This is a genomic window from Stenotrophomonas sp. TWI377 (assembly GCF_039674525.1).
GTDB lineage: Bacteria > Pseudomonadota > Gammaproteobacteria > Xanthomonadales > Xanthomonadaceae > Stenotrophomonas.
On the sequence record NZ_JBDJNT010000012.1, the window covers coordinates 1 to 114539 of the forward strand.

The 114539-nt window shown below is 66.4% G+C and carries 104 protein-coding genes, 5 tRNA genes and 1 pseudogene (1 of these 110 running past the window's edge); 39 read left to right on the forward strand and 71 right to left on the reverse strand.

Translation table 11 applies throughout. The features are described 5' to 3' along the window. Nucleotides 1-118: 118 nt before the first annotated feature. The 3 genes from ABE546_RS11560 to ABE546_RS11570 all read right to left on the reverse strand — a co-directional run bounded on the left by ABE546_RS11560 (nucleotide 119) and on the right by ABE546_RS11570 (nucleotide 3337). Nucleotides 119-1312: an argininosuccinate synthase gene (locus ABE546_RS11560; RefSeq protein WP_313212353.1), complete on the reverse strand. Its 1194-nt coding sequence runs from the start codon at nucleotides 1310-1312 to the stop codon at nucleotides 119-121. An 80-nt stretch (nucleotides 1313-1392) separates the two neighbouring features. After that, complete coding sequence (locus ABE546_RS11565; protein ID WP_123730719.1) at nucleotides 1393-2403, reverse strand: N-acetylornithine carbamoyltransferase; 1011 nt, start codon at nucleotides 2401-2403, stop codon at nucleotides 1393-1395. A gap of 361 nt (nucleotides 2404-2764) precedes the next feature. Then, a complete protein-coding gene (locus ABE546_RS11570) occupies nucleotides 2765-3337 on the reverse strand; it encodes a hypothetical protein (RefSeq protein ID WP_313212372.1) in 573 nt (190 codons plus the stop codon). A 256-nt stretch (nucleotides 3338-3593) separates the two neighbouring features. Between ABE546_RS11570 and cysS the strand changes: the two genes are divergently transcribed. The 3 genes from cysS to ABE546_RS11585 all read left to right on the forward strand — a co-directional run bounded on the left by cysS (nucleotide 3594) and on the right by ABE546_RS11585 (nucleotide 6802). After that, nucleotides 3594-4961 carry a cysteine--tRNA ligase gene (cysS, locus tag ABE546_RS11575; protein ID WP_313212354.1) on the forward strand — a complete coding sequence of 456 codons (1368 nt, stop codon included), beginning with the start codon at nucleotides 3594-3596 and terminating at the stop codon, nucleotides 4959-4961. Between the two features lie 150 nt (nucleotides 4962-5111). Continuing rightward, nucleotides 5112-5552 carry a SufE family protein gene (locus ABE546_RS11580; protein WP_313212355.1) on the forward strand — a complete coding sequence of 147 codons (441 nt, stop codon included), beginning with the start codon at nucleotides 5112-5114 and terminating at the stop codon, nucleotides 5550-5552. Beyond that, a complete protein-coding gene (locus tag ABE546_RS11585) occupies nucleotides 5549-6802 on the forward strand; it encodes an MFS transporter (RefSeq protein ID WP_123730715.1) in 1254 nt (417 codons plus the stop codon). Before ABE546_RS11580 ends, ABE546_RS11585 begins: the two co-directional genes overlap by 4 nt. Before the next feature lie 297 nt (nucleotides 6803-7099). On the opposite strand, the gene dksA is transcribed toward ABE546_RS11585, so the two are convergent. After that, nucleotides 7100-8371 carry an RNA polymerase-binding protein DksA gene (gene dksA / locus ABE546_RS11590; protein WP_346463767.1) on the reverse strand — a complete coding sequence of 424 codons (1272 nt, stop codon included), beginning with the start codon at nucleotides 8369-8371 and terminating at the stop codon, nucleotides 7100-7102. Between the two features lie 272 nt (nucleotides 8372-8643). Between dksA and yidD the strand changes: the two genes are divergently transcribed. The 3 genes from yidD to ABE546_RS11605 are packed head-to-tail and all read left to right on the forward strand — an operon-like array spanning nucleotide 8644 to nucleotide 11093. Beyond that, nucleotides 8644-8901 carry a membrane protein insertion efficiency factor YidD gene (gene yidD, locus ABE546_RS11595; RefSeq protein ID WP_121038212.1) on the forward strand — a complete coding sequence of 86 codons (258 nt, stop codon included), beginning with the start codon at nucleotides 8644-8646 and terminating at the stop codon, nucleotides 8899-8901. Continuing rightward, nucleotides 8902-10248: a dihydroorotase gene (locus tag ABE546_RS11600; RefSeq protein WP_346463769.1), complete on the forward strand. Its 1347-nt coding sequence runs from the start codon at nucleotides 8902-8904 to the stop codon at nucleotides 10246-10248. After that, on the forward strand, nucleotides 10248-11093 hold the full coding sequence (locus tag ABE546_RS11605) for a M23 family metallopeptidase (RefSeq protein ID WP_313218910.1): 846 nt from the start codon (nucleotides 10248-10250) through the stop codon (nucleotides 11091-11093). Before ABE546_RS11600 ends, ABE546_RS11605 begins: the two co-directional genes overlap by 1 nt. 31 nt (nucleotides 11094-11124) lie before the next feature. Here ABE546_RS11605 and ABE546_RS11610 read toward each other — a convergent pair whose 3' ends face one another. The 5 genes from ABE546_RS11610 to efp all read right to left on the reverse strand — a co-directional run bounded on the left by ABE546_RS11610 (nucleotide 11125) and on the right by efp (nucleotide 15389). After that, on the reverse strand, nucleotides 11125-11832 hold the full coding sequence (locus tag ABE546_RS11610; RefSeq protein WP_346463770.1) for a squalene/phytoene synthase family protein: 708 nt from the start codon (nucleotides 11830-11832) through the stop codon (nucleotides 11125-11127). An 18-nt stretch (nucleotides 11833-11850) separates the two neighbouring features. Continuing rightward, nucleotides 11851-12534: a phosphoglycolate phosphatase gene (locus ABE546_RS11615; protein ID WP_346463772.1), complete on the reverse strand. Its 684-nt coding sequence runs from the start codon at nucleotides 12532-12534 to the stop codon at nucleotides 11851-11853. Then, a complete protein-coding gene (ubiG, locus tag ABE546_RS11620) occupies nucleotides 12527-13258 on the reverse strand; it encodes a bifunctional 2-polyprenyl-6-hydroxyphenol methylase/3-demethylubiquinol 3-O-methyltransferase UbiG (protein ID WP_282264036.1) in 732 nt (243 codons plus the stop codon). Before ubiG ends, ABE546_RS11615 begins: the two co-directional genes overlap by 8 nt. 16 nt (nucleotides 13259-13274) lie before the next feature. Beyond that, entirely contained in the window at nucleotides 13275-14618 is a 1344-nt protein-coding gene (locus ABE546_RS11625; protein ID WP_346463774.1) for a TRZ/ATZ family hydrolase, read from the reverse strand. A 201-nt stretch (nucleotides 14619-14819) separates the two neighbouring features. Beyond that, nucleotides 14820-15389 carry an elongation factor P gene (gene efp, locus ABE546_RS11630; RefSeq protein WP_019182820.1) on the reverse strand — a complete coding sequence of 190 codons (570 nt, stop codon included), beginning with the start codon at nucleotides 15387-15389 and terminating at the stop codon, nucleotides 14820-14822. Nucleotides 15390-15515: 126 nt separating this feature from the next. Here efp and epmB point away from each other — a divergent pair, with 126 nt between their 5' ends. After that, nucleotides 15516-16520, forward strand: a complete 1005-nt coding sequence (gene epmB / locus ABE546_RS11635) for an EF-P beta-lysylation protein EpmB (RefSeq protein ID WP_346463776.1) — start codon at nucleotides 15516-15518, stop codon at nucleotides 16518-16520. On the opposite strand, the gene ABE546_RS11640 is transcribed toward epmB, so the two are convergent. Genes ABE546_RS11640 through ABE546_RS11650 form a run of 3 tightly spaced genes read right to left on the reverse strand, consistent with a single transcriptional unit; the run spans nucleotide 16521 to nucleotide 20402 of the window. Continuing rightward, nucleotides 16521-18647: an EAL domain-containing protein gene (locus tag ABE546_RS11640; RefSeq protein WP_346463778.1), complete on the reverse strand. Its 2127-nt coding sequence runs from the start codon at nucleotides 18645-18647 to the stop codon at nucleotides 16521-16523. Further along, a complete protein-coding gene (locus ABE546_RS11645; RefSeq protein ID WP_313218917.1) occupies nucleotides 18644-19576 on the reverse strand; it encodes a phosphate/phosphite/phosphonate ABC transporter substrate-binding protein in 933 nt (310 codons plus the stop codon). Before ABE546_RS11645 ends, ABE546_RS11640 begins: the two co-directional genes overlap by 4 nt. Nucleotides 19577-19628: 52 nt before the next feature. Next, the gene (locus ABE546_RS11650) at nucleotides 19629-20402 is read right to left on the reverse strand and encodes an RNA methyltransferase (RefSeq protein ID WP_313212367.1); all 774 of its coding nucleotides are present in this window, start codon (nucleotides 20400-20402) and stop codon (nucleotides 19629-19631) included. Nucleotides 20403-20521: 119 nt separating this feature from the next. Between ABE546_RS11650 and ABE546_RS11655 the strand changes: the two genes are divergently transcribed. After that, nucleotides 20522-21349 (forward strand): inositol monophosphatase family protein, encoded by an 828-nt coding sequence (locus ABE546_RS11655; protein WP_019182815.1) that lies wholly within the window; start codon nucleotides 20522-20524, stop codon nucleotides 21347-21349. Between the two features lie 439 nt (nucleotides 21350-21788). Here ABE546_RS11655 and htpX read toward each other — a convergent pair whose 3' ends face one another. Further along, on the reverse strand, nucleotides 21789-22661 hold the full coding sequence (htpX, locus tag ABE546_RS11660) for a protease HtpX (RefSeq protein ID WP_313212368.1): 873 nt from the start codon (nucleotides 22659-22661) through the stop codon (nucleotides 21789-21791). A 93-nt stretch (nucleotides 22662-22754) separates the two neighbouring features. On the opposite strand from htpX, the pseudogene gluQRS reads away from it, so the two are divergent. From gluQRS to phaR, 3 genes and pseudogenes are all read left to right on the forward strand, one after another. Next, nucleotides 22755-23674, forward strand: a pseudogene (gluQRS, locus tag ABE546_RS11665) (tRNA glutamyl-Q(34) synthetase GluQRS); the annotation flags it as partial. Nucleotides 23675-23713: 39 nt separating this feature from the next. Then, the gene (gene phbB, locus ABE546_RS11670) at nucleotides 23714-24454 is read left to right on the forward strand and encodes an acetoacetyl-CoA reductase (protein WP_121038246.1); all 741 of its coding nucleotides are present in this window, start codon (nucleotides 23714-23716) and stop codon (nucleotides 24452-24454) included. A 121-nt stretch (nucleotides 24455-24575) separates the two neighbouring features. After that, the gene (gene phaR / locus ABE546_RS11675; RefSeq protein WP_313218920.1) at nucleotides 24576-25121 is read left to right on the forward strand and encodes a polyhydroxyalkanoate synthesis repressor PhaR; all 546 of its coding nucleotides are present in this window, start codon (nucleotides 24576-24578) and stop codon (nucleotides 25119-25121) included. 121 nt (nucleotides 25122-25242) lie between these two features. Here the strand turns inward: phaR and ABE546_RS11680 are convergent, their stop codons facing one another. The 6 genes from ABE546_RS11680 to ABE546_RS11705 all read right to left on the reverse strand — a co-directional run bounded on the left by ABE546_RS11680 (nucleotide 25243) and on the right by ABE546_RS11705 (nucleotide 32774). Beyond that, nucleotides 25243-26205, reverse strand: coding sequence for a TraB/GumN family protein (locus ABE546_RS11680; protein WP_346463838.1), 963 nt, complete (start codon nucleotides 26203-26205; stop codon nucleotides 25243-25245). Between the two features lie 2 nt (nucleotides 26206-26207). Next, nucleotides 26208-27146, reverse strand: coding sequence for a DUF1684 domain-containing protein (locus ABE546_RS11685; RefSeq protein WP_346463779.1), 939 nt, complete (start codon nucleotides 27144-27146; stop codon nucleotides 26208-26210). A gap of 10 nt (nucleotides 27147-27156) precedes the next feature. Continuing rightward, nucleotides 27157-29022: a DNA mismatch repair endonuclease MutL gene (gene mutL / locus ABE546_RS11690; protein ID WP_346463781.1), complete on the reverse strand. Its 1866-nt coding sequence runs from the start codon at nucleotides 29020-29022 to the stop codon at nucleotides 27157-27159. Between the two features lie 107 nt (nucleotides 29023-29129). Further along, a complete protein-coding gene (locus ABE546_RS11695) occupies nucleotides 29130-30722 on the reverse strand; it encodes an N-acetylmuramoyl-L-alanine amidase (RefSeq protein ID WP_346463839.1) in 1593 nt (530 codons plus the stop codon). A gap of 88 nt (nucleotides 30723-30810) precedes the next feature. Then, nucleotides 30811-31293 carry a tRNA (adenosine(37)-N6)-threonylcarbamoyltransferase complex ATPase subunit type 1 TsaE gene (gene tsaE / locus ABE546_RS11700; protein ID WP_259261485.1) on the reverse strand — a complete coding sequence of 161 codons (483 nt, stop codon included), beginning with the start codon at nucleotides 31291-31293 and terminating at the stop codon, nucleotides 30811-30813. A gap of 2 nt (nucleotides 31294-31295) precedes the next feature. Continuing rightward, nucleotides 31296-32774 (reverse strand): NAD(P)H-hydrate dehydratase, encoded by a 1479-nt coding sequence (locus ABE546_RS11705; RefSeq protein ID WP_346463782.1) that lies wholly within the window; start codon nucleotides 32772-32774, stop codon nucleotides 31296-31298. Nucleotides 32775-32847: 73 nt separating this feature from the next. On the opposite strand from ABE546_RS11705, the gene queG reads away from it, so the two are divergent. Together queG and xseA are read left to right on the forward strand one after the other, a co-directional pair. Next, complete coding sequence (gene queG / locus ABE546_RS11710) at nucleotides 32848-33936, forward strand: tRNA epoxyqueuosine(34) reductase QueG (protein ID WP_313209008.1); 1089 nt, start codon at nucleotides 32848-32850, stop codon at nucleotides 33934-33936. Nucleotides 33937-33996: 60 nt separating this feature from the next. Further along, entirely contained in the window at nucleotides 33997-35337 is a 1341-nt protein-coding gene (xseA, locus tag ABE546_RS11715; RefSeq protein WP_346463784.1) for an exodeoxyribonuclease VII large subunit, read from the forward strand. A 33-nt stretch (nucleotides 35338-35370) separates the two neighbouring features. On the opposite strand, the gene ABE546_RS11720 is transcribed toward xseA, so the two are convergent. Next, the gene (locus ABE546_RS11720) at nucleotides 35371-36273 is read right to left on the reverse strand and encodes a M48 family metallopeptidase (RefSeq protein WP_313218924.1); all 903 of its coding nucleotides are present in this window, start codon (nucleotides 36271-36273) and stop codon (nucleotides 35371-35373) included. Nucleotides 36274-36381: 108 nt separating this feature from the next. Then, entirely contained in the window at nucleotides 36382-38208 is a 1827-nt protein-coding gene (locus ABE546_RS11725; RefSeq protein WP_346463841.1) for a formylglycine-generating enzyme family protein, read from the reverse strand. A gap of 310 nt (nucleotides 38209-38518) precedes the next feature. Here ABE546_RS11725 and rnd point away from each other — a divergent pair, with 310 nt between their 5' ends. Both rnd and ABE546_RS11735 read left to right on the forward strand, forming a co-directional pair. After that, nucleotides 38519-39601, forward strand: a complete 1083-nt coding sequence (rnd, locus tag ABE546_RS11730) for a ribonuclease D (RefSeq protein WP_346463786.1) — start codon at nucleotides 38519-38521, stop codon at nucleotides 39599-39601. 284 nt (nucleotides 39602-39885) lie between these two features. Continuing rightward, on the forward strand, nucleotides 39886-41064 hold the full coding sequence (locus ABE546_RS11735; RefSeq protein ID WP_346463788.1) for a serine hydrolase domain-containing protein: 1179 nt from the start codon (nucleotides 39886-39888) through the stop codon (nucleotides 41062-41064). 88 nt (nucleotides 41065-41152) lie between these two features. On the opposite strand, the gene ABE546_RS11740 is transcribed toward ABE546_RS11735, so the two are convergent. Further along, the gene (locus ABE546_RS11740) at nucleotides 41153-43501 is read right to left on the reverse strand and encodes a TonB-dependent receptor (RefSeq protein WP_313209003.1); all 2349 of its coding nucleotides are present in this window, start codon (nucleotides 43499-43501) and stop codon (nucleotides 41153-41155) included. Nucleotides 43502-43833: 332 nt separating this feature from the next. Here ABE546_RS11740 and ABE546_RS11745 point away from each other — a divergent pair, with 332 nt between their 5' ends. Continuing rightward, complete coding sequence (locus ABE546_RS11745; RefSeq protein ID WP_346463789.1) at nucleotides 43834-45159, forward strand: acetamidase/formamidase family protein; 1326 nt, start codon at nucleotides 43834-43836, stop codon at nucleotides 45157-45159. Between the two features lie 104 nt (nucleotides 45160-45263). After that, nucleotides 45264-45339: transfer RNA gene (locus ABE546_RS11750), tRNA-Ala, on the forward strand. 70 nt (nucleotides 45340-45409) lie between these two features. Here the strand turns inward: ABE546_RS11750 and ABE546_RS11755 are convergent. Together ABE546_RS11755 and ABE546_RS11760 are read right to left on the reverse strand one after the other, a co-directional pair. Further along, nucleotides 45410-45580 (reverse strand): hypothetical protein, encoded by a 171-nt coding sequence (locus ABE546_RS11755; RefSeq protein WP_176989378.1) that lies wholly within the window; start codon nucleotides 45578-45580, stop codon nucleotides 45410-45412. A 124-nt stretch (nucleotides 45581-45704) separates the two neighbouring features. Continuing rightward, a complete protein-coding gene (locus tag ABE546_RS11760; protein WP_346463791.1) occupies nucleotides 45705-46727 on the reverse strand; it encodes an NADP-dependent oxidoreductase in 1023 nt (340 codons plus the stop codon). A 223-nt stretch (nucleotides 46728-46950) separates the two neighbouring features. Between ABE546_RS11760 and ABE546_RS11765 the strand changes: the two genes are divergently transcribed. Continuing rightward, on the forward strand, nucleotides 46951-47340 hold the full coding sequence (locus ABE546_RS11765; RefSeq protein WP_123730690.1) for a hypothetical protein: 390 nt from the start codon (nucleotides 46951-46953) through the stop codon (nucleotides 47338-47340). Here ABE546_RS11765 and ABE546_RS11770 read toward each other — a convergent pair. Then, nucleotides 47330-48136 (reverse strand): helix-turn-helix transcriptional regulator, encoded by an 807-nt coding sequence (locus tag ABE546_RS11770; protein ID WP_123730689.1) that lies wholly within the window; start codon nucleotides 48134-48136, stop codon nucleotides 47330-47332. The two genes, ABE546_RS11765 and ABE546_RS11770, sit on opposite strands and share 11 nt — an antisense overlap. A 92-nt stretch (nucleotides 48137-48228) precedes the next feature. On the opposite strand from ABE546_RS11770, the gene ABE546_RS11775 reads away from it, so the two are divergent. From ABE546_RS11775 to dxs, 9 genes are all read left to right on the forward strand, one after another. Next, nucleotides 48229-49410 carry a YbfB/YjiJ family MFS transporter gene (locus ABE546_RS11775; protein ID WP_313208999.1) on the forward strand — a complete coding sequence of 394 codons (1182 nt, stop codon included), beginning with the start codon at nucleotides 48229-48231 and terminating at the stop codon, nucleotides 49408-49410. 203 nt (nucleotides 49411-49613) lie between these two features. After that, a tRNA-Phe gene (locus ABE546_RS11780) sits at nucleotides 49614-49689 on the forward strand. Nucleotides 49690-49796: 107 nt separating this feature from the next. Beyond that, on the forward strand, nucleotides 49797-50321 hold the full coding sequence (locus tag ABE546_RS11785) for a hypothetical protein (protein WP_123730687.1): 525 nt from the start codon (nucleotides 49797-49799) through the stop codon (nucleotides 50319-50321). Between the two features lie 125 nt (nucleotides 50322-50446). After that, nucleotides 50447-51163, forward strand: coding sequence for a hypothetical protein (locus tag ABE546_RS11790; RefSeq protein WP_346463792.1), 717 nt, complete (start codon nucleotides 50447-50449; stop codon nucleotides 51161-51163). A gap of 123 nt (nucleotides 51164-51286) precedes the next feature. Continuing rightward, entirely contained in the window at nucleotides 51287-51826 is a 540-nt protein-coding gene (locus ABE546_RS11795) for a lipocalin family protein (RefSeq protein WP_313208997.1), read from the forward strand. 168 nt (nucleotides 51827-51994) lie between these two features. Then, nucleotides 51995-52480 carry an LEA type 2 family protein gene (locus ABE546_RS11800; protein ID WP_123730685.1) on the forward strand — a complete coding sequence of 162 codons (486 nt, stop codon included), beginning with the start codon at nucleotides 51995-51997 and terminating at the stop codon, nucleotides 52478-52480. 47 nt (nucleotides 52481-52527) lie between these two features. Then, on the forward strand, nucleotides 52528-54321 hold the full coding sequence (locus tag ABE546_RS11805; protein WP_123730684.1) for an acyl-CoA dehydrogenase C-terminal domain-containing protein: 1794 nt from the start codon (nucleotides 52528-52530) through the stop codon (nucleotides 54319-54321). A gap of 275 nt (nucleotides 54322-54596) precedes the next feature. Next, nucleotides 54597-55256 carry an HNH endonuclease gene (locus tag ABE546_RS11810; protein WP_088432555.1) on the forward strand — a complete coding sequence of 220 codons (660 nt, stop codon included), beginning with the start codon at nucleotides 54597-54599 and terminating at the stop codon, nucleotides 55254-55256. Between the two features lie 116 nt (nucleotides 55257-55372). Next, nucleotides 55373-57283 (forward strand): 1-deoxy-D-xylulose-5-phosphate synthase, encoded by a 1911-nt coding sequence (gene dxs / locus ABE546_RS11815; protein ID WP_346463794.1) that lies wholly within the window; start codon nucleotides 55373-55375, stop codon nucleotides 57281-57283. A 116-nt stretch (nucleotides 57284-57399) separates the two neighbouring features. Here the strand turns inward: dxs and ABE546_RS11820 are convergent, their stop codons facing one another. The 3 genes from ABE546_RS11820 to ABE546_RS11830 all read right to left on the reverse strand — a co-directional run bounded on the left by ABE546_RS11820 (nucleotide 57400) and on the right by ABE546_RS11830 (nucleotide 59490). Next, nucleotides 57400-58029, reverse strand: a complete 630-nt coding sequence (locus ABE546_RS11820) for a DUF3011 domain-containing protein (protein WP_313209017.1) — start codon at nucleotides 58027-58029, stop codon at nucleotides 57400-57402. Nucleotides 58030-58127: 98 nt separating this feature from the next. Beyond that, complete coding sequence (locus ABE546_RS11825) at nucleotides 58128-58331, reverse strand: hypothetical protein (protein ID WP_313208993.1); 204 nt, start codon at nucleotides 58329-58331, stop codon at nucleotides 58128-58130. Between the two features lie 118 nt (nucleotides 58332-58449). Then, the gene (locus ABE546_RS11830; RefSeq protein WP_346463843.1) at nucleotides 58450-59490 is read right to left on the reverse strand and encodes a linear amide C-N hydrolase; all 1041 of its coding nucleotides are present in this window, start codon (nucleotides 59488-59490) and stop codon (nucleotides 58450-58452) included. A 283-nt stretch (nucleotides 59491-59773) separates the two neighbouring features. On the opposite strand from ABE546_RS11830, the gene ABE546_RS11835 reads away from it, so the two are divergent. Beyond that, nucleotides 59774-60043, forward strand: coding sequence for a peptidase (locus ABE546_RS11835; protein ID WP_346463796.1), 270 nt, complete (start codon nucleotides 59774-59776; stop codon nucleotides 60041-60043). 12 nt (nucleotides 60044-60055) lie between these two features. Here the strand turns inward: ABE546_RS11835 and ABE546_RS11840 are convergent, their stop codons facing one another. The 3 genes from ABE546_RS11840 to ABE546_RS11850 form a co-directional block, all read right to left on the reverse strand. Next, nucleotides 60056-60304, reverse strand: a complete 249-nt coding sequence (locus ABE546_RS11840; protein WP_313208992.1) for a hypothetical protein — start codon at nucleotides 60302-60304, stop codon at nucleotides 60056-60058. 69 nt (nucleotides 60305-60373) lie between these two features. Continuing rightward, nucleotides 60374-61738, reverse strand: coding sequence for a HAMP domain-containing sensor histidine kinase (locus ABE546_RS11845; protein ID WP_346463798.1), 1365 nt, complete (start codon nucleotides 61736-61738; stop codon nucleotides 60374-60376). Then, on the reverse strand, nucleotides 61735-62409 hold the full coding sequence (locus ABE546_RS11850) for a response regulator transcription factor (RefSeq protein ID WP_313208990.1): 675 nt from the start codon (nucleotides 62407-62409) through the stop codon (nucleotides 61735-61737). The genes ABE546_RS11845 and ABE546_RS11850 overlap by 4 nt, the downstream gene beginning before the upstream one ends. 115 nt (nucleotides 62410-62524) lie before the next feature. Here ABE546_RS11850 and ABE546_RS11855 point away from each other — a divergent pair, with 115 nt between their 5' ends. The 4 genes from ABE546_RS11855 (at nucleotide 62525) to ABE546_RS11870 (ending at nucleotide 64870) form a co-directional block, all read left to right on the forward strand. Next, nucleotides 62525-63313 carry a MipA/OmpV family protein gene (locus tag ABE546_RS11855; protein ID WP_313218940.1) on the forward strand — a complete coding sequence of 263 codons (789 nt, stop codon included), beginning with the start codon at nucleotides 62525-62527 and terminating at the stop codon, nucleotides 63311-63313. Between the two features lie 2 nt (nucleotides 63314-63315). Further along, nucleotides 63316-63528: a hypothetical protein gene (locus ABE546_RS11860; protein ID WP_313208988.1), complete on the forward strand. Its 213-nt coding sequence runs from the start codon at nucleotides 63316-63318 to the stop codon at nucleotides 63526-63528. A gap of 38 nt (nucleotides 63529-63566) precedes the next feature. Further along, nucleotides 63567-63983, forward strand: coding sequence for a hypothetical protein (locus ABE546_RS11865; RefSeq protein ID WP_313208987.1), 417 nt, complete (start codon nucleotides 63567-63569; stop codon nucleotides 63981-63983). A 116-nt stretch (nucleotides 63984-64099) separates the two neighbouring features. Further along, a complete protein-coding gene (locus ABE546_RS11870; protein ID WP_313218942.1) occupies nucleotides 64100-64870 on the forward strand; it encodes a transporter in 771 nt (256 codons plus the stop codon). Between the two features lie 93 nt (nucleotides 64871-64963). Here the strand turns inward: ABE546_RS11870 and ABE546_RS11875 are convergent, their stop codons facing one another. From ABE546_RS11875 to ABE546_RS11910, 8 genes are all read right to left on the reverse strand, one after another. Beyond that, the gene (locus ABE546_RS11875) at nucleotides 64964-65137 is read right to left on the reverse strand and encodes a DUF1328 family protein (protein WP_019182774.1); all 174 of its coding nucleotides are present in this window, start codon (nucleotides 65135-65137) and stop codon (nucleotides 64964-64966) included. A 96-nt stretch (nucleotides 65138-65233) separates the two neighbouring features. Continuing rightward, the gene (locus tag ABE546_RS11880; RefSeq protein ID WP_313208985.1) at nucleotides 65234-65689 is read right to left on the reverse strand and encodes a GNAT family N-acetyltransferase; all 456 of its coding nucleotides are present in this window, start codon (nucleotides 65687-65689) and stop codon (nucleotides 65234-65236) included. A gap of 90 nt (nucleotides 65690-65779) precedes the next feature. Continuing rightward, the gene (locus tag ABE546_RS11885; RefSeq protein WP_346463800.1) at nucleotides 65780-67162 is read right to left on the reverse strand and encodes a hypothetical protein; all 1383 of its coding nucleotides are present in this window, start codon (nucleotides 67160-67162) and stop codon (nucleotides 65780-65782) included. Between the two features lie 73 nt (nucleotides 67163-67235). Then, nucleotides 67236-70283, reverse strand: a complete 3048-nt coding sequence (locus ABE546_RS11890) for a TonB-dependent receptor (RefSeq protein WP_346463802.1) — start codon at nucleotides 70281-70283, stop codon at nucleotides 67236-67238. Nucleotides 70284-70443: 160 nt separating this feature from the next. Next, on the reverse strand, nucleotides 70444-71499 hold the full coding sequence (locus ABE546_RS11895) for a FecR domain-containing protein (protein ID WP_346463804.1): 1056 nt from the start codon (nucleotides 71497-71499) through the stop codon (nucleotides 70444-70446). Continuing rightward, nucleotides 71496-72020 carry a sigma-70 family RNA polymerase sigma factor gene (locus ABE546_RS11900; RefSeq protein WP_346463806.1) on the reverse strand — a complete coding sequence of 175 codons (525 nt, stop codon included), beginning with the start codon at nucleotides 72018-72020 and terminating at the stop codon, nucleotides 71496-71498. Before ABE546_RS11900 ends, ABE546_RS11895 begins: the two co-directional genes overlap by 4 nt. Before the next feature lie 125 nt (nucleotides 72021-72145). After that, nucleotides 72146-72991 (reverse strand): 3-methyl-2-oxobutanoate hydroxymethyltransferase, encoded by an 846-nt coding sequence (gene panB / locus ABE546_RS11905; protein WP_313218952.1) that lies wholly within the window; start codon nucleotides 72989-72991, stop codon nucleotides 72146-72148. 31 nt (nucleotides 72992-73022) lie between these two features. Beyond that, complete coding sequence (locus ABE546_RS11910; RefSeq protein WP_346463807.1) at nucleotides 73023-73640, reverse strand: LysE family translocator; 618 nt, start codon at nucleotides 73638-73640, stop codon at nucleotides 73023-73025. Between the two features lie 119 nt (nucleotides 73641-73759). On the opposite strand from ABE546_RS11910, the gene ABE546_RS11915 reads away from it, so the two are divergent. Beyond that, a complete protein-coding gene (locus ABE546_RS11915; protein WP_313218955.1) occupies nucleotides 73760-74221 on the forward strand; it encodes an Lrp/AsnC family transcriptional regulator in 462 nt (153 codons plus the stop codon). A 227-nt stretch (nucleotides 74222-74448) separates the two neighbouring features. Here the strand turns inward: ABE546_RS11915 and ABE546_RS11920 are convergent. From ABE546_RS11920 to thrS, 9 genes are all read right to left on the reverse strand, one after another. Continuing rightward, nucleotides 74449-74525: transfer RNA gene (locus tag ABE546_RS11920), tRNA-Pro, on the reverse strand. Between the two features lie 67 nt (nucleotides 74526-74592). Then, nucleotides 74593-74949, reverse strand: a complete 357-nt coding sequence (locus ABE546_RS11925; RefSeq protein ID WP_019182707.1) for a MerR family transcriptional regulator — start codon at nucleotides 74947-74949, stop codon at nucleotides 74593-74595. Next, the gene (locus ABE546_RS11930; RefSeq protein ID WP_005410432.1) at nucleotides 74930-75229 is read right to left on the reverse strand and encodes an integration host factor subunit alpha; all 300 of its coding nucleotides are present in this window, start codon (nucleotides 75227-75229) and stop codon (nucleotides 74930-74932) included. Before ABE546_RS11930 ends, ABE546_RS11925 begins: the two co-directional genes overlap by 20 nt. A gap of 26 nt (nucleotides 75230-75255) precedes the next feature. Further along, entirely contained in the window at nucleotides 75256-77685 is a 2430-nt protein-coding gene (pheT, locus tag ABE546_RS11935) for a phenylalanine--tRNA ligase subunit beta (RefSeq protein ID WP_346463809.1), read from the reverse strand. A 93-nt stretch (nucleotides 77686-77778) separates the two neighbouring features. Continuing rightward, nucleotides 77779-78774 carry a phenylalanine--tRNA ligase subunit alpha gene (locus ABE546_RS11940; protein WP_313208977.1) on the reverse strand — a complete coding sequence of 332 codons (996 nt, stop codon included), beginning with the start codon at nucleotides 78772-78774 and terminating at the stop codon, nucleotides 77779-77781. Between the two features lie 195 nt (nucleotides 78775-78969). Beyond that, nucleotides 78970-79329, reverse strand: a complete 360-nt coding sequence (rplT, locus tag ABE546_RS11945) for a 50S ribosomal protein L20 (protein ID WP_017355264.1) — start codon at nucleotides 79327-79329, stop codon at nucleotides 78970-78972. Between the two features lie 10 nt (nucleotides 79330-79339). Then, nucleotides 79340-79537, reverse strand: a complete 198-nt coding sequence (gene rpmI, locus ABE546_RS11950) for a 50S ribosomal protein L35 (protein WP_017355265.1) — start codon at nucleotides 79535-79537, stop codon at nucleotides 79340-79342. Between the two features lie 467 nt (nucleotides 79538-80004). Next, nucleotides 80005-80544, reverse strand: a complete 540-nt coding sequence (gene infC / locus ABE546_RS11955; protein ID WP_172838068.1) for a translation initiation factor IF-3 — start codon at nucleotides 80542-80544, stop codon at nucleotides 80005-80007. A gap of 48 nt (nucleotides 80545-80592) precedes the next feature. After that, a complete protein-coding gene (thrS, locus tag ABE546_RS11960) occupies nucleotides 80593-82497 on the reverse strand; it encodes a threonine--tRNA ligase (RefSeq protein WP_313208976.1) in 1905 nt (634 codons plus the stop codon). A gap of 407 nt (nucleotides 82498-82904) precedes the next feature. Here thrS and ABE546_RS11965 point away from each other — a divergent pair, with 407 nt between their 5' ends. The 4 genes from ABE546_RS11965 to ABE546_RS11980 all read left to right on the forward strand — a co-directional run bounded on the left by ABE546_RS11965 (nucleotide 82905) and on the right by ABE546_RS11980 (nucleotide 86225). Next, entirely contained in the window at nucleotides 82905-83201 is a 297-nt protein-coding gene (locus ABE546_RS11965; RefSeq protein ID WP_346463810.1) for a hypothetical protein, read from the forward strand. Beyond that, nucleotides 83201-83464, forward strand: coding sequence for a hypothetical protein (locus ABE546_RS11970; RefSeq protein WP_313218962.1), 264 nt, complete (start codon nucleotides 83201-83203; stop codon nucleotides 83462-83464). The genes ABE546_RS11965 and ABE546_RS11970 overlap by 1 nt, the downstream gene beginning before the upstream one ends. 10 nt (nucleotides 83465-83474) lie before the next feature. Then, nucleotides 83475-85040, forward strand: a complete 1566-nt coding sequence (locus ABE546_RS11975; RefSeq protein WP_346463811.1) for a PepSY-associated TM helix domain-containing protein — start codon at nucleotides 83475-83477, stop codon at nucleotides 85038-85040. Nucleotides 85041-85148: 108 nt separating this feature from the next. Further along, the gene (locus ABE546_RS11980) at nucleotides 85149-86225 is read left to right on the forward strand and encodes a serine hydrolase (protein WP_346463813.1); all 1077 of its coding nucleotides are present in this window, start codon (nucleotides 85149-85151) and stop codon (nucleotides 86223-86225) included. Here ABE546_RS11980 and ABE546_RS11985 read toward each other — a convergent pair. Together ABE546_RS11985 and ABE546_RS11990 are read right to left on the reverse strand one after the other, a co-directional pair. Then, nucleotides 86194-87792 carry a winged helix-turn-helix domain-containing protein gene (locus tag ABE546_RS11985; protein WP_346463815.1) on the reverse strand — a complete coding sequence of 533 codons (1599 nt, stop codon included), beginning with the start codon at nucleotides 87790-87792 and terminating at the stop codon, nucleotides 86194-86196. The genes ABE546_RS11980 and ABE546_RS11985 overlap by 32 nt on opposite strands. A gap of 50 nt (nucleotides 87793-87842) precedes the next feature. Then, nucleotides 87843-89027 carry a glycoside hydrolase family 18 protein gene (locus ABE546_RS11990; protein WP_346463817.1) on the reverse strand — a complete coding sequence of 395 codons (1185 nt, stop codon included), beginning with the start codon at nucleotides 89025-89027 and terminating at the stop codon, nucleotides 87843-87845. Nucleotides 89028-89381: 354 nt separating this feature from the next. On the opposite strand from ABE546_RS11990, the gene ABE546_RS11995 reads away from it, so the two are divergent. Further along, on the forward strand, nucleotides 89382-89765 hold the full coding sequence (locus tag ABE546_RS11995; RefSeq protein WP_346463845.1) for a VOC family protein: 384 nt from the start codon (nucleotides 89382-89384) through the stop codon (nucleotides 89763-89765). Nucleotides 89766-89975: 210 nt separating this feature from the next. Here the strand turns inward: ABE546_RS11995 and pnp are convergent, their stop codons facing one another. From pnp to ABE546_RS12035, 8 genes are all read right to left on the reverse strand, one after another. Further along, complete coding sequence (gene pnp / locus ABE546_RS12000) at nucleotides 89976-92087, reverse strand: polyribonucleotide nucleotidyltransferase (protein WP_121038382.1); 2112 nt, start codon at nucleotides 92085-92087, stop codon at nucleotides 89976-89978. Nucleotides 92088-92234: 147 nt separating this feature from the next. Further along, nucleotides 92235-92495 carry a 30S ribosomal protein S15 gene (gene rpsO / locus ABE546_RS12005; protein WP_038687260.1) on the reverse strand — a complete coding sequence of 87 codons (261 nt, stop codon included), beginning with the start codon at nucleotides 92493-92495 and terminating at the stop codon, nucleotides 92235-92237. Nucleotides 92496-92667: 172 nt separating this feature from the next. After that, nucleotides 92668-93579, reverse strand: coding sequence for a tRNA pseudouridine(55) synthase TruB (gene truB, locus ABE546_RS12010; RefSeq protein ID WP_313218970.1), 912 nt, complete (start codon nucleotides 93577-93579; stop codon nucleotides 92668-92670). Nucleotides 93580-93697: 118 nt separating this feature from the next. After that, complete coding sequence (rbfA, locus tag ABE546_RS12015) at nucleotides 93698-94135, reverse strand: 30S ribosome-binding factor RbfA (protein ID WP_123730643.1); 438 nt, start codon at nucleotides 94133-94135, stop codon at nucleotides 93698-93700. A 157-nt stretch (nucleotides 94136-94292) separates the two neighbouring features. Then, nucleotides 94293-96935: a translation initiation factor IF-2 gene (gene infB / locus ABE546_RS12020; RefSeq protein ID WP_346463818.1), complete on the reverse strand. Its 2643-nt coding sequence runs from the start codon at nucleotides 96933-96935 to the stop codon at nucleotides 94293-94295. A 95-nt stretch (nucleotides 96936-97030) separates the two neighbouring features. Continuing rightward, entirely contained in the window at nucleotides 97031-98542 is a 1512-nt protein-coding gene (gene nusA / locus ABE546_RS12025) for a transcription termination factor NusA (protein WP_019182690.1), read from the reverse strand. Nucleotides 98543-98546: 4 nt separating this feature from the next. Beyond that, complete coding sequence (rimP, locus tag ABE546_RS12030) at nucleotides 98547-99137, reverse strand: ribosome maturation factor RimP (RefSeq protein WP_313208968.1); 591 nt, start codon at nucleotides 99135-99137, stop codon at nucleotides 98547-98549. A gap of 806 nt (nucleotides 99138-99943) precedes the next feature. After that, nucleotides 99944-100020, reverse strand: a tRNA-Met gene (locus ABE546_RS12035). 47 nt (nucleotides 100021-100067) lie between these two features. Here ABE546_RS12035 and ABE546_RS12040 point away from each other — a divergent pair. Beyond that, nucleotides 100068-100268 (forward strand): hypothetical protein, encoded by a 201-nt coding sequence (locus ABE546_RS12040; protein WP_346463820.1) that lies wholly within the window; start codon nucleotides 100068-100070, stop codon nucleotides 100266-100268. A 35-nt stretch (nucleotides 100269-100303) separates the two neighbouring features. On the opposite strand, the gene ABE546_RS12045 is transcribed toward ABE546_RS12040, so the two are convergent. The 13 genes from ABE546_RS12045 to ABE546_RS12105 all read right to left on the reverse strand — a co-directional run. After that, nucleotides 100304-100380: transfer RNA gene (locus tag ABE546_RS12045), tRNA-Met, on the reverse strand. 126 nt (nucleotides 100381-100506) lie between these two features. After that, nucleotides 100507-101967 (reverse strand): NADH-quinone oxidoreductase subunit NuoN, encoded by a 1461-nt coding sequence (gene nuoN / locus ABE546_RS12050; RefSeq protein ID WP_176989302.1) that lies wholly within the window; start codon nucleotides 101965-101967, stop codon nucleotides 100507-100509. A 36-nt stretch (nucleotides 101968-102003) separates the two neighbouring features. Continuing rightward, entirely contained in the window at nucleotides 102004-103512 is a 1509-nt protein-coding gene (locus ABE546_RS12055; protein ID WP_282260951.1) for an NADH-quinone oxidoreductase subunit M, read from the reverse strand. 23 nt (nucleotides 103513-103535) lie between these two features. After that, the gene (gene nuoL, locus ABE546_RS12060; RefSeq protein WP_313208966.1) at nucleotides 103536-105728 is read right to left on the reverse strand and encodes an NADH-quinone oxidoreductase subunit L; all 2193 of its coding nucleotides are present in this window, start codon (nucleotides 105726-105728) and stop codon (nucleotides 103536-103538) included. A gap of 7 nt (nucleotides 105729-105735) precedes the next feature. Next, nucleotides 105736-106041, reverse strand: a complete 306-nt coding sequence (gene nuoK / locus ABE546_RS12065) for an NADH-quinone oxidoreductase subunit NuoK (protein ID WP_019182685.1) — start codon at nucleotides 106039-106041, stop codon at nucleotides 105736-105738. Then, a complete protein-coding gene (locus ABE546_RS12070; RefSeq protein ID WP_121041162.1) occupies nucleotides 106038-106694 on the reverse strand; it encodes an NADH-quinone oxidoreductase subunit J in 657 nt (218 codons plus the stop codon). The genes nuoK and ABE546_RS12070 overlap by 4 nt, the downstream gene beginning before the upstream one ends. Before the next feature lie 9 nt (nucleotides 106695-106703). Next, entirely contained in the window at nucleotides 106704-107192 is a 489-nt protein-coding gene (nuoI, locus tag ABE546_RS12075; protein WP_121038409.1) for an NADH-quinone oxidoreductase subunit NuoI, read from the reverse strand. Between the two features lie 3 nt (nucleotides 107193-107195). Beyond that, complete coding sequence (gene nuoH / locus ABE546_RS12080; protein ID WP_346463822.1) at nucleotides 107196-108302, reverse strand: NADH-quinone oxidoreductase subunit NuoH; 1107 nt, start codon at nucleotides 108300-108302, stop codon at nucleotides 107196-107198. Next, nucleotides 108299-110533 (reverse strand): NADH-quinone oxidoreductase subunit NuoG, encoded by a 2235-nt coding sequence (gene nuoG / locus ABE546_RS12085; RefSeq protein ID WP_346463824.1) that lies wholly within the window; start codon nucleotides 110531-110533, stop codon nucleotides 108299-108301. Before nuoG ends, nuoH begins: the two co-directional genes overlap by 4 nt. After that, a complete protein-coding gene (nuoF, locus tag ABE546_RS12090; protein ID WP_346463826.1) occupies nucleotides 110530-111870 on the reverse strand; it encodes an NADH-quinone oxidoreductase subunit NuoF in 1341 nt (446 codons plus the stop codon). Before nuoF ends, nuoG begins: the two co-directional genes overlap by 4 nt. A gap of 3 nt (nucleotides 111871-111873) precedes the next feature. After that, nucleotides 111874-112401: an NADH-quinone oxidoreductase subunit NuoE gene (nuoE, locus tag ABE546_RS12095; protein WP_121038421.1), complete on the reverse strand. Its 528-nt coding sequence runs from the start codon at nucleotides 112399-112401 to the stop codon at nucleotides 111874-111876. Nucleotides 112402-112495: 94 nt separating this feature from the next. Continuing rightward, nucleotides 112496-113803 carry an NADH-quinone oxidoreductase subunit D gene (locus ABE546_RS12100; protein ID WP_313208961.1) on the reverse strand — a complete coding sequence of 436 codons (1308 nt, stop codon included), beginning with the start codon at nucleotides 113801-113803 and terminating at the stop codon, nucleotides 112496-112498. Then, nucleotides 113800-114539 carry the 3' portion of an NADH-quinone oxidoreductase subunit C gene (locus ABE546_RS12105; RefSeq protein WP_313208960.1) on the reverse strand. Its footprint extends 13 nt past the window's final position, so the window shows 740 of its 753 coding nt (coding positions 14-753); the start codon falls outside the window, past its right edge; the stop codon is at nucleotides 113800-113802. The genes ABE546_RS12100 and ABE546_RS12105 overlap by 4 nt, the downstream gene beginning before the upstream one ends.

The window sequence follows — 114539 nt, forward strand, 5'->3', positions numbered from 1 at the left end:
GGCGGGGGGGCGGTTTTTTATTTGCGCGGCGGTGCCCGGGCGGGCCCGCGCGCCGGCCACTACCCCTCCATCGGCTTTGCGAGGCGCCGGCCAGCGGCCGTCACCCCGGTGAATCGCCTTAGCGGTTGACCTGCGCGTACAAGGTCGAGCTCATACCAAACAGCTTGATGAAGCCTTCGGCCTCTTCCACGCCCCAGTCGGCCGACTGTGCATAGGTGGCGCCCTTGGCATTGAGCAGGTGCGGCGACTTCACGGCCACGGCATCGACACGGCCACCGCGGGTTTCCAGCACCACTTCACCGTTGACCTTGGCCTGCGAGGACTTCAGGAAGGCCTCGATGTCGGTCTTGAGCGGGTCGTGGTAGAAGCCTTCGTACACCAGCTCCACCCACTTGCGCGCCACGTCCGGCTTGAAGCGGTTCTGCTGCTTGGTCAGCACGGCGTCTTCCAGCGCGCGGTGCGCGGCCAGCAGCGAGACCAGGCCCGGCGCTTCGAACACGATGCGGCCCTTCAGGCCGATCACGGTGTCACCGGTGTAGACGCCACGGCCCACGCCGTACGGGGCGAACAGCTTGTTGAGCTTGGCCAGGATCTGCTCACCCGGCAGCGCCTTGCCGTCCAGCTCGACGGCTTCGCCCTCGACGAACTTCAAGGTGACCGTCAGTGCCTGTTCCGGCCATTCGCTGCGCGGTGCGCACCAGCCCCGGGCACCCTCGCCCGGGGCTTCCCAACGGTCGATCTCGCCGCCGGACATGGTCAGGCCCAGCAGGTTCTCGTTGATGGTGTAGGCCTGCTGCTTGGCGCGCACGCCGAAGCCGCGCTCTTCCAGGTACTTCTGCTCGTAGGCGCGGGTCTGGGTGTGTTCCTTCTGGATTTCGCGGATCGGCGCGACGATCTGGTAGTCGCCCAGCGCCTTCACGGCCAGGTCGAAGCGGACCTGGTCATTGCCCATGCCGGTGCAGCCGTGGGCGATGATGTTGGTACCCAGCTCGGCGGCGCGCTTGAGCGCGGCATCCACGATCAGGTAACGGTCGGACACCAGCAGCGGGTACTGGCCCTGGTAGCCCTCACCGGCCCACACGAACGGCTTGACGAAGCCGCTCCAGATCGCCGGGCCACCATCGACGGTGACGTGGCTGGTGACGCCCAGTTCGGCCGCACGCTTCTCGATGAAATCGCGCTCTTCGTCATCCACGCCGCCGGTGTCGGCGAACACGGTATGCACGTTGTAGCCGCGCTCCTGCAGGTACGGCACGCAGAAGCTGGTGTCGAGTCCACCGGAGAAGGCCAGGACGATGTCTTTGTTGCTCATGGGGGTCAGGTCCAATAGGGAAAAAAGTTGGGTAGAGCCGACCGTTGGTCGGCTGCAATGTTCAATACCCGTTGATGGCGTTACCGGCCGATCAACGCCGACATGATCGCCTTCTGCACATGCAGGCGGTTTTCAGCTTCGTCGATCGCGATGCACTGCGCCGAGTCCATGACGCCGTCGGTGGCCTTCACGTTGCGGCGCAGCGGCAGGCAGTGGCTGAAGACGCCGTTGTTGGTCAGCGCCATCTTGGCTTCGTCCACGATGAAGTGCTTGTACTGGTCGCGGATCGGCTTTTCCGGTTCCCAGTTGCCGAAGAACGGCAGCGCGCCCCAGCTCTTGGCGTACACCACGTCCGCGCCGGCGTAGGCGCTGGCGATGTCATGGCTGACCTGGAGCGAGCCGCCGCTCTCGGCCACGTTCTGCTCGGCCCAGCCCATGTAGCGCTCATCCAGGATGTAATCCGGGGTCGGGCACAGCAGGGTCACGTCCATGCCCATGCGGGTGGCGATGGTCAGCGCCGAGTTGGCCACCGCGGTGTTCAGCGGCTTGGGGTGATAGGTCCAGGTCAGCACGTACTTCTTGCCGCGCAGGTCCTGGGTACCGAAGTGTTCCTGCAGCGCCATCACGTGGGCCAGTTCCTGGCACGGGTGGGTGATGGTTTCCATGTTGATCACCGGCACCGGCGAGTACTTGGCGAAGCTCTTGAGCACTTCGTCTTCGCGGTCCTTGGTCCAGTCGATGAACTTCGGGAAGGCACGCACGCCAATCAGGTCGACATAGCGGCCGAGCACTTTGGCCACTTCGGCGATGTGCTCCTCGGTGTCCCCGTCCATCACCGAGCCCAGATTGAACTCGATCGGCCAGGCGTCCTTGCCCGGCTGCAGCACGATCGCGTGCCCGCCCAGCTGGAACGCACCCAGCTCGAAGCTGGTGCGGGTACGCATGGAGGGGTTGAAGAACACCAGGGCAATCGACTTGCCCTTGAGCTCGTCACCCAGTTTGTTGCGCTTGAACAACGCGGCCTGGGTCAACAGGGCATCCAGGTCGGTGCGGCTCCAATCCTGGGTGTTCAGGAAGTGCTTCAGGGACATCGATCGATCCTTTGCGGCTGGTTTTCCACCGTCACCGGTGGAGGTTGGGGGCGCCGGGGCGCGTTCAGGGCTCAACAAAACGTATACAGATGAAACTTTTCAGATCGTAGAAACGAAAAAACCCAGCGCGGGGGCTGGGTTTTCCAAACAGGCAGCACGAAGCTCCGGTTACCCAGCGAAAATGTGGGGTTCCGGTCGGCGGGCACGCGACGTCATGCCCGTAGCCATACGGGCGGCGCTGGTGTCGTGCTGGAAGTCGGTGAGTTTCATGGCCGCCCATCTTTGCATGCACCCGGAGTGCGTGCAAGGCCTGAATGACAATTCAGGTTGAAGGCATCCACGCCCGGGGCGATGCCGGGAGTCACGGGTTGGCGCCACCGGCCTGATCGTTGCCCACCCAGGGGGTGATCGAGACCCGGATCTTGAGGCGGTTGCCCGGGTCTTCCGGCAGGCGGGAACGGTACTTGGTGCCCTTGTAGACGTAGTCCACGTCGTAGGCGATCGGGCGGCGGAACTCACGGCCGACCGGGATGATCTTGCAGTCCCGGGTCAACAACGGCCCGGTGTTGGCCGGCGTGGCCTCGACCACCACCGTCTCGGCGTAGCCGCTTTCGTCGGTGCTGCCGTCTTCCCGGCGGAAGATCGAGCGTACCGAATCCATGAAGCGGCCGAAGCGGCCTTTGTCTTCCTGCGGCTCCTCGCCGGTGACATTGACCGGCGCGAGCGTGCGGGTGGAGACCGGCTCGCAGTGCTCTTCGGTGCGGGTGGCGCGCAGGGTCTGGAAGACCGGCTCGACGTTGAGCACCTGGGCGTAGTCGAACTTGACGTTCTCCACGATCACCACCCGGTTGCGCACCTCACCCTCCTGGGCGCACGCCCCGAAGGCGGCACTTCCGAGCAGGCAGACCAGCGTCAACAACGAAGCGGATTTCATTGGCAACAGGGAAAAGGACAAGAGGGATAGTTTAGGCAGTGGCAAGCACAAGGGGCTGAACATTACCCTTCCGTGACGTTTCTGCCCATAGGCCGACCCCACCCGCGGGGCCGGAAGCCCGCCACGACGGGCCGGAACGCCTGAAGCCTTCAGCCACACCGCCAGCGGCCGAGGCCGCCGGCCTGCCGTGCCCCACATCCCCCCAAAGCCCCCGACACGTTCTAAAATCGACCGCTTACCCCCGCTCCCGACCCCCATGACCCTGCGCCTGCACAACAACCTGACACGCCAGCTCGAACCGTTCACCCCGCTCGATCCGACCTGTCCGACCCTGTATGTGTGTGGCCCCACGGTCTACAACTACGTCCACATCGGCAATGCCCGTGGGCCGGTGGTGTTCGGCGTGCTGGCCGACCTGCTGCGTCGCCGCTTCGGCGGCCTGCGCTATGCGCGCAACATCACCGACGTGGATGACAAGATCAACACGGCCGCGCGCGAGCAGAACGTGCCGATCAGCACCATTACCGACCGTTTCGCCGCCGCCTACCGCGAGGACATGGCCGCACTGGGCGTGGTGCCGCCGGATATCGAGCCGGAAGCCACCGCGCATATCCCCCAGATCGTGACCATGATCGAGCAGCTGATCGCCAACGGGCATGCCTATGCGGCCGAAGGCCACGTGCTGTTCTCGGTGAGCTCCTACACCGACTACGGCAAGCTCTCGCGCCGCGACCCGGACGAGATGCTGGCCGGTGCCCGCGTGGATGTCGCCCCGTACAAGCGCGACCCGGGCGATTTCGTGCTGTGGAAGCCCTCCAGCGACGACCTGCCGGGCTGGGCATCGCCGTGGGGCCGTGGCCGCCCGGGCTGGCACATCGAGTGCTCGGCGATGGCCGCCGCGCACCTGGGGCCGACCATCGATATCCATGCCGGCGGCGTGGACCTGCAGTTCCCGCACCACGAGAACGAGATCGCCCAGAGCGAGTGCGCGCACGGCGGGCAGACCTTCGCCCGGTTCTGGCTGCACAACGGCATGCTCAACTTCGGCGGCGCCAAGATGAGCAAGTCGATCGGCAACATCGAGCGCGTGCACGATCTGGTCCGCCAGCATGCCCCCGAGGCGCTGCGCTATGCGCTGCTGTCGGCCCACTACCGGCAGCCGCTGGACTGGTCCGATGCGCTGATCGAGCAGTCGGTGCGCACCCTGGACCGCCTGTACGGCACGCTGCGCGATCTGGTCGAGGTGGACGCCGCTGCGGTGATTCCGACCGAGATCGAGGCCGCACTGGATGACGACCTCAATACGCCGCAGGCGCTGGCCGAGCTGGCCCGTATCGCCGGTGAGGCACGCAAGGCTGCCGACGCCGACAAGGCGCACTGGAAGTCCGCGCTGCTCGGTGCCGGCCTGGCGCTGGGCCTGCTGCAGCAGGATCCCGCGGCCTGGTTTGGCACCGCAGGCGGCAACGACGACGATGCGGCCATCCAGGCCCTGATCGATGAACGCGCCGCGGCCAAGCAGGCCCGCGACTTCGCCCGCGCCGATGCGATCCGCGACCAGTTGGCCGCCGAGGGCATCGTGCTGGAAGACACCGCCCAGGGCGTGCGCTGGTCGCGCAAGCGCTGAAAGACCGCCCGGCTGACCGTCGGGCGCTACCGGACACCGCCCGATCCACTGGGCACTGCCATGACATCGCCCCGGCCACGGACGGCCGGGCTGCCTCCCCCCGCAACTGCACGGTCACCCACGGACGGCGAACACCGACCCGGAGCCCCCATGACCCCCACCTCCCCGTTCCCGCTCGAACCCACCGCTGCTGAAGCCCAGGCCGCCATCGCCGAGGAATTCGCCTTCTTCGGCGACTGGTCCGAGCGTTACCAGTACCTGATCGACCTCGGCCGCAAACTGCCCACCTTCCCGGAAGCGTGGAAGACCGAGGAGCATCGTCTGCTTGGCTGCCAGTCCATGGTCTGGATCGTGCCGGAGGGCAATGCCGAGGCGCTGCGCTTCCACGCCATCAGTGATTCGGCGATCGTCTCCGGGCTGATCTACCTGGCCCTGCGCGTCTATTCGGGCCGTTCGGCGGCCGAGATTCTGGCCACCGAGCCGAGCTACATCCAGGACATCGGGCTGTCGCGCCACCTGTCCCCGACCCGTAGCAACGGCGTGGCGGCAATGCTGGCCTTCATCCGCGACACTGCCCAAGCGCAGTCGTGACGCTCTCCGCCGATCCGCAGGAGCCGGACAGCGCCCTGCAGCTGCTGGCCCGCCCGGGCTTTTCGCTGGTGCTGGCCTACCGCATCTTCGCGATGCTCTCCTACCAGATCGTCGCGGTGACGGTCGGCTGGCATATCTACGAAGTCACCCGCAATCCGTTCTCGCTGGGCCTGGTCGGCCTGGCCGAAGTGCTCCCGTTCTTCTGCGTGGCGCCGTTTGCCGGCTATCTGGTCGACCACCTTCCCCGCCGCCGACTGGGCATGGTCGCCTGCAGCGGGCTGGTGATGACCGCACTGGTGCTGACCGCGGTCGCCCAGGGCTGGCTGCCGTTCCACGGGGTGTGGCCGATCTATGCGGCGATCGCACTGACCGGCATGGTCCGCGCGTTCCTCTCGCCGATCTACAACGCACTGTTCGCCCGCGTGCTGGAGCGCACGCAGTACGCGCGTGGCGCGGGACTGGGCGCGGTGGTGTTCCAGACCGGCATGGTGGTCGGCCCGGCACTGGGCGGCGCCCTGGTGGCGTGGGGCGGCAAGGGCGTCGCCTATGGCGTGGCGGTCGGCGTGTCGCTGATCGCGCTGGGCTGCCTGGCGGCGCTGCGCGTCTCCGAGCCGGTGCATACGGGCCCGGCGGCGCCGATCTTCAAGAGCATCGCCGAGGGCGGCCGTTTCGTGCTCGGCAACAGGATCATGGTCGGGGCGATGGCGCTGGACATGTTCTCGGTGCTGCTCGGCGGCGTGGTGGCGATGCTGCCGGCGTTCCTGCACGAAATCCTGCACCACGGGCCGGAGGGGCTGGGCGTGCTGCGGGCGGCGCCGGCGCTGGGCTCGGTGTGCGTGGGGCTGTGGCTGGCGCGTCGGCCGTTGCAGCGCAATGCGGGGCGTGTGCTGTTGTTCGCGGTGGCCGGCTTTGGTCTGTGCGTGATCGGGTTCGGCCTGTCATCGAATTTCTGGCTGTCGGCGGCGATTCTGTTGTTCTACGGTGCGTTCGACGGTGTGTCGGTAGTGGTGCGTTCGACGATTCTGCAGTTGGCGACGCCGGAGGAGATGCGTGGGCGGGTGTCGTCGATCAATGGCATTTTCATCAGTTCGTCCAATGAGTTGGGCGCGTTCTATGCGGGCACGATGGCGAAGCTGTTGGGGCTGGTCCCGGCGGTGGTGCTGGGGGGCTTTGCGGTGTTGAGCGTGGCGGGCATTACGGCCTGGAAGAATCCGACGCTGCGGCGGTTGAATCTGCGCGATCTGCATTGAGGATTTGGCCGGCCGGCCGCTTGGGGCTCCCCAGCTGGACACCGGGCCGGTTGGCTCGCGCTGCGCGGCTGGGGCTGCCGGGGCCGCGGGTTCGGCGCCTGCTTGTTCCTGCGGTTGGGCGGCCGGGCAGCGCAGTGCAGGACCCGGACCGGGCTGCCCGACCCACTCGAGCACCAGACAGCAAGGCGCCAACGCCCTTCGCGACCAACGCGAACCCACCCGAACCAAAAACAGCCAGCCAAAAAAAACCCGGCCGAAGCCGGGTTTTTTCGTAGAACAGCATGACCAACAGCGCGATCAGTCGCCCTGCTGCTTCTGCAGATGCTCCCAACGCTCCTGCGCATCGATCGTGCGCTCAGCAGTCAGGCGGGCTTCCAGACGATCCAGGCCAATCTCTTCGCCCGTATCCACACAGAAACCGTAATCGCCATCTTCCAGACGCTTCAGCGTGCTGTTGATCTTGCCGATCAGCTTGCGATAACGGTCGCGGGTACGCAGTTCCAGCGAGTTCTCGGTCTCGCGGGTGGCGCGCTCGGCCTCATCGCCGATATCACGCACTTCTTCCTGCAGGTTCGCGATGGTCTGCTTGGATTCCTCCACCAGATCATTGCGCCAGTGCTGCAGGCGCTGGCGGAAGTACTCCAGCTGCAGCGGGCTCATGTATTCCTCTTCCGCGCTCGGCTTGTAACCGTCGGGCAGGATCGGACGACCGGTGGCTTCGTCAGTCTTGTATTCCACCACCTTCACCTTGGTGCGAGGGGCCGGGGCGGCCGAACGCGCTGCCACGGCAACGGCGACCTTGCCGACCGGACGGGACACGGGCTTGGGGGCGGACTCGGACTTGGCGGGGGTTTTTGCAGGCGATTTCGAAACGGGCACGGGATTCTTGTTTTGCGGGGCCTTGGAGGCGGCGACAGGGGCGACCGGCGCCGGCGTGGACGCCGGAGAAGGTGCCGCCTTGGCCGGGCTCTTGGCCGGGACAGACTTGGCCGGCGCCGGCGATGCCGGCTTCGGTGCGGACTTCACTACGGGTGCTGCAACCGGCTTGGTGGCCGGCTTGGATGCCACGGGCTTGCTGGCGGTCTTGCTGGCCTTCACCGGCGTGGCCGGTACCTGCTTGACTGCGGTCTTCTTCGCCGGTGCCGGCTTGGACGCCGGTTTGGCGACAGCAGGCGTCACGGTCTTCTTGGCTGCCGTCTTGCTGGCAGCGGCTTTCTTGACGGGCGCCTTGCTCACCGGCTTGCCTGCCGCGCGCTTGGCGGGCTTGGCAACCGGCTTGGCGACCGTCGACTTCTTGGCAACGACCTTCTTGGCGACGGTCTTCTTGGCCACCACCGTCTTGGCAGCAGGCTTCTTGGCGACAGCCTTCTTGACGGTCTTGGCCGGCGACGTGCTGGCCGCCTTTTTAACGGGTGCCGTCCTGGCCGCCGGTTGTTTGGATGCAGGCTTGCCAGCCGGCTTGGCGGCCGGCTTCTTGGCAACGGACTTGGCCGCCAACTTCTTTACAACAGGCTTGGCGGTTTTCTTGGCGGCCTTGACGGCCTTCTTTGCAGTTTTTTTAGCAGCCACGAAACGCTCTTCCTTGGATTCCCCGGGGCCCGGGAAAGCGGGCCTTTATAGCCTACCCGACCAGCAGCAGCAACCACACCGCCTACTCCGTTCAGCCCCGGAGTCGCAAGGCGTGCGACCGGCCCGCCTGGCAGGCGGGCCAACGTGCGCAGTTCGGTACCTGACCCGGCGACACCGCCGGGGCGGCCCGTCGCGCGCGTGGGTGCGGACGGGTCCAACGCCCCATCCTGCGACAAATGCGCCCTTCATGCCAACTGGAATAAGATTGGGGGGTGATCTCACGCCTGCTCATCGCCCTGCTGCGCTTCTACAAGCGCTTCATCAGCCCGTTGCTGGGGCCGCGTTGCCGCTTCATGCCCAGCTGTTCTGAATACGCCATGCAAGCCATCGCCACCCATGGCCCCGCGCGCGGTAGCTGGCTGGCCGCGCGCCGGCTGGGCCGCTGCCATCCCTTCCATCCCGGTGGCATCGACGAGGTGCCCCCGCGCGCCGCGCACGACGCCACCTGCCGCTGCACAGGAAAACACTGAATGTCCTCCACGCTCATCGTCAACGCCCGCCTGGTCAACGAAGGCTCCGTCACCCAGGGTGACCTGCGCATCGAAGATGGCCGCATCGCGCAGATCGGCCCCGGCCTGGACGCCCGTCCCGGCGAAACCGTGGTCGACGCCGCCGGCCGCTGGCTGCTGCCGGGCATGATCGACGACCAGGTCCATTTCCGTGAGCCCGGCCTGACTCACAAGGGCGACATCGCGACCGAATCGGCCGCGGCCGTCGCCGGGGGCCTGACCAGCTTCATGGACATGCCCAACACCAACCCGCCCACGCTCAACGCCGAAATCCTGCAGGCCAAGTACGATGCCGCCGCCGGCCGCGCGCGCGCCAACTACGGCTTCTACATGGGCGCCAGCAACGACAACCTGGCACACATCCAGTCGCTGGATCCCAAGACCGCGCCGGGCATCAAGGTGTTCATGGGCGCGTCCACCGGCAACATGCTGGTGGACAACCCGGAAACGCTCGATGCGATCTTCCGCGACGCGCCCACACCGATCATCACGCACTGCGAAGACACGCCGATGATCGATGCCAAGGCCAAGGAGTACGCCGAGAAATATGGCGATGCACTGAGTGCCGAGCAGCACCCGGACATCCGCTCGCGCGAGGCCTGTTTGAAGTCCTCCGAGCTGGCCGTGTCGCTGGCCAAAAAGCATGGCACCCGCCTGCACGTGCTGCATATCTCCACCGCCGATGAGCTGGCCCTGTTCGAACGCGGCCCGCTGATCCGCGCCGATGGCAGCCGCAAGCAGATCACCGCCGAAACCTGCATCCACTTCCTGCGTTTCGACCGCAGCGATTACGCGCGGCTGGGCAACCTGATCAAGTGCAACCCGGCGATCAAGGAAGCCAGCGACCGCGAAGCGCTGACCCGCGCCGTGGCCGATGACGTGATCGACGTGCTCGCCACCGATCATGCGCCGCACACCTGGGAAGAAAAGCAGAAGCCCTATGCACAGGCGCCGTCCGGCCTGCCGCTGGTGCAGTACGCACTGGTCGCCGCGCTGGAACTGGTGCACGAAGGCAAGCTGGAGATCACCCAGGTCGTGCAGAAGTTCGCGCACGCACCGGCGCAGCTGTTCGACGTGAGCCAGCGCGGCTACCTGCGCGAAGGCTACTTCGCCGATCTGGTGCTGGTCGAAGATGTGCCCTTCACCGTCAAGCGCGAAGACGTGCTGTCCAAGTGCGGCTGGTCGCCGTTTGAGGGCACCACCTTCCGTTCGCGCATCGCCTCGACCTGGGTCAACGGGCAGCTGGCGTGGGATGGCGAGAAACTGGTGGGTTCGCCGAACGGCCAGCGCATGAGCTTCGACCGCTGATGCGGGCACGGGTGTTGAGCGCGGCCCTGGCGGCCGCAGGCGTCGTAGCGATGGGCAGTCTGCTGCCCTCGCCCGCCGTGGCCCAGGCCGATGCGCGTGTGGTGTTTCCGGCCAGCGCCTCGCAGGGCGCGATGGTGATCGGCAAGGTGCCGGCCGGCAGCGTCGTGCAATACGGCGGCCGCACCCTGCGCGTGAGCGGGTACGGCAGCGTGGTGTTCGGCATCGGCCGCGATGAGAAAGGTCCGCTGCAGGTGCAGGTGACGCGCCCGGACGGCGGCAGCGAAACGGCCAGCATCGCGGTCACCCCGCGTGACTGGCCGACCGAGCGCGTCAACGGCGTGCCCCCCAAGACGGTCAATCCGCCGCCGGCGATTGCCGAGCGGATCAAGCGTGAGCAGGCGCAGGTCACCGCCGCGCGTGCCCGCGATGACAATCGCGCCGACTTCGCACAGGCCTTCATCTGGCCGGTGCAGGGCCGCATCAGCGGCCGCTTCGGCAATGCGCGCGTCTATAACGGCCAACCCGGTTCGGGCCACTCCGGCATGGACATCGCGGTGCCGACCGGCACCCCGGTGAAGGCACCGGCCGCAGGCGTGGTCACCTTTGCTGGCCCGGACCTGTACCTGACCGGCGGCACGCTGCTGCTGGATCACGGCTTCGGGATCAGTTCGAATTTCCTGCACCTGTCGCGCATCGACGTGAACGTCGGCGACCGCGTCGAGCAGGGTCAGGTGATCGCCGCCGTCGGTGCGACCGGTCGCGCGACCGGCCCGCATCTGCATTGGGGCATGAACTGGTTCGATACCCGCATCGACCCGCTGCTGGTGCTGGAACGCGGGAAATAACGAAGTGCCGGCTGCTGGCCGGCACGCACGCTCAGCCGCGCGCCGCCCACCAGGTCAGCCACAGCGTCCGCATCGGCGTGGCCTGGTACTGGCGGTCCTGCGCCCAGGTCTGCTGGCGGGCACGGGCCAACGCGGCATACAGCCGGCGGGGCCGCGGGCCGGCAACCCGCGCCGGCCACTTCGCGAGCAGCTGCTGCGCCCACTTGCGCGGTGCCGCGGTGTCATCCTCGGCCAGCAGCGAACGCGGAATCGCCGCGACGCCACTCTCATGCAGGCGCTGGGCCAGGGTCTGCACCAGCACCGGGGTGGCGACATCGCCACGTGCGGGAGTATCGAACATCACCGCTTCAACCGCGGCCACCGCGGCCGCATAGGCCTGCAGCGAGCGCAGCGCCTGCGCCGGATCGACCGGCACCGCACGCGCGTCGATCAGATCCGGCAGGGTCTCGGCCAGCTGCGCCCACGGCGCGCGCACCGGCTCGAGCACGCGGCCCAGCGGATGGCGCGAGCGCTGTGCGGACCAGCTGCGCAGCTCTTCGCCCCACCACGCCAGTTTGGCGTCGGACGGCATCGGGTCGCCGGCGGTATTGAGGATGTCGTCGAACTCCTGCAGCAGCGAGAACCACGCCACCACCAGGGTGCGCTGGTTCTCGGGCACGAAGCGTTCGGCCACCTGCCACTCGGGCCAGCGGGTCCGCCACTTGTCCAGGAAACTGTCCAGGGCGCTTGGAGTACTCACGGTGTATTCCTTGAAAGGCTAGAGCGTGCGCGGAAGCGGCCACGCCTTGGCATGTTGCAGGTGTTCGGGAAGTGCGATCAGCGTATCGGCGCCCCAGGCCACGGGATCGTCGGCGTCGAGCCGGTAACCCCACAGCGCGGCGACCGAGGCCATGCCGGCGGCGTTGGCGGCGACGATGTCGCGCTCGTCATCGCCCACGTAGATGCAGGTGCCCGGGGCGATGCCCATGCGCTCGGCGGCGGCCAACAGCGGCAGTGGATGCGGCTTGCGCTGGGCCAGGGTGTCGCCGCCGATCAGCACCTTGCAGCGCTGTTGCCAGCCCAGCTGCGGCACGATCAGCCGGGCCAGATACTCGGGCTTGTTGGTCACGATGCCCCACGCGCAGCCGGCCGCATCGAGCGCGTCGAGCATGCCGGCGATGCCATCGAACAGCACGGCATGCTGGCCGATCAGGCCTTCGTAGCGCGCCAGGAACTCCGGCACCAGCGCATCACGCTCGGCCTGCCCCAGCTCGGGAAAGGCCACCGATACCATCGCGCGCGAGCCCTTGGAGACCACCGGGCGCAACGCCCCCAGGGTGATCGGCGCGCGCCCGCGAGCGGCCAGCATCGCGTTGGCGGTGGCCAGCATGTCCGGTGCGCTGTCCAGCAGGGTGCCGTCCAGATCGAACAGCACCGCCGGCGGGAAACCGAACTCAGACACGTGCCGCGTCGTCCGGCTTGACCGCGTGGGCCAGGTAATTGATGTCGGTGCGCGTGCTCAGGCGGGCACGGTTGCGCCACGGCTCGTAGGCCATGCCACTGACATCGCGCAGGTTGAAATCAGCCTCACGCAGCCACTTGCCCAGCTCGGCCGGCTTGATGAAATCCTGGTAGTGGTGCGTGCCCTTGGGCAGCAGCCGTGCCACGTACTCGGCACCGACGATCGCCACGGCGAACGCGGCCGGGGTGCGGTTCACGGTGGACAGGAACAGCTGCCCGCCCGGCTTGAGCAGACGGTGGCAGGCGGCGATGATCGCGCCCGGGTCCGGCACGTGCTCGAGCATTTCCATGCAGGTGACCACATCGAAGCTGCCCGGCTGTTCGGCGGCCAGGTCTTCAGCGGCCTGCACGCGGTAGTCGACCGTGACGCCCGACTCCAGCCCGTGCAGGCGGGCGACCTTGACCAGTTCCGGGGCCAGATCGATCGCGGTGACGTCCGCGCCTTCCTTGGCCAGCGCTTCGCTGAGCAGGCCGCCGCCGCAGCCGATATCGAGCACGCGGGCGCCGCGCAGGGTGACGCGCTGGGTGACGTACTGCAGGCGCACCGGGTTCAACGCGTGCAGCGGCTTCTGCGGGCCATCGACGTCCCACCAGCGGTTGGCGAGCGCGGCGAACTTGTCCAGTTCGGCCTGATCGAAATTGGTGGAAGCATGGGGGGTGTTCATGGGGATCCTTGATGCATCAAGCACGGATGTGTCGGATACGCTCGCGCCACTGGCGGGCGTTGGCGACGATCGCGGCGGTGTCCATGCCGACCAGTTCGCGCTGGACCAGCTTGGGCTGGCCGGCGATCCAGACATCGCTGACCTGGTGGCGGCCGGCGGCGTAGACGAGCTGCGAAAGCACATGGTGCAGCGGTTGGGTTTCCAGCGCGGAGAGATCCACGCAGACCAGGTCGGCCTGCTTGCCGACCTCGATCGAGCCGATGCGGTCGCCGAAGCCCAGCGCCCGCGCGCCGCCGAGGGTGGCCGCGCGCAGCGTGGTGGCCGCGTCCAGCGCGGTGGCGTCATTGGCCACGGCCTTGGCCAGGATCGCCGCGGTGCGGTTCTCGCTGAACATATCCAGGTCATTGTTGCTGGCGCAGCCGTCGGTGCCGATCGCCAGGTTCACACCGGCGCGCTGCAGCGCGCAGGCCGGGCAGAACCCGGAGGCCAGCTTGAGGTTGGATTCCGGGCAGTGCACCACGCTGACGCCGCGCTCGGCGCACAGGTGGATTTCGGCCTCGGTCAGCTGGGTCATGTGCACCGCGATCAGGCGGTCGTTGACCAGGCCGAGCCGATCCAGACGCGCCAGCGGACGCTGGCCATGCAGCTTGATCGAGTCGCTGATTTCCTGCGCGGTTTCATGCGTGTGCAGATGCACCTGCATGTCCAGCTGGTCGGACAGCATGCGCACGCGTTCGAAGTTCGCGTCGTTGACGGTGTACGGCGCGTGCGGGGCGAACGAGGTGCCGATCAGCGGATCGTTGCGCCACTGGTCGTGCAGCTCGCCGGCCTTGGCGAAGTACTCGTCGTCGGTCTTGGCCCAGGCGGTCGGGAAATCGATGATCACCGCACCGACCAGCGCACGGAACCCGTGCTGCTTGTAGACGGCGGCCTGGACGTCGGAGAAGAAGTAGTTTTCGTTGGCGCAGGTGGTACCGCCGCGCAGCATCTCGGCGATCGCCAGGGTGGTGCCGTCAGCCACGAACTCCGGGCCGATCACCGCCGCTTCCACCGGCCAGATGTGCTGCTGCAGCCAGACCATCAGCGGCAGGTCGTCGGCGACGCCCCGCAGCAGGGTCATGGGATTGTGGGTATGCGCATTGACCAGACCCGGCATCAGCGCCGCGTCGGGGCGGGATACGGTCTGCTTGGGTGCAAAGCGCTCGCGCGCTTCGGCACGCGGCAGGATCGCGACGATCTCGCCGCCACGCACGGCCACGGCATGGTCTTCCAGCACCACCGCATGCGGCTCGATCGGGACCACGTAACCGGCTTCGATCAACAGGTCACAGGCTTCGGGAATGCGGGCGGTGTCGGTCATGCGGGCTCACTTGTCTGGGCGGACGACCCGAGGGTGTGGGCGACCGGGACGCTTGGAGGTAGAGCCGACCCTTGGTCGGCTCTACGGGGTGCGGTGTCGGCCGGTGCTGCAGCCGACCAACGGTCGGCTCTACCGGGTGCGGTGTCGGCCGGTACCGCAGCCGACCAACGGTCGGCTCTACCGTAATCCGGCTTTGCCGGATTACTTGCCTGCGCGTGCGGAGTATTCGCCCGAGCGGGTGTCGACCTTGATGATTTCATCCTGGTTGACGAACAGCGGCACGCGGACCACGGCGCCGGTTTCCAGGGTGGCCGGCTTGCCGCCGCCGCCCGAGGTGTCGCCACGGACGCCCGGATCGGTTTCGGTGATCTTCAGTTCCACGAAGTTCGGCGGCTGGACGAAGATCGGCTCGCCGTTCCACAGGGTGACGATGCAGGACTCTTCGCCCTTCAGCCACTTCTCGGCGCCGCCCATGCCGGCCTTGGTGGCCTGGACCTGCTCGAAGGATTCGGGGTCCATGAAGTGCCAGAACTCGCCGTCGCTGTACATGAAGTCCATGTTGGTATCCACAACGTCGGCCTTCTCCACGTCATCGGTGGCCTTCATGGTCATTTCGACCACGCGGCCCGACTTGATGAAGCGGTACTTCATGCGGGTGAAGGCCTGGCCCTTGCCCGGCTTGACGTATTCGGTCTCGGTGATGACCGCTGGTTCATTGTTGACCAGGATCTTCATCCCGTTCTTGACGTCGTTCATGCCAACAGTGGCCATGCTGAAACTCCTGAATGGGCAAACGCCGCGCAGGCGCGGCGAGCCGGATAGAATGGGAAATCCCACCGACCCCGGTGGGGTGACTCGATATTTCTGACCCACATGATAACCGCAGGCCCCCATTCCATGCAGCTTTCCGCCACGCCCCTGGCCGCCCCCGTCCGCTGGCAGCAACGGTGGCGCGAGGCGATCCGCGACCCGCGCGAGCTGCTGCGCCAGTTGGGGCTGGATCCGGCGGAACTGGGCGTTTCGGACGAGGCGGCCGACCAGTTCGCGGTGCGTGTGCCGCAAGGCTTTGCAGCCCGGATGCGTCATGGCGACCGGCATGACCCCCTGCTTCGCCAGGTCCTGCCGATCACCGACGAGCTGAAGGTCGTGCCCGGCTTCAGCCTGGATGCGGTGGGCGACGGGGCGGCCAAGAAGGCCACCGGGGTCATCCAGAAGTACCGCGGCCGCGCCCTGCTGGTCACCACCGGCAGCTGCGCGATCAACTGCCGGTACTGTTTCCGCCGCCATTTCGACTACGGCACCGAGAACGCGGCCCGCGAGGGCTGGCGCGATGCCGTGGATGCGATCGCGCAGGACCCGGACATCGACGAGGTGATCCTGTCCGGCGGCGACCCGCTCTCGCTGGCCACCCACAAGCTGGTGGAGCTGACCCAGGCCCTGACGCAGATTCCGCACCTGCGCCGCCTGCGCATCCACAGCCGCCTGCCGGTGGTGCTGCCCGAGCGCGTGGACGACGCGCTGGTGCAGTGGATCGGCTCGCTGCCGTGGCCGGTGGCGTTCGTGATCCATGCCAACCACGCCAATGAGTTCGACGCATCGGTGGACGCCGCGATGGCGCGCCTGCGTGAGGCCGGTGCCACCTTGCTCAACCAGGCGGTGCTGCTGCGCGGGGTCAACGATTCGATCGAGGCGCTGCAGGCGCTGAGCGAGCGCAGTTTCGCGGCGGGCGTGCTGCCCTATTACCTGTATCAGGTGGACCGGGTCGAAGGCGTGGCCCATTTCGAAGTGGCCGACGACACCGCCAAGGACCTGCATGCGCAGCTGACCGCGCGCCTGTCCGGCTACCTGGTCCCCAAGCTGGTCCGCGAGATCTCCGGCGACAGCAGCAAGCGCCCGGTCTGATCAGCTGCCGGCCTCGAGCAGCTGCACCACGTCCGTGGCACTGACCGGGTGGCTCAACCAGTAGCCCTGGGCCAGGTCGCAGCCGCGCTGGGCCAGCAGATCGAACTGCACTTCCTGCTCGATGCCTTCGGCCACCACGGTGATCCCCAGTGCATGGGCCATGGCGATGATCGCCGTGGTCAACGCCAGATCGTCCGGGTCACGCTGCATGTCGGCCACGAAGCTCTTGTCGATCTTGACCCCGTCCACCGGCACCTGGCGCAGGTGGCTCAGGCCGGAGAAGCCGGTGCCGAAGTCGTCCAGCCAGACTTTGACGCCCGTCCGGTGCAGCTTGTCCAGCAGCGCGGCAGCCAGCATTTCATCGCCGATCACGGCGGTTTCGGTCAGCTCCAGGTGCAGGCGCGAGGCCGGCAGGCCGGTGTCGCGCAGGCAGTCGGCGACCAGCGTCGGCAGCTCGCCACCGCGCAGCTGGCGCGGTGACACGTTGACCGAGACGAACAGGCCTTCGCCATCGGCACCCGGCGGCCACTGCACCGCCTCGGTACAGGCCGCGCGCAGCACCTTGGGGCCGATCACTTCGATCAGGCCACTCTGCTCGGCCACTTCGATGAACACCGAGGGCGGAATCGTGCCCAGGGTGGGGTGTTGCCAGCGCAGCAGCACCTCCACGCCGACCATGTGGCGGTCGCGGGTCCGGTAGATCGGCTGATAGGCCAGCCGCAGCTCGCCGCGCTCCCAGGCGCCGCGCAGCTCCTGTTCCATGTGCACGCGGCGCTCGACCGCGTGATCCATGGCCCGGCTGTAGTACCGGTAGCAGTTCTTGCCCGCCATCTTGGCCTGGTACATGGCGATGTCGCCGTTCTTGAGCAGCGTGGTGGCATCGGCGGCATCATCGGGAAACAGGGTCACGCCGATCGAGGCGCCCAGGAACAGCTCGCGGCCCTGCACCACCAGCGGCTTGCCCAGCTCACGCACGAGAATCTCGGCCAGCTCACGGGCGCCGGCAGGAACATCGCCGTCACCGATCAGGATCACGAACTCATCGCCACCGAAGCGCGCCAGCAGCGCTTCATCGCCACCGGCCTGGGCCACCGCCGCGCTGATCCGCTGCGCGAACTGCAGCAAGGCCTCGTCACCGGCCTCGTGGCCCAGCGTGTCGTTGACGCGCTTGAAATCGTCCATGTCAGCGAACAACAGCCCCAGCCGATGCCCGGAGGCCCGTGCCGCCATCAAGCGATGATCCAGCGCCTCGCGGAAGGCCAGCCGGTTGGTCAGCCCGGTCAGGGCGTCGGTATAGGCCATGTGCCGCACCTCACGGTCGTGCCGGGCAATCGCCTGGCTCATGCGACCGAACGCGCGCATCAGCTCCCCCACCTCATCCTGGCGCCGGATCTCCGGCATCTGCAGGGTGTAATCGCCGGCCTCGATCTGGCGGGCGGCGCCGGCCAGCCAGCGGATCGGCGTGACCAGGGTGCGCTGCACGTAGATAATCACCACTGAGCCGATTCCGACCAGCAGGCCGAGCATCAGCAGCAGCCAGCCCAGGTGCCGCTTGCCGACCTGCTGCAGGCGGTCGCCCAGGGTCTGGTTGGCCTGCTGCTCCATGGCCTGCACATCGTCCAGCGCCATGCCCACGCGCACGCCGCCGATCCGCTGGTTGCCGATCATGATCGGCATCGCGTTGTCGAGCACCTTGGGCGACTGCTGCACCACCAGCCCGCGCGCGCCGGCCGCGCCCGCCGCGAGCGGATCGGTCATCGGCTGGCCAAACTCGAGCACGTCCAGCGTGCCGTCGTGGATCAGCCTGCCGTTGTCATCGAACACCAGCACATAGCGCACCACCTGCTGCCGCGAGGTATTGCGCACCAGCGCACCGACCTGCTCCAGGTCGTTGTAATAGAGCGGATTGGCCAGCGCATCAGACAGCTCCCGCGCCAGCGCTTCGCCCCGGCTGCGCACACTGCGATCGAACAGGTCATGGATGACCGTCCCGCTGAGGTGCTGCACCTCCCCCTGCATCGTCGCCTGGCGCCCCAGCACCACGGCCACGATCGCCACCACGACCAGCATCGCGCCGCCCATCGCCAGCACGAAGCGGGCCTGCATTCCCGAACCCAAGCGACTCATTCCACTTCCATCCGCACGCGCGTCAAGCCTTGTTTCAATTCATCCAGCCGGTGCTGCATCTGCGCATCCACCCGGTGGAACCCGGACGTACCAAAAAATGTTTTCAATGCCGGCTGCGCCTGCGGATCCGATGCGGCATCCAGCAGAACCTGCTGCAACCGGTCGCGCACCTTCGGATCCAGGTCGTCACGCACCATTTCGACCGCACGCGGATACGGTTCGGTGCGATGGATGATGCGGAAATCGCGCAGGAAATTGGCCGGAATGCGTTTGGCATCGGACCAGTCCACGCTGCTCACCGCACCGGCATCGACCAGCCCCTTGTGGACGAACGTGGCGATGTTCGATTCCGACCGCGCGAACACGTAACCCACCGTATCCGGTGCGGCGACATCGCCGATCGAGGCCAGGATTTCCGGCGTCTCGCCGTGCTGCAGCAGGGTCATCACCGGCACCAGATACGCGCTGGTGGAGGCCACGTTCTGCAACGCCAGGGTGTGCCCACGCAGGTCTTCCAGTGTCTGGATGGCGCTGTCGCGGCGCACGAAAAACACGGTGTGGTAGTCGCGAACGCCGCTGCGCTCGGTCAGCAGCAGCGGCCTGGCGCCGCTGCGCAACCCCAGCGCGACGGCAGTACCGGAGGTCTCGGTCACCCAGTCGACCCGGCCGCGGCGCAGGTAACTGCCCATCTGCTGGGTGTCGCGCGCCATCAGGATGCGGCCTTCGGTGATACCAACATCGTGCATGCGCGGAATCACGTAATCGAGCAGGGGCTGCAGTTGCGCATAGTGTGACCTGGGGTCGTCGCTGATCCGGCCCAGCACCAGCACCTGCGCGGGGCCGGCCCACACCGGGCCGGTCATCGCGGCGATGGCCAGACACAGCACTACGCTCTGCAGCAGCCTTCGCAGTCCCGACAAGCCCATCACTCCCCCCAAGGAATCGAGACAGACTACCCGAAAAAATGAGAACTGCGTCAGCTTACAGGGGCTTATTCGTCGCCAATCGCGCCATGCGCTGTGCGTCGGAGAGGATGCCGCGCAGCAGGCGCACTTCCTGTTCGCTCAATTCGGTGCGCAGGAACAGACGGCGCAGCTTGCGCATCGCCGATTCGGGGGCACGGCCCTTGTGGAAATCGATCTCATCCAAGGTGTCACCCAGCTGGCCGAACAGGCCTTCCACCTGGGCATGGCTGGCCGGCGCTTCGCCGAAGCCGGGGTCGGCCGGGACGGCGACCGGGGCATCGGCCGCGCCGAGAATGGCCATGCGCACTTCATAGGCCAGCACCTGGACAGCGGCGGCCAGGTTCAATGAACTGAAGTCCGGGTTGGACGGAATATGCACGGCGGCGTGGCAGAGCTGCAGCTCTTCGTTGGTCAGGCCGGTGCGTTCACGGCCGAACACGAAGGCCACTTCGGCCGGCTCGGCGGCCTTGGCCAGGACGCGCTGGGCAGCCACGGCCGGCAGCAGCTCTTCCAGCTGGACCCGGCGCGAGCGGGCGGTACAGCCCAGCACGAAGCGGCAGTCGGCCACGGCCTCGGCCAGGGTCGCCACCACCGGCGCGTCGCCCAGGACGTCTTCGGCACCGGCCGAGCGGCGGAAGGCCTCTTCATCCAGCGGTTTTTCAGGGGCGACCAGGACCAGGCGGCCCAGGCCCATGGTTTTCATGGCGCGTGCGGCCGCCCCCATGTTTCCGGGGTGCTGGGTGCCGACCAGGACGAAGCGGATGCGGGCGGGAGCGGTTTCTACGGACATGAACAGGCCAAATGCGAGCAGGACAGCGACAAATGGTAAACTGTGCGACCGGCCTCTGCGCCGGGACCGCTCTTTTCCCCCGCCAAACCCCTACTCTGCCTTTACGGGAGCTTTTCGCCATGCAGAAACCCGCCGTCACCGTCATGGTCAAGGCCGCCCGCCTCGCCGGCAACGTCCTGTTGCGCAACATCAACAAGCTCGAGGCGTTGAACGTCGTGCAGAAGGGCCGCATGGACTATGCCAGTGAAGTCGATGCAGATGCGGAAAAGGTCATCGTCAAGGAACTCAAGCGCGCCTATCCCGAGTACGGGATCATGGGTGAAGAAGGTGGCGTGCAGTCGGTCAACCGTTACATGTGGGTCATCGATCCGCTGGACGGCACCAGCAACTACCTGCGCGGCTTCCCCCATTACTGCGTGTCCATCGCCCTGGTCGAGAACGGTGAGCCGATCGACGCGGTGATCTTCGATCCGCTTCGCAATGAGCTGTTCACCGCCAGCCGTGGTGCGGGCGCGGTGTTCAATGACCGCCGTATCCGGATTGCCGAGCGCAAGGATCTGGGCGGCGCGATGATCCATACCGGTTTTGCCCCGCGTGAGCGTCAGCGCACGAGCGCGCAGCTGAAGGCGGTGGACGCGCTGCTGGTGCAGGCCGAAGACGTGCGCCGCACCGGTTCGGCGGCACTGGACCTGGCCTATGTGGCCTGTGGCCGTGCCGATGCGTACTTCGAGGCCGGTGTGAAGGCCTGGGACATCGCCGCCGGTGTGCTGCTGGTCCGCGAGGCCGGTGGCCGCGTCTGCGATTTCAAGGGCGCGACCCCGGCCCGTATGGACAGCCGTGGTCCGGAGACGCAGCAGATCGTGGCTGGCAATGTGAAGATCAGCGATGCGCTGCAGAAGGTGCTGGTCAATACGGGCTACGCGGCGGAGTTCGACGCGAAGTTCTGATCGGGCTGGATCTGATCTGCATGATGACGGCGCCTTCGGGCGCCGTTGTTGTTTGTGGGCCGTCATCGTGCGCCCTGCTGGACACGTCGTCGTGCACCCTGCTCGGCGTGCCACGGTAGTGCCGACCGTTGGTCGGCTGCTGTTGAATTGCTGCCAACAGCAGCGGCAACAGCAACAGCAACGGCAGCGCTTCCATTGCTGAGGGCGAGAGGCCGGTGGGTAGCCTGGGCCAAGACGCGCCGTAAACCCATCCCTGGGGGCTCGTGGGCGCCCTCCATGGCGCCCTGACGGTCTTGGCCCAGGCTACCCACCGGCCTCTCGACAGATCTTGATGTGGCGGATGGAAGCGCTCGTGCTGCTGAGTCCACTCGGGGTACCTGCTCGCCCAACAAAAACGCCCGGCGGAAGCCGGGCGTTCTGGTCAGCGCACTGCGGTGGGTTACACCACGGTGTTGTTGGCGGCGCGCAGGGCGGCGATGCGCTCGTCCAGCGGGGGGTGGCTCATGAACAGCTTCTTGGCAGCGCCGCCGGCGATGCCGAAGGCGGCGATCTGGGTCGGCAGGGTGCTCTGGCCGTGGTTGACCTTGAGGCGTTCCAGGGCGGCGATCATTTTCTGGCGGCCAGCCAGGTGGGCGCCACCGGCGTCGGCGCGGAATTCGCGGTGACGGGAGAACCACATGGAGATCATGGTGGCGAACAGGCCGAACACCATTTCCAGGACGAACACGATGATGTAGTACGCAAAGCCGCGGCCGCCGCCTTCGCGGTTGCCGGACAGGGCGCTGTCGATGAAGCCGCCGACGATGCGGGCCAGGACGATCACGAAGGTGTTGAGTACGCCCTGCAGTAGGGCCATGGTGATCATGTCACCGTTGGCGACGTGGGCGATTTCATGGCCGAGCACGGCTTCGGCTTCGTCTTCGCTCATGTTGTGCAGCAGGCCGGTGGACACCGCGACCAGGGCCTTGTTGCGGTTGGCGCCGGTGGCGAAGGCGTTGATCTCCGGGCCTTCGTACACGGCCACTTCGGGCATGCCGATGCCGGCTTCACGGGCCTGGCGCTCCACGGTGGCCAGCAGCCAGCGCTCGGTCGGGTTGCGCGGCTCGGTAATCACGACGGCGCCGGTGGAGCGCTTGGCCATGAACTTGGAGAGCAGCAGGGAAATGAACGAGCCGCCGAAACCAAAGATGGCCGCGAAGACCAGCAGGCCGCTCATCTTGTTGGGATCGACGCCCACTACCGACATCACGATGCCGGCCAGGATCAGCACCGCAAAGTTGGTCAGCAGGAAGAGAGCAATGCGACTGAACATGGGAAAAGGACGCTCATGGGAGGTTGATGAGTGCAAATCTGCGGGGACTTCAGCTTGAATTCAAGTCGCAAACTGACCGACGATTCATAGTCCATGTCTGATTCCTCCTATTACGGGCGCTTTGCGCCCTCGCCTACCGGCCCCCTGCACCCCGGCTCGCTGCTGGCGGCGCTCGGCAGCTGGCTGCTCGCCCGCCACGCCGGCGGCCAGTGGCTGGTGCGGGTGGAGGACGTCGATCCTCCTCGAACGGTGCCTGGCGCGGTGAGCGGCCAACTGGCCGCACTCGCCGCCTTCGGGTTGCGCAGTGACGGGCCGATCGTCCATCAGAGCCAGCGCGATGCGCTGTACCAGGGCGCGCTGGACCGCCTGCTGCGCGAGGGCAAGGCATTTGCCTGCCATTGCAGCCGCAGCGAGCTGGCTGCGCAGGGCGGCATCCATCACCACTGCGTGGCCCGCGCCGCGCGTGCGCAACCGGCGGTGCGGCTGCGGGTAGCGCCGGGCAGCGTGGTGCGGTTCGACGACGGCTTGCAGGGCCGGATCGTGCAGGACGTGCACGCCGAGGTCGGCGACTTCGTGCTGCGCCGGGCCGACGGTTACTGGGCGTATCAGCTGGCAGTGGTGGTCGACGATGGCGCGCAGCACATGACCGACGTAGTGCGCGGCGCGGACCTGCTCGATTCCACGCCGCGCCAGATCCTGCTGCAGCAGGCCCTGGATTTGCCGACACCGCGCTACCTGCATCTGCCGCTGCTGCTCGGCCCGGAGGGGCGCAAGCTCTCCAAGTCCGAGGCGGCGCTGCCGGTGGATCCCGCCCAGCCGCTGCCAGCGCTGCGGCGGGCGTGGGCGCAGCTGGGCCAGGATCCGGCGGTCGGTGCAGGGGCCGATGAGGTGGGCGGGTGGCTTCAGCAGGCGGCCGATGGCTTCGATCCGGCGAGATTGCCACCGGGCGACATTCCGCTGCCGCACGGTGCCGGCGCGGGCGCCCCTTTTGCCCGCTGATGTTGCAGAATCCTGTTCCCCCTTGTTCGCCCTGCCTTTCGGAGTAGCTGCTCATGACATCTCGCGTCGCACTGGTCACCGGTGGTACCGGCGGTATCGGTACTGCCATCTGCCAACGCCTGGCCGACCAGGGCCATCGGGTCGCCACCAACTACCGTGACGAAGCCAAAGCCAAGGCCTGGCGCGAGAAGATGCTGGCGCGCGGCTGCGATGTGGCGATCTTCCCGGGCGATGTGTCCGACCCCGGCACCGCCGAAAGCATGGTGCAGGCTGTCGAAGCGGCGCTGGGCCCGGTCGAGATCCTGATCAACAACGCCGGCATCACCCGCGACACCACCTTCCACCGCATGCGTGCGGACCAGTGGCACGACGTGATCAACACCAACCTCAATTCGGTGTTCAACGTCACCCGCCCGGTCATCGAGGGCATGCGCCGCCGCGGCTGGGGCCGGGTCATCCAGATCAGCTCGATCAACGGCCTGAAGGGCCAGTACGGCCAGGCCAACTACGCCGCCGCCAAGGCCGGCATGCACGGCTTCACCATTTCGCTGGCCCGTGAGAATGCCGGCTTCGGCATCACCGTGAACACGATTTCGCCGGGCTATGTGGCCACCGACATGGTGATGGCCGTGCCGGACGAAGTGCGCGCCAAGATCATCGCCGACATCCCCACCGGCCGCCTCGGCAAGCCGGAAGAGATCGCCTACGCAGTGGCCTTCCTGGTCAACGAGGAAGCGTCCTGGATCACCGGCTCCAACCTGGACATCAACGGCGGCCACCACATGGGGTGGTAAGCGCCGAAAATGCTGCACTCCATGTTGCGCAACATAAATGCGGCCCCTTGCTACCTATGGCGGTTGCATAGGCTGCTGCACTGCGCCATGCTGCGCGCCTACTGTGATGAGTGACTGCTTCATGGCTGCGACCCGCATTATCAAGAAGTACCCGAACCGCCGGCTCTACGACACGGAAATCTCCAGCTACATCACCATAGAGGATGTGCGCCAGCTGATCCTGGACGGTGAGGACTTCGAGGTGCGTGACGCCAAGAGCGGCGATGACCTGACCCGCTCGGTGCTGCTGCAGATCATCGCCGACCAGGAGCAGGACGGCGAACCGATGCTGTCCACCCAGCTGCTCAGCCAGCTGATCCGCTTCTATGGCGACTCGCTGCAGGGTTTCATGGGCAACTATCTGGAGCGCAGCATGCAGGTCTTCCTGGACCAGCAGCAGCAGTTCCGCCAGCAGATGGGCAATCTGCTCGGCCAGACCCCCTGGGCGATGATGAACCAGCTGACCGAGCGCAACATGGAGATGTGGCAGGACTTCCAGCGCAACATGGGCGCCGGCTTCGGCGGCCGCCCGGGTGGCACCGGGACGGGTACCGGCACGGGCACGGGCACGGGTACCGGCAAGAAGCCGGAAACGCCGCCACCGGGCGCAGGCAAGACCCGCCGCTGAGCCCACGCTCGGCGCAATAAAGAAAAAGGCGCTGCCCTCGGGCCGCGCCTTTTCTCGTTTCAGGGTCCGGCGACGTCATCGACGCCGTGCGGTCGGCCCTATCGCCGTCCAGCCGCGCGCATCAGCGCTTGGGCTTGGCGCAGCCGGTGCAGACGCGCTCCACCTTGTAGCCCTTGGCGCGCAGCTTTTCGACCACACCGTCGTTGCCGAGCAGGTGCAACGTGCCCACCACCACCATCGTGCCGCCCTGCCCGGCCTGCAGATGCTGCTGCAGCTTGGGCACCCAGGCATCGTTGCGGTCGGTGTTGATGCGCTTGTACAGCTGCGGGTACTGGCCGCGCATTTCGGTGGCCATCGAGGTCCACAGCAGCTTGTCGTCGCCGCGGCGCCAGGCGTCATGCAGCTTGCGCCCCATCTCGTCGCCCTTGCCGGCCTGCTCCAGCGCTTCGGCCACCATCTGCTGCTGCTCCTTGGCCGACATCCCCGACAGCACCGCGATCTGGGTATCGATGTCTTCCAGCCCGGCGGTCGCCTTGCCGGCACTCGCGGCGCGGGTCATGAAATGTCGATCCAGGCCGAGCGCGGGGTCCAGCCCCATTTTGGTGAACTGACTCAGGGTGATCGTCAGGCCGACGAACCACGGCTTCATGCCCTGCAGCTGGGCCAGCGGCAGCTTGTTCTCCTGCGCATAGGCCTGCAGCCTGGTCCAGGTCGCGGCGTCCAGATCGCGTTTCAGCTCCGAGCCATCGGTGCGCATCGCGGCCTGCACCAATTTCTGTGCCAGCTGCGGCGATTCCATGTCCTGCGGCGACAGCTCGAACACCACCCGCTGGGACGCCGTGAACGCCTGATCGACATCGGCAGAGAGCGGGTAATCGCTCGGCTGCAGCAGATGGAACGACCCCAGCAGATACAGGCGGCTGTCGCCCGGGCCGGTCACCTTCCACAACAGCGGGACCGGCGGGGTGGCTTTCGCCGCTGCCGGCGCGCTCGGCGGCGCGGGGCGCGCTTCGGCGCCGCCCGTACCGACCAACAGGCTCGCCGCGATCAGCAACGGGGACACGACACGCGACAACATCAAGATCATCAAGCCTCTCCTTCAGGGGCGTGGTACGCCTGCTCACCGGCGTCCACACGCAGGTCCAGGCGGTTTTCAGGGGGGGTCAGCGGACAGGTCGCGAACGGGGTGAACGCGCACGGCGGGTTGTAGGCGTGATTGAAATCGATCACCACCCGGCCCTGCGCGTCGGGCGCGGGCAGATCCAGATAGCGGCCGGCCGGATAGCTGCCGTGGCCGCTGGTGCGATCGCCAAAGATCACGAACAACTCGCGGCCAGGCTCGCCGATCGCCTCCAGCCGCCAGGTGCGGCCAGCGCGCTCGAATTCCAGCGTGCCGGCATTGGGCAGGTTCGTGGTCAGTCCGGTGATGTCCACGATCGGCAGCGTCTTGCCGGCCGGATGTGGCACGAAGCGCGCAGTGATGCGCCAGGACGGCCCCCCCGGCCAGTACGTCAGGCCGGTGAAGTTCGTTCGCGAGGGGGCATCGGCGTGCTTGACCCGCAGCGCGAAGCGCTCACCGCGATGGATCAGGCTGAGCCGGCCCTTGTCGTCATCGAAGGCGATGACTGTCGGCGTTGGATCGCGATCACTGAAGAAGCGGATGCGGCCGGTGACCGGCTTGCCCTCCACGCGCATCGGCACGCCACGCTCCGGCGTGAACCAGACGGTGCTGCCCTCGCGCGCGACCATGCCGAGCTTGTCGGGGCCGACCGCCAAACGGATGCCGCTGCCCGGCCCACGCCCGATGTAGTGCGCCTTGTACTCCAGCCAGTGCAGGCCAACCAGGCTGGTCCAGCCATCGGCGGCGTGCAGCGCTTCATAGCGCTGTTGGCGCCACTGCTGCTGTTCGGCCTCGAAGGCCGGATCGACCGCCACGTTCGCCGGTGTCGCCTCATTCTTTTCGCCGCATCCCGACACGCTCACTGCCAGCAGCAACGCGGCGGCCCACACTCCCCAGTGCTTCATGACCTTCCTCTCAACGTCCGCGCAGGAACCAGCGGTCGATTTCCGCCAGCGAAAAACGCGCCCAGGTCGGTCGGCCGTGATTGCACTGACCCGAGCGTTCGGTAATTTCCATGTCGCGCAGCAGGCCGTTCATTTCCGGCACGGTCAGCCGCCGGTTGGCGCGCACCGCGCCGTGGCAGGCCATGGTGGACAGCAGTTCGTCGCGGGCACTGGCAATGCGTCGGCTCTGCCCATGCTCGCGCAGGTCGGTGAGCACGTCGCGCAGCAGCGCTTCGGGTTCGGCATTGGCCAGCAACGCCGGAATGCTGCGTACGTGCAGTGAACCGGGGCCGGCGCGGGTGATCTCAAAGCCCAGCGAGGTCAAGGTCTCCGCCTCGCGCTCGGCAGTATCGGCATCGCGTTCGCCCACCGCCAGGGTGATCGGCACCAGCAGCGGCTGCGCATGCAGGCCCATGCCATCGTGCGCGGTTTTCAGGCGTTCGTAGCCGATGCGTTCGTGCGCCGCGTGCATGTCCACCACGATCAGGCCTTCGGCGTTCTCGGCCAGGATGTAGATGCCATGCAACTGCGCGATCGCATAACCCAGCGGCGGCACGCCACTGTCGGCTGCGGTCATCGGCAGGCCGTTTTCGGTCGGCATGGGCGGCAGGCTGCCGGTCGCTGCGGTACCGCCCGGCGCGCCATACAGCGCTGCATAGGCGGACGGCGCATCGGCCACGCGCAGCCCCAAGGGGGATTGCTGCGGGCGCCAGTCGCCGCCGCCGCCTGCTCCGTTGCCGGCGAGCGCATAGCCGGTGCTGCCGGCGGACGGCAGGCCGTAGGCCGGCGCCGCGGTAGCGGCACTCTCGGTGGCATGCACCTGGGGACCGGCCGCGGTCATGCCGGCACGGGTGTCGGCCAGCGCTTCCTTGAGCGTGCGGTAGACGAAATCGTGGATCAGGCGCGAGTCGCGGAAGCGAACCTCATGCTTGGCCGGGTGCACGTTGACGTCCACGCGGGTCGGATCGAGTTCCAGGAACAGCACGTACGCCGGCTGACGGCCATGGAACAGCACGTCGCCGTAGGCCATCTTCACCGCATGGGCGACACTGCGATCGCGCACCGAACGGCCGTTGACGTACAGGTACTGCTGATCGGTGCTGGCCCGCGAATAGTGCGGCTGCGCGATCCAGCCGTGCAGGCGCAGACCGGCCCCGCTGTGATCCACCCGCAGCGCCTGGTTGGCGAAGTCTTCGCCCAGTGTTTCGCCCAGGCGCGCATCCGAGTACAGGTCGCCGGGCTTGTAGCGGCGCGAGGGTTTGCCGTTGTGCGACACGCGCAGCTCGACATCCGGGCGCGCCAGCGCGAGCGAGCGCAGCCACTCTTCGATATGGCCCAGCTCGGTGCGCTCGGCGCGCAGGAACTTGCGGCGCGCCGGTACGTTGTAGAACAGCTCGCGCACTTCCACCGTGGTGCCGGGCGCATGCGCACGCGGCGTGACTTCGCCCAGCCGACCGCCTTCGATCTGCAGGGCCGAACCGTGCTCGTCGATGGCGCGGCGCGAGCTCAGGGTGAAGCGGCTGACCGAGGCGATCGACGGCAGCGCTTCGCCGCGGAAGCCGAGCGTCGCCACCGACTCCAGATCATCCAGGCTGGCGATCTTGCTGGTTGCATGCCGCGACACTGCCAGCGGCAGCTCTTCCGGGGCGATGCCGCCGCCGTCGTCGCGGATGCGGATCAGCCGCACACCACCCTCTTCCAGGTCGATATCCACGCGGGTGGCGCCGGCGTCCAACGCGTTTTCGACCAGTTCCTTGACCACCGACGCCGGGCGTTCGACCACCTCGCCGGCGGCGATCTGGTTGATCAGGATCTCAGGGAGTTGGCGGATGCTCATGCGCACCTCCGGGCAGTGGAGGTGGCGGGCGTGGTGGCGCTGGGAATTCGGGAAACGGACGTCATCCCGTGATGATAGCGTGCGCCGGGCAGTGCAGCCCGGAGGGGTTACTTGCTGCCGCCCGCCACGGTGCCGGCGGCATCGATTTCCGCCTGGGCGCGCGCGGCGTACAGCGTGCCCGGCGGCGGCTGACGGCTGAAGAAGGTGTGCACACCGTCCAGCACCGCGCCGGCGATCTGGCGCTGGTAGGCCGGATCGATCAGGCGGCGCTCTTCATCCGGGTTGGAGATGAAGGCGGTTTCGACCAGCATCGCCGGCATGTCCGAGGTGCGCAGCACCGCGAAGTTCGCACGCTCGATATTGGGCTTGTGGTTCTTGCCGATCCGCTTCAGGCCGCCCAGCACATGCCCGGCCGCGTCTTCGGAGGCCTTCATGTAACCGCTCTGGGCCAGATCCAGCAGCACGTTGGCCAGGGTGCCTTCGGTCTGCTGCAGGCGCACGCCACCGACCAGATCGGCGGCGTTTTCCTTGTCGGCCAGCCAGCGCGCACGCTGCGAGGAGGCGCCCTTGGTGGAGAGCACGTACACCGAGGAGCCGGTCGCGGCCCGGTTCTCGGCGGCATCGGCGTGGATCGAGATGAACATGTCGGCCTTGGCCGCACGCGCCTTCTGCGCGCGCATCGGCAGCGGAATGAACACGTCACTGTCGCGGGTCAGGTAGGCCTTCAGCCCGGGCGTCGCATTGACCTGGCGGGCCAGTTCACGTGCCACCGCCAGGGTAATGTCTTTTTCGCGCTTGCCGGTCGGGCCGACGGCGCCGGGATCCTGGCCGCCATGGCCGGGATCGATCGCGATCACCAGTGGGCGCATACCGGCGCGCATCTTCACGCGCGAAGCGTCGCTGGGCATGGCCGGACGCGGGTTGTCCTGCAGCGCCGGGGTCGGCGCGGGCGCGGGAACCGGCGCACTGGCCACGACCGCCGGGGTCGACTGACCGGCCAGGATCGCGGCCGGCGACGCGCTGTTGCTGGCCGCGTTGGCGGTCCCAGCCGCAGCGACGTTGACGGTGGTGGCCGTCGCGGCAGCCGGGCCCGGCGCCGAGGTGGCGACCGTGGCGCTGGCCTGCTGGCGTACCGACGCGGTCAGCAAGGCGGTGGCGCGCGCGGCATCGCTGCGTGCCTGTGCAGTCTGGGCAGCGGTCGGTGCGGCGGTCGGTGCCGGTGCGGCGGCCGGCGTCGACGCCGCTGGCGTGGGCGAAGGCGCTGCGGCCGGGGTGGGCGCGGGCGCACTGGCAACGGGGGTCGCGGCCGGCGCATCGCCCGGCCACTCGATGACCAAGCGCGACTCATTGCCCTGCTTGATCATCTGCGGACGGAACGGCGCGACCGATTCGGCCAGATCGAACACCACGCGGAACGTGCCTGGCACCGGCTGCCCGGTGCGGACAGCGGTGACCACGCCCTTGGGCGCAGGCAGTTTGAGGTTGCGGATCGCGCTGGAGTCCGGGAAATCCACCACCAGGCGGTTCGGACCGGCCAGGGACAGGGTCTTGTAGCCCCCGCTGCCGGCCAGCGAAATCTCCGCACGGGTACCGGTCGCACCGGTCTCCACGGCCACCTGGCGGACTTCGCCCGCCCACGACAGCGCGCTCGCCAGACAGAGTCCGACGGCAGTGCAGAGGGCGGCGAGTGATTTCCCCATTGGCATGGGTCTGGATTCAATCACCGCGCTGAATGAAATGCAACTCCTTTTCCCTTAATAATCCGTAACCTGCCGGTGTTTCCTAGTGTCAGCCGACAGAAAGGGCCTGCAAGTCACCCCCTTGGGGCAGCCGAGCGAGCCATTCACGACCGGCCGGACTGGTGGCGGTGAGCCGGGCGCGACGCCCCTGTCCCTGGATATCCAGGGCCACTTCGAGGTCGGTCGGCGGCAAGGCACCGGCACCGCGCTCGGGCCACTCGACCAGCCACAGCGAGGCGCTGCCCTCGTCCAGCCCGAGGAAATCCAGCTCCTGTGCGTTGCCGATCCGGTACAGATCCAGGTGCCAGGCCTCGTGGCCGTCGGCCAGCGGGTAGCGCTCCACCAGGGTGTAGGTCGGGCTGCGGATCGCCCCCTGCACGCCCAGCGCGCGCAGCAGTGCGCGGGCCAGGGTGGATTTACCGGCCCCCAGGTCGCCCTGCAGCTGCATCACCGCCTGCGGCGGCCGGGTCGCGGCCAGCCATTGCCCGAGCAGGTCGGTGTCTTCGGTCTGCGCGAGGAAAAACTCGATCATGTTCAAACGTCCAGATTGACCAGCCGGCGCAGCGGCGCCAGCAGATCGGTGGGAAGCAGGCCCCGCTGGCCGTCACTGGCGGCGGCATCGCCGGCCAGGCTGTGCAGCAATGCGCCGGTGCTGGCGGCATCGAAGGCGCCCAGCCCCTGCGCGCGCAGGGCGGCAATGATGCCGGTAAGCAGGTCGCCCATGCCACCCACGGCCATGCCGGGATTGCCGGCGGCCATCACCCGCGGCAGCGCATCGGGCGCGGCGACCACGGTGCCGGCGCCCTTGAGCACCACCACCGCGTGGAAACGCTCGGCCAGCGCTTTGGCCGCCGTGAAGCGATCGGCCTGCACCTGCGCGGTGCTCAGCCCGAGCAGGCGCGCGGCCTCGCCCGGGTGCGGGGTCAGGATCGCGTCATGGAGCGGCTGCGGCGCCTTGGCCAGCAGGTTCAGGGCGTCGGCATCGACCACCAGCGGCTTGCCGCTGGCCAGCACCTGGCGCCAGAGTTCGTGCGCCCAGTCGTCCTGGCCCAGGCCAGGCCCGATCGCGACCACCCCCGCGCGGGGCAGCAGGGCCTGCAGTTCCTGCGCGTCCTGGACGGCATGCACCATCGCTTCGGGCAGGCGCGCCAGCAGCGGTGCCACATGCGGTGGCTGCGTCGCCACACTCACCAGCCCTGCGCCCGCGCGCAACGCCGATTCACTGGCCAGCATCACCGCGCCTCCGCTGCCGAGGTTGCCGCCCACGCACAGCACGTGGCCGGATTCGCCCTTGTGGGTGTTGGCGCGTCGCGCCGGCAGCTGCGCGCGCAGGCGCGGTTGCTGCCAGCACTCGGCGCTGTGCTGCACGCCTTCGCCAGCGTCCGCGGGCAGATCCAGCGCGGCCAGGCGGCGACCGCCGACATGCTCCAGCGCTGCGCCGGTATACAGCCCCTGGTGGCGCACGATGAACTGCAGGGTGACCGTGGCACGGATGGCAATGCCCGGCACGTGACCGGTGCGCGCATCCACACCGCTGGGCACGTCCAGCGACAGCACCGGCACGCCAGCGCCGTTGATGGCCGTGATCAGATCCACCGCGGCACCGGCCGGCGCGCGGTTCAGGCCAATGCCGAACAGCGCGTCCACCAGCAGGTCTGCCGGCGGGAGCACGCCATCGAAGCGCGCCACCGCACTGCCGGTGGCGATGAACGCCTGCTCGGCCCGCTGCGCCAACGTCGTGGCCGGCGCATCGGCGTCCAGCCGCAGCACGGTTACCAGGCGGCCGGCTTCACGGGCCAGACGGGCCAGCACGTAGCCATCGCCGCCGTTGTTGCCGGCCCCCACCACCACACCGATGCGCTGCGCCTGCGGCCAGCGATCCAGCAGGCAGTGCCAGGCGGCCTGGCCGGCCTCTTCCATCAGCGAGCCCCCCCCATCGCCCAGCAAGGCACTGGCCTGCGCATCCAGGCGGCGCGCAGCGGCGATATCGAACAGTTCAGCAAGCTCGGGCATGCCGGGATTCTATACTTGTCGCCCAGGCGCAGCCTTGTCGCGCCCTCCCCCAGGCTCCGTTTCCGCCCAGGCCATGTCCGCCGTTCCCCTGCCCGCCCCCGTCCATCTGGCCCGTGCCGCCGAACGCATCCGTGCGATCGCGGGCGTGCACGGCTTCCAGCGCTGCGGGGTATCCGGCATCGATCTGCGCGAAGACGAGGCGCATCTGGCCGATTGGCTGGGCAAGGGCCTGTACGGCACGATGGAGTGGATGGCGCGCCACGGTACGCTGCGCGCCCGGCCGGACGAGCTTCTGCCGGGCACGGTGCGGGTGATCTCGGTCGGCATGGATTACGGCCACAAGGACGACGCTGAAGCCTGGGCCACCCTGCACGATGGTGACCGCGCCTACGTGGCGCGCTACGCGCTGGGCCGCGATTACCACAAGCTGATGCGCAACCGGCTGCAGAAGTTCGCCGACAGCATCGCCGCCGAGATCGGGCCGTTCGGCTACCGCGTGTTCGTTGATTCGGCCCCGGTGCTGGAGCGCGCGCTCGCCCGCAATGCCGGGCTGGGCTGGATCGGCAAGCACACCTGCCTGATCGACAAACAGGGCGGCTCGTGGTTCTTCATCGGCGAGATCTACGTCGACCTGCCGCTGCCGGTGGATACACCGGCCACCGCACACTGCGGCACCTGCACGCGCTGCATCGATGTCTGCCCGACCCAGGCGATCATCGCCCCGCACCGCCTGGATGCACGCCGCTGTATCTCCTACCTCACCATCGAACACGACGGCGCGATTCCCGAGGAAATGCGCACGGCGATGGGCAACCGTATCTACGGCTGCGACGACTGCCAGCTGGTCTGCCCCTGGAACAAGTTCGCCAAGCGCACCGACGAGCCGGATTTCCGCGCGCGCAACGATCTGGACACCGCCTCGCTCGCCCAGCTGTTCGCCTGGGAAGAAGACGAGTTCCTGCGCCGCACCGAGGGCAGCCCGATCCGCCGCAGCGGGCATGAACGCTGGCTGCGCAACATCGCCGTGGCGCTGGGCAATGCACCTGCCCATGCCGAGACGCTGGCCGCGCTGCATGCACGACGCGAGCATCCTTCGGCGATCGTGCGCGAGCATGTGGCCTGGGCGCTGCAGCAGCACGCCGACCGCGCCGCCGCGGGATGAAGCATTGCCGCCGACGTGCGACCATGGCCCCCCGTTCGTACCGTTTGGCCTGATTCCTCCATGGACCGCAGCGCGCAGATTCTCACGCCCAGCCAGCTCAACATCCTGGCCCGCGACCTGCTGGAGGGCGCATTCCCGTTGATCTGGGTGGAGGCCGAGCTGGGCAGCGTGACGCGCCCGGCCTCGGGCCATATGTACTTCACGCTGAAGGACGCGCGGTCGCAGATCCGCGCGGCGTTGTTCAAGCCCAAGAGCCAGTGGCTGAAGTTCGTGCCGCGCGAAGGCATGCGCGTGCTCGCGCGTGGCCGGCTGACCCTGTACGAAGCCCGCGGCGAGTACCAGATGGTGCTCGACCACATGGAAGAAGCCGGCGAAGGCGCCCTGCGCCGCGCCTTCGAGCAGCTCAAGGCGCGCCTGGAGGCCGAGGGCCTGTTCGCGCCGGAGCGCAAACGCCCGCTGCCGGCACATGTGCGTCGCCTGGCGGTGATCACCTCGCCCACCGGCGCGGCGGTACGCGACGTGCTGAGCGTCCTTGAACGGCGTTTCCCGATGCTCGAGGTCGATCTGCTGCCCAGCCTGGTGCAGGGCGACAGCGCTGCCGCGCAGATCACCTCGCTGCTGCGTGGCGCTGATGCCAGCGGCCGCTATGACGTGATCCTGCTGACCCGCGGTGGCGGCTCGATGGAAGATCTCTGGGCCTTCAACGATGAGCAGCTGACCCGCGCGATCGCGGCCAGCCAGACCCCGGTGGTGTCTGCCGTGGGTCACGAAACCGACTTCAGCCTGGCCGACTTCGCCGCCGATCTGCGCGCGCCGACGCCGTCGGTCGCGGCCGAACTGCTGGTGCCTGATCAGCGTGACCTGCTGCTGCGTGTGCGTCGCCTCGACGCGCGTCTGGCGCAGCTGCAGCGGCACAGCCTGGGACAGGCCATGCAGCGCGCGGACCGTGCCCTGCTCCGCCTCAACGCGCAGAGCCCGCAATCACGCCTGCAGCTGTTGCAGCGCCGGCAGCAGGACGTTGCGCGCCGCCTGCACGCGGCCTGGGCCACGCAGCATCAGAACCGTCTTGCCCACCTGCGCCACGCCGCGGCCGTACTGCGCAGCGGCCATCCGCAGCGCCGGCTGGACGCCCTGCGTGAGCGCCTGCAGCGCCTGCAGCCGCGCGCGGACAGTGCGATCGGCCGCCAGCTGCAGCGCGACGGCCTGCGCCTGCGTGCCCTCGCCCGCTCCATGGAAGCGGTCAGTCCGCTGGCCACGGTTGCGCGTGGCTACGCGATCCTGACCCGCGAGGACGATGGCAGCCTGGTGCGCTCGCCCTTGCAGGTGCGCCCGGGCGATACGCTCAAGGCGCGCGTGCAGGACGGCGTGATCGACGTAACGGTCAACGAACCGGCGCGCTGATCCGCCACGCCTACGCTGCTGCGCAGTTCGCCTTCAACGCCCCGCGCTTTCGCAGAACTTCTGCCGGTACTCCATCGCCTTGGGCATCAACGCCTGCAGGTTCTGGATGCGCGTGCCCGGGTTGGGATGCGTGGACGCGAACTCCGACGTTGACTGCCCCCCACTGGCCTGCCCCATCCGCTCCCACAGCGGAATGGCTTCCTGCGGATCGAAACACGCGGCCGCGGCCAGCATCAGGCCCACTTCATCGGCCTGGGTCTCATGGCTGCGCGCGTACGGCAGCAGGTAGCCGTAGCCCATCGCCGACATCATCATCTGCTGCTGTTGCGGGTCCATGCCGCTGGCGGCACCGGCCATCTGTCCGATCTGCGTCATTTTCTGCTGGGCCATCCGCTGGGCACCGTGCCGCAGCAAGGCGTGCGCGATTTCATGCCCCATCACCACCGCCATCGCGTCCACCGTCCGCGCCACCGGGATCAGCCCCGTGTAGACCGCCATCTTGCCGCCTGGCAGGCAGAACGCATTGGCCTGGTCGGACGGGATCACGTTGACCTCCCATTCGAACTCCCGCGCGAAGTGCGCAGGCTTCAGGCCATGCTCTTCGGCGAGCGCGGTTTCCACGACGTCCACCTTGGCGATCAGGCGCTGGGCGATCGCCTGGATTTCGCGTGACTGTGGCGCACTGGGATCCAGCGGTCGCTCCTGCGCCAGGATCTCCTGGTAGGCCTGCAGGCCCAGCGCCTTTTCCTGGGTCGCATCAAGCGAGCTGTCGATCAACACGCTTTCGCCGGTATACGGATCCACCGCACGGTTGGAGAACCAGTAGAACGCGGCATAGCCGGCAAACGCCAGCAGCACCCACCAGCGGATGTTGCCGAACAGGCCTGGCCGCCGGGCGCGGCCCTGCTGCTGACCGCCGAATGGATCGTTGCGCATGCGCGTGGTTCCTGAGATGGCCGCGGCACCCTGCCCGACACTGTGCCAATCCTAGAGCGCGCGCCGGGGGGCCGGGTGAAATCCCGTCACCTCACGTCGGGGACGTCCTCAGATGCCACGGACCAGCCGGAAGCCGATCCGTGCGCTGGTGGTGTCCGAATCCTGCGATTGCCGCCACGCCGCGCGGGTCTGTGCCGGCGCATTGGCCCAGTTGCCACCGCGGATCACGCGCTGCCGGCAGCCCGGGTTGAACCACGCGACGCCATCGGACGGCGCCCGCCGGTAGCTGGCATGCCAGCAGTCGGCCACCCATTCGCTGAGGTTGCCGGCAATGTCGTGCAGACCCCACGGATTGGGATCGAAACTGGCCACCGGGGCCGGCCCCCAATACCCATCGCCATAGCCGACGAAGGCGTTGTACCAGTGCCGTCCGGAGGGCGAGACATCCTCGGCCCCGGTGAAATTGCCCGCGCGCGCGGGCGGCGTGCCCGCATCACCCCATGGATATCGGCCGCTGCTGCCGGCGCGCAGCGCGTACTCGAATTCGGCCTCGCTGGGCAACCGGTAGGAGCGCCCGGTCTGTTCGGACAGCCAGGTCGCGTAATTCTCGGCATCGCGCACGCTGACGTGCATCACCGGCAGGTTGGCGATCGCCTCGGCCCCGTTGTAATCGGACTGCCAGTCCACCCCGCTGCGCCGGACGAAGTTGCCGCTGCGCTCGTCATACACGATCGAATGGCCGCGCCGGGTGGCCCGGGGGCGGGCCTTGGTAGCCTGCACATAGCGGCGGAAATCGGCGACCGTCACTTCGGTGATCGACATCGCGAAGCCGCGCTCGAAGCGCACGTAGTGTGCGGGCTTCTCGGCATCGGTCGCGCCGAGCTCGTTCTCGGCCGCGCCCATCTGGAACCCGCCGTGCGGCACCACGATCATCTGCGGCCCGCGGCCGCCATCGCGCAGCGCGTCGCTGAACACCTGCCGCGGCCGGAAGCTGCCGTAATGGGTGACCAGTTCGATGCGCTCGCGCAGCTGCCCCACGACAGGATCACCGGGCAGCGCGATGCGCAGGGCATCTTCCAGCTTCTGCCGGGCCGGCTTGAGTCCCTGTGGCGTGGCCAGATCGCGCAGACCCTCGTTACGCAGCCGCACCAGGGTGTCGGAGCGGATCTTCTCGATACGTTCGAAGGCGTCGGCAATGGTGATGGAGGAGTCCCGGACCTTGGCCGCTTCGGCCAGCCAGGTACCGGCCGTCGCGAAATCGGCCGCCAGCGCCGCCGTCTCGGCACGCCGGATCAGCGCGCTCTCGGCCGCTGCCAGTCCTTGCCGGGCGCGGGGGTTGTCCGCGTCCAGTGCGAGTGCTTCACGGAAATTGGGAATGGCGCCATCGCCGTCTTCGCCGATGCGGTCCGCGCGCAGATCGTCTTCGCCGGCGCGGTTGTACGCCACCACGCGCTGGGCAATTTCCACCCGCGACTGCAGCTCGCGCACCTTGGGATCGTCCGGCGCCAGGGTCAGCAGTACCAGGGCCATCTCGCTGGCCTGGGCCAAGGCCTCGCGCTGCTTGAGCGGCCGCTGCAACAAGGCGGACGCCTCCTGCAGCAGGCGTTGCCGCGCGCGTTTCAGCCCGGCCTCGGCCACGCGGTCCTTGGGGGCGTGCTGCAGCAGGGCAAGCCAGATCGGGATCGCGTCCTCGGCGGTGCGGTACAGCCGGTCTTCCTCGAAGGCGCGTGCGGCGTCGCGGCGAGCCTGGACAACGTCGTCGTCAACGAGGGTGACGGCAGGTGGCTGCCAGCGCTCCACCGTCTCGGCAGCGTCCTCGCCTCCGATGGTGACCTGCGCCACCGGCGCGCTCGCTTTGGCCGGTGCGGCAGCCGGCTTGGCCGCCGGCGCTGCCGACGGTGCCGGCGCGGGCGCGGGAGAACATGCGGCCAGCATGCCCAACAGAGCAGTGAACAGCAGCGGCAATGGGCCTGACGGTCGCAAATGGGGGTCCTTGGGGCGTGTCATCGTCTTGCTGGTGCCCACGCCACGTCGCAAGCCGCCGCCCGGGGCGCGATGGCGATCCAGGGGGCATGCCGCAGGCGCAGGCAGGGGATCATCATAATCGCCACCGTCGCGGGGGGCGACCGTCCCCGGCCCGGGCGTTCATCACCGCACGGCGGGATGCCGGACATGGCATGGCATCGCATGGCGTTAGGCTATCCTCCCCGACCTGAGCACCCCTTTGCAGTACATGGAATCCCACGTGGCTTACTGGATCAAAACCCCGGCGGAACTGGACGAGCGCTACCGCCAGCGCCCCACCCGCATCGGCCTGGACACCGAGTTCATCCGCGAACGCACCTACTGGCCGCAACTGGCGCTGGTGCAGATGGCGGTCGGTGATGAAATCCTGCTGATCGACCCGCTGATCCCCGGCATGAACGCGGCCCTGGCCCCGTGGCTGGCCGACACCTCGATCCTCAAGATCATGCATAGCGCCAGCGAAGACCTGGTCACCTTCAAGGTCGCCTGCGGCGTGCTGCCGCGGCCGCTGTTCGATACCCAGATCGGTGCGTCGCTGGCCGGCATCGGCGGCGGCATGGGCTACCAGAAACTGGTCACGGCAGTCACCAGCGTCACCTTGGCCAAGGGCGAAACCCGCTCGGACTGGATGCGCCGCCCGCTCTCGGAGGCGCAGCTGGAGTACGCCGCCGACGACGTGGAATACCTGTTCCAGATCCACGACACCATCGAGGCCCGCCTGGAAGAACTGGGCCGCCGCCAATGGCTGCAGGACGACGCCGAGCGCCTGCTCGCCAGTGTCGAACACGATGAAGAGCGCTGGCCGCACGTGGCGATGCGCTCGGCACAGTTCATGGATACCCCCGCGCAGCTGCGCCTGCTGCGGCTGCTGCGCTGGCGCGACGTGCAGGCGCGCGCCAGTGACAAGCCGCGCAGCTGGGTACTCGACAACGAACTGGCTGCCGTGCTCGCACGCACCCCGCCGGCCGATGTGGAGGCGTTGTCCAAGCTGATGGAAGGCTTCCCCAAGGCCCCGCGCAAACTGGCCGCCCAGGTGTGGCAGGCGCTGTCCACCCCACTGGCCGACGAAGCCGAGGCACCGCTGGCGCTGCCGGCCAACGATGCCAACAAGCAGGCGCTCAAGCGGCTGCAGGATGCCGTCAGCGCGCGCAGCGCCGAACTCGGCCTGCCTGATGGGGTGCTCGCCTCGCGCAAGCATCTGGAAAGCTATCTGGAAAGCCGCCAATGGCCGGCCGCGCTCGCGGGCTGGCGCCAGGCGCAGCTGGAGCCGATCCTCTCGCCGCTGTTGCCGCCGGCGGCCTGACCTTGGGGCTTCGGTGCGTATCCCACCGCACCGATGCACCGCCTCGCCCAGCGTTTCAGTGCACTGACGACGGCGCAACGCCGTCGATTCCTGAACGGATCGCGTCACCCTTTTGACCTGCCGCCATCGGCATGACTGCAGACACATACGCGGGTCTGAAACGCATGCAAGAGTGAATCGCACGCACCGTTCCCCGCCTGCTCCAGGCGCGGTCCGGACACGGCATCCCGCAGGACCGTGCCGCCGGCGCAGGTTCTGCCCACGCGGCTGCGCAAAGGACTCCCATGCATCTGATCGCGACTCGAAGGAACGCCCCCACCCCTCGCCGCACCACGCGCCGCCTGCACCGCTGGCTCGGCATGACCCTGCTGCTGGCGGCCACCACGGCCAGCGCTGCCGATGATCTGAACGCACGGCTCGCGCAGGCCCTGCAGGGCACCGCCACACCGGCCATGGGCGTGCTGGTCATCCGCGATGGCAAGGTCGCTGAACATGCCGTGCGGGGCGTCCGCCGCAACGATGCGTCCACGCCGGTCACCACGGAGGATCAATGGATGATCGGCTCCACCGGCAAACCGATCACCGTGGCCATGATCGCGCGATTGGTCGAACAGGGCGTGTTGGGCTGGGATGCGCCGCTGTCGACATTGTTGCCCGACGTCGCCGCACAGATGCAGCCGGCCTACCGCAGCGTCACCCTCGTGCAGTTGCTCTCGCACCGCGCCGGCCTGCCGGAAAACCTCACCGACGCCGCCGCGCTGGACGCGTTCTTCGTCGATAGCCGGGCCCTGCCCGTGCAGCGCGAGGCTTACGTCAAGGCAGCCCTGGCCGAAGCGCCGGTGCATCCGCCCGGCACCGAATTCGCCTACAGCAACAGCGGCTTCCTGATCGCGGCGGTGATCGCCGAACGTGCCACGGGCAAGGACGTGGAAACGCTGATGCAGCGCGAAGTGTTCCAGCCGCTGGGCATGACCGGTGCCGGGTTCGGCCCCACTCCGGCCGGGCAACCGGTGGGCCATCGCGGCGGCAAGCCGGTGACCACCGCGCCGCAGAAGGCCGATGACGGGGTGCCGCCGCTCTACACTGCCGCCGGCAACCTGCATATGCGACTGCACGATCTGGCGCTGTTCGCCATCGATCAGCTCGCGGGCAGCCAGGGCAAAGGCAGGTTGCTGACAGCGGCGTCCTACGCGCTGATGCAGACCGTTCAGCCGGGCAGTGGCTCCGGGCTGGACTGGGGCGTGCAGCCGTCGATCGCCGGTCGCCAGGGGCCGGTGCTGGTGCACGGCGGCTCGGACGGCAACTGGCTGGCCTGGGTGGTGCTGTTCCCTGGCCAGAACAACGGCGTTATCGCCATCGCAAATGCCGCCGAAGACATGGGCGCCGACCAGGCCACCATGGGCGTGCTGGGCGGACTGTTCGCCGAGCTGGCGCCCGCTGCAGCCGGGGCGCCCGCCAAGTAGCAGAAACGACAACGCCCCGCAGGTGCGGGGCGTTGTCGGAACACGCATCACGCTCACCGGTGCCCTGCGGCACCGGCGATCGCGTGTCTTACCAGTTCATGTTGAGCGACACACCCACGGTGCGCGGTTCGTTGTAGACCGCGGCCATGTAGTTCTCGATCACACCCTTGAGGTTCTTCTCATTGGTGATGTTGCGCGCGAACAGCGCCACTTCCCAGGCACCGTAGTTGGCAGAGTAGCCCAGCTTCAGGCCGCCTTCGAAGCTGCCCTTGGAGTTGAACTCGGCCGAGTCGTACAGCACGAAGCTGGTATAGCCCTGCTTGTTCCAATCGGTGGAGACGAAGAACACATCGCTGTCATTGACCGGCATGTCGTAACGCGCGGCCAGGTTGATGTTGTACTTCGGTGCGTTCGGCAACGGGTTGCCGTTGATCTGCGCGAAGGTGTTGGCACCGACCTTGATGGTCGGGTCATTCACGGTGCACACCACGGCGCCGTTCAGGGCACAGACCTGCGCGTACACGCGGTCGTCCTGGATCTTGCTGTGCAGCAGGCTGACACCGGCGCTCAGGGCCAGGTTCGGGATCGGGCGCAGCTCCATGTCCGCTTCCAGACCGTAGGCCTTGGCCTTGTCGGCGTTGAACAGCACGCCGTTGCCGTCCGAATCGTTGCCGTTGAGCTGGATGTCATTGACCACGTAGGTGAACGCGGCGGCGTTCACGCGCAGGCGGTTGTCCCACAGGCTGCTCTTGATGCCGGCTTCCCAGGACAGGATGGTTTCCGAGTTCGCCGTGGTGAAATCGGCATTGAACACGGCCGAACGGCCCTGGATGGTCGGGCCACGGAAGCCGCGGGCCACGCGCGCATACACGCTCAGCTGCGGGTTGAACGCGTACATCGCGCTCAGGTCCCAGCTCGGCGTGGTGTCGGACATCTCCACGTAGGTGCGGCCCTTGTAGGTCACGGCACCGGCGGCGGTATCGGCGGTCTTGAGCAGACGGGTCTTCTTCTCGTCCTTGGTCTGGCGCAAGCCGGCGGTCAGGGTGAACTTGTCGGTCACGTCATAGCTGACCTGGCCGAAACCAGCCCAGGAGGTGTTGACGTTGCGCAGGCGCACCCAGTTGTTCGGATTGCGGGCATTGCCCTGCAGGAACCAGGCGCGCTGGTAGAAATCGGTGGTGTCGCGGCCGTCGAAGTAGAACGCGCCGACCTGCCACTTCAGGCGGTTGTCATCGGCGTTGGCCAGACGGAACTCCTGGGTCCACTGGTCCAGATCGCGGATCTGGCCCATCGACTGGCCGTAGCCGTTCGGCACGCCGTTGACCGGATAGTTCACGGCGGCGCCGCCGTCGGTGTCACCGCGGCTGTAGCCGGAGGTGGTTTCGTAGGCGGTGATCGAGGTCAGCGAGACGTTGCCGAAGTCGTAGATCGCCTTCACCGACCCGCCGTAGGTCTTGTAGGCCTGCGGGTTGTTGTCGGCTTCGTCGTAGGCGACCTGGTCGCGCGGCACGTCGGTCTTGTTGGAGCCCTTGGTCAGCGCGCTGCGCAGGAACAGGGTCGAGGTGCCGTCGTAATCGCGTGCGTGGGCCGAGGCCAGCAGCGAGAAGTTGTCGCTCGGCTGCAGCAGCAGCTGCGCGCGCACGTTGCGGTCGTCGAAGCCGCCCATCGCGTTCTTCTTCGGCGAGACCGTGCCATCGGCGCTCGGGCCGCGGTAGGTGTTGTCGACGTAATCATCGCGGTGCTGGTACAGCGCCGACACGCGGAACGAGGCGATGTCGTTGATCGGGCCGCCGAAGCCGCCATCGATGGCCACGCTGCCGTACGAGCCATAGCTGGCCTGCACGCGGCCGCTGTAGTCCTGGCTCGGCTTGATTGTGTCGAACTTGACGATGCCGGCGGTGGTGTTGCGGCCGAACAGCGTGCCCTGCGGGCCGCGCAGCACTTCGATCTGGTCCACGTCGTAGACCGGGTTGGACTTCAGCACCACGTGCTCAAGCACCACGTCGTCCTGGATGATCGACACCGGCTGCGAGGCACCCAGGTAGAAATCGATGTTGCCCAGGCCACGGATGTAGAAGCGCGGGAAGATGCGGCCGGTGGTGGTTTCAGCGTAGAAGCTGGGCACCTTGCCCGACAGCGCCAGCAGGGTGTCATCGCCGCCAGCGGTGTAGTCGCGGATCTTCTCGCCCTGCACCACGCCGACCGAGACCGGCACGTCCTGCAGGTTGCGCTCGCGGTGGTCGGCGGTGACGGTGATGGTGTCCAGCGAGGTGGCGCTGGCGGACTGCGCGTCCTGCGCCGAGGCGGCAGCGGACAGCATCAGCGCAGCGGACGCGCAGGCCAGCGCCAGCGCGCGGCGGCGCGGCAGCACGGCGGTGGTGGAGAGGGAACGGGAGAGAAGACGCGTCGACACAGGGGCGTGGCGTAGAGCGGGCATGCAGAGGTCTCGGGTAGTACAGATCGGGGCAGCCGGCGCGATGGCCGGGCACCATAGGAAATCGACATCGCTGTGGAGACAGCGATGCGGCACGGTATTGGCTGGATGTTGCAGATTGGTGTCAGGGCGTTGTGGGCGACGGCTGTCCGGCCCCCCTGGTCCACTGGCTATGCGGCCGCGTTTTCTGGCGCGGATTATGCCCGGCCAAGGCGCGCGCCGGAAGGGCGGGATTCGCGTGTGACGCTTTCCGGGCCATCGGTCACGTGTCGCCCGGCACTTGTCGCCCTGGCAGCGGCGGCGAACACTGAACCGGTCATCCACGAGATCTCCGCATGTCCTCTCGCCAACTGGCCTGCCTGCTCCTGTTGTTGTCCGCCTCGGCCGCCCACGCCGCCGAATCGCCCGCACAGTGGCTGGTCACCACCGACCTGTGGGGAAACCCGGCCTACCAGCTGCTCACCCTGCCCGACCAGCAGGGTCCGGTGGAGGGGCGCTTCGATGGGGACACCCTGCAGGGCAGCCGCCAGGGCAACGAGCTGGCGTTTGTCGTCACCGGCAGCGATGGCGCGACCTACCGCTTCCGCGGCGAGCAGACCGGCACGACCCTGCGCGGTACGGCCGATTATCCCGACACCAACGCCAGCGAGCGACGCGCGATGCACCCCTTCAGCGCGCGCCGTCTGCCCGAGCGGCCGGCCGACGGCCCCCGCCAGCATGACTTCGTGCCCACCTCCTATTCGAACGAGTTCTCACCCCACCGCGCACCCGTGCTGACGATCTGGCCGGGCGACAGCGTGCGCACCACGACGCTGGATTCCGGCGGCGTGGACGCCAAGGGCCAGACCCGGGCGCTGTTCGGCAATCCGCAGACGGGGCCGTTCTATGTGATGGAGGCCGAGCCCGGCGATGTGCTGGCGATCCACATCAAACGCCTGCGCTTAAACCGTGACTACGCCGACAGCCTGGACAGCATCGTGGGACGCGCGCTGACACCGGCCCTGGCGGCGAAGGCCACCGCGCTGGACAAACCGGTGCGCTGGACCCTGGACCGCGAACGCGGCCGTGCCCGTCCAGAGGCGGCCACCGGCAAGCTCAAGGACTTCTGGGTGCCGGTCAGGCCGATGCTCGGCGGGCTGGCGGTGGCACCTGGGTTCGGCAACGCGCCGATCTCCACCGGCGACACCGGCCGCTTCGGCGGCAACATGGACTTCAACGAAATCCGCGAGGGCGCGACCGTGTATCTGCCGGTATCCCAGCCCGGCGCCCTGCTCTACCTGGGTGATGCGCACGCACTGCAGGGCGATGGCGAAACCTCGCAGTACGCGCTGGAGACCTCGATGGACGTGGACTTCAGCGTGGAGGTGATCAAGTCCCGGGCGCAGTCAGCGCCGCGGGTGGAATCGGCCACGCAGTTGATGGTCCTGGGCCAGGCCGGCTCGCTGGATGAGGCCCTGCGCGCGGCGACCGCCGGGATGGCGCAGTGGCTGGAACAGGACTACGGGTTGAGCCTGTCCGAGACGGCCCAGGTGCTGGGGAGTTCGGTCAGCTTCGTGGTGGCCAACCTGGCCGGGCGCAGCGTCGGCGTGGCCGCCAAACTGGACAAATCCCTGCTGCAGCAGGTGGAACGCGCGCCCGCCGAGGCGCGCGGCAGGCACTGAGCCGAACGCAGGCCCCACTTGGCAGGCGCCGCCGGTCGGCGCTAGACTAGGCGCATTGCGGGGTACGGCCGAGGCCGGTGACGCCACGCAGCAGCAGCATCCGTGGGGCCATAGCTCAGCTGGGAGAGCGCGTCGTTCGCATCGACGAGGTCAGGAGTTCGATCCTCCTTGGCTCCACCACTATTCAACAGAACGCCCCGGGAATCAGCTTCCCGGGGCGCTCTTGTTTTCACAGCCTTCGCGCAGTTGCTCACGCGCCCTCGGGAGTGTCCTTGCGCTCCGGCCGGCGCGTGCCTGCATCGTGGATCGCTTGATCGGTCTGCCCCGGCCGCTGCTTGGCGGTTTCATCCTGCTTGCGGTCCTGCTGGCTCTCTTCGATGCCTTCCTGCTTGCCGTGTTCGCTGGGCTTGGTGTCTGCCATGGATCTACTCACTTGTGCGGTTCCCGGTACGGGGCCTTCATCCGCAGGCTAACCGGCCGATCGTGATGCACGAATCACGATCGGCACGGCCTTGCACACGTCGCACTCACACGCCCCGCGCCGCTCAATCCAGCTTGACCACCAGCTTGCCGAAGTTGTGGCCCTTGAGCAGTCCGAAGAAGGCCTCCGGCGCGCGTTCCAGTCCCTGCACGATGTCCTCGCGATACTGCACGCGGCCGTCCTTCAGCCACTGCCCCATGTCGCGCAGGAACGCAGGGAAGAAGGCGTGCAGATCCGACTGGATGAAGCCGCGCACGGTCAGGCGCTGGCGCAGCACCTGGCTCATGAAACCCGGCAGCCGGTCCGGCCCGGGCAACACCGCACCGCGCGCGTTGTAGGTGGCGATCGTGCCGCAGACCGGAATGCGCGCGAAGTCGTTGAGCAATGGCGCGACCGCATCGAAGACGTGTCCCCCGACGTTCTCGAAGTAGACATCGATGCCGTCGGGCACCGCCGCACGCAACTGCGCGGCGAAATCGTCGGCGCGGTGATCCAGCGCTACATCGAAGCCCAGCGTTTCCAGATACGCGCGCTTCTGCTCGCCACCGGCAATGCCCACCGTGCGCGCACCCTGCAGCTTGGCGATCTGACCCACCGTCGCGCCCACCGGGCCGCTGGCAGCCGCCACCACGAGCGTTTCGCCCGGCTGCGGCTTGCCGATTTCCTGCAGGCCCACGTACGCCGTGAATCCGGGCATGCCGTACACGCCCAGTGCAGTGCTGATCGGCAGGCCGTTGTCTTCCAGCTTGCGGCTGAGCTGATCGCCGTCGATGACGGCATGCGTCTGCCAGTTGCCCTGAGCCAGCACATGCTCGCCGATGGCGAAACCGGGATGGTTGGAGGCGAGCACTTCAGCAACGGTGCGCCCTTCCATCACCGCATCCAGCGCAACCGGTGCGGCGTAGGACGGCCCCTCCTCCATGCGACCGCGCATGTAGGGATCCAGCGACAGATAGCGATTGCGCAGCAGCACCTCGCCCGGGCCAGGCGCGGGAACCGGCACGTGTTCGATACGGAAGTTGGACGAGACGGGAGCACCGTTCGGGCGCGAGGCGAGGACGATGCGGGTGTTGGTGAGCGCGGTCATCAGAGGATCGCTCCGGGGAGACGAAAAAGGAATCCCGACAGTACGCCGTCCAGGCACGTCCGGGCGGGGGGTAAAACAGCGTTCCATCGGTGCAGGACGACGCGGCTGTGCAATCACCTTGTGCGACAGGGACCGATCATCCCGATGGCGTCACAGCATTCCATCCGTACGCTGCACCGCGCATGCGTTGCCCGCGCCGCCGGCCAGGGCGCATGATCGCGTCATGAACGTTCCCTCCTCCAGCCGACGCCGCTACCTGCTGCCCGTGTTGATGTCCGCCACCACGGTGTTCGGCCTGACATGCTGGGCGATTCTGGCGACCGAGCCCGGTTGCCTGGCCGCGCAAGGCCATTGGTCGTCCGGTGCAGGCAAGTGCCACACGCGCCTGTGCCTGCTGCAGGGCGACTGCGGCGAGATGGCGTCACCTATCGTGGCATGCAACAAAGTGCAGGTCGGCGACAGCCGTGGCCGCGTGTACTTCCACCTGGGCAATCCCCTGCCTGGTGCGGGCGCCGAAGCGGAGTGGCCCGCAGGCAAGGCCGACAACGGCTCGATCCGTGCACGCTTCGAGGATGAGCGGCTGGTCAGCCTGGCCTGCCCGGTCACGCCGTAGGGCGTGCGCGCTTCCATTGCAGCGGGCTCATGCCCATCTCGATCCGGAACATGTAGTTGAACGCCGACGCCGAGGCATAGCCCAGCTCGTGCGCGATTACCGTGGGCGAACGCCCCTGCGCCAGCCACTCGATGGCGCGCAGCAGGCGCAGCCGCAACCGCCACTCGCGCAGCCGCATGCCGGTCTCGCGTTCAAAGTGGCGCGCCAGGGTACGCGGCGATGCCCCCAGCAAGGGCGCCCAGTCCTCCACGCTGCGGGTATCGGCAGGTTGCTCGTACAGTGCCTGGCACCAGCGCTGCAGGCGCGCATCCTGCGGCCACGGCAGGTGCCGGGTGTGCTGCCGCTGGCGCGGCAACTGCGCAGTGATCAGGGTGCACAAGGTGGCGTAGTAGGTGCGGTCGTGATCGGGCACGGTGCGATCGAGTTCAATGATCAGTTCGCGCAACAGCGGTGACACATCGAGTACCACGCAATGCGTGGGCATACCCAGTGCCGGCCCATCCGCCACGTAAAGATTGCGGAACGCCGAGGTATTCAACGCGCCCGTGTGATGGGACGTGCCCGTCGGCACCCACAGCGCCTGCTGCGGGGTGATCACGTGACGTGCCTGCCCGGCGCTGGCCTGCAGCACACCCGTGCTGGCGTGGACCAGCTGGTTCCAGCCGTGCACGTGCGGCGGGAAGCGCTCGCCCGCCTCCAGTCGCTGGCTGCGCGCCACCACCGGCCAGGGCAGACGCCGCAGCGGCGGCACCGGGACTTCGCGCCAACCCGGCGCAGTGGGTTCCGCCGTGGCCATGTGACGCCTCATCGACAGGATGGGTCATTCTATCGAAAGACGCGGTCACCTCTGTCCACGGACCATGGGCCCTCCCCGCTGCCCCCCCACCCATGTCACTCTCGATCCCGCCTCCCCGCCGCGCCTGGCAGGTCATCACGGCCGGCATCTGCGCGCTGGTACTCACGGTCGGCCTGGCGCGCTTTGCCTACACCCCGCTGCTGCCGGTGATGCGGCTCGACGCCGGGCTCACGGCAGCCGGCGGCGGCTGGCTGGCAACGTTCAACTATCTGGGCTACCTGGCCGGCACTGTGCTGGTCGCCCGGGTCGGCGACATGCAGCTGAAATTCCGCTTCTACCGCATCGGACTGGTCCTGGCAGTGGTATCCACCGGCCTGATGGGCACCACCACGGACATGGCCACCTGGGGCGTGCTGCGCTTCGTGGCCGGCCTGTCCAGCACCGCCGGCCTGCTGCTCGCCTCCGGGCTGGTGCTCAACTGGCTGCTCGCCCATCAGCGCCGCCCACAGCTCGGCCTGCACTTCGCCGGCCTCGGGGTAGGGATCGCGGTCTCGGGCCTGGCGGCTGCGGCGATGGCCGATCAACTGGCGTCCTCCCGGCAGTGGATCGCGCTGGGCACCCTCGCGGTGGTGTTCCTGATCCCGGCCTGGGCATGGATGCCGCCGCCGGCAGCGATCTCCAGTGCCACTGGGGCCAACGCTCCCCCGCCACCCGGGCGGCGCTGGCGCTGGCTGCTGATCGCCTCGTACTTCTGCGCGGGGGTCGGCTTCGTGGTCAGCGCGACCTTCATCGTCGCCATCCTGGTGCAGACCCCTGCCTTCGCCGGCCACGGCAGTTGGGTGTGGGTCCTGGTCGGCCTCACCGCCATCCCCTCGACGTTTGCCTGGGATCGGCTCTCGAACCGGCTTGGACTGATCCGTGCATTGATGCTCGCCTATGCGTTGCAGGCTACGTCCTTCGTATTGCCCTTGCTGGATGGCGGGCTGTGGGCCGGCGCAGCCAGCGCCGTGCTGTTCGGCCTGACCTTCGCCGGCATCGTCAGCCTGACCCTGACCGTGGTCGGTCGCCACTACCCGCACAATCCTGCCAAGGCGATGGCGACGCTGACGCTGAGTTATGGCGTCGCCCAGATCATCGCCCCCGCGATCGCCGGCACGCTGGCGCGCGACAGCGGCAGCTACCAGGGCGCATTGGTGCTGGCGGCGATCATGATGGTGATCGGCATCGTGCTGTTGTGGTGCATGCCCGACGACGCCCGATCCACCACGGGCTGATCAACTGCACCGGCGGAAAGCATCCGCCTGAACCGACGTTCATGCGCTTGGGTGATGTGTTCGGGCCCGCTGGATCAAGCACTTGGATGTGGGCGGACACGGGTTTGGAAACAAATGTGAAATTTTTTTCCCGAAACGCTTGCCGAACCCCTCATACCTCCGTATTATTCGCGTCCTCGCCAGCGGCAACGCAGCGATGAAGTGGCCGGGTAGCTCAGTTGGTAGAGCAGGGGATTGAAAATCCCCGTGTCGGCGGTTCGATTCCGTCCCCGGCCACCACAATTTCAGATGACCTGCAGAAATGCAGGTCATTTTTTTTGTCTGTTGTTCGGCGTCGCTACATCGCGCAGCGTTCAAGGAAGGAGGTTCCGCACATGGTTCGTGCTTTGTTCGCCGCGCTGTTCGGCAAACGTCCTGTTGCCTTCCACAGTACATCCCCGATCGATGTGACCGTGCTGCGCCTCAAGCAGTCGATCCAGCATGGCCCGCGCCTCTCTGTCGCCGGAATGCGCGGGAAGGCCTCCGCTCAACGGATCCGCCTGTGCTGGACGCGCCCGTTCGTGTCCAATTCTTTCAAGCCGTATTTCATCGGCCAGTGCATCCCCACCGAACGCGGCACGCGGCTTGAAGGTGCGTTCCAGATGCATCCCTTCATCCGCACCCTGATGATCGGCATGTTCGTCAGTCTGCTCATCGTTCCGCTGGTGGCGGTGGTGAAGCACTGGCAACACACACACGACCTCGCGCCTGCCCTGTTGGCCAGTCTGGCGGTGGTGCCTGCTGCCTACTTCATGGCCGGCGCGGTGCTGGTGATCGTCACGATCAGCCGCTGGGCCGCACGCGACGATGAAGCGATGATCGAGGCGGAGATCCATCGCGCGCTGCAAAGCGGGCACACCGCTCAGGGATGATTTCCGCGGGCGGGCCGTTGCGCGCCTTGCCGTCCATCGCCACGCGCTGGCATGCTCACCCGGCGGACAGGATCGTCTGCGGCCGCGCTTGTTCGTCCCCATGGCCGCACACACAGGGAGAGGTGATGTCCGAAAGCATCGAAGTGCTGCAGGCGCAGATCGCGCATCTGCAGCGAAACCAACGGCGACTGACGCTGGGCTGCGCAGCAGCCGGCCTGCTCACCATGGCCGCCTTGATGATGGGTGCAACGTCACAGCGCAGCGCCAGCTTTGATGTCATTGATGCGCAGCGCATCAACATCAAGGAACCTGACGGAACGTTGCGGCTGGCGATCTCCAATCGCACGCTGTTTCCTGGGGTGGTCATTCACAACAAGGAGCAAGCTCATCCGCGCCCGATGGCAGGCATGCTGTTCTTCAACGATGAAGGCACGGAAAACGGCGGGCTGATCTACAACGGTTCGCTCGACAAGAGCGGCAAACCCTCCAGCGGCATGAGCCTGACCTTTGATCGCTATCAGCAGGATCAGCAGATGCAACTGCTGGGCGTGGATGATGCCGGGACACACTACGCAGGGCTGACCTTCAATGACGTTGCCGATGGCCTGTCCCGCCCGTTCTTCTCCGAGCGGGACGAAGCACTTCATCGGAAGGGCATTCCTACGATCACCGAGCGCGTGTTCCTTGGCAAGTCTGATGCGCGCGATGCCATGCTGACCCTGCGCGGTGGTCAAGGAAAGCCGCGGCTTGAGTTGGTGGTCACGCCCTCGGGAGATGCCAAGGTGCGCTTCCTGGACGAGAGCGGCAACGCCACGCGGGAACTCTCCGCTGACAGTCGGTAGCGCGGGTGCCGCACGCTGCCACGCGCAGGTCAGCGACGTGGGACGGCCGCTGCATGACGGAATATTCACAATTTCCGCTCAGCCTATGCCTAAGCTCGCTGCGTCTTGTGTGGAGTGTCGACAATGCGCAGCCGCTATCTGATCAGTGCCCTGCTCGCCCTTGCCGCCACCGGGTCGGCCTGGGCGGCCGCGCCGGTGACCTCGGTGGAGGCGCTGGACATGGGCCGCTATGCCGGCCAGTGGCATGAGATCGCGCACCTGCCGGTGTCGTTCCAGAAGAAATGCGTGGGCGACATCACCGCCACCTACAGCCTGCGTGCCGATGGACGGATCAGCGTGCACAACGCCTGCCGCGAGGCTGACGGGGATCGCGTGGCAGCAGATGGCGTGGCGCGCCCGGTCGAGGGCCATCCCGGCCGCCTGCAGGTACGTTTCGTGCCGGACTGGCTGTCCTGGGTGCCGCTGGTGTGGGCCGATTACTGGGTGATCGCGCTGGACCCCGGCTACCAGTGGGCAGTGGTCGGCGAGCCGGACCGCAAGTACCTGTGGATCCTGTCGCGCTCACCGAGCATGGATACCGCCCTGTTCGAGCAGCTCAAAGCCCGTGCCGAAGCAATGGGCTATGACCTCGCCCCGCTGCGGGTGATGGCGCCGCTGGACTGACCCGGCCCGGCCTCACCCCACGCGCCGGGCCGGCCTGCCCCCACGACTAAAAGCACGTGGCCCCGTCATCCCGGTGCCCTACCCTTGCATCTCGCTGCCGCAGGCAGCGCGAACACCATACGCCGTAGTATGCTCACACCCATGCAACACCCGCCTGAGGATTGCGCCATGTCCCACCGCTTCCGTCCCCGCCTCGCCTTTGCCCTGATCGTCATCGCCTCGCTGGCCCTGACCGCCTGCAACAAGACGGTCAAACGCGTTTCCGAGCCGGCCGCCAGCGTGCAGGAGTTGACGGTGCGTGCCGATGGCAGCTGGACGGTTGCGCTGCGCCTGCAGAACTTCAGCTCCATGCCCATGACCTTCGACAACGTCGCGCTGCAGTTGAAGGTGAGCGATGAGGATGCCGGCCAGCTGCAGCTGAAGCCCGCACTGTCCATTGGCGGGGTCTCGGCCGATGTGGTCAACGTGGACATCAAGCCGAGCTCGGGCGCCCGCCTGGTGATGGCCGATGCACTGGCCGGCAACCGCACCCTGGGCTATTCGCTCAAGGGCACGGTAAGCGCCACCCCGCAGGAAAAGAAGCAACGCACCTTCGAGATTGAAAGCCGCAGCACGCTCAACCAGGCCCCTGGCCTGCCCGGCGTCCTGCGCTGACCGGCGGGCTTTCCGCCACCCTTCGCCACTGATCGAGACTGTCCCCGATGAGCAGCTACACCGCCCCGCTTTCCGATATCCGTTTCGCCCTGCATGACGTGCTCAAGGTCGAGCCGCTGTTCGCGCGCCTTGGCCTGACCGATGCCACCGCCGATGTGGTGGATGCCGTGCTGGAAGAAGCCGGCCGTTTCAGTGCCAGCGTGCTGGCGCCGTTGAACAGCGTGGGCGATGAGATCGGCTGCGTCCTCGACCAGGCGACCGGCGAGGTCACCACCCCGCCGGGCTTCAAGCAGGCCTACGCCCAGTTCGTGGACGGCGGCTGGACCGGTCTGACCGCTGCACCGGAACTGGGTGGCCAAGGCCTGCCGCATACGTTGGGCGTGCCGCTCAATGAAATGATCAATGCCGCCAACCTGGCGTGGGGCAACTTCCCGCTGCTCTCGCACGGTGCGATTGAAGCGCTCAAGCAGCATGGCGAGGCCTGGCAGCAGGACGCCTTCCTCAAGCCGCTGATCGACGGCCGCTGGACCGGCACCATGTGCCTGACCGAACCGCATTGCGGCACCGATCTTGGCCTGCTCAAGACCAAGGCCGAGCCGAACGCGGATGGCAGCTATGCGATCACCGGCACCAAGATCTTCATCACCGCCGGCGAGCACGACCTTACCGACAACATCGTGCACCTGGTGCTGGCCAAGCTGCCCGACGCACCGGCCGGGGCCAAGGGCATTTCGCTGTTCGTCACCCCGAAGTTCAAGGTCGATCGCGAGGGCAAGGTGGGCGAGCGCAATGCGCTGCGCTGCGGCTCGATCGAACACAAGATGGGCATCAAGGGCTCGGTCACCTGCGTGATGAACTTCGACGGCGCCGAAGGCTACCTGGTGGGTCAGCCGCACAAGGGCCTGCAGGCAATGTTCACCATGATGAACACCGCGCGCCTGGGCGTCGGCCTGCAGGGCATCGGCCTGTCCGAGCGGGCCTACCAGAACGCACTGAAGTACGCCCGCGAGCGCCTGCAGTCGCGTTCGCTGAGCGGTGCGAAGAACCCGGAAAAGCCGGCCGACCCGATCCTGGTCCACCCGGATGTGCGGCGCATGCTGCTGACCATCAAATCGCTGGTCGAAGGCAGTCGCCTGCTGGCCCTGCACGCGGCCACCCTGATCGACGTCGCCCACCACGCCGAGGATGCCGGCGAGCGCGAACGCGCGGACACGCTGGTGAGCTTCCTGACCCCGATCTCCAAGGCCTGCCAGACCGAATGGGGTATCGAGAACACCTACAACGCGCTGCAGTGCTTCGGTGGCCACGGCTACATCCGCGAGCACGGCATGGAGCAGCTGGCCCGCGATGCGCGCATCACCACGCTGTATGAAGGCACCACCGGCATCCAGGCGCTGGACCTGATCGGCCGCAAGACCGCCTCCAGCCAGGGCGCGGGGCTGAAGCTGATGCTGGCCGAGATCGAGGCCTTCGCCAAGGCCAATGAAGGCAACGAAGCGCTGGCCGAATTCATTGCCCCGCTGCGCGCCAAGGCCGACGAGTGGGCCAAGCTGACCATGGCGACCCTGCAGCGCGCGGCCACCAACCCCGATGAACTCGGCGCAGCCAGCTTCGATTACCTGTTCTACTCGGGCTATGTGGTGCTGGCCTACTGGTGGGCCCGCAGCGTCGCTGCCGCCGAGGCCTCCGCGCAGAGCGACGCGTTCAAGCAGGCCAAGCGCGAGACGGCCCGCTTCTACTTCGCCCGCGTGCTGCCGCGCACCCTCAGCCACGCCGCCGCGATCCAGTCCGGCGCCGAACCGTTGATGGCGATGACCGACGCGCATTTCGGCGAAGGCTGATCGGCTGCCAGACCACCGACCAACGGTCGGTGGCTACCTGATTGCCGCGCAGGTGCCGACCGCGCGCCGGAATACCGACGCCTGATCGTCGGTAGGTGCCGACCGTTGGTCGGCACCCCGATACACCTTCTGGAGAAAAGCCCCCTTGATGTTCAAGGGGGCGCGCCAACGGCGCGGGGTTAAGGTGGAATGCCTGTCCGAATCGTTACGAATCGGGTAGGGGCGCAAGCCCCTATACCCAATTCGTAACGATTCGGGTATAAGCTGTTTTCCCGATGGAGACAGACACTACACGCTTGGGTCTGATCGATACCGGAGCCTCGTCCGCCCCGGTCGCCGAGGTGTCGCCGATCGTTACGCTGCATCGGCCCGGCTCGGTGAGGTTATTGGCCCTGGACGCCCATGGGCGCGTACTCGACTGGATCAATTGGCAGGACGCCTCCTGCCTCTACGCGCGTGGCGCGGTGGCCTGGACCCTGGGCGACCCCTGCCTGCACATCCACGGCGGCATCTGCCGCACCACCGGCCTGCAAAGCGGCTTGGACCTGCACCCGATCATCGCCGCCCGCGGGCATGCGCGCTCCCGCGCGATCGACCCCACCCCGAATCTGTCCAATCCCGCGCTGTTCGCGCGCGATTCGCACCTGTGCCTGTACTGCGGGCAACAGTTCAACCGCCCGCAACTGACCCGCGACCACGTCATGCCGCTCTCCAAGGGCGGCCTGGACGTGTGGGAGAACGTGGTCAGCGCCTGCTTCCACTGCAACTCGCGCAAGAGCAACCGGACCCCGCAGCAGGCCAGCATGCCGCTGCTCGCCGTGCCCTATCGGCCGAGCTGGATCGAGCACATGATCCTGTCCAACCGCAACATCCTGGCCGATCAGATGGCATTCCTGAAGGCGCAGTTGCCCAAGCGTTCCAAGCTCTGCGCCTGAGCGCGCTGCGACGTTCTGTCGCAGCCTCCGTCACCGTTTACTCACTGAAAAGGCGGTTTGCTTGCCCCACCCTCATTTGGGGGGGAAAATAGGCGCTCAGAAGAAGCGCGATAAACATGATCGATTCCGCCCGCTATCCCCGCCTTGCGCGCATCCAGTCACCGGATGACCTGCGCAGGTTCGAAGAATCCGAACTGCCCGCGATCGCGGATGAACTGCGTGCCTACCTGATTGAGTCGGTCGGCAAGAGCGGCGGCCATTTCGGCGCCGGCCTGGGCGTGATCGAACTGACCGTCGCCCTGCACTACCTGTATCAGACGCCCGTCGATCAGCTGGTGTGGGATGTGGGTCATCAGACCTACCCGCACAAGATCCTGACCGGCCGCCGCGACGAGATCCACACGGTCAAGCAGAAGGACGGCGTCGCGCCGTTCCCCAAGCGCGAGGAAAGCGAGTACGACACCTTCGGTGTCGGCCATTCCTCCACCTCCATCTCGGCGGCGCTGGGCATGGCGATCGCACGCCAGGCCGAAGGCGATGACCGCAAGGTCGTGGCCGTGATCGGCGATGGCGCGATGACCGCCGGCATGGCTTACGAGGCGCTCAACCACGCCGGCGGCATGGAGCAGGAACCGAACCTGCTGGTGATCCTCAACGACAACAACATGTCGATCTCCGAGGCCGTGGGCGGGCTGACCAAGATGCTCGGCCGCGCCACCGGCAGCCGCACGCTCAATGCGCTGCGCGAAGGTGGCAAGAAGATCCTCGGCGACAAGAAGCACAACCCGACCGCGCGCTTCGTCAAGCGCTGGGAAGAGCACTGGAAGGGCATGTTCGTGCCGTCCACGTTCTTCGAGGAAATGGGCTTCCATTACACCGGGCCGATCGACGGCCATGACGTGCCGGCGCTGGTCGCCACGCTGAAGACGCTCAAGAGCCTGAAGGGCCTGAAGCTGCTGCACGTGATGACCACCAAGGGCAAGGGCTACGAGCGCGCCGAGGGTGACCAGATCGGGTATCACGCGGTCGGCCCGTTCGATCCGGACAAGGGCCTGGTCTCCAAGGGCGGGGCCAAGAAGCCGACCTATACCGACGTCTTCAGTGACTGGCTGTGCGATGCCGCCGCGGCGGAGCCGAAGCTGATGGGCATCACCCCGGCGATGCGCGAAGGCTCGGGCCTGGTGCGCTTCAGCAAGGAATACCCGGAGCGCTACTTCGATGTGGCCATCGCCGAGCAGCACGCGGTGACCCTGGCGGCCGGCATGGCCACCCAGGGCGCCAAGCCGGTGGTGGCGATCTACTCGACCTTCCTGCAGCGCGCGTATGACCAGCTGGTGCACGACGTGGCCGTGCAGGAACTGGACGTGCTGTTCGCCATCGACCGCGCCGGCGTGGTCGGCCCGGACGGGGCGACCCATGCCGGCAACCTGGACCTGAGCTTCCTGCGCTGCGTGCCGCACATGGTGGTCATGGCACCGTCCGATGAGGCCGAATGCCGCCAGATGCTGACCACCGGCCTGCGCTACGCCGGCCCCGCTGCGGTGCGCTACCCGCGCGGCAGCGGGACCGGCATCGCCGCCGGTACGGATCTGGCCACGCTGGAGATCGGCAAGGCCGAGCTGCGCCTGCAGGGCAGCCGGATCGCCCTGCTCGCGTTCGGCAGCACCGTGACGGCCGCCGAACAGGTCGGCCGCGAACTGGGCCTGACCGTGGTCAACATGCGTTTCATCAAGCCACTGGACCGGGCCCTGCTGCTGGAACTTGCGCAGCGCCATGAAGGCTTCGTCACCATCGAAGACAACGTGGTTGCCGGCGGTGCCGGCTCCGGCGTGGCCGAGCTGCTCAATGCCGAGAACGTGCTCAAGCCGTTCCTGCACCTGGGCCTGCCGGACAGCTTCCAGCACCATGCCAGCCGCGAAGACCTGCTGGCCGACGCCGGCATCGATGCCGCCGGCATCCGCCAGGCCGTGCTCAAGCGCTGGCCGATGCTGGTCAAGAGCGGCCAGACGCTCAGCGCCGCCGGCTGAACCACGGCGCGCCCCCACTGGGTGAGCGCTCAGGAAAAGCAGCGAGGCCGCGTCCCATCGACGCGGCCTCGTTCGTTTGAGCGCTCAGGGGGCGCTCAAACGCGGTGCACCGGCCATCAGTAGATCTGGAACTGGGCGCGGCAGCCGCCATCCACCCAGACGCCGGTGCGATCCCAGCCCCAGGTCCGCCCTTCGATACAGGCGTTACGCGAAGTCTGGCGGATCAGTCGCGCCTCGCGGCGGACATTGGCCACGCAGCGCTGACGGCGATGGTCGTTGGAATCGCAGGTCAGGATCTGGCCCCGGCCGTTGTTGCCGCCGCCGTTGTGGCCCCAGCCACCCCCACCGCCATTCCAGCGGCCGCCGCGGCCGCCCTCGGCGATGAACTCGGCCCGGCAGCCCTGCGTCACCCACACGCCGTTGCGTGCCTGGCCCCAGGTCTGGCCTTCAACGCAGGGCGAGCCGGAAATCTGCCGCACCAGGCGCGCGCGTCCCGGCAAGGCGCACTGCTGCGTCCGGTTCTTGATCGATTCGCAGCGCACCGGACCGCCGTTGTAACCGTCGTCGTAATAGCGGTCGTAGTTCTGCGCCTGGGCGCCGCCAGCCAGCGCCATCAGCGCCGGCACCACGGCCCAGCGCAATCGTCTGGCGGCCTGGGAAGGGCTCGTGTTCGACATGGGATCCTCGTTGCGTGTTGGGGGAGGCGCACAGGATCGGTGATCGTCCGGCGGCGCGACATAGGCCAGAAGTCGCTGATTTCATCCCCTATTTAGGTACCCGACGCGAGGCTGACTGGACGGACGGCAGGCGGTCACATCCGCACGGACAGCCTTGGATGGCCGGCTCAGCCGTAGCGGACGGCGTCCACGTAGGTCTCCAGCACCTGCACCCGGACGGCGCTGCTGTCGCCGGTCTCGGCATAGTGCTCGCGTGCCAGGGCATCGGCGAAATCGAAGGCGGTGGCCCCGCTTCGGAACGCAATCGGCGCGGATTTGGCTGGATGCACGACGTGCCAGCGGCGTTCGATGTGTTGCAGTTTGATCACCATGCGGATCGTTCCTTTGCGGCATGCCTGGGCGAAAAGCTCACGACGGGAGGGGTCCATCCCTCAGCAGGAACGATAGAGCAGGTTGAAGCCCGTTGTTATCGGATTAGTCTGATTTTGCTCAGCCGTCGGTGCCCAGGAACCGGAACGGTTCGGCCGGCTGGAACCGGGGCAGCGCGTCGCCGGCGAATACATTGCGCTGATCCGGCCCGAGGTCGAGTTTCAACACCGGGGCGCCGCGCGAGAAATCGGCCTTGTTGAGATCCACCCAGAAGGTATTGGGCGTCATCGCCGATTCAAAGAAATACAGCTTGCGCTTGTGGTCGGCCACCGTCCGCCAGCGCGTGGAGGAGATGTTCGGCTCGCCCGGCGTGGTGATTCCGTAGGGCACGGATACATTGCGGATCACACTGAACACGCTGGCCAACGCGACCACGGGATCCTCGCTTTTGGGAATCGCGTTGATGTAGAACTTCGCGCGGGCGAAGCGATCGGCCGAGCGGTTGGTGCCGGGCAGCATCACGGTGCCACCGATCTCCTGCCAGTACGCATTGAGCGCCAGTTGCTGATCGAACACAGGCGAGTTGGTCATCACCTGATAGGCGCGATCGTGATGGATCACCTGCTTGCCGTTGATGTATTCCACGATGGCGCTGTCGCCGCTGGCGTCGGACAGGGACAGGTGCAGCGTGGCCAGCCGGGACTCGCCCGGCACCTTGTCCGTCACGATCGAAAACGGCTCGCGCTCAAGGGCGGCGACGGCCTCGGCAACGCTGGCGAAGTTGTCGAGCACGTATTGCGCCCACAACGAGATCGCCAATCCCGGTTTGCTGCCCCGTTGCTGCGGGTACTGCGATTCTGCCAGCCACAACAGATTGGCTGACAACCCTGCTTCGTTGAGTCCATCGGTGGTGGAGATGTCATACCCGGTGGCGACCACGCTGCCGTAGCGCGAGGTCCAGCGGATCGAGCGAGGGCCGGCCTGGCCATCACGGTCGATGCCTTTGGGCAGCACCCACAGGTTGGTGGCCACATCGCTCTTCCAATCCATCGAGCGGGCCGTGATCACATCCTGGTTGTCGCCCAGGTACACCACGCGGGTGCAGGCATCGGCCTGGGCCGAGACACAGGTGAGCGCCGCAGCGAGTGCGATGTGACGCATCGAAAACAGTGTTTTCATGAGGTGCCTCCTGGCAGTGGTGCTGACAACCTCGCGTCAAACCTGATACCGGCGACGTCCATCCAGGCAGGTCGCACGCATCCTGCTTCAACGCATCATCGCGTTCCGCAGTGCTCGTCACAGACTGCAACGCAGCATCGGCAGAATCGCCCAGCGTCATATCAGCCCACGCGCGGTGATGGAGGAGTGAACCCTGCATCCTGCACGTGGCATCGACAGACCCGGCGCGAGACTGCCCGCGACCTCAAGCGCCTACGGAGCCTGCATGTCCATTCGAGCCGCCCTGCTTGCCCTGCTCGCCGCCCTCACCGCCTGCGCCCATCCTGCGCCGTCACCCTCCTCGACCACTGCAGGCGTACCCGGCGCGGACCGCGATGCGCATGGGTGCATCGGCTCGGCAGGCTACCGTTGGTGCCAACGCACCCAGCAGTGCGAACGCCCATGGGAGCTGGCCAAGGCCAAGGGGCTGGAGAACACAGCCGAGATCATCACCGCCTACTGCGCTGCGCCGCCGGCCGGGCCGGCGAAACGCTGATCCCACGCGGGATCAACCGTCCTTGTTCTTGCCGCCGAAATCGAGCGGCTTGCTGTCGCCGCCGCGATCGTCATTGAACCGGATGTTCAACTCATTGCAGCGGCTTTCGCGGCGGGCGACCTGCGTCGGCAGGTCCTTCACCTGCGGCGAATCCTCGCACTGCGGGCGCGAGGCGACATCGTCATAGGTGGCGCAAGCGGACAGGCCGGACAGGGCCAAGCCGGATACCACGATCACACCGAACAGCGAACGTCTGCGCATCGAACCGGCACCAGAAAGGGGGACGGGTCCGTTGTCCCACGATGCCCCGGCCCGATCACCTGCCATTGGTCATGCCGGGGACACCCCCGGGAACGGCCGCGGGTCCACCGGCAACACCACCAGGAACCGCGCGCCGCCGCCCGGGGCGCTGTCCACCGCGATGGTGCCGGCATGGCGCAGTACGATTTCGCGCGCCAGGTGCAGGCCCAACCCACTGCCACTGCCGCTGGGCCGCAACCGGTGGAACGGCTCGAACACGGACAGCCGTTCGGCCTCCGGCACGCCCGGGCCTTCATCACTGACCGACAGGCCCCCATCGTCATGCAGCGCCACGGCGATCATGCCGCGGCCGCCACCGTGGGCGATGGCGTTCTGCAGCAGGCTGGCGATGACCCGGTGCAGCGCATGCGGATCCCCGCGGACCCAGATCGGCTGATCCGGAGCATCCACCGAAAAGCCGTAGCCGGCATCCACCACCAGTGGCGCGACATCGGCGGCCACGTCGCGGGTCAACGCGGAAAGATCGATACGCTGGGACTGGCTGCCGTGCCGGTCCAGCCGCTGCAGATCCAGCAGCTGCTCGGCGATGTTGCTCAGCCGGCTCAGGTCCAGCTGCAGGCGCGAACGCGCATCACCGGGCGGCAGATCGGCCAGGCGGGTGGCGAGGATCGCGATCGGCATGCGCAGTTCATGCGCTGCACCGGCGAGGAAGCGATCCTGCGCATCGTAGCTTTCGCCGATGCGGCGCACGGCCGCGTTGAAGGCGTCCACCAGCGGATAGATCTCCAGCGGCACCGCACGCGTATCCAGGCCGCTGCCGCGCTCGTTGACCTGGATCGCTGCGGCCTGCGCCGCCACGCGGTTGACCCCGCGCAGCGCGCGATGGATCACCCATGGCGCCACCACCAGCGTGATCACCAGCACCGGCAACGCGATCCAGCCGCCCAGATAGCGGAAGATCAACAGCAGCTGCCGCACGATGCTGCGTTCGGGAATGCCGCCTACCGCCACGTGCAACCGCCCTTCCGGCCGAACAACGACCACCACGCGCACGGCAAGCGCATCGGCATTGATGCGGGTACGGATGTCGGTCTGCTCGATCTGATCCAGCCGTGCCACCAACTGACGGTACTGCACGGGAACATCGCCATGTACCAGGCGTCGGCCACGCTCATCGGCCGCGGCGAACCAGAACGTCGCCGGCGGCCGTGGCACGGCCAGCGCTACCTTCGGCAGATCCGCCTCCAGTCCCTGGGCACCGAAGGTGATGGCCGATGCGATCTGGTCGCTGGTCTTCCAGTCGATATAGGCCGAACGGCGGTCGCCGTAGGTCAACACCATCGCACTCAAGGCCAGGGCGATCGTGGCCGCCTGGATCAGGCAGACCTTCCACACCAGGTTGAACGCCAGGGAATCGGGTTTGAGCAATCTCACGGCGTGTCCTTGAGCAGATATCCGATGCCGCGCATGACGTGGATCTCCACGCCCGCGTCGGCTTCCAGCAGCGCTTTGCGCAGCTTGGAGACGTGCGCATCCAGCGCATTGGATTGGATCGCATCGTCAAAGCCGTACACGGCTTCCAGCAACGAGGCGCGGCCCACCGTGCGCCCTTGCCGCAGTGCCAGTGCCTCGAGCACCAGCAGCTGCCGCCGCGGCAGCGCCAGCAGCACCTCGGACACGCGGGCTTCGCGCGCCACGAAATCGAACTGCAGCCGGCCCAGCGACAACACCGGCAGGGTGATCTGCGAGGGCCGCCGCGAGATCGCGCGGATGCGCGCGAGCAGCTCTTCGACCGCGAACGGCTTGGTCAGGTAATCATCCGCACCCACGTCCAGGCCGGTGACCCGATCGGCCACCGAATCGCGCGCGGTCAACATGATCACCGGCAGGTTGGGCACGCGCTCACGCGCGATCCGGACGAAGCTGGCACCGTCGCCGTCGGGCAGCTGCCGGTCCAGCAGCAGGATCTGATGGACGCCGGCCTTGAGGGCTTCATCGGCCTGCGCCATCGTGCCGACCACGTCGATCACCATGCCGTGGCGCGCCAGGCTGACCTGGATCGCGCTGGCCATTTCCGGGTCATCTTCCAGGAGAAGAAGGCGCATGGGGCGGTGCCTTGCGGGGTACGAAGGAGGCGATGGTACCGCGCAGCCGGACGTAACGTTCCGACAATGTAGGGCGCCCACCATGACACTCCGGTTGTTCCCCCTCGGCAGGTCCATGCACGTCCGTTTCCGTTCTCCGCGCCCTTCCCTTCCGCTGTTTGGCCTGGCCCTGGCCAGTGCGTTCACCGCCGCCACTGCGCAGGCGGCTGATGCCCCCGAGGGCGCCAGGAAAAGCAGCATCGGCATCGCCGTCGTCGCACTCAAGGCCCCCTACGCCGGCTATGACACCGATCGTCTGGCCGCCCCGATCGTCAGCTGGGAAGGCCGTTCGTTCTTCTTCCGCGGTGGCAGCGTGGGCTATCGCCTGCACCAGACCGCGCAGTCCGAGCTTGCCCTGACCGCCTCACCATACGTGATGCGCTTCAAGCGCCGCGACAGCCACGACCCGCAGCTGCGCCAGCTCGACAACCGCAGCCTGTCCGGCATGCTGGGCGTCTCCTGGCGGCACCAGGCCGAATGGGGCGTGCTGCAGGCCAATGCGCAGGCGGAAGTCACCGGACATGGCGGCGGCTTTTCGGCCGATGCCCGGTACGCGTACCCGATCCCGGCCGGCCGCGTGACCTTCATGCCTGCGCTGGGCGTGACCTACACCAGCGCCGATCTCAACGACTATTACTTCGGCGTCAGTGAACGCGAAGCGGCACGCAGCGGCCTGGCGCACTACTCGGCCGGCAGCGGTGTGTCGCCCTACATGGACATCGCCGCCGTGATGCCGCTGGGGCCGCGCTGGACCGCGACTGCGTCGATCCGCCGCACCTCGCTGGCCGATGCCGTGCGCGACAGCCCGATGACCCGTGGCGACCACATGGATACCGCCGCACTCTCCCTCAGTTACGGATTCTGATCATGCGTCAGGGAATCGTACGTCGTGTCGCGGATCTGGCCTTGCAGATCGAACCGGACCGCGCCGCCGTTCTTGAATGGATTCTGCATTCCCCACTGCCCGCGCTCGACGGGCAGACCACGTTCGAACTGGCCTGCGAGGGCCAGGGTGAACGCGTCGTCGCGCTGCTGGACACCCTGCTGCGGCAGGGTGATCCGATCCTGCCGCGCGGCTGATTCCTCGTTTTCCCCCCACCGGTGTCCTGGAGGCGCGAATGAACAACGCAACCGATACCCCGCTGCTGCAAGCAGCCAACGATGACCTCGCCGCGCACGCGATCGTGGCCAATCTCCACCGCGCGATCCAGCACCGCATGGACCGCGACAGCCAGGCCCACGGCCGTTTCTCACGGGCTTACATCGCCGAGCTGTTCGACATCGGGCGCACCATCAGTCCGGCATGTCGGCCGCACCAGGTCGACAGTGAATGGATCACCGCCCGACGTTCCTGGCTGGATACGGTGCTGGGCGAGCATCCGTTGGACCGTCGCGATGCGCAACTGACCGCTGCACGGCACGCCGCCGATGGGTTCCTGCTCCGCGCCTGCGTGCTCGGCTGTGACGCCACACCGGAGGCCGCGACCGAGCGCGTACGCGATGCCCTCATTGCCATGACCCGGCCGCCGCACTGAGTGAGGGAACGCCGCCGCTACGTGCACATGACCGCCGGAATCACCGTGCTACATTCCGGCCAAGGGGCAGGCTGACTGCTTCTTGATGCCGGTATCGGCCGGCCCGGAGCGTGCCCATGCGGTGTTCGGCCCTGCTGCTGTCCCTGCTGTTCTGCGGTGCGGCGCATGCCCAACAGGACGCGCCGCCGGACCTCGCCTTCGACCGCCCCGGCATCGGCTTCGCCGCCTCGACACTGCCCCGCGGTAGCGTCGCGCTGGAGGCGGGACTGCCCAGCTTCAGCCGCGACCGCGACAGCGCGGGCGTGCTGAGCACGCAGTACAGTGCCGACATCACGCTCCGGATCGGCTTGGTCGAGCATCTCGAACTGCAGGCCTTCACCTCGCCCTGGAACCACCTGCGGGTGGCGCCGCGCGATGCACCGGCCGAGCGCAGCAGCGGTGCGGGTGACCTGGGCGTCGGACTGAAGTTCGCCCTGCCCTTGTCCTCGGAAAAGCACGCCGTGGCGCTGCTGGCCAGCACCACGTTCGCTACCGGCTCGCGCGACTTCAGCGAGGGCGCCACGCAGTACGCGCTGGGTGCGAGCTATGAGTACAGCTTCAATGATCGCTGGACCGGGGCCCTGTACGCCAATGTGGCCCGCGGTGGCAGCGAGGACAGCGTCACCTGGGCGCCGAGCCTGAGCTTCGCTGCCACCGATACCGTCAGCACCTATCTGGAAGCCGGCTTCACCGACACCCACGGCGAGCCCTCGACCGGGATGGCCGGCGCAGGCGTCACCTGGATGGTGACCCCGACGGTGCAGCTGGATGCCTCATTCGATGTGGGGCTGGATGACGACAGCCCGGACACACAGGCCGGGATGGGGGTATCGCTGTATTTCGAGTGAGCCTTGCGAGGCTCGTGCAGCCTCACCAACGAAAAGGCCTGCGCGAAACCGCGCAGGCCTTTGTCTGGGACTGCAGTGTCTTTACGCGGCCGGTCAGGTCACTTTCTTGGCGATGGTCATGCCCAGCACGAACAGCACCACAGCGATGATGATGCCCGCCCAGAACAGGAACTTGGCGATGCCGATCGCGGCGCCACCGATGCCCGCGAAACCGAGGGCGCCGGCAATCAGGCCGATGACAGCAAAAATGATGGCCCACTTGATCATGATGATCCTTTCCCCGAATCGGGTTGAATGACAGGACTCCACGGTAGCCAGCCGGCTGTCTCACCTTCGTGAACGCGCCGACTGAACGGCGTGAAGTCAGGCGCGCGGCGCCAGGCGCATTTCCATCGGCTGGTAGCGCAGCCCGGAGGATTCCGCGGCATCGGCGCTGCAGGCAAAGCCGTAACGCTCATACGCAGGCACCGACGAGAGCGATGCGCTGACGGTCAGGACCTCCACACGCGCCTGCTCGATCATGGCCGCCATCAGTGCCTTGCCGATGCCCTGCTGCTGGGCCGCCGGGTCGACGAACAGCATGGCGACATGGCGCCCTTCCTTGAGCTCGGCGATCCCGATGATCCGTTCCTCCTGCGCGTAGGCGAACATCAGAGTGTCCTGCGCCATGCGCGCACGGAACCCTTCCACCGAGGCGATACGGCTGAAGGTCTCGACACCCAGTGCAGGCAATGATTCCGCCACCGATCCCATGAAGGCCGCCATGCATACACGGCTGGCCTGTTCGAGATCCGCTGCCACCAAGGGTCTTACCGCCATCTGCATCTCCTTCCACGTCCATGAAGTCAGCGATCACTCTACCCCGCTGGCCCCACCCCGCGCACGCCGCGCCAGCGGATCGACACCCGCTCAGCGCACGGCCTCGACAAAGACGGGATTGGAGTAGAACCACAGGTCCTGCCAGTGATCTTCACCGGGCACATCGGGCAGCGGCGTCACCTCCGCAGTACTGCTGCCGCGGGCACGGACGAAACCGCCCCGGGTGGGGACCGGCAACACCCAGGACACCGAGCGCCATGCGCCGTCCACCTGCCAGTCGCTGGCGCCGAACACACGCGTTTGCATCACAGGCCCATTGCCACCGCCGGGGCCGCCCACGATCAACTCCACGTGATCCAGCACCGGGTGCCGCCCAGCGTGATTGGCTGAGGCCGGTACACGCACCCGCAGTTCCACGCGCATGGAGGCGCCAGGCGACATCGACAGCGTGCCGCCCATCGTGGCACTACGTGCCTCGTCGTCGTTCGCAGTCGCACGCAGCTCCAGTGCATCGATCAGATCACCGGTGACCGCGAACATCCGTCCGTGTCGAAGGCCATCGAGGATGTCCTCGGCGTCCCGCCGCGCACAGACATGGGTCTTGCTGTACTGGCCCGGATCGAAGTCACTGCCGCCATCACGCTGGTTGACGTGCGAATCGGAGCTGGCCGTGATCCAGAAGCGATGCCCCTCGGACAACAGCGTGTCCCAGATGCCGCCGACCGTCGCTGTCATCTGGTCGAAACCGCCCAGGGTCGGTGCATCCGCATTGCGATACAGGCCGCGATGGACACGGGTGGCCTGATGGCCCGGCGCGCCTTCCATGCCAACCAGCACCTGCGGTGCGGCCGCATGCCAGGCACGCAGTTCATCGGGCGCGACGTCGCCCCACCGGCCCATGGCGGTGGCAGTGCGCGCGGGGTGATTGATGAACATCAACGGCGGTGCCGGCAGCGACCGCATGTGGACCAGTGCATCGAGCATCGTCTGCCCGTCGTCGCGGCTTCCCTGCAGCGGCTCGCTGCGGCCGTAATCGCGTTCGATCGCGACCAGCTGCTCGCGCTCATCCGGGCCGGGGGCGATGATCAGCGAGGCGTGCTCGCCGGCCGGTACATCGAATTCCATGCCGTTGAACTGGATCAGTCCGGGCACCTCGCGGCGGGCATCCAGCAGCGCCGGCCACGCATGGTCCCGGGTGACCGCCGAATGCCCCGGCCCGCCATGATCGGTATGCACCACCCAGGTCAACCCATTGGCGAGCGCCTGCCGGGCGTTATGGGTGCGGGTGTAGGACGAGTCGCCGCCACGGATCGGCGTGGGCGGCGTGGTCCTGCGATCCCAGTCCACGCTCCACTCGCTGTGGACGTGGTGGTCGCCCGCCTGCCAGCTGCGGCCGGCATCGTGATCGGCCGCCTCGGAGACCATTGGCCACGCCAGCACGGCCACAAGCGGCAGGAAGAAAACATGTCGCATCGGATGTTCCTCACAAACGGGCAGCCGCATCCGGGGCACGCGCACGTGCCTCCGGATGCACCGCGAAGGTGGCTCAGAAATCCGCGCGCAGGCCGAGGCTGATGCGGCGACCGGAGCGCTCGTACATCGTCGGGAACGCGGGATCCATCGTGTAGCCGGTGGTCGCCTGGTTGGTCAGGTTGATGCCCTTCAGGCTGAGCTTGATGCTGTCGGTCAGGCGGTAGCCGATCGACACATCCACCTGTCCGTAGTCATCGCGCCAGATCGGGTACATGTTGTAGCCGATCGATTCAACGTACTCACCCTTGTGGTTGTACGACACGCGCGCGTCGAAGCGCTCGTTCTCGTAGTAGACGGTCATGTTGTACGACTTCTCCGAGAGCCCCGGCATCGGCGTGCTCACGCCCAGATCGGATTCACCGGCCAGCGAACTGTCCAGCATCGTGTAGTTGGCATTGATCCCGAAGCCTTCCAGCGAACCGTGCAGCATGCTCAGCGGCAGCTGCGCGATCAGCTCGACGCCTTTCACAACGTAGGTGCCATCGGCATTGATCGGCTGGTACACGTCGAAATCATAGGTGCCGTTGAGCGAGCCGTTGGCGTTGTACACCGCCACATCCGGCACCACGCCGGTCAGCGCATTGATCACCACGCCGTCAATCTTCTTGTGAAAGTACGAGGCCGCCAGCAGGCCGCCGTTGTCCAGGTACTTCTCCAGACCCAGCTCCCATTGCTTGGCATAGGTCGGCTGCAGGTCCGGGTTGCCATCGGTGAAACGGAACGAGCTCCAGCTGGCGGTGCGCTTGTAGGCGATGTCGGTCAATGCCGGGCGGATGAAGGTCTTGGAGGCGGCACCCCGCAGCACCAGTCCCTCGGCCAGTTCGGCGGTCGCATTCAGGCTCGGCAGCAGATCGTTGTAGCTGCCTTTGCGCAAGACGGGCGTGTCGGTATAGCCGGTGCTACCGTCTGCCCGCTGGATCGGGTGGAAGCCGGAGGACTGCACCGAGGTATCCACATAGCGCACGCCCGCGTTGATCGAGACCGGCACGTGGCCCACATCGAAGCCGATGTCGGTCATCGCGTACAGACTGGTCACGTTCTCGTCGACCCGGTAGTACTGGCCCGGATCAAATGGCGTTGCGAAGCCCGGATAGCGGAACGCACTGCGTGCGTAGTCGTTGGAGACCATCTTCCAGTCCAGGTCCTTCACCGAATAGCCACCGCCGGGCACGATATCGGCGATCGACTGCAACGGACTGTCGGCCAGGGTGCGCGTGTTCACCCAGCTGTTGTTGCCCGGGCCCGGCCCGTAGATCTTGGCCTCTCCGTATTCGCGCTGCTTGGACTTGTCGGTGTAGCGCGCGCCGAACTGCACGCTGCGCAGCGCCGGCAGGAAGGCCAGTTCCAGCGCCTTGGTCACATCCACCTGGGCGGCATACTTGTCATCGCTGACCTTCTCCAACGTCGTCTCATACGCTTCGAACAGATACTTGTCCGAGGCGTTGTACATGTCGATGCTGGCCGGGTTGGCGCTGGGTATCGTCTCGCCACTCTTGCCGGTCCAGCGGGTTCGCGAAGGCGCGTAGGCCACATGCTTGAGGTTGCTGGCATCCAGCGTCTTGTCGGCGCCGGAGTAACCGACCATCGCATCCACGCCCCAGGTGTCGCCCTGCCAATCCATCGCCGCGCTGTACTGGCTGAAGTCGGTCTTGTTGATCCGCTCCTTGCTCAGCATCTCGTGCTGGGTGGCGGTGTAGGACACATCGCGCAGCACCACGATGCCGTACTGCGACAACGTGCTGGCGTCGTAATCGTGGATGGTCTCCAGCGTGCTGCGGCTGGACGCCGAATATGCAGCCGCGTCGTACTCGTCTTCGGTGGTGTCGTAGCCGCCGCGCATCGCATCGAAGGTCAGGCTGAAGCGGCTGCTCGGCTTGTACTGCAGCGAGGCGGTGGCGCCCCATTTGTCCTGGTCGTTGACGAAGACGCGGTCGCCTACCTTGTCCTGGAACACGATCAGGTTGCTTTCATCGGTGTTGTTGCGATTCTTCACCACCACGCCCGCATCGCGTGCCAGCACCGCGGCGGCCTGCGTGCCGCGTGTGCCCGAGGCGCCAAGGAAGCGCGACATCGGGCGGAAGTTGATGCCCGAGGTCGCATCCGTGCGGTTGCTGCGCTTGGCGGTGGCAAAGGACACCAGGCCGCCCCAGTCGCCCCAGGTGTCACTGGCCAGGAAGGAGAACTTCGGGTCCACTTCTTCGGAAATCGAGTTGTGCGCCCCTTCCACCGACGCGACCAGCTTGCGGCCGGTGTAGTCGAACGGGCGCGCGGTGGAAATCTGCACCGAGCCGGCGATGCCGCCCTCTTCGTCCGCGGCGGTCGGCGATTTCAACACCGTCACCTGCTGGATGATCTCCGAGGCGAAGATGTCAAACTCGATGTCACGCCCGCCGCTGCCCGATGCCGTGGCCAGGTTGTTGATCGAGACATGGGTGTACTCCGACGGCAGGCCACGCACGTTGACGCGGCTGCCCAGACCCTTGTCACGTTCGATGGTCACGCCCGGCATGCGCTGCAGGGCTTCGGCCAGGTTCTGCTCGGGAAAATCGGCCACGTCGGTGGCCACGATCGAGTCGGAGAAACCGATGGTGGCGCGCTTGATGTCCACTGCCTGCTCCAGGCTGCGGCTGTAGCTGCCCACCACGTCGATGCGCTCCAGCTGCTGCAGGCCGGCGCCTTCCGCTGCGGGGGCCGCCTCAGATGCCACGGCCGATGTGGCGACGGGCACGGCAGACGTGCCCGACGGTGCGCTATCACTGCGCGCTTCGATGGTCACCGTGGTGTCGTTGAGATAGCGATAGCGCAGGCCGGTGCCGTCCAGCAGCTGCTCCAGTGCCTGCTGCGGAGCAAGACCCGCCGGCATCGCGCGGGTACGCGGGTTGCCGGCCTGCTGCGCGTTGTAGACAAACTGCAGGCCCGTCTGGCGCGACAGATCGTTGAGTGCACGGTCCAGCGGCTGGGCGGGAATCGCCTCGCTGGCCACGCGGGTGTCCTGCGCGGTGGCGGTGACGGCGGCGCTCTGCAGGGCAAGAGCGATCGAAAGGAAAAGAATGCGGCGCATCGTAGAAGTCCAGTGGGGTGGTATGAGCGTCGCGAGACGGAATCGTTCGCGCTTGCCTGGACTACGAGGGCGCAGGGCGAGGATCGGGCACCGGTATTTCGATGAATTTTTTTTGACAGCCGCTCGGCGTGCGCCGCGCGATGACGCGCGGATAGCGCAATTACGGCTGTTTCGTGTTGATTTCCGCCGCCGATGGGCTGCTCACGTGGATCTGATTGCCGACCACGCGCGTGCGCAGCGATCGCTGCTGATCGAGGAAGGTACGAAGCGATGCAAGATCGTCGCCGCGCAGGTTGCCGGTCAGTCGCAGTGCCCCGGCGACATCGTCGTCCACCTGCAGACGCACGTTGTTGAGTCGATTGAACTGCTCGACCACCTCGCGCAGCGGTTCGTCCTGGAACACGACGCGTCGTCGCCACCACGCGGTCATCGTGTCGGTGTGCTGCTGGCGGAGGCTGACGGTCTGATCGCGGTAGTCGATGTGGGCGCTCTGCCCGGCATGCAGGTCGGCCAGCAGGCGTCCCTGACCGGAATCGCCGCGCACCTGTACGCTGCCTTCGGCTACCTCGATGCGCGCCTGCTCGCGCCGCAGCGACACGTCGAACGTCGTGCCGATATCGCGCACCTCCAGCCCGGCCGCATGCACCGCGAAGGGACGGCGCTCCTCGGCCACCACAAAGCTCGCCTGCCCGCGCGAGAGCTCCACGCGGCGGCTCAACAAGGTGAAGCGGATCGACAGTTCACTTTCCGCGTTCAGATGCACGACGGTGTGGTCCGGCAGCGCAAATCGCTGCGGTGCGCCGTGTGCCGCCACATAGTGGCGGGTCTGTGGCCACGCCATGTGCCCGGCGAACGCAACGCCCAGCAGCAACGCGGCCGCCGCGGCGATGCCCGGCAGGTGCCGGCGCGGCGCACGGGAGGCCGCGGGCGGTGGAGGGCGTCGCCGTACCGGCAAGGCCACCACGTTGTCGTCGGCGGGCGGTGGCCCGGCGGCGATCAGTGCATCCAGATCCACTGCCATGTCACGCAGCGCATCGCCGAGTTCGGTGGCGACGCGGCTGACCGTGATGTACTCGCGCAGGTGCGCCGGTGAGGTCACCAGCCACGTCATGAACTGGCGTTGTTGTTCGGCGGTCAGCCCGCCCTGGCGCTGCAGCGCATGCCAGTGCGCGGCCTCGCTGGCGAGGGAAGGACGCGGTGCGGGAAACTCGCTCACCACGCCTCCGCGTGGCCGGCCAATGCACGGCGGCACACGGAGAGTCCGCGTACCACGTGCTTCTTGACCATGTGCGAGGACACGCCCAGCCGCTCGGCGATTTCCTTGTAACTGAGGCCGTCACGGTACTGCATCACCAGCACCGCGCGGGTGTGCTCGGGCAAGGTGCCCAGCAGCGTCTGCAGATGCGTGCGGCGCTGCGCGCGTTCGGCGGCATCCTCGACGGTTTCTTCGCCGGTCAGCAGCGTGGTGAGGTGTTCAAGATCGTCGATGGGCAGCATCGACCAGCGCCGCCGCGCGGCCTGCTCGCGTGCGAGATTCTGCGCGACGGTAAACAGGTAGGCCTCGGGATTGGCGATTGCCTCGCCTTGATCCTCATGTGCGCGCAGCAAGCGCAGATAGGTCTCCTGCACCATGTCCTCGGCATCCTGGCGCGCGCCGCGGCGGGTGAAGAATCCCCGCAGCACCGGCCCCTGCTCCAGAAACATGCGCGCCAAACGCCGTTTTGCGTGTTCGGCCACGATCCCACCTCGCCCCCAGGTGCGGCGAAGGTACGTGGCCTGCATGACGATTCGATGACGCAGGCGACACGGTACCGCCGCGCGGCGATACCGTGGACACGCGCCTCAGGTGGTACGTGCGTCGATCAGAACGTGTGTTCCGGACCGGGGAACGTGCCTGCCCCAACCTCTTCCGCGAACTCACGCGCGGCCTTCTGCAACACGCCATGCATATCCGCGTACTGCTTTACGAAGCGCGGCAGCTTGCCGGTGCGCAGCCCGGCCATGTCCTGCCAGACCAGCACCTGTGCATCGCAATCGCTGCCGGCCCCGATGCCTACCGTCGGAATCTTCAGCGCGGCGGTGATCTGTGCGGCGACCGCGCCGGGCACCATCTCCATCAGCACCGCGAACGCACCTGCGGCTTCCAGCGCGCGCGCTTCCTCGATCAGCCGTGCGCCATCCTCGCCCCGCCCCTGCACACGGAAACCACCGAGCTGGTGCTCCGATTGCGGGGTGAAGCCGATGTGCGCCATCACCGGGATGCCGCAGCTGACCAGCTTGCGGACCTGCGGCACCATCTCGATGCCGCCCTCCAGCTTGACCGCATGGGCCCCACCTTCCTTCATGAAGCGCACCGCCGTGTGGAAGCACTGCTCCGGCGAGGCCTGATAGGAACCGAACGGCAGATCGGCGATCACCAGCGGTCGCCGCGTGCAGCGGCTCACCGCGCGCACCAGCGGCATCAGCTCATCAACCGTGACCGGCAGCAGGGAGTCGTTGCCGAACACGTTGTTGGAGGCCGAATCGCCGATCAGCAGCACCGGAATGCCGGCGTCTTCGAAGATCGCCGCGGTGTACATGTCGTAGGCGGTGAGCATGGCCCACTTCTCGCCGCGCTCCTTCATCTGCTGCAGATGCGGAATGCGCACGCGCGGTGCCGGGACCGGGGCGCTGCCCGGCGTCGCGTAGGGATGGAGCTGTTCGGTCATGCCAAGGATCCTCGTGGGGGATAACGTGGGGTCAGAGTGTGCCGGTTCCGCTCAGCAACAGCACGGCGATCAGGATCATGGCGGCGCCCGAGATGCGGCCGACCATGCGTGATGCACGTGGGCGGGTGCGCAGCACGGCACCGGCGCCATAGCCGACGGCCAGATAGACCGCCCCGCAGCTGACCAGGTGCACCATGCCCAGTGCGATGATCTGCACCGGCATCGCCCATGCCGCGCTGGCGGAAATGAACTGGGGCAGCAGCGCCAGAAACAACAACAGCACCTTGGGATTGAGGCCGCTGACGCAGGCGCCCTTGACTGCCCAGTGGCGCCATCCCGTCATCGCTCCCGCATCTTCCGCTGCGGCCACCGGCGGATGGCGCAGCAGGCCGATGCCCAGCCACAGCAGATACAGCGCGCCAAGCACGGTCAGCACGTGCAGCGCGACCGGCGCACGGGCGAACATCGCGCCAACGCCCGCGGCGACCAGCCCGATCGCCAGCAGATGGCCAGACAGCAATCCGGCCACCGCCGGCACCACCGCCCGCCCGCGCAGGCCGGCGGCGATCGCATGCGCCCAATCCGCACCGGGGGTGAGCACGAAGAGGATCGAGACCGCCCAGAAGGCGACGATGACGCTGGGTTGCATGGGGTCCAATGGGCGGTCTTGCCGCGATCTGCGTGCCAGACAGAAGAATATTCCCGCGACGCTGGAATGTGCTTCCAAAGACTTGCCCTGCGCCGGCCTGCAGGAGGAAACTCTTGCGCATGGATGCCACTGACCAGCGGATTCTTGCCGAGCTGCAGAAGGACGGCCGCCTCACCGTGACCGACCTGGCCGAGCGCATCGGCCTGAGCGTCTCGCCCTGCCACCGCCGCGTGCGCGCCCTGGAGCAATCCGGTGCGATCCGCGGTTACCGCGCCGAGCTCGATCCGGCCGCCTTGGGCCTGAAGTTCTCGGCGCTGGTATTCGTCACCCTGCGCGACGGCGACCGACAGGCGGTGGATGCCTTCGAGCACGCCGTCGCCGACGTGCCCCAGGTGCTGCAGGCGCAGCGCCTGTTCGGCGATCCGGACTACCTGCTGCACGTCATCACCCGCGACCTGGCCGCGTTCCGGCAGCTCTACGACGAACACCTCTCTGCCCTGCCGGGTGTGCAGCGGCTCACATCGACCCTGGTGATGAAAGATGTGGTGATCGACCGGCCGCTGCCGTTGCACGGGCATTGACGCAACGGCGTCATACCTTCCGACCGCGGCCTGCATCCAACGGTGAGTGACCTGCCGGAAGAGATGTGCGACCGACGTACTACGCACCGGCGGCAACCGGACAACCGGACAACGCCAAGGTGATCGCCACGTTGATCGAGCGGTGGTATGACGGGCAACCCACAGCAGCCCAAAAAGAAAAAAGGCCTGCGCATCGATGCACAAGCCTTTGATCGAATCACCAACATTGGTCGGGACGGCCGGATTTGAACCGACGACCCTCTGCCCCCCAGGCAGATGCGCTACCAGGCTGCGCTACGCCCCGATGATGCTGGCAATGTCCCCGCCTCTCAGCGGGCCGACGAGTATAACGGGTTTGCGTAAAAAATGGTTCAGCGGCGCAGCAATTGCAGCACTTCTTCCAGTTCCATCCGCGTCTGCTTGATGATCTGGTTGCTCAGCGCCGATTCCTCGCGCGCATCGGCACCTTCCAGGCGCAGACGCGCGCCGCCGATGGTGTAGCCCTGCTCATAGAGCAGGCCGCGGATCTGGCGGACCATCAGCACGTCGTGGCGCTGGTAGTAGCGGCGGTTGCCGCGGCGCTTGGCCGGCTCGAGACTGGGGAACTCGGTTTCCCAGTAACGCAGCACGTGCGGCTTGACGTCGCACAGTTCGCTGACCTCACCGATGGTGAAGTAGCGCTTGGCCGGTATCGGCGGAAGTTCTCGGTTACTGCCCGGATCCAGCATATGCCTCTACCCTTTCCTTGAGCTTCTGGCCCGGACGGAAGGTGACCACCGTACGGGCGGAAATCGGAATTTCCTCACCGGTCTTGGGGTTGCGACCCGGGCGCTGGTTCTTGCGCCGCAGGTCGAAATTCCCGAAGCCGGACAGCTTCACCTGACGTCCCTGTTCCAATGCTTCACGCAGCACATCGAAGAACGCGTCGACAAATTCCTTGGCTTCGCGCTTGTTCAGACCGACTTCGTCGAACAGCTTCTCGGCCATCTCCGCCTTGGTCAATGCCATTGCCTGCTATCCCCCATGCTTCCCGCTCAACCGCGGATCCGGGCGTGATGTTCACGCTCCATGGCAGAGACCGCCTCGGCCACCACCGCATCCACGTCGCGGTCCGTCAGAGTGCGCGACTTGTCCTGCAAAATCAAGCCCATAGCGAGACTCTTGAACCCCGGCTCGACCCCCTGGCCGACGTACCGGTCGAACAGGGTGACCTCCCGCAGCAGCGGGCCGACGGCGCGGCGCAGGGTCGCTTCCAGGTCGGCCCAGGCCGCGGCCTCGGGCACCAGGAACGCCAGATCGCGGCGCATCGACGGGAAGCGCGACAGCTCGGTCGCGCGCGGCAGCGCGCGGGCAGCCAGCGGCGCCAGGTCCAGCTCGAAGGCGAACACGTCCACGTCGATCTCCATGGCCTTGGCCAGGCGCGGGTGGATCTGGCCGATCCAGCCCAGGCTGACGCCGTCACGGGAGACCTCGGCCGACCGTGCGGGGTGGCCATACGGACGCTGCGACGGCGTGAACACCAGCTCGGCGCCACTGGCCGCGGCCAGCGATTCCAGGTCGCCCTTGAGGTCGTGGAAATCGACCTTGCGGGTCGGCAGACCCCACTGCTGGGTGTCGGCATCGCCACAGATCGCGGCGGCCACGCGCTGGGTTTCCAGCGGCGCGGGCTGGCCTTCGCCGGCCTGCTGATGGAATACGCGGCCCAGTTCGAACAGGCGCACGCGGCCCAACTGGCGCGCGGCGTTGCGGCCCAGGGTGGCGACCAGACCCGGCAGCAGCGACGGGCGCATCACCGCCAGTTCTGCGGAGAGCGGGTTGGCCAGCGCGACCAGACCCTCGCCCAGCTGCCACTGTGCAAGCAGCGCGGCATCGACGAAGGCGTAGTTGATGGTTTCCTGCAGGTCACGAGCGACCAGCTGGCGACGGACGCTCAGATCGTCCAGACGGGTCTCGGTCGGCATCGCCACGCGCGAGGCACCGCCCGGCAGCGTGGTTGGAATCTGCTCGTACCCGTGGATGCGGGCCAGCTCTTCGATCAGGTCTTCTTCGATGGCGATGTCGAAGCGGCGGCTCGGCGCGGTGACCTGCCAACCATCGGCGGTCGCGGCCACCTCCATGCCCAGCGCGCGCAGGATGCGCTCCACATCGGCATCGGCGATCTGGATGCCCAGCACGCGCGCGATACGGGCGCGGCGCAGGCCGATGGTGGCGGTCGCGGGCAGGTCAGTCTCAGCCGCTCCCGGCATCCTGCCTCCCGCGGCACTGGCGCTGTCCTGCGCGGCGCGCGCCTCGGTGACCGGCGCCGGGGCGCCGCCGGCCAGATCCAGGATCAGGCGGGTGGCGTACTCGATCGCCGTGCGCGGCAGCACCGGGTCGACGCCGCGCTCGAAGCGGTGGCCGGCATCGGTGTGCAGGCCCAGCTTGCGGCCACGGCCCATGATCGCGGCGGGCGCGAAGTGCGCGGCCTCCAGGAAGACGTTCGTGGTGTCGTCGGTGACGCGCGTATCGAAGCCGCCCATCAGGCCGGCCAGCGCGATCGGGCGGTCGGCATCGGTGACGAGCAGGAAGCTGTCGTCCAGCGCGGCGTCGCGGCCGTCGAGCAGTTTCAGGGTTTCACCCGTACGCGAACGGCGCACGCCGATGCGGCCCTGCAGGGTGCCCAGATCGAAGGCATGCATCGGCTGGCCGAGTTCCAGCATCACGTACTGGGTGACGTCCACCAGCAGCGAGACCGGGCGCACGCCACTGCGGCGCAGGCGCTCGGCCATCCACAACGGGGTGGCGGCGCGGGCGTTGACGCCTTCGATCACGCGGCCCACGTAACGCGGGGCCTCGGCGCCGGCGTCCAGCTGGATCGTCAGCTCACGCGAGCCCACGGCGGCGACCGGCGCAGCATCGAACGGCACCACTTCACTGGCGCACGCGGCGGCCACGTCGAAGGCGATGCCGCGGATGCTGAAGCAATCGGCGCGGTTGGGGGTCAGCTTGATCTCGATGCTGGCGTCGGGCAGGCAGAGGTACTCGATCAGGGTCTGGCCGACCGGCGCATCGTCCGGCAGTTCGAACAGGCCCGAGGCATCGGTGTCCAGGCCCAGCTCCTTGGCCGAGCACAGCATGCCGTTGGAGTCCACGCCACGCAGCTTGGCCGGCTTGATCTTCAGATCGCCGATCTGCGCGCCGACCATCGCCAGCGGCGCGACCAGACCCGGGCGCGCGTTCGGCGCGCCACAGACGATCTGCAGGTGCTCGCCCTGCCCCGCATCGACCTGGCAGATCTGCAGGCGGTCGGCTTCGGGATGGCGTTCGGCGGAAATGATCTTCGCCACGACCACATGCTGCAGGCCATCGCCCAGCGCATCGACCTCTTCCACTTCCAGACCGATCGCGGTCAGCACCGCGCTGAGTTCATCGCGCGAAACGGTGGTCGGGACGTGGCTGCGCAGCCAGTTTTCAGAGAATTTCATGGTGTCACCCTGGTGGGCCCGGCGCAGGCGCCTGGGCCGTGATGGTCTTCAATCCTGTCCAGCCGGGCATGGCCCGGCGCTACGCTGACGCGCTTACGCGAACTGCTTCAGGAACCGCACGTCGTTTTCGAAGAATGCGCGCAGGTCGTTGACGCCGTAACGCAGCATCGCAAAGCGCTCCACGCCCAGACCGAAGGCGAAGCCGGTGTAGCGCTCCGGATCGATGCCAACGCTGCGCAGCACGTTCGGGTGGACCATGCCGCAGCCGAGCACTTCCAGCCAGCGGGTGCTGCCATCGGGCTGCTGCCAGGCAATGTCCACTTCCGCGCCCGGTTCCACGAAGGGGAAGTAGCTGGGACGGAAACGCATCTCGAAATCGCGCTCGAAGAACGCGCGCACGAACTCGGACAGCGTGCCCTTGAGATCGGCAAACGTGGAGTGCTCATCGACCAGCAGACCTTCCACCTGGTGGAACATCGGCGAATGGGTCTGGTCGCTGTCGCTGCGGTACACCTTGCCAGCGGCGATCATGCGCAGCGGCGGTGCGTGCTCGCCCATGTAGCGCACCTGCACACCGGAGGTATGCGTGCGCAGCAGGCGGCCGTCGCCGAAATAGAAGGTGTCGTGCATCGCGCGCGCCGGGTGGTGCGGCGGGAAGTTCAGCGCTTCGAAGTTGTGCCAGTCATCTTCGATTTCCGGACCTTCGGAGAGCTCGTAACCGAGCCGGCCGAAGATCTCGGTGATGCGCTCCAGGGTACGGGTCACCGGATGCAGGCCACCGCGCTCTTCGCGACGGCCCGGCAAGGTGATGTCGATCGCTTCAGCGGCCAGGCGCGCGTCCAGCGCAGCGTCTTCCAGCACGGTCTTGCGATCACCCAGCGCGCTGGTCAGCGCGTCACGGGCACGGTTGATGGCTTCGCCGGCGGCTTTGCGCTCTTCGGCCGGCAGGCCACCGAGCTGCTTGAGCTGGGCGGTGATGCTGCCGTTCTTGCCCAGCAGGGCCACGCGCAGGGCTTCCAGCGCATCGGGGCTCTGGGCAGCGGCCACGTCGGCCAGTGCCTGCGTGGTCAGGGATTGGATGTCACTCATGGATAGCCGGAGCCTCGCGTCGGTATGCCATCGCGATGCGCGTCGGGCCGACCCCCGTCGCCACCGCTGTCGATCGATGGCACCGGGAGGGCCACCGCCAACACAAAAAAGAATGGGGAAGGACTTGCGCCCTTCCCCATGCATTTGCCTTACCCACAGCCGTTGCGCGTGAACGGCAACGGCAGGGGAATGGACTTATGCCGCCAGTGCGCCCTTGGCCTTTTCGGCCAGTGCAGCAAAACCAGCTGCGTCGTGCACGGCGATGTCAGCCAGAACCTTACGGTCCAGGGTGATGCCGGACTTGAGCAGGCCGTTCATGAAACGGCTGTAGCTCAGGCCGTTGATGCGGGCAGCCGCGTTGATGCGGGTGATCCACAGCGAACGGAAATTACGCTTCTTCTGCTTACGACCGATGTAGGCGTACTGCTGTGCCTTGATCACGGCCTGCTTGGCAACGCGGAAGACCTTGCGGCGAGCGTTGTAGTAACCCTTCGCCAGGGTCAGAATTTTCTTGTGGCGGCGACGCGCCTGTACGCCACGCTTTACTCGTGCCATGGGTCAGTCCTCAGAGGTAGGGAAGCATACGGTTCAAACGGCCTGCGTCTTCTGCACGAACATGGTTCGTCTGACGCAGATTGCGCTTCCGCTTGGTCGACTTCTTCGTGAGGATGTGGCTACGGTTGGCGTGGCCAGCCTTGAACTTGCCGGACGCGGTCTTGCGGAAGCGCTTGGCCGCCGCCCGGTTGGTCTTGATCTTGGGCATTGCTATGTCCTTGATGATGTTTTGTCACTGACCAGGGCGGTGGCATTGCCACACTTTCCGTCCGTGCCCTTGCCTGCTTGTAAGCCCGGGATCCCCTATGGGAACCAGGCCGGTCCTGTTTGCCGTTGAAACAGCGTGCCTTTATGGGGCGGGAAACCGTTCAAAACAGCACCCCCGCAAAACGGGGCCGCCCATTATGCCCGTGAACACGGGAGGTTGCAAACTGTTGATTGGGCGAATGTTTACCGCGGGGCGGACGAACCTGAACGGAACGGCCGCGAGGGCCGGCGTCATGCCAGGCCGCGCACGCGGGAAACGGCAGAAGGCGCCGGTGGGCGCCCGCCGTGTGGTGCGCGAAGCGGGGAAGCCGAGCGAGCGCTCGGTGCAGCCGACCAACGGTCGGCTCTACCCATCGCCACGGTGGGGTGTGCAGCCGACCAACGGTCGGCTCTCCCCCCGGTGGGCGGTTACTTCTTCTTGGGCGCGATCATCATCACCATCTGCCGGCCTTCAAGGCGCGGACGGGACTCGATCACGATGTCCTCGCCCAGATCACCTTCGATCCGGCTGGCCATCTCGCGACCCAGTTCCTGATGGCTCATTTCACGGCCACGGAAGCGGATGTTGACCTTGATCTTGTCGCCCTCTTCCAGGAAACCGCGCATCTTGCGCAGCTTGATCTGGTAATCACCTTCATCGGTGACCGGGCGGAACTTCACTTCCTTGATCTCGACCTGCTTGGTCTTCTTCTTGGCCTCGTTGGCCTTCTTCTGCGCTTCGAACTTGAACTTGCCGAAGTCCATGATCTTGCACACCGGCGGATCAGCCTGCGGCTGAATCTCGACCAGGTCCAGACCTTCGTCTTCGGCCATCGACAGCGCTTCGTCACGCGTCAACACACCAATCATTTCTCCGTCGCTGCCGATCACGCGGACGCGCGGCACCCGGATTTCCTGATTCTTGCGGTTCTGTTTGTTGTCAGGGGTACTGATATTGCAATCTCCCAGAGGAATCAAACCGGCCCATCGCGGAGCATCCGCAGGGCCGGGACTTTCTTACACGGACTGTTCTGCCTGCAACCGCTCGATGAAGGCCTGGACGGACATGCTGCCCAGATCTTCGCCAGAGCGCGTACGCACGGCCACGGCGCCATTTTCCTTCTCACGGTCGCCAACCACCAGCAGGTACGGGACCCGCTGCAGCGTATGCTCGCGAATCTTATATCCGATCTTCTCGTTGCGCAAATCGGCGTTCACGCGGAAGCCTTGATCTGCAAGGGTTTTCCGTACTTCGCTGACGTATTCAGCCTGCGCATCGGTGATATTGGCCACCACCACCTGGGTCGGAGCCAGCCAGGCCGGGAACTGGCCGGCATGGTGCTCGATCAGGATGCCCAGGAAACGCTCCATGGAACCGACGATCGCGCGGTGCAGCATGACCGGATGCTTCTTCTGGCTGTTTTCGTCCACATACTCGGCGCCAAGGCGGCCAGGCATCATGAAGTCGACCTGCATCGTGCCCAGCTGCCAGGTACGGCCGATGGCATCCTTGAGGTGGTACTCGATCTTCGGGCCGTAGAAGGCGCCCTCGCCCGGCAGCTCCTGCCACTCCACCCCGCAGCTGGACAGGGCCGAGCGCAATGCGCCCTCCGCCTTGTCCCACGTGCTGTCATCGCCCAGGCGCGATTCGGGGCGCAGCGCGATCTTGACCTGGATCTCCTCGAAGCCGAAGTGCTGGTACACCGCCAGCGCCTGCTGGTGGAACGCGGTCACTTCCGCCTCGACCTGGTCTTCGGTGCAGAACACGTGGCCGTCGTCCTGGGTAAAGCCACGCACGCGCAGGATGCCGTGCAGCGCGCCGGAGGGCTCGTTGCGGTGGCAGGCACCAAACTCACCGTAGCGGATCGGCAGATCGCGGTAGCTGTGCAGCCCCTGGTTGAACACCTGCACGTGGCCCGGGCAGTTCATCGGCTTGAGCGCGTAGGTACGCTTCTCCGACTCGGTGAAGAACATCGCGTCCTGGTAGTTGTCCCAATGGCCGGACTTCTGCCACAGCGACACGTCCAGGATCTGCGGGCAGCGCACTTCGCCGTAGCCGGTATTGCGGTACACCTTGCGCATGTACTGCTCGACCACCTGCCACAGCGCCCAGCCCTTGGGGTGCCAGAACACCAGGCCCGGGGCCTCTTCCTGCAGGTGGAACAGGTCCTGCTGCTTGCCGATGCGACGGTGGTCGCGCATCTCCGCCTCTTCGATGCGCTTGATGTACGCATCGAGCTGCTTCTTGTCGGCCCAGGCGGTGCCGTAGACGCGCTGCAGCTGCTCGTTCTGCGCGTCGCCGCGCCAATAGGCGCCGGAAATGCGGGTCAGCTTGAAGGCCTTCAGGAAGCGCGTGTTGGGCACGTGCGGGCCGCGGCACATGTCCACGTATTCCTGGTGGTAGTACATGCCCATCGCCTGGATCTCCGGCGACATGTCGTCGATCAGGCGCAGCTTGTAGTCTTCGCCACGCGCCTTGAAGATCTCGATGACCTCCGCACGTGGGGTGACCTTCTTGATGACGTCGTAGTCCTGCGCGATCAGCTCGCCCATGCGCTTTTCGATGGCGGCCATGTCCTCGGGCGTGAACGGACGCTCGGAGTAGATGTCGTAGTAGAAGCCTTCGGCGATGACCGGGCCGATCACCATCTTGACGTCCGGGTACAGCTGCTTGACCGCATGACCGACCAGATGGGCGGCGGAGTGGCGGATGATCTCGACGCCCTCCTCGTCCTTGGCGGTGATGATGCGCAGGCTGGCATCGTGGTCGATGACGTCACTGGCATCGACCAGCACGCCATCCACCGAACCGGCGATGGTGGCCTTGGCCAGGCCGGCGCCGATCGACTGGGCGACGTCCATGACACTGACGGGATGTTCGAATTCACGGCGGCTGCCGTCGGGGAGCGTGATCGCGATCATGAGAGTGCTTTGGTCTGGTGGCCCGCAGGGGGCCTGGAGAATCCGGGGGCGAGGCAATAAAAAAAGCGCCACGAAGGCGCCTGCGTCAGGGGCCGTCGGGGGCGTTCAGCGGTGGGCGGTGGTAGTGCTCATGTCACACGCTAGACCGGCGCAGGGCGCGGGCCACCTTGTTGCCTCGATAGAGATGCCCTGATCTTAAACCAATCCGCCGATGAATGCGCCGCTCCGGCGGCGGCCAGGCAACGGGACCGCCTGAATGCGCCCGTGTGGCGCCCACAAACCGCAATGATTACCATGCGCGGATTACTGTCCTGCCCAGGACAGGATTGCCGATTGGATTCCCCCATGCCCTGCCCCGCTTCCTTCCCGGCCTGCCGCGCTCTGTCGCCCATGCCGGCAGCCGCCCGATGATTACCGTCGCCCTGACCTCGCTTGGCTTCTGCAGCCTGGCGCTGGCCGGCTCGGCGTTCTCGGCGCTGGCGCTGTATGCCGCCTCACCGCACTGCCGCTGGCCGCGCCTGCGCCGTGCCGGCCGCCTTGGCCGGCAGATCAGTCTGGTGGCTGCGGTGGCGGCGCTGTGGCTGTGGATCGCCAACATGGGCATCGCCACCGGCGTGGTGGTGATGCTGTGCAGCTGGATGCTGGTGGCGATCGCGCTGCCGCTGCTGGCCGCGTGGCATCGTCCGGCACAGGTGATGCGCTGATGTGGGTCCGCGCGGGCGCCGGCCTCCTGGCGGGATTCTTCGTCGCGGCCGCGGCCACCGGCCTGGTCGCCTGGCTGCCGCCGGGGCCGTGGCAGAGCGCGCTGGTGCCCAGCCTGATCGCCTTCATTCCGCTGTGGATGCTGGCGGCGATCTGGGCCTTCAGCTTCCGCACCGGGCTGCGGGCGTGGGCCGTGATGAGCGCGACCGCCCTGGCCGGATTCGGCCTGTTGTGGCTGCTGCGCCTGACCGGCGCGGTGCAATGAGAGCGATACGATGAAGTTCAGTTCCCAGACCCTGCGCACCTTCACCACGCTGCATACGTGGGTCGGCCTGGTCGCCGGTTTCGCCCTGTTCGTGGCGTTCTACGCCGGTGCGCTGACCCTGTTCCACCACGATCTGCCGCTGTGGCAGACGCCGCATGCGGTGGATACCCCGGCCGCGAGCCTGGACGACGCGCAGCGCCTGCTCGAGGGGGTGCTCGAGCGCCATCCGGCCGCACGCGCCCATGTGGGCATGACCTTCCCGGGGGCGGATCATCCACAGCCGATCGCGTATTGGCAGGATGCCAAGGGCACCTGGCTGTACGCCTGGCTGGACCATTACGACGGCAGCGTGACCCCGCCACAGACCGGACTGGCCGAGCTGGTCAACGAGCTGCATTACAGCCTGGGCCTGCCGGTCGCGGGCACCTACCTGATGGGCATCGTCAGCCTGCTGTATGGCGTGGCCCTGCTCAGCGGCCTGGTCATCCACCTGCCCAGACTGCTGGGCGATCTGTTCGCACTGCGCCCGGGCCGCAATCTCAAGCAGATGTGGCAGGACGCGCACAACGTGATCGGCGTGCTCAGCCTGCCCTTCCACCTGATGTTCGCGGTCACCGGCGCGCTGCTCTGCCTGATCTTCCTGCAGATGGCGGCGCTGAATCCGCTGATCTTCGACGGCAAGCTGCTGCAGGCGGTGCCGGCAGCGATGGACACCGCGCCGGTACGCGAGCCCAGCGGCCAGCCAGGCGATGAAACCAACCTGCGCATGCTGCATGCCCGCGCCATCGAGGTGGCCCGGGCGCAGGGCGTGGCCGATTTCGAGCCGGCCTTCCTCAAGCTCGCCCATGCCGGCGATGCCAACGCCACGATCGAGATCACCGGCGAATCCGGCGGCACCCTGGGGCCGCTCGGCGCGGTCGGCCTGGATGCGGCCAGCGGCCGCCTGCTGAGCAGCCAGCTGCCTGGCCAGCGCGATGCCAACCACGCCACCCTGAGTGCCGCCTACGCGCTGCATTTCGGTGAATTCGGCAATGGCGTGGTGGTGTGGTTGTACTTCCTGCTCGGCCTGGGCGGCGCCTTCCTGTTCTACTCCGGCAACCTGCTGTGGATCGAATCGCGTCGCAAGCGGCGCCAGGTGGAACAGGGGCGCGCGCAGATCAATATGGCCCGGGCCACGGTGGGGGTCTGCATCGGGCTGTGCGTGGCAGTCTCGGCGAGCTTCGTGGGCGCCCAGATCCTGGAGCAGGTCGCGCCGCAGGCCGTGGATCACGGCATCCGCTGGATCTGTTTCGCCACCTGGGCCGCGTGTGCGCTGTGGGCGGCACTGCGTCGCCCCGACCAGGCAGCCCGTGAGCTGCTCTGGGCGGCCGCCATCAGCACCGCACTGGTGGCGGTGGTGCACGGCGGCCTGACCGGCTACTGGCCATGGGCGAGCGCGGCACGGGGCTACTGGCCGCTGTTCTGGGTGGACGCGGTGGCGCTGGCACTGGCCTTTGGTTTTGCCACCCTGGCGCGTGCGAGCCTGCGCCGGGCGAGGCATGGCGATCCGAACAGCGTCTGGAGTGCACCGCGCTGATGACCCTGGGGGCCTGCTGCGGCGGGCTTTCAGAATTCTTCAGACGCCTTTCCAGCACTTCAGACCGCGTCATGGCGTAGTCGGCCCTCATCTCGAGGAGCCTTGCCCATGCACCCCTACCGACACCGACTTGCCGCCCTGGTCTTCGCCCTGGCGGCCGCCCTGCCACTGGTTGCTTCCGCCGCACCCGCGGTGCTGGACAGCGCCCGGATCACCGCACTGGAGTCGGCGATCGCCAGCCAGGACATCAAACAGGTCACCAGCGTGCTGCTGCTGGTGGACGGCCAGGTGGCGTACGAGGGCTACTTCAACGGCGGCTCGGCGGACACCCTCAATGACGTGCGCTCGGCCAGCAAGAGCGTGACCGCGATGCTGGTCGGCGCGGCCATCGGCGACGGGTCCCTGCCCGGCGTACAGGCCCGTGTGTACGACTACTTCCCCGCGTTCACCGCTGGCCATCCCGTCGATCCCCGGCTGCGCGCGATGACGGTGGAAGACCTGCTCACCATGAGCACGCTGTGGGAGTGCGATGACGAGAATGCGTTCTCGGCCGGCAATGAAGAGCGCATGTACGTGACCGAGCACTGGCTGGACTTCGCGCTGTCGCTGCCGGTCAAGGGTTTCGCACCGTGGATGACGCGACCGGAAGACAGCCCGCACGGCCGCGCGCATGCCTACTGCACGGCCAATTCCTTCGTGCTCGGCGCAGTACTGGAACAGGCCACGAAGCGGCCCTTGGCCGACTACGCCGCGCAGGTGCTGGAGCGCCCGCTGGGCATCACCACGAGCACGTGGAACCGCTCACCGGAAGGCATCGGCATGGGCGGCGGTGGGACGCGTTACCGCAGCCGGGACCTGGCACGGTTGGGCGAACTGGTGCTGGCCGAGGGACGCTGGCAAGGCAAACAATTGATCCCGACCCGCTATGTGCGGGCGATGCTCAGCGCGCAGGCCACCGCCGGTGATGGCAGCGACTACGGCTATCAATGGTGGGGGCTGAAGCTTCCGGTCGACGGGCACGACAGCACCGTGTGGACGATGTCCGGCAACGGCGGCAACTACGTGTTCGTGATACCCGGCAAGAACCTGGTCGCGGTGATCACCAGCCAGGCCTACAACCGCAGCTACGCCCACCCGCAGTCGCGCCGCATCCTTACCGAGTTCCTGCTGCCCGCGCTGCGCTGAGGCCGTCGAGGTCTGTTGGCCGCCATGGAGCGGCCAACACCCGGGCGCGCTGGACGGATACGTCTTTCTCGATGGTGTCGAGCAGTTCCTGCCAGCCGGCCGCACCGTGCAGCGGCGCAAACAAAGGGGTGGCGCGCAACCACGCCGCGTCGCGGAAGCCGGCGTTCACCGCGTGATGCAGGGCCACCAGCGCAGCGGCCTCATCGCCCTGGGCCTGCAGCACCATCGCACGCTCCAGTGCGGTGTCGGACCAGCCATCATCGCCTTGCCCTTCCAGCATCTGCAGGCGCTCGGCGATCCAGGTCGGGGCAGGCGCCGGATCGCCATAGAGGCCGGCCAGGGTCTGCCCCATCGACTGCTGCGGGCGCAATGCCCGGCTCTGCTCGAAGGCTTCGGCGGCGCCCTTCCGATTCCCGCGCAACAGCAGCATCTCGCCCTGCAGGCGCAGCAACTGCGGATGTGGCGTCCCGCGAGCCAGTGCCTGATCCAGCGCCTGCTGTGCTTTTGCCGACTCCCCCATTGCCAACAGGCTGTGCGGCCAGGCGATGTTGGCGAACACATTGTCCGGATAGAGCTGGAAGTTGTGCGCGTGCCGGCGAGCGGCCGCATCGGTGAACCCCAACAGCTCCAGTTCGCGTGCGACCTGTACGTCGCGGAAGCGAACCCGCTCGGGCGCGCGCAGTGACAGGTTGTCCTGCAAGGCCTGCGCGAGGTCGCCTTTTTCCTGCTGCAGATAGGCCAGCGATGCGCGCGTGCGCTCGTCACCCGGGTCGCGCCGCAGTGCCTGCCGGTAGTCCGCCATGGCGTGCGACATCGCGCCGAGGCAGTCGTGGGCATAGCCGCGTGCGGCCCAGCCGGCGGCATCTTCCGGCGCCTTGAGCACCAGCTGGCTGCTCAACACCAGCGCCTCCTGCGCACGCTCGCGCGCGCCGTTGAACAAGCAGGCATCGGCCGCCAGCGCTCGGGCGAGTCCACGCCGTGCGCTTAGCGATTCAGGGTCGATCTGCAGCGCCTGGCGGTACAACGCGATCGCCCGTTCGTTGTTGCTGGCCTGGCCGATGCCCGCGTAATAGGCGGCGCGCTGCAGCACCGCCTCCGCTGGCGACGCCGGTGCGCTGGCGGGACGTACCAAGGCGAACACGACGGCAGCAGCGACGACCGTTACCCCAGCCAGCCAGACCCACCGTGCGGGTGCGCGCGCGCCAGGTGCGACGGGAGCGCCCTCCGTGCCGGCGCTGGCAACGGCATCACGCATCACCGGCTGCGGCGAGGCGCACAACTGGTAGCCACGGCCACGAACCGAGCGGATGTAGCGCGGCCGACGGCCGTCATCGCCCAGCGCCTGCCGGAGCAGCTTCACCCGCTGGCTGATCGCATCCTCGCCGACCACCGCCGGTGCCCAGACCTGATCGGCGAGCGTGTCGAAATCGACGACGGCGTTGCCGTGGGCCAGCAGGCAGTCCAGCAGCCGCCAACTCAACCCGCCGACCGGCAATACCTGATCCCCTCGCCGCACCTGCTGGGCAGGGCGGTCGATGTGCAGATCCAGCAGGCGGACGGTCTCCATGGCGGCAAGCATAGGGCACGCCGCGTGCGTGGCGGCGGCCTTCGGCGCGCTTACTTCGCAGGTTCCCGGAACGGCGCCACCATGGCCTTGAGCAGGCTGCCCTGCGCGTCGTCACCGGTCAGCTCCCACATGAAGACGCCGCGCAGACCGCTGTCCTTGGCGAAGGTGGCGCGCAGACCGATCGAGGTGGGATCCTCATAGCTGACGAAGACCTTCCCGGTGGCGTTGTACAACCACGGCGTCTGCGCGACCGGGTGCCAGTGCCGCTCCCAGCCGGGCTGGCCGAGCATGCTGGCCTGGATCTGCCGCCAGTCGCCGGCCGGATGCGGCGCGCTGTAGTGCTGGTAGAGGCCCTGGTTGGCATCGCCCTCCAGCTGGAAGCCACGGCCGTAGAACGGCACGCCGAGCACCAGCTTGTCTTTCGGCACACCGTGCTGCTCGTAGTAGGACACCGCCCCGGCCACGCTGTTCCAGCGTTTCAATTCCGGCCCCAGCGGATCTTCCGGCACCTCATGCAGCGGCGCGTTGAAGGTGGACACCGCCGAGAAGCCGGTGCCCATGTCGTAGCTCATCAAGTTGATGAAATCGAGCGCGCGGCCGAGCTCCTTGAGTTCGTAGCTGCGGGCCGGATCATACGGGCCATCGGTCTGCACGCGGCCGGCAGGCAGCGCGGCGGTGACCAGCCGGTGCTGGCCGTCTTTCTTGTCCAGCGAATCGAGCTGGCGGCGGAACTCGCGCACCAGCAGGGTCATGTTGCGGCGATCCTCCGGGCGGTCGGCGATCTGGGTCGGGCCGCCATATACCGGGAACTCCCAGTCGATGTCCACGCCATCGAAGCTGCCGCGATGGCGCTCGAAGAACATCGCCACGCAGGAGGCCACGAAGCGTTCGCGGCTTTCCGCGGTCAGCGCCGCATCGGAGAACCCGCCCGCGTTCCAGCCGCCGATCGAGATCAGGGTGTGCAGCGTCGGATGCGCACGCTTGAGCGCGGCCAGTGCCCTGAAATGCGCATCGGCCTGCGGCGCGACCGCGCATTGACCTTGGTCGATGGTGGCGAACGCATAGAACAGATGGGTGAGCGTATCGGCCGGAATGGTCTCCACCGGGTAGCGGTCCGCCGAACCCCCCGGGTAGTACGCGCCGATCACCTTGGGCAACGACTCCATGGCAGAGGCGGCCTGCGGCATCACGCTGGCGATCAGAACGGCCAGGACAGCGACGGTTGGACGGAACATGGGATCTCCCGGGGCGAAGGCGAAGCCACGTTAGCAGCGTGCTGTGGTGCGTGGGCGCCTTGCGCGGTGATGTCCTGCGAATCCGTCCAGCGGACACTGACGGCTGACCCACGCAGGCCTGGCGGCTGTCCACAGGCCGTACGGCAACACCCGGTACACGCCACGGACGCGTCACTCGAAGTCGCCGCCCACAGCGGACGACCGCGCGGTCTGTCCCGCTCTGCCGCCCGCCCGCCCGCACGTATGCCTGCATGCCTGCATGCCTGACGGCGACAGGTGTTCACCCCCGCCTTGCGTCATCGGTTTTACAGTTCAGCGATAGTGACTGCCTGCTGCGTGACACCGATGACCGACCTGCATATCGACCGATTGGACCACCTGGTCCTGACCGTGGCGGATGTCGCCGCGACCTGTGAGTTCTACCACCGCGTGCTGGGCATGGAGGTGGATACCTTCGGCGAGGGGCGCAAGGCGCTGCGCTTCGGGCTGCAGAAGATCAACCTGCATGCACACGGGCGCGAGTTCGAGCCAAAGGCCGAGCGCCCCACGCCCGGCTCGGCGGACCTGTGCCTGATCACCTACGCGACGATGGACGAGATCCTGGCGCACCTGCAGGCGCAGGGCGTGACCGTCGAAGAAGGACCGGTCCAGCGGACGGGTGCCACCGGACCGATCCTGTCGGTGTATTTCCGCGATCCGGACCGGAATCTGATCGAGGTATCTCGCTATCTGGCGTAATGCGCCCCCACCCAACGGCAGCCATGCGTGGCATGGCATGGCACTCCACCGCGAACCGGCGCCGTTGGTTGGACATGCGGGCACAAAAAAAGCGGGCCGAAGCCCGCTTTTTCTTGTCTGCGGAAGCGTGAGGACCAACGGTCCTCACCTACCGACCGGGAAGCGTGAGGACCAACGTTCCTCACCTACCGCGAGATCGGCGTTGGCCGATTACTCGGCGGCGGGGGCGCCCTCGCCTTCTTCGACGGCCTTCATCGACAGGCGGATACGGCCCTGCTTGTCGACTTCCAGCACCTTGACCTTGACCACATCGCCTTCCTTCAGCACATCGCCGACCTTCTCGACGCGATCGCTGGAGATCTGCGACACGTGGACCAGACCGTCCTTGCCCGGCAGGATCGTGACGAACGCACCGAAGTCCATGATCTTGGCGACCTTGCCTTCGTAGATGCGGCCCGGCTCGACGTCCGAGGTGATCTGCTCGATGCGGGCCTTGGCAGCCTGCGCAGCGATGGCGTTGACCGACGCGATGACGATGGTGCCGTCATCCTGGATGTCGATCTGGGTGCCGGTTTCCTTGGTGATGGCCTGGATGGTGGAACCACCCTTGCCGATCACTTCGCGGATCTTGTCCGGGTGGATCTTGATGGTCAGCAGGCGCGGCGCGTAGTCCGACAGCTCTTCGCGCGGGGCGGTCAGGCCGTGGGCCATTTCACCCAGGATGTGCAGACGGCCAGCCTTGGCCTGCTGCAGTGCCTGCTTCATGATCTCTTCGGTGATGCCTTCGATCTTGATGTCCATCTGCAGGGCGGAGATGCCCTCAGCGGTACCGGCGACCTTGAAGTCCATGTCGCCCAGGTGATCTTCGTCACCCAGGATGTCGGACAGGACGACGAAGCGCTCGCCTTCCTTGACCAGACCCATGGCGATACCGGCCACCGGCGACTTCACCGGCACGCCGGCGTCCATCAGGGCCAGCGAGGAACCGCAGACCGAGGCCATCGACGAGGAGCCGTTGGATTCGGTGATTTCCGAGACCACGCGGATGGTGTACGGGAAGGCTTCCAGCGACGGCATCACTGCCAGCACGCCGCGCTTGGCGAGACGGCCGTGGCCGATTTCGCGACGCTTCGGGCCCATCATGCGGCCGGTCTCACCCACCGAGTAGGGGGGGAAGTTGTAATGGAAGAGGAAGTTTTCCTTGTACTCACCGGCGACGGCATCGATGACCTGGCCATCACGGGCGGTGCCCAGGGTGATGGTCACGATGGCCTGCGTTTCACCGCGGGTGAACAGCGAGGAGCCGTGGGTACGCGGCAGGATGCCGGTCTTCACCGAGATCGGGCGGACGGTGTCCAGCGCACGGCCGTCGATGCGGACCTTGGTGTCGAGCACCGAGTTGCGCATGGTGCTGTATTCCAGCTCGCCGAATTCCTTCGACAGCTCGGCCGGGTTCCAGCCTTCGGCGGCCACACGGCCAGCCAGCGACTCGACCACGTCCTTCTTGATCGCCGAGATGGCGTCACGGCGCTGCAGCTTGTCGCGCACCTGGAAGGCTTCGCCCAGACGCGGGCCGATGGCTTCCTGCAGGGCGCTGATCAGCACGTCGTTCTTGGCCGGGGCTTCCCAGGTCGACGGCTTGGTGCCGGCTTCCACGGTCAGCTCGTTGATCGCGTTGATGACCTTCTGCATTTCGCGGTGACCGAAGGTCACAGCGCCCAGCATCACGTCTTCGGACAGCAGCGCGGCTTCGGATTCCACCATCAGCACGGCGTTGGCGGTACCGGCGACAACCAGTTCCAGCTCCGAATCCTTCAGTTCGGTCACGGTCGGGTTGAGGATGTACTCACCGTTCTTGTAACCCACCTTGGCGGCGGCGATCGGACCCTTGAACGGGGTACCGGCCAGCGACAGCGCAGCCGAGGCGCCGATCAGCGCGGCGATGTCGCCGTCGATGTCCGGGTTCAGCGACATCACGGTAGCGATGATCTGAACTTCGTTCTTGTAGTCTTCCGGGAACAGCGGACGGATCGGGCGATCGATCAGGCGCGAAATCAGCGTCTCTTTTTCGGTCGCGCGGCCTTCGCGCTTGAAGAAACCGCCCGGGATACGGCCACCTGCGTAGAACTTCTCCTGATAGTCGCAGGTCAGGGGGAAGAAGTCCTGGCCCTCACGCGCGCTCTTGGCGGCAACGGCGGAGACCAGCAGCACGGTGTCGTCGAACTTGACGATGACGGCACCGCCGGCCTGACGGGCGATTTCGCCGGTTTCAAGCGTGACGGTGTGCTTGCCGTACTGGAAGGTTTTGGTGATTTTTGCCACGGGGGTTTCCTTGGATGATGCTTTCTTCAATGGACCGCAGGCGACCCTTGCCGCCGACGGGTGACCGGTTGTCCGGCCCATACGTTTGATGCGGTACTGCCAAAACAAAACCGCGGCGCATTCCTGCGCCGCGGTGGGGGTTCGTGCTTAGCGACGCAGGCCGAGCTTTTCGATCAGGGCCTTGTAACGCGGAGCGTCTTTCTTCTTCAGGTAGTCGAGCAGGCTGCGGCGGCGGTTGACCATCTGCAGCAGGCCACGACGGCTGTGGTGATCCTTCTTGTGGGTCTTGAAGTGGCCGGTCAGCAGTTCGATGCGGGCGGTCAGCAGAGCGACCTGGACTTCCGGGGAGCCGGTGTCAGCCGCGCTGCGCTTGTTGTCTTCAATGACTTTCTGGGTGTCGATCGACATATCTGTTTTCTCTTGGATGCGTGGCCCGCAGAAACGTCCCATTGACGTACCGCGCGACTCGCCGTTAACGAAAGGATGAACCCGCAGAACGCGGGAAGCCTGAAAAGGCCGCGGAATTGTAACGTCCGCGGGCGTCCGGAACAAGGACCGGGGTGGCGTCCGGCCCGCTCGCTCAGAGGTTGAACAGGCGCTGCGGGGCCAGCAGACCGGTCTCGTCGACCTGGCCTAGGCCCTGGATCGCCTCGGCCGGGCCGAAGACCACCACCCCACCCTGCGGCCAGCTGGCGTCGCGGATGCGCTGCCCCACCCGGAAGCGACGGGTCTGCTCGTCGTCCAGCGTGACCCGCGGGTAATGGGCCAGACCCGCGTCCAGCGGCAGCAACAGGGCCTCCATGCCGGCCTCATCGCCCTGCTCGGCCAAGGCGCGCAGGGTGTCCAGGGTGACCATCGGCGCCTCTCGGAAGGGATCCACCCACAGCCGACGCAGGCCGGCGATATGGGCGCCGCAGCCCAGCGTCTCGCCAAGGTCGCGGGCCAGGCTGCGGATGTACGTGCCTGAACCGCAGGTCACCCGCAGCGACAGCCGGGTCTGCTGCTGGTCCAGCACCTCCAGGGCGTGGACCTCCACATCGCGCTCCGGCGCTTCGATCGCCTCGCCACGGCGGGCCTTCAGGTACAGCGGCTCGCCGCCCTGCTTGAGCGCGGAGTAGATCGGGGCGCGCTGGCGGATGCGACCGCGCAGCGGTGCCAGCGCCGCCTCCAGCTCGGCCGCACTGATGGCAGGGACCGGCCGCTCGCGCAGCACGGTGCCATCGGCATCATCGGTATCGGTGGTCTGGCCCAGCACCACCTCGGCGTCATAGGCCTTGGCGGAGCCGAGCAACAGGCCGGCAATCTTGGTGGCCTCACCGAAGCACAGTGGCAGCAGCCCGGTGGCCAGCGGATCCAGGCTGCCGGTGTGGCCGCCCTTCTCGGCGCGGTACAGGCGGCGAGCCACCTGCAGGGCCGCGTTGGAGCTCATGCCGGTCGGCTTGTCGAGCAGCAGGATGCCATCCAGGCGGCGGAATGAAATTCGGGGTGCCATGCATTCAATTCAAAACGGCGCCGTGTGGCGCTGCCGGTCAATCCGGCCTCCGGCGGAGCGGTCGCACTGCGACAGGCCCCGCCCCATAAGACAACAGCCCTTTCGGGCTGTTGGTCCATCAGGCTTTCTTGTCGCCTTCGTCGGCGTCTTCGCCTTCGTCGACGTCATCTTCGCCGCCGTCATCGCCCTGCCGACTTTTTTCTGCCGCCAGCGTATCGGGCAGATCGCGCAGGATGTTGTCGATGCGCTCGCCGCGATCCACCGAATCATCGTAGTGGAAGTGCAGCTCGGGCACGTGGCGCAGCTTCATCGCACGCGCCAGCTCCATCCGCAGCTCCCAGGCCAGTTCCTTCAGGCCTTTCATGGCTTCTACCGAACGTTCGGGCATCAGCGCGGTGACGAAGATCTTGGCATGCGCCATGTCACGGGTGATTTCCACGTCGGAGACGCTCACCGAAGGCAGGCCGTGTACACGCACGGCGTTGTGCACGAGCGTCCCCAGTTCGCGGCGGATCTGGGCGGAAACACGGTCGGTTCGATGGAAGGTCTTTGGCACGAGGCACTCTTGATTCGGTGGTCGCCCGACCAACGGTCGTGCGCGACAGGTGTACGGGACCCGACCAACGGTCGGGCGCTACAGGTATACGGGACCCGACCAACGGTCGGGCGCTACATCATGGCAGGGCCCGACCGTTGGTCGGGCCACCGCGACATTACAGGGTGCGCGGCACTTCGATACGCTCAAAGCACTCGATCTGATCACCCGGCTTGACGTCGTTGTAAGCCTTCACGCCGATACCGCATTCGGTACCGTTGCGCACTTCTTCGACGTTCTCCTTGAAGCGACGCAGCGATTCCAGCTCGCCTTCGAAGACCACGACGCTGTCGCGCAGGACGCGGATCGGCTTGCTGCGCTTCACCGTACCTTCGATGATCATGCAGCCTGCGACCGCACCGAACTTCGAGCTGCGGAACACATCGCGGACCTGGGCGATACCGATGATCTCTTCGCGGATTTCCACGCCGAGCAGACCGGAGGCCACCTGCTTCACCTGATCGATCACGTCATAGATGATCGAGAAGTAACGCAGGTCAACGCCGTTGGATTCAATGATGCGACGGGCCGAAGCATCCGCACGCACGTTGAAGCCGATCACGGTGGCCTTGGAGGCAACCGCCGAGTTGGCGTCCGATTCGGTGATGCCGCCCACGCCGGAGTGGATCACGTTGATGCGGATGTCGTCGTTGGACAGCGCGACCAGTGCCTGGCTCAGCGCCTGCACCGAACCCTGCACGTCGGCCTTGATCACCAGGTTCAGCACCTGCTGGCCATCGCCCTTGCCCAGGGTCGCCATGATGTCTTCCATGCGGCTGCCGGCGGACTGCACCAGGCGCGATTCACGGCGCTTGGTTTCGCGCTGCTGCGCGACGTCCTTGGCCAGACGCTCGTCTTCAACCACGACGAAGTCATCACCGGCATCCGGCACGCCGGACAGACCCAGCACCTGCACCGGAATCGACGGGCCAGCCTGGTCGGGCTGTGCGCCGGTTTCATCGAACAGCGCGCGCACGCGGCCGTACTGGATACCGCAGACCAGGTAATCGCCCTTCTTCAGCGAACCCTGCTGCACCAGCACGGTGGCGATCGGGCCACGGCCCTTGTCCAGCGAGGACTCGATGACCACGCCGCTGGCGCGACCGTCGGCCACGGCCTTCAGCTCCAGCAGTTCGGCCTGGATCGAGATCGCGTCCAGCAGGTCGTCGATGCCCAGACCGGCCTTGGCCGAGATCTCGACCATCTGCACGTCACCACCGAAATCTTCGGAGACGACCTGCTCGGTGAGCAGTTCGTTCTTGACGCGCATCGGATCGGCGCCGGACTTGTCGATCTTGTTGATCGCCACGATCAGCGGCACACCCGCCGAACGGGCGTGCTGGATGGCTTCCTTGGTCTGCGGCATGACGCCGTCATCGGCCGCCACCACCAGCACCACGATGTCGGTCAGCTTGGCACCGCGGGCACGCATGGACGTAAACGCCGCGTGGCCCGGGGTATCCAGGAAGCTGATCACGCCCTTCGGCGTTTCAACGTGGTACGCACCGATGTGCTGGGTGATGCCACCGGCTTCGCCCGTGGCGACCTTGGTGCGGCGGATGTAATCCAGCAGCGAGGTCTTGCCGTGATCGACGTGGCCCATGATGGTGACCACCGGCGGACGTGCCACCGGCTCGCCCTGGTTGCCACCGGCCAGCGCCAGCAGCGCGTCTTCGGCGTCGTTGGTGTTGGCACGGATCACGTTGTGGCCGAGTTCTTCGGTCACCAGCGCAGCAGTGTCATGGTCGATGGTCTGGGTGATGGTCGCCATGACGCCCATCTTGAACAGCGCCTTGACCACATCGCCGCCCTTGACGGCCAGCTTCTGGGCCAGATCGGCGACGGTGATGGTGTCGCCGATGGTGACGTCACGCACGATCGGCGCGACCGGACGTTCGAACCCATGGGCACCACCGCCGCTGCGCGACTGGTTGCTGTCACGGCGGCTGCCGTGCTGAACGCGCCCGGTCGGACGACCGCGCGAGTTGCTGTTGTTGCCGCGGCGGGCACGATCGGCAGCCGACAGATGCAGCTGACCGGCGAAGCGGTTGCCACCATCGTCGTCGCGCTTGGCGCCCGGACGGTTGTTGTTGTTGTTCGAGTTGCGATCGTCCGAACGCGGTGCCGGACGGGCAGCCGACGGTGCAGCCGGACGCGCATTGCGGGCCGGTGCATCGGCAGCAGTCGGCTTGGCGGCAACCGGGGCCGGGGCCGGCGGTGCGTTCTTGGCCGCTTCTGCAGCGGCTTCGGCCGCCTTGCGCTCGGCTTCGGCACGTTCCTTGGCGTCGATCTCTTCCTGACGCTTGCGGGCGATTTCTTCGTCGCGCGCACGGTCCTTCTCGGCCAGTGCGCGCTGCTCGTCCAGATTGCGCTGGCGGGATTCCTCCAGCTTGCGCAGGATGTCGGCGCGCTCCTCATCCGCGGTCATCGGCTTGCCGCTGGCGTCCTTCATGTAGGTACGCTTCTGGCGCACTTCCACGTTGACGGTGGTCTTGCTGCGGCCGGCGCTGACGGTCACTTCCTGCAACTTGCGACGGTTCAGGGTGATCTTCTTGGCGGCCTCGTCATTGCTCTCGACGGGCTGCTCGGTCTTGCCGTGCGAACGACGAAGGAAGCCCAGGAGCTTCACCTTCTCGGTACTGGTCACGACCTGGTCGGGACCGCTGAACTTCATGCCGGCTTCGGCAAGTTGTACGAGCAGTTTATCGACCGGGGTGTTGACCAGTTCGGCAAGCTTGCGGATGGTGGTTTGCTGCGACATTCGGATCCTATGATCTGGTTGGCGCTCCCTCGAAACGTGCGAAGGCAGCGCGGAGTCTAAGCCCTGAGCGGGTCAGGGCACTGTTCATCGCTGGCTCATTCGCCGCGCTCCAGGCGGGCGATCTCCTCGGCTCGGGCGGCAAGGATCAGGGCGGCGGCGCGCTCCTGGTCCATGTCCTCGATGCCGAACTCGAGGATCTCGTCGGCGGCCAGGTCCGACAGGTCCTCACTGGTACGCACGCCGTGACCGGCCAGGGCGTAGGCAGTTGCCTCGTCCATGCCTTCCAGGGCGAGCAGGTCTTCCGACGGCGAACCGTCCTCCAGACCTTCTTCCACCGCCAGCGCTTCGTTGAGCAGCGCATCGCGGGCACGGGCACGCAGCTCTTCGACGATGTCTTCGTCGAAGCCTTCCACGGCCAGCAGTTCGCCGACCGGGACGTAGGCGATTTCTTCCACGGTGTTGAAGCCTTCGGTCACCAGGATGGCGGCGATTTCTTCATCCACTTCCAGCTTGTCCATGAACAGCTGACGGGCAACGCCCTGCTCTGCCTCGGACTTGGCGGTCACCTGGTCCTGGGTCATCACATTGAGCTGCCAACCGGTCAGGCGGCTGGCAAGACGGACGTTCTGGCCGCCCTTGCCGATCGCCTGGGCCAGGCGCTCTTCCGCCACGGCCAGGTCCATCGAGTGCTTTTCTTCATCGACGATGATCGACTGCACTTCCGCCGGCGCCATCGCATTGATGACGAAGTTGGCGGGGTTCTCGTTCCAGAGCACGATGTCCACGCGCTCGCCATTGAGCTCGTTGGACACGGCCTGCACGCGCGAACCGCGCATGCCGATGCAGGCACCGATCGGATCGGTACGCGAATCGTGGGCCAGCACGGCGATCTTGGCGCGGTCGCCCGGATCACGTGCACAGGCCTTGATCTCGACCAGGCCCTGGCCGACTTCCGGCACTTCGAGCTTGAACAGTTCGATCATGAATTCCGGGGCGGCGCGGCTGATGAACAGCTGCGGGCCACGCGGTTCCGAACGGACTTCGGCCAGGTAACCGCGCACGCGGTCGCCAGCGCGCAGTACGTCGCGCGGAATGCCCTTGTCCTTCGGAATGAAGGCCTCGGCGTTGCCGCCCAGGTCCACATAGATGTTGCCGCGCTCGGCGCGCTTGACCACACCGGTGACCAGTTCGCCGACACGATCCTTCCACGCATCGACCACCTGCTGACGCTCGGCCTCGCGCACGCGCTGGACGATCACCTGCTTGGCGGCCTGTGCGGCGATACGGCCGAAGTCCGGGTTCTCGATCTGCTCTTCGATGAAATCGCCGACTTCCACGCCGTCGGCTTCATCGATGGCGTCCATCAGACGGATCTGGCGGTCCGGGGACTCCATGACCACGTCATCGGCCACCACTTCCCAGCGGCGGAAGGTTTCGTAGTTGCCGTCCTTGTGGTCGATCGACACACGGGCCAGCACTTCTTCTTCCGGGTAACGCTTTTTGGCAGCCGAAGCCAACGCTGCCTCGATGGCATCGAAGATGACTTCGCGCGGGACGCCTTTTTCGTTGGCGACCGCATCCACTACCAGCAAAAGTTCCTTGCTCATTGGCTCACTCCGCGCGCGGCTTTTTGGCCGCCGGCTCGTTGGATGGTTTCTTGTTCGCCTTGCCACCCTGTTTGGGTGCCGGGCCAGTCGGTTTGGTCGGAGCCAGGCCGAGGGCGGCCCAGTCCGGCATGATGCGCGCCTTGTCGATGTTCTCGATGTCGGCGGTAAACGGGGCATTGTCGACCTTGAAGGTGACCGTGCCTTGTTCGATATCCACGGCGAGGATCTCGCCCTGCAGACGGCGGCGGCCATCCTGCGGCAGGCTCAGCGTCACCTTGGCGGATTCGCCGATGGCGCGCTCGAACTGGTCGCCGGTGAACAGCGGGCGGTCCACGCCCGGCGAAGACACTTCCAGCGTGTAGTTCGCCGTGATCGGGTCTTCGACGTCCAGCTGGGCAGACACTTCGCGGCTGACACGTTCGCAGTCGTCGATGTTGACGATGCGCTCGGGCTGTTCGGCCAGCGGCACGTCGATGTACAGGCGCAGCGTGGCACCACCCGGGGCGGTGAGATATTCCACGCCCAGCAGCTCGAGACCCAGCGACTGAACGGTGGGGGCGAGCAGATTCGCGATTTCGGTTGCCTTGTCGCTCACAGTCGGCCTTGATTCGTTGAAAAGAAATACGGGTCTGGTCCGTTGCATGGACCACCTTCCGGAAACAACAAAGGGCCCGTTGGGCCCCTGTCCGGTACAACTCCGGTCATGCTGGATTCCGGTGCAGAGACGCACGTGGTGCGTTCCTGCGAGCCCAGCGTTCCGGGGGTCACGGCGGCCTGGGTACAGGTTGCCGTTTCCTGGAAGCCGGTTGCGGGGCCTGTTCATATCCGTTGAGAGGAGATGAGTAGACAGTCCGCTAAGCCACTGATGATAGCCGTTGCACCGCGCTGGTGCAATGGTTGGGGTGGCTGCTGGCGCCTCTATTCGGAAAGCTGAACGGCAAAAGCCGTTGTTTCATCCTTCGGCGCGGACATCGGTATGGGCAGGTCCGCGGGACGCGCCGTGAACCCCGCTCCGCGGCCCGGCCCAGCTGCTGGCGGCTGTGCGTTCGAACGCATGCGAGGCAGTGCCTCGCAAGCAATGCGCCCTCACCCTTGGGGTCTCATGGGCGACATCCATGTCGCCCCAATGGTCCCGCCAACCTGCCCACACCGCTGCCTACGGAAATGCCTGGGCAGTCACTGAAGTTGCAAGCAAAGGCGGGGCAGCATCTCAGGCGACAACGTGTCATTGACGCTGACTGCCTGTCGAGCATCGTCGCCGCAGCCGCCATCGCCCCGCTCCGCCGACCTTTCCACTGTCATGCCGCGTCGCCGTCCACGTCGCAGATGCCACAACGAAAAAAGCGACCTCGTTGCCGAGATCGCCTTTTCGTCTACTGCATCTGCACTGCAGATTTTCTGTGGTAGCGGGGGCAGGATTTGAACCTGCGACCTTCGGGTTATGAGCCCGACGAGCTGCCAGACTGCTCCACCCCGCAGCAGAAGCGGAATTGTAAGGGAGTTTTCACTACCGTGCAACCCCCTTGTGAAACATATCGTTCGACGTCCAGGAAAGGCAGCCGACCAACGGTCGGCTCTACCGAAAGGTCCGAAGCAGCCGGAGCAGCCGGAGCAGCCGGAGCAGCCGGAGCAGCTGGAGCAGCTGGAGCAGCTGGAGCAGCTGGAGCAGCCGACCAACGGTCGGCTCTACAACGAAAAAAGCGACACCGTTTCCGGCATCGCTTGATTCGTCCACTGCCTCCGGTTTGCACCGGAGCTATATGGTAGCGGGGGCAGGATTTGAACCTGCGACCTTCGGGTTATGAGCCCGACGAGCTGCCAGACTGCTCCACCCCGCAGCAGAAGCGGATGAGTTGTGTGCCAACCAACGGTTGGCACCTACCGCAACGATGTTCTGGCGAAACCGCTGCATCAACAACTCAGGAGATGAATATTACACGAGTTGCGCACGTTTGTATCGTTTTTTACGAAATATGTGCAAATGCCTGCTGGCACCACACCATGATCGGGTTCCACGCCACGCCCAGGGCCAGCAACGCCAGGGCATTCACGCCCAGCACCACGCCCAGGACGCGATCGTTGTTGGCCGGCAGCGGCTCACCCACCGGCTCATCGAAGTACATGACCTTGATCACGCGCAGGTAGTAGAAGCAGCCGATCACGGCGCAGATCACGCCGACCATGGCCAGCCACAGCATGTCGCCCTGGATCGCCGCGCCGAGGACGGCCAGCTTGGTCCAGAAGCCCAGGAACGGCGGGATGCCTGCCAGCGACGCCATGATGCACAGCACCAGGCCGGCCATCCACGGGTTGCGGGCATTGAGGCCCTTGAAGTCTTCGATCTTCTCGGCTTCAAAGCCGTTGCGCGACAGCGCGATGATCGCGCCGAACGCAGCCGTGGACATGATCGCGTAGCTCAGGGCGTAGAACAGTGCCGCCGAGTAACCCCGCTCGCCACCCCCGGCCATGCCCATCAGCAGGAAGCCGATGTGCGAGACAGTCGAGAACGCCAGCATGCGCTTGAGGTTGGTCTGCGCGATCGCCATCAGGTTGCCGATCACCAGCGACAGTGCGGCCAGGCCACCGATCAGGTACTTCCACTCGTCGGCCAGCGGACCCACGCCCATTTCCAGCAGGCGGTAGGCCATGCCGAACGCGGCAAGCTTCGGGGCCGAGCTGATGAACAGCGCGACCGGTGCCGGGGCACCCTGGTACACATCGGGCAGCCACATGTGGAACGGGGCCGCACCCAGCTTGAAGGCCACGCCGGCGATCATGAACACCGCGCCGGTCAGCAGCAGCATCTTCTCTTCGGTATGCGGGATGGCGGCGTTGATGGCGTCCAGGTGCAGCGAACCGGTGGCGCCGTAGATCAGCGACATGCCGTACAGCAGCAGGCCCGATGCCAGCGAGCCGAGCACGATGTACTTCATCGCCGCTTCCGAGGCCAGACCGTTTTCACGGTTGCTGGCCACCAGGGCGTAGGAGCACAGCGCCAGCAGTTCCAGGCCCAGATAGACCATCAGCAGGCTGCCGGCCGAGACCAGGATCATCATGCCCGCGGTGGCGAACAGGATCAGCACCGGGATCTCGCCCTGGTAGAGCTTGCGCTCGCGCAGGTAGCTCCAGCCGTAGATCAGGGTCAGGCCGCTGCACAGCACGATCACGGTCTTCATCACGTCGGCCGCGTTGTCGCGGACGAACATGCCGTGGAAGACCTCGCCCTGCCCGCCCACTCCGGTGGCGAGCATGAAGAAGACGACCGCCAGCGCAGCGATCGAGAACAGGTGGGTCCAGATCTTGTTCTTCTCACTGATGAAAAGATCAAGCATCAACAGGGCGAACGCACTGCCAACCAGCACCAGCTCGGGAGCGAGCGGCGGGAGGTCAGCGGCGGTCAGTGGCAACAGCGGCGAGGTGGTCATCATCAAATCCTGGAATCAATACTCTCGACGGCCCGATTACAGCAGCTTGCTGGATGCGATCTGCATCGCCAGCTTCGCGATCGAGGGCTCCATCAGGTCGGTCAGCGGCTTGGGGTACAGGCCCAGGGCAAGGGTGCCCACGGCGAATACACCCAACACCAGCCACTCGCGACCGTTGATGTCCTTCAGTTCGGCGACATGGGCGTTGGCCACTTCACCGAAGAACACGCGCTTGTACAGCCACAGCGTATACGCCGCGGTGATCACCAGGGTGCTCGCCGCGCCGAGCGCCAGCCACGGATTGCGCTGGAAGCTGGCCATGATGATCATGAATTCACCGACGAAACCGCTGGTACCCGGCAGGCCGGCATTGGCCATGAAGAACAGCATGGCGAAGGTGGCGAACCAGGGCATCACGTTGACCACGCCGCCGTAATCGGCAATGCGGCGGCTGTGCATGCGGTCGTAGAGCACGCCGACGCAGGAGAACATCGCGCCGGACACGAAACCGTGCGAGACCATCTGCACCATCGCGCCCTGCAGGCCCAGGCGGGCGGCGTCCGGGTTACCAGCGTCACGCACCAGCCACAGAGCGATGAAGGTGCCCAGGGTGACGAAGCCCATGTGGGCGATCGACGAATAGGCGATCAGCTTCTTCATGTCGTCCTGCACCAGGGCGACCAGGCCGACGTAGATCACCGCAATGAGCGACAGTGCGATCACCAGCCAGGCCCATTCATGCGAGGCATCCGGCACGATCGGCAGGTTGAAGCGCAGGAAGCCGTAGCCACCGATCTTCAGGGCGATGGCGGCCAGGATCACCGAACCGGCGGTCGGCGCTTCCACGTGGGCGTCCGGCAGCCAGGTGTGGACCGGGAACATCGGCACCTTGACCGCGAAGGCGATCAGGAACGCGAAGAAGATCCAGGTCTGTTCCTTGCCCGACAGCTGCAGCTGGTACAGGTCGGCCAGCTGGAAGCTGCCGCCCTTCAGGTACAGATAGATCAGGGCCACCAGCATCAGCACCGAGCCGAGGAAGGTGTACAGGAAGAACTTCAGCGCGGCGTAGATGCGGCGCGGGCCGCCCCAGACACCGATGATCAGGAACATCGGGATCAGCATCGCTTCGAAGAACACGTAGAACAGCATCGCGTCCGTCGCAGAGAAGATACCCACCGTGACACCTTCCAGGATCAGGAAGGCGGCCACGTACTGGTTCACGCGCTTGTCGATCGCGCTCCAGGCACCGATCAGGGCCAGCACCGAGACCAGCGTGGTCAGCAGGATCAGCGCGATCGCGATGCCGTCGACGCCGAGGTTGTAGCCGATGTCGTAGGCGGGAATCCAGGCGCGGGTCTCGACGAACTGCAGCGCGTCGATTCCCGTGTCATAGCCGCTGAGCAGCGACAGGCTGGCCACGAAGGTCAGCACCGCGACGCCCAGGGACGCCCACCGGGCGGTTTGGGCATCACGGATGGCAAGGATCAAGGCACCGCCGATGATCGGCAGCCAGATGAGAACACTAAGTAGGGGCCAGTTCGACACGTCTTCTTATTCCGTACAGGTCATCAACGCAGGTAATGCATCAGGACGCCCAGAAGGGCAATCAGGCCGATGATCATCGCGAAGGCGTAGTGATAGAGGAAACCGGATTGGGTGCGACGCAGCAGGTTGGCCGCCAGATCGATCAGGCGCGCCGAACCGTTGACCACCACACCATCGACCACATTCGTGTCGATCGCGCGCGAAACCTTGCCGAGCTTGATACCGCCGCCGGCGAACCCGCCGATCCAGAGCTTGTCGAAGCCGTACTTGTTCTCCAGCACCGACACGATCGGCGCGAAGGTCTTGCGGGCCTTGCCGGCCAGTTCCGGCTTCCACAGGTAGAACAGCGCCGCCAGCAGGAAACCGACCACCGTCAGGATGAAGGCCGGGGCCATCATGCCGTGAATGGCGAAGGCCACCGGGCCGTGGAACTCTTCGGCCAGCGCACCAATGGTGTTGCGCGCCGGGTCGTAGAAATCAACGATGCCGGTGAAGAACGAATGCACCTGGCCCGGGATGGCAGCGTCGGCATGGTGGCCGGCCCAGTCGGTGCCGTACAGCATCGGACCGATGCTGAAGAAACCGATGACCATCGAGGGGATCGCCAGCAGGATCAGCGGCAGCGTCACCACCCACGGGGTCTCGTGCGGCTCATGCGCGCCATGGCCGTGGCCATGATCGTCATGATGCGCGTCGCCATGGTGGGCATCGGCTGCATGCGCGTCAGCGGCGTGGTGACCGTCATGGCCATGGCCGTGATCGTCATGCGCATCGCGGAAGCGTTCCTTGCCATGGAAGGTCAGGAACAGCAGACGGAAGCTGTAGAAGCTGGTCACGACCACGCCACCCAGCACCGCCCAGTACCCGTAGGTTGCCACCCAGCTCGAGGACACATGCGCGTGGTGCTGCGCGGCCTCGATGATGGTGTCCTTGGAGTAGAAGCCGGAGAAGAACGGGGTACCGACCAGGGCCAGCGTACCGATCCACATGGTGACGAAGGTGATCGGCATGTACTTGCGCAGGCCGCCCATCTTGCGCATGTCCTGCTCGTGGTGCATCGCGATGATCACCGAGCCCGCGCCGAGGAAGAGCAGCGCTTTGAAGAAGGCGTGGGTCATCAGGTGGAACACGGCGGCCGAATAGGCCGACACACCCAGCGCCACGGTCATGTAACCCAGCTGGGACAGCGTGGAGTACGCGACGACGCGCTTGATGTCGTTCTGCACGATGCCGATCAGGCCGGTGAAGAACGCGGTGGTGGCGCCGATGAACAGCACGAAGTTCAGCGCGGTCTGCGACAGCTCGAACAGCGGCGACATGCGGGTGACCATGAAGATGCCCGCGGTGACCATGGTCGCGGCGTGGATCAGGGCCGAGATCGGGGTCGGGCCTTCCATCGAGTCCGGCAGCCAGACGTGCAGCGGCACCTGGGCCGACTTGCCCATTGCACCGATGAACAGGCAGATGCAGATCACCGTGGCAACCGACCAGATCACCGGCTCGCTCATCACCGGGATGGAGGTGCCGAACAGGTCGATCGTGCCCGACCAGATCTGGATCAGCGCGTCCGGATGGCCCAGCACCTGGGCATTGGCGAACACGGTGGCGTAATCGAGGGTGCCGAACACCCACAGCACGCCGGCGATGCCGAGGATGAAGCCGAAGTCACCGACACGGTTGACCAGGAAGGCCTTCATGTTGGCGAAGATGGCGGTCGGGCGCTTGAACCAGAAACCGATCAGCAGGTACGAGACGAGGCCCACCGCTTCCCAGCCGAAGAACAGCTGCAGGAAGTTGTTGCTCATCACCAGGGTGAGCATCGAGAAGGTGAACAGCGAGATGTAGCTGAAGAACCGCTGGTAGCCCGGGTCATCCTGCATGTAGCCGATGGTGTACACGTGCACCAGGAACGACACGAAGGTCACCACGACCATCATCATCGCGGTGAGCTTGTCGACCATGAAGCCGACGTGCGCCGAGTACTGGCCCACTTCGAAGAACGTATAGAGGTTCTGGTTGAACGGCTGGGCGCCGCCCCACAGCAGCATGTACAGCACGTAGCTGGACAGCACGCAGCTGACCGCCACGCCGAGGATGGTGACCGCCTGCGCGCCAGCGCGACCGACCTGACGACCGAACAGGCCGGCGATGATGCTGCCGAACAGCGGTGCAAGCACCACTGCGATCAACAGACTCTTGGAGAGAGTGATTTCCATCTACGGATCAGCCCTTCAGCGAATCGACTTCGCCGACATTGATGGTGCGGCGAGTACGGAACAGGGTTACCAGGATCGCGAGGCCGATGGCGGCCTCGGCCGCGGCCACGGTCAGGATGAAGAAGACGAACAGCTGTCCGGCCGTATCACCCATCTCACGCGAGAACCCGACGAAATTGATGTTGACCGACAGCAGCATCAACTCGATGGACATCAACAGCACGATGATGTTCTTGCGGTTGAGGAAGATGCCGGCAAGGCTGATGCAGAACAGCACCGCACCCAGCGCCAGAATATGGCCAAGCGTGATCATGGCTGCGCCTCCTCGTTGCTGGACGGCTTGATGTTGGTGTGCACGACCGGCTTCTCCACATCCATTTTGACGATGCGCAGGCGATCGCTGCCCTTGACCATGGTCTGCTCGGACGGGTTCTGTGTCTTCAGGCCGGTGCGGCGACGCAGGGTCAGCATCACGGCGGCAACCACGGCCACGGTCAGGATGACGGCGGCGAACTCGAACGGCAGCAGGTACTCGGTGAACAGGCTGCGGGCCAGCCAGGTGATGTTGGAGGTGTCGGCGGCCAGCGCGGCAGCGTTGTCGGCCGGGAACGGATTGACCGCCCTGCCCTTCACGCCGATCAGCACCAGCATCTGCACCAGCATCGTCACCGCCACCACCAGGCCGAGCGGCAGGTAACGCACCCAGCCCTCACGCAGGTTGGAGGGATCGATGTCCAGCATCATCACCACGAACAGGAACAGCACCATCACCGCGCCGACGTAGACCAGCACCAGCGCGACACCGAGGAACTCGGCTCCGACCAGGATCCAGATGCAGGCCACGGAGAAGAAGGTCAGGATCAGGCACAACACGGCGTAGACCGGATTGCGCACGCTGATCACCGCCGCAGCGGAAATGCCCGCCACGATGGAGAAGACCCAGAAACTGATATTTACCCAATCCATCATTCGACCTCAGCGGAAAGCGGCATCGGCGGCGCGACGCTCGGCGATCTCGGCTTCAAGCCGATCACCGATGGCCAGCAGCTGCGGCTTGGTAACGATGTTCTCGCCACGGTTCTCGAAGTGGTACTCGAGAATGTGGGTCTCGACGATCGAGTCCACCGGGCAGCTTTCTTCACAGAAGCCGCAGAAGATGCACTTGAACAGATCGATGTCGTAACGGGTGGTACGGCGGGTGCCGTCCTCGCGCTTGGCCGAATCGATGGTGATCGCCAGCGCCGGGCACACCGCTTCGCACAATTTGCATGCGATGCAGCGTTCCTCACCGTTGGGGTAGCGGCGAAGTGCATGCAGACCGCGGAAACGCGGCGACTGCGGGAACTTCTCCATCGGGTACATCATCGTGTACTTCGGCTTGAAGGCGTACTTCAGGGTCAGCCACAGACCACCGAGCAGCTCAAGGAGCAGCAGGCTTTTGAAGTAGTGAGTAATTCGGTTCATCGCTTAGACGCCCTTCTGGATCACGCCGTAAAACACCATCAACGCCGTCACTGCAATCCAGAAGATGGTGAGCGGGATGAAGACCTTCCAGCCCAGACGCATGATCTGGTCGTAACGGAAGCGCGGGAAGCTGGCACGGAACCAGATGTAGGAGCTGGCGAAGAAGAAGACCTTCAGCAGCAGCCACGGCCAACCGCCCACCCAGATCCACTCAACCCACGGCGCAATGGCCTGGTTGCTGAGCTGGATGTCGAACCAACCCTGGAACGGGCTCAGCCAACCACCGAGGAAGAAGATCGAGATCAGGAAGCTGATCAGGATCATGTTGGCGTATTCGGCCAGGAAGAACAGCGCGAAGGCACCACCGGAGTATTCGACCATGTGGCCGGCCACGATTTCCGATTCACCTTCCACCACGTCGAACGGCGCGCGGTTGGTTTCGGCGACGCCGGACACCCAGTACACGATGAACAACGGGAACAGCGGCAGCAGGAACCAGTCGAACAGACCGGAGTTGCCCGCCTGCGCCATCACGATGTTGCTCAGGTTGAGGCTGCCCGAGGCGATCATCACGCCGACCAGGGCGAAGCCCATCGCGATTTCGTAGCTGATCATCTGCGCCGAGGCGCGCATGGCACCCAGGAACGCATACTTCGAGTTGGAGGCCCAACCGGCCAGGATGATGCCGTACACGCCCAGCGAGGTCATCGCCAGCAGATACAGCAGGCCGGCGTTGGCGTTGGACAGCACGATCTGCGCGTCGAAGGGAATCACCGACCAGGCCGCGAAGGCCGGGCCCAGCGTGATCAGCGGCGCAAGGATGAACATCGCCTTGTGCGAGCTGCTCGGCTGGATGATTTCCTTGAACAGCAGTTTGAAGACGTCGGCGAAGGCCTGGAAGATGCCCATGCCGACATACATCGGGCCATGACGCACGTGCATCCAGCCGATCAGCTTGCGCTCCCAGACCACGTAGAAGGCCACCGAGATGATCACCGGCATGGCGATCACCAGGATCTTCAGGATGATCCAGAGCAGCGCGCCGATGTCGCCCAGTGACAGCAGCCACTGGTGCAGCGGGTCGACCGCGTTCAACAGCAATTCGTTCATGCAGCCACCACCGTTACGCGTGCGGCACCCAGCGGTGCGGTTGCACCGTGGCCCGATTCAATCCAGACCGACCCCGCGGCGACGCGGGCGTCGACCACCACCGGCAGGGTGGCGCGACCGGCATCGGTGCCGACCTTGGCCATCTGCCCTTCGGCCAACTGCAGGCGGGCGGCATCGGCGGTGTTGAGCACGATGCGCGGCGCGGTGTTGAGCGGATGCGACTGCAGTGCCTGGGCGCGACGGACCACCGCATCGGTGCGGTAGATCGCGGCGGTCGAGGTCACTTCCAGGCCCTCACCTGCCACCGGCGTTGCCGCCGAGGACGAGACGGTGACGCTGACCGGTGCCAGGCTGGCGCGCAGGCCGGCCAGATCGGTGAACTCGAAACCGGCCAGCGACAGTTCGCCGCCCAGTGCACGCAGCACACGCCAGCCTTCACGCGCCTCACCCGGCAGCTTGCCGCCGGCACGGGCCGACTGCTCGCGACCATCAAGGTTGGTCAGGGTGGCATCCACTTCCGGCAGCGCGCCGATCGGCAGGATCACGTCGGCGACGTCGCGGGTGGAGGCACAGGCGAACTGGCTGAAAGCCACCACCTGGGCACCGGCCAGTGCCTTGCGGGCAGCGGCGGCGTCGGCGAAGTCCAGGCCCGGCTCGATGCCATAGATGGCATAGGCCTTGCGCGGCTGGGCCAGCATGGCGTTGACGTCCTTGCCGGCCGGCAGTACACCGGCGCGGGTCAGGCCCACGGCATTGGCGCCCTGCGGGATGCGGCACAGCTTGGCACCGGTCGCGGCGGCGAAATCACGCGCGGCAGCGCGGATCGCGGCAGCCTGCGGGTGGTTTTCGGCGATGCCACCGACGATCAGCACCGCATTGCTGGCGCCCTTGACGGCGTCACGCAGCTCGGCGTTGCCCAGTGCGTCGATGAAGGCCGACGGGGCGACGATCTGCTTGCTGGCCAGCTTGAACGCGAAATCGAAGTCCACCGGATTGACGGCGTGGATCTTCGCATTGCGCGTGGTCTGTGCCTTGCGCAGGCGGGCATGCAGCAGCGGCAGCTCGTGGCGGATGTTGCTGCCCAGAACAACGATGCTGTCCGCGCCTTCGATCTCCGCCAGCGGCAGGCCAAACACTTCGGCGGTGGCGGCGTCGGAGAAGTCGCGGTTGTTGATGCGGTGATCGATGTTCGTGGTACCCAGGCCGGTGGCGAGACGGGCCAGCAGTGCGCCCTCCTCGTTCGAGGCCGACGGGTGCACCAGCACACCGAGGTCGTCGCCCTGGTTGGCAGCGAAGATCTCCTTGGCAGCGGCCAGGCCTTCAGCCCAGCTCACTTCCTTCCACTCGCCATTGACCTTGCGCAGCGGCTTGACCGCACGGTCTTCGCTGTACAGGCCCTGGTGCGAATAGCGGTCGCGATCGGACAGCCAGCATTCGTTGACGGCTTCGTTGTCACGCGGCACGGCGCGCAGCACTTCGCCGCGGCGCACGTGCAGGAACAGGTTCGAGCCCATCGCGTCGTGGTAACCCAGCGACTCGCGCGCGGTCAGTTCCCACGGACGGGCGCGGAACTGGAACACCTTGTTGGTCAGCGCGCCGACCGGGCAGACGTCGACGACGTTGCCGGACAGCTCGGTGGTCAGCGGCTTGCCGTCGTAGGTGCCGATCTGCAGGTTCTCACCGCGGTACATGCCACCCAGCTCGTAGGTACCGGCAACGTCGGCGGTGAAGCGGACGCAGCGGGTGCACTGGATGCAGCGGGTCATCTCGGTGGCGACCAGCGGACCGATGTCCTCGTCGGGCACCACGCGCTTGCGCTCGTTGAAACGGCTGACCGAACGGCCATAGCCCAGCGACACGTCCTGCAGCTCGCACTCGCCGCCCTGATCGCAGATCGGGCAGTCCAGCGGATGGTTGATCAGCAGGAATTCCATCACCGAGCGCTGGAACTTCAGCGCCTTTTCACTGCGGGTGGCGACCTTCATGCCATCCATGACCGGCGTGGCGCAGGCCGGTGCCGGCTTGGGCGACTTTTCCACGTCGACCAGGCACATGCGGCAGTTGGCGGCGATCGGCAGCTTCTCGTGGTAGCAGAAGCGCGGGATCGGAATGCCGGCCTTGTCGGCGGCCTGGATGATCATCGAGCCCTTGGGCACGACCAGGGACTGGCCGTCGATTTCGACGGTCACATGATCCGGTGGCACGCTCGGGTTTACGGGTTGCGCGCTCATGCGGCGGCTGCCTCCACCTTCTTGCCGTCAACCATCGAATGACCGTTGACGATGTAGTACTCGAATTCGTCCCAGAACTGGCGCAGGAAGCCCTGGATGGGCCATGCCGCCGCTTCACCGAACGCACAGATGGTGTGGCCTTCGATCTGGCCGGCCACCGTCTTCAACTGATGCAGGTCTTCCATCGTGGCCTTGCCGGCGACGATGCGCTCCAGCACGCGGTGCATCCAGCCGGTGCCTTCACGGCACGGGGTGCACTGCCCACAGGATTCCTTGTGGAAGAACTGACTGATGCGGCAGGCGAACTTGACGCAGCAGACGCTGTCATCCAGCACCACGATGGCGCCCGACCCCAGACCGGTGCCGAGGGCACGCAGGGTGTCGTAATCCATCTGCAGGCCGTTGAGCTCTTCAGCCTTCAGCACCGGCATCGAGACGCCGCCCGGGACCGCGCCCTTGAGCGTGCGGCCCGGCTTCAGACCACCGGCCATTTCCAGCAGGTCGTCGAAGGTGGTGCCCAGCGGCACTTCGAAATTGCCGCCCTTCTGCACGCAACCGGAGACCGAGAAGATCTTCGGACCGCCGTTCTTGGTCAGGCTCAGGCCCTGGAACCACTCCGGACCATTGCGGATGATCGCCGGCACCGAGGCATAGGTCTCGGTGTTGTTGATCGTCGACGGCTTGCCGTACAGGCCGAAGTTGGCCGGGAACGGCGGCTTGTAGCGCGGCTGGCCCTTCTTGCCTTCCAGCGATTCCATCAGCGCGGTTTCTTCGCCGCAGATGTACGCGCCGGCGCCCAGCGCACCGTAGATGTCGATGTCCACGCCGCTGCCGAGGATGTCCTTGCCCAGCCAGCCGTTCGCGTACGCGTCGGCCAGGGCCTGCTCGAAGTTCTCGAACGGCTCGTGGTGGAACTCACCACGCAGGTAGTTGTAGCCCACGGTCGAGCCGGTGGCGTAGCAGGCGATCGCCATGCCTTCCACGACCGAATGCGGGTTGTAACGCAGGATGTCGCGGTCCTTGCAGGTTCCCGGCTCGGATTCATCCGAGTTGCACAGGATGTACTTCTGCATGGTGCCCTTGGGCATGAAGGACCACTTCAGGCCGGTCGGGAAGCCCGCGCCGCCACGGCCGCGCAGGTTGGACTGCTTGACCATCTCGATGACCTGCTCCGGCGAGATCTTCTCTTCGAGGATCTTGCGCAGGGCAGCGTAGCCACCGGTCTTGAGGTAGCTTTCATACGACCACGGGGTGTCGTAATGCAGGGTGGTGTAGACCACCTGGTGCGGCAACGGTGCGGGACCGACCGGACCACTGGGTGCGTGATGATGTGCCATGTCTTACTCCAACCCGTCCAGCAGCTCGTCGACTTTCTCGACGGTCAGGCGCTCGTGGTAATGGCCATTGATGACCATCATCGGCGCACCGGCGCAACCGGCCAGGCATTCTTCTTCGCGCTTGAGGTAGATGCGGCCATCAGCGGTGGACTGACCGGTCTTGCAGCCGAGCTTCTTCTCGGCGTGCGCGACCAGGTCTTCGGCACCGTTCAACCAGCAGCTGATGTTGGTGCAGAAGGCGACGTTGTGGCGGCCGACCTTCTCCAGTTCGAACATCGAGTAGAAGCTGGCGACCTCGTAGGCCCACACCGGCGGCAGATCCAGGTACTTGGCGACGCCGGCGATCAGCTCGTCGGTCAGCCAGCCCGCATTCTGTTCCTGTGCGGCGTGCAGGCCCTGCAGGACAGCCGAGCGCTTGCGATCCGGCGGGAACTTGGCCAGCCAGTGATCGATGTGCGCACGGGTCTTGTCATTCAAGACCACCATCGGGTCGACGTCGCGCGCCGCCTCGAAATTACCTGTCGCCTTCATCGGCCGACCTCAGCGAATACGAAATCGTTAAAAACCAGAACCTGCAGCGCCGGCAGCAGCCGGCGGGTGTCAGGCGTCGTGCAAGCGGATGCGATCACCGGTCCACCTCGCCGAACACCAGATCGTAGGTGCCGATCATGGCCACCACGTCGGCGAGCATGTGGCCGCGCACGATCGAGTCGATCGAGGACAGATGGGCGAAGCCCGGCGCGCGCAGATGCACGCGGAACGGCTTGTTGGCACCATCGGACATCAGGTAGCAGCCGAACTCGCCCTTGGGCGCTTCGACGGCGGCGTAGGTTTCGCCGGCCGGGACGCAGTAGCCTTCACTGAACAGCTTGAAGTGATGGATCAGCGCTTCCATGTCGTCCTTCATGTCTTCGCGGCTGGGCGGCGCGACCTTGAAGTTCTTGACCATGACCGGACCCGGGTTGGCCTTCAGCCAGGTCACGCACTGCTTGATGATGCGGTTGGATTCGCGCATCTCGGCCACGCGGCACAGGTAACGGTCGTAGCAGTCACCTTCCTTGCCGAGCGGGATGTCGAACTCGACCGCGTCGTACTTGGCATACGGCTGCTTCTTGCGCAGATCCCAGGCGATGCCCGAGCCGCGTAGCATCACGCCGGTCATGCCCCAGGCATGCGCCAGTTCCGGGGTGACCACGCCGATGCCGACCGTACGCTGCTTCCAGATACGGTTGTCGGTCAGCAGGGTTTCGTATTCGTCCACGCGCTTGGGGAACTCAACGGTGAAGTTCTCCAGGAAATCCAGCAGCGAACCTTCGCGCGAGGCGTTGAGGTTCTTCAGGGCCTTGCCCTTGTGCCAGCGCGATTCCTTGTACTTGGGCATGTGGTCCGGCAGGTCGCGGTAGACGCCGCCCGGACGGTAGTACGCCGCGTGCATGCGCGCGCCGGAGACCGCTTCATAGCAGTCCATCAGCTCTTCGCGTTCGCGGAAGGCGTACAGCATGACCGCCATCGCGCCCAGATCGAGCGCGTTGGACCCCAGCCACATCAGGTGATTCAGGATGCGGGTGATTTCGTCGAACATGGTGCGGATGTATTGCGCACGCTCCGGCGCCTCGATCCCCATAAGGGTCTCGATCGCGCGCACGTAGGCGTGCTCGTTGCACATCATCGACACGTAATCCAGGCGATCCATGTAGCCGATCGACTGGTTGAACGGCTTGGACTCGGCCAGCTTTTCGGTACCACGGTGCAGCAGGCCCACGTGGGGGTCGGCACGCATGATGGTTTCGCCGTCCATTTCCAGGATCAGGCGCAGCACACCGTGCGCGGCCGGATGCTGCGGGCCGAAGTTCATCGTGTAGTTGCGGATTTCCTGGCGCAGTTCGGCCGGGTTGCTCGCAAAGGCCTGGCTGGCCTGGGTGAATTCACTCACTTGCTTGCCTCCGACTGCGCGGATTCACCGGCAGCGGTCTGGAAACGGGCGTCGTCACGGATCACGCGCGGCACGCCGACACGCGGTTCGACCGAGGTCACCGGTTCATAGATGACGCGCTGTTTTTCTTCGTCGTAGCGCACTTCGACGTTGCCGATCAGCGGGAAATCCTTGCGGAACGGATGGCCGACGAAGCCGTAGTCGGTCAGGATCCGGCGCAGGTCCGGGTGACCTTCGAAGATCACGCCGAACAGATCGAACGCTTCACGTTCGAACCAGTTCAGGCCCGGCCAGATATTGGTCAGCGAGGCGACCACCGGCAGCTCCTCGTTCGGCGCAAAGCAACGGATGCGCATCGTGAGGTTGTGCTGGTAGGAACGCAGCTGGGTAACCACGGCGAAACGCTGCAGCGGGATCGGCTGCGGCTGGGCGCCATCGCTGGTTTCGCGGGTGGGGAATTCACCCCAGGCGAAACGACCGACGGACTTGCCCTCTACGCCACGGCTGAAGCCCTGGGACGACACATCGGCCGTATCCCATTCGTCGCTGCCATAGCCGAGGTAGTCCAGGCCGCACAGGTCAACCGCCTGCTCGAAACCGAATTCGTCGCGCAGCGCCAGAGCGGTGGCATGCCAGTCAGCGGCGGGCACTTCCAGCGTCACTTCGCCGCGGGGTTCGACCACGAAGACCTGCGCACCTGCGAAACGTGCGGAAAGTCGGTCGATGAAGGAATGTG

Coding starts and splice junctions, on each gene's coding strand:
- ABE546_RS11570 (WP_313212372.1), bottom strand. CDS start 3,337: ATGAAATCCGCTTCGTTGTTGACGCTGGTCTGCCTGCTCGGAAGTGCC.
- ABE546_RS11860 (WP_313208988.1), top strand. CDS start 63,316: ATGCGTCAGGGAATCGTACGTCGTGTCGCGGATCTGGCCTTGCAGATC.
- ABE546_RS11775 (WP_313208999.1), top strand. CDS start 48,229: ATGTCACTCTCGATCCCGCCTCCCCGCCGCGCCTGGCAGGTCATCACG.
- ABE546_RS11655 (WP_019182815.1), top strand. CDS start 20,522: ATGCAGAAACCCGCCGTCACCGTCATGGTCAAGGCCGCCCGCCTCGCC.
- ABE546_RS11890 (WP_346463802.1), bottom strand. CDS start 70,283: ATGCGCCGCATTCTTTTCCTTTCGATCGCTCTTGCCCTGCAGAGCGCC.
- nuoI (WP_121038409.1), bottom strand. CDS start 107,192: ATGAACCGAATTACTCACTACTTCAAAAGCCTGCTGCTCCTTGAGCTG.
- ABE546_RS11910 (WP_346463807.1), bottom strand. CDS start 73,640: ATGCAACCCAGCGTCATCGTCGCCTTCTGGGCGGTCTCGATCCTCTTC.
- ABE546_RS11835 (WP_346463796.1), top strand. CDS start 59,774: ATGTCCATTCGAGCCGCCCTGCTTGCCCTGCTCGCCGCCCTCACCGCC.
- mutL (WP_346463781.1), bottom strand. CDS start 29,022: ATGAGCATCCGCCAACTCCCTGAGATCCTGATCAACCAGATCGCCGCC.
- htpX (WP_313212368.1), bottom strand. CDS start 22,661: ATGTTCAGTCGCATTGCTCTCTTCCTGCTGACCAACTTTGCGGTGCTG.
- nuoN (WP_176989302.1), bottom strand. CDS start 101,967: ATGACCACCTCGCCGCTGTTGCCACTGACCGCCGCTGACCTCCCGCCG.
- ABE546_RS11765 (WP_123730690.1), top strand. CDS start 46,951: ATGAACGTTCCCTCCTCCAGCCGACGCCGCTACCTGCTGCCCGTGTTG.
- rpmI (WP_017355265.1), bottom strand. CDS start 79,537: ATGCCCAAGATCAAGACCAACCGGGCGGCGGCCAAGCGCTTCCGCAAG.
- ABE546_RS12070 (WP_121041162.1), bottom strand. CDS start 106,694: ATGGATTGGGTAAATATCAGTTTCTGGGTCTTCTCCATCGTGGCGGGC.
- nuoF (WP_346463826.1), bottom strand. CDS start 111,870: ATGGCACATCATCACGCACCCAGTGGTCCGGTCGGTCCCGCACCGTTG.
- phbB (WP_121038246.1), top strand. CDS start 23,714: ATGACATCTCGCGTCGCACTGGTCACCGGTGGTACCGGCGGTATCGGT.
- ABE546_RS11695 (WP_346463839.1), bottom strand. CDS start 30,722: ATGGGGAAATCACTCGCCGCCCTCTGCACTGCCGTCGGACTCTGTCTG.
- xseA (WP_346463784.1), top strand. CDS start 33,997: ATGGACCGCAGCGCGCAGATTCTCACGCCCAGCCAGCTCAACATCCTG.
- truB (WP_313218970.1), bottom strand. CDS start 93,579: ATGGCACCCCGAATTTCATTCCGCCGCCTGGATGGCATCCTGCTGCTC.
- ABE546_RS11560 (WP_313212353.1), bottom strand. CDS start 1,312: ATGAGCAACAAAGACATCGTCCTGGCCTTCTCCGGTGGACTCGACACC.
- infB (WP_346463818.1), bottom strand. CDS start 96,935: ATGTCGCAGCAAACCACCATCCGCAAGCTTGCCGAACTGGTCAACACC.
- ABE546_RS11880 (WP_313208985.1), bottom strand. CDS start 65,689: ATGGCGGTAAGACCCTTGGTGGCAGCGGATCTCGAACAGGCCAGCCGT.
- ABE546_RS11850 (WP_313208990.1), bottom strand. CDS start 62,409: ATGCGCCTTCTTCTCCTGGAAGATGACCCGGAAATGGCCAGCGCGATC.
- ABE546_RS11985 (WP_346463815.1), bottom strand. CDS start 87,792: ATGGAGACCGTCCGCCTGCTGGATCTGCACATCGACCGCCCTGCCCAG.
- nuoG (WP_346463824.1), bottom strand. CDS start 110,533: ATGAGCGCGCAACCCGTAAACCCGAGCGTGCCACCGGATCATGTGACC.
- ABE546_RS11830 (WP_346463843.1), bottom strand. CDS start 59,490: ATGCGTCACATCGCACTCGCTGCGGCGCTCACCTGTGTCTCGGCCCAG.
- ABE546_RS11825 (WP_313208993.1), bottom strand. CDS start 58,331: ATGGTGATCAAACTGCAACACATCGAACGCCGCTGGCACGTCGTGCAT.
- ABE546_RS11925 (WP_019182707.1), bottom strand. CDS start 74,949: ATGCTGGATCCGGGCAGTAACCGAGAACTTCCGCCGATACCGGCCAAG.
- queG (WP_313209008.1), top strand. CDS start 32,848: ATGTCCGCCGTTCCCCTGCCCGCCCCCGTCCATCTGGCCCGTGCCGCC.
- nuoL (WP_313208966.1), bottom strand. CDS start 105,728: ATGGAAATCACTCTCTCCAAGAGTCTGTTGATCGCAGTGGTGCTTGCA.
- ABE546_RS11940 (WP_313208977.1), bottom strand. CDS start 78,774: ATGAGTGACATCCAATCCCTGACCACGCAGGCACTGGCCGACGTGGCC.
- ABE546_RS11725 (WP_346463841.1), bottom strand. CDS start 38,208: ATGCTGGCCGCATGTTCTCCCGCGCCCGCGCCGGCACCGTCGGCAGCG.
- ABE546_RS11735 (WP_346463788.1), top strand. CDS start 39,886: ATGCATCTGATCGCGACTCGAAGGAACGCCCCCACCCCTCGCCGCACC.
- epmB (WP_346463776.1), top strand. CDS start 15,516: ATGCAGCTTTCCGCCACGCCCCTGGCCGCCCCCGTCCGCTGGCAGCAA.
- nusA (WP_019182690.1), bottom strand. CDS start 98,542: ATGAGCAAGGAACTTTTGCTGGTAGTGGATGCGGTCGCCAACGAAAAA.
- thrS (WP_313208976.1), bottom strand. CDS start 82,497: ATGATCGCGATCACGCTCCCCGACGGCAGCCGCCGTGAATTCGAACAT.
- ABE546_RS11720 (WP_313218924.1), bottom strand. CDS start 36,273: ATGCGCAACGATCCATTCGGCGGTCAGCAGCAGGGCCGCGCCCGGCGG.
- ABE546_RS11580 (WP_313212355.1), top strand. CDS start 5,112: ATGACCCCCACCTCCCCGTTCCCGCTCGAACCCACCGCTGCTGAAGCC.
- ABE546_RS11810 (WP_088432555.1), top strand. CDS start 54,597: ATGGAGACAGACACTACACGCTTGGGTCTGATCGATACCGGAGCCTCG.
- ABE546_RS11870 (WP_313218942.1), top strand. CDS start 64,100: ATGCGGTGTTCGGCCCTGCTGCTGTCCCTGCTGTTCTGCGGTGCGGCG.
- ABE546_RS11755 (WP_176989378.1), bottom strand. CDS start 45,580: ATGGCAGACACCAAGCCCAGCGAACACGGCAAGCAGGAAGGCATCGAA.
- tsaE (WP_259261485.1), bottom strand. CDS start 31,293: ATGATCGAGTTTTTCCTCGCGCAGACCGAAGACACCGACCTGCTCGGG.
- rpsO (WP_038687260.1), bottom strand. CDS start 92,495: ATGTCGATCGACACCCAGAAAGTCATTGAAGACAACAAGCGCAGCGCG.
- pheT (WP_346463809.1), bottom strand. CDS start 77,685: ATGAAATTCTCTGAAAACTGGCTGCGCAGCCACGTCCCGACCACCGTT.
- ABE546_RS11875 (WP_019182774.1), bottom strand. CDS start 65,137: ATGATCAAGTGGGCCATCATTTTTGCTGTCATCGGCCTGATTGCCGGC.
- nuoK (WP_019182685.1), bottom strand. CDS start 106,041: ATGATCACGCTTGGCCATATTCTGGCGCTGGGTGCGGTGCTGTTCTGC.
- ABE546_RS11990 (WP_346463817.1), bottom strand. CDS start 89,027: ATGTTCCGTCCAACCGTCGCTGTCCTGGCCGTTCTGATCGCCAGCGTG.
- ABE546_RS11980 (WP_346463813.1), top strand. CDS start 85,149: ATGCACCCCTACCGACACCGACTTGCCGCCCTGGTCTTCGCCCTGGCG.
- nuoE (WP_121038421.1), bottom strand. CDS start 112,401: ATGAAGGCGACAGGTAATTTCGAGGCGGCGCGCGACGTCGACCCGATG.
- phaR (WP_313218920.1), top strand. CDS start 24,576: ATGGCTGCGACCCGCATTATCAAGAAGTACCCGAACCGCCGGCTCTAC.
- ABE546_RS11800 (WP_123730685.1), top strand. CDS start 51,995: ATGTCCCACCGCTTCCGTCCCCGCCTCGCCTTTGCCCTGATCGTCATC.
- ABE546_RS11975 (WP_346463811.1), top strand. CDS start 83,475: ATGAAGTTCAGTTCCCAGACCCTGCGCACCTTCACCACGCTGCATACG.
- ABE546_RS11740 (WP_313209003.1), bottom strand. CDS start 43,501: ATGCCCGCTCTACGCCACGCCCCTGTGTCGACGCGTCTTCTCTCCCGT.
- ABE546_RS11885 (WP_346463800.1), bottom strand. CDS start 67,162: ATGCGACATGTTTTCTTCCTGCCGCTTGTGGCCGTGCTGGCGTGGCCA.
- panB (WP_313218952.1), bottom strand. CDS start 72,991: ATGACCGAACAGCTCCATCCCTACGCGACGCCGGGCAGCGCCCCGGTC.
- ABE546_RS11790 (WP_346463792.1), top strand. CDS start 50,447: ATGTCCGAAAGCATCGAAGTGCTGCAGGCGCAGATCGCGCATCTGCAG.
- ABE546_RS11565 (WP_123730719.1), bottom strand. CDS start 2,403: ATGTCCCTGAAGCACTTCCTGAACACCCAGGATTGGAGCCGCACCGAC.
- ABE546_RS11625 (WP_346463774.1), bottom strand. CDS start 14,618: ATGACCGACACCGCCCGCATTCCCGAAGCCTGTGACCTGTTGATCGAA.
- ABE546_RS11805 (WP_123730684.1), top strand. CDS start 52,528: ATGAGCAGCTACACCGCCCCGCTTTCCGATATCCGTTTCGCCCTGCAT.
- ABE546_RS11865 (WP_313208987.1), top strand. CDS start 63,567: ATGAACAACGCAACCGATACCCCGCTGCTGCAAGCAGCCAACGATGAC.
- ABE546_RS11705 (WP_346463782.1), bottom strand. CDS start 32,774: ATGCCCGAGCTTGCTGAACTGTTCGATATCGCCGCTGCGCGCCGCCTG.
- dxs (WP_346463794.1), top strand. CDS start 55,373: ATGATCGATTCCGCCCGCTATCCCCGCCTTGCGCGCATCCAGTCACCG.
- ABE546_RS11965 (WP_346463810.1), top strand. CDS start 82,905: ATGATTACCGTCGCCCTGACCTCGCTTGGCTTCTGCAGCCTGGCGCTG.
- ABE546_RS11840 (WP_313208992.1), bottom strand. CDS start 60,304: ATGCGCAGACGTTCGCTGTTCGGTGTGATCGTGGTATCCGGCTTGGCC.
- ABE546_RS11760 (WP_346463791.1), bottom strand. CDS start 46,727: ATGACCGCGCTCACCAACACCCGCATCGTCCTCGCCTCGCGCCCGAAC.
- efp (WP_019182820.1), bottom strand. CDS start 15,389: ATGGCCACTGTTGGCATGAACGACGTCAAGAACGGGATGAAGATCCTG.
- ABE546_RS11685 (WP_346463779.1), bottom strand. CDS start 27,146: ATGAAGCACTGGGGAGTGTGGGCCGCCGCGTTGCTGCTGGCAGTGAGC.
- ABE546_RS11970 (WP_313218962.1), top strand. CDS start 83,201: ATGTGGGTCCGCGCGGGCGCCGGCCTCCTGGCGGGATTCTTCGTCGCG.
- ABE546_RS11605 (WP_313218910.1), top strand. CDS start 10,248: ATGCGGGCACGGGTGTTGAGCGCGGCCCTGGCGGCCGCAGGCGTCGTA.
- ABE546_RS11600 (WP_346463769.1), top strand. CDS start 8,902: ATGTCCTCCACGCTCATCGTCAACGCCCGCCTGGTCAACGAAGGCTCC.
- nuoH (WP_346463822.1), bottom strand. CDS start 108,302: ATGAACGAATTGCTGTTGAACGCGGTCGACCCGCTGCACCAGTGGCTG.
- cysS (WP_313212354.1), top strand. CDS start 3,594: ATGACCCTGCGCCTGCACAACAACCTGACACGCCAGCTCGAACCGTTC.
- ABE546_RS11855 (WP_313218940.1), top strand. CDS start 62,525: ATGCACGTCCGTTTCCGTTCTCCGCGCCCTTCCCTTCCGCTGTTTGGC.
- ABE546_RS11770 (WP_123730689.1), bottom strand. CDS start 48,136: ATGGCCACGGCGGAACCCACTGCGCCGGGTTGGCGCGAAGTCCCGGTG.
- rplT (WP_017355264.1), bottom strand. CDS start 79,329: ATGGCACGAGTAAAGCGTGGCGTACAGGCGCGTCGCCGCCACAAGAAA.
- ABE546_RS11640 (WP_346463778.1), bottom strand. CDS start 18,647: ATGAGTCGCTTGGGTTCGGGAATGCAGGCCCGCTTCGTGCTGGCGATG.
- ubiG (WP_282264036.1), bottom strand. CDS start 13,258: ATGAACACCCCCCATGCTTCCACCAATTTCGATCAGGCCGAACTGGAC.
- ABE546_RS11930 (WP_005410432.1), bottom strand. CDS start 75,229: ATGGCATTGACCAAGGCGGAGATGGCCGAGAAGCTGTTCGACGAAGTC.
- ABE546_RS11915 (WP_313218955.1), top strand. CDS start 73,760: ATGGATGCCACTGACCAGCGGATTCTTGCCGAGCTGCAGAAGGACGGC.
- ABE546_RS11795 (WP_313208997.1), top strand. CDS start 51,287: ATGCGCAGCCGCTATCTGATCAGTGCCCTGCTCGCCCTTGCCGCCACC.
- ABE546_RS11745 (WP_346463789.1), top strand. CDS start 43,834: ATGTCCTCTCGCCAACTGGCCTGCCTGCTCCTGTTGTTGTCCGCCTCG.
- ABE546_RS11650 (WP_313212367.1), bottom strand. CDS start 20,402: ATGTCCGTAGAAACCGCTCCCGCCCGCATCCGCTTCGTCCTGGTCGGC.